108 protein-coding genes, 3 tRNA genes and 2 pseudogenes (1 of these 113 cut by a window edge) are annotated in these 111,418 nt (G+C 66.4%); 47 read left to right on the forward strand and 66 right to left on the reverse strand.

From position 1 onward, the window contains the following. Both Q0316_RS03680 and rpsF read right to left on the reverse strand, forming a co-directional pair. Positions 1 to 70: pseudogene (locus tag Q0316_RS03680) on the reverse strand (30S ribosomal protein S18); the annotation flags it as partial. Further along, positions 70 to 474: a 30S ribosomal protein S6 gene (gene rpsF / locus Q0316_RS03685; RefSeq protein ID WP_298669872.1), complete on the reverse strand. Its 405-nt coding sequence runs from the start codon at positions 472 to 474 to the stop codon at positions 70 to 72. The gene rpsF and the pseudogene Q0316_RS03680, both read right to left, overlap by 1 nt. Positions 475 to 665: 191 nt before the next feature. On the opposite strand from rpsF, the gene Q0316_RS03690 reads away from it, so the two are divergent. The 6 genes and pseudogenes from Q0316_RS03690 (at position 666) to mltG (ending at position 6,765) form a co-directional block, all read left to right on the forward strand. Continuing rightward, complete coding sequence (locus Q0316_RS03690) at positions 666 to 2,096, forward strand: glycosyltransferase family 39 protein (protein ID WP_298669874.1); 1,431 nt, start codon at positions 666 to 668, stop codon at positions 2,094 to 2,096. 51 nt (positions 2,097 to 2,147) lie between these two features. Continuing rightward, the gene (gene fabD / locus Q0316_RS03695) at positions 2,148 to 3,083 is read left to right on the forward strand and encodes an ACP S-malonyltransferase (RefSeq protein WP_298669876.1); all 936 of its coding nucleotides are present in this window, start codon (positions 2,148 to 2,150) and stop codon (positions 3,081 to 3,083) included. A gap of 111 nt (positions 3,084 to 3,194) precedes the next feature. Continuing rightward, complete coding sequence (gene fabG, locus Q0316_RS03700; protein ID WP_298669879.1) at positions 3,195 to 3,935, forward strand: 3-oxoacyl-[acyl-carrier-protein] reductase; 741 nt, start codon at positions 3,195 to 3,197, stop codon at positions 3,933 to 3,935. A gap of 175 nt (positions 3,936 to 4,110) precedes the next feature. Then, a complete protein-coding gene (locus Q0316_RS03705; RefSeq protein WP_093663957.1) occupies positions 4,111 to 4,347 on the forward strand; it encodes an acyl carrier protein in 237 nt (78 codons plus the stop codon). A 141-nt stretch (positions 4,348 to 4,488) separates the two neighbouring features. Continuing rightward, positions 4,489 to 5,748, forward strand: coding sequence for a beta-ketoacyl-ACP synthase II (gene fabF, locus Q0316_RS03710; protein WP_298669884.1), 1,260 nt, complete (start codon positions 4,489 to 4,491; stop codon positions 5,746 to 5,748). Between the two features lie 44 nt (positions 5,749 to 5,792). Beyond that, positions 5,793 to 6,765: pseudogene (gene mltG, locus Q0316_RS03715) on the forward strand (endolytic transglycosylase MltG). 9 nt (positions 6,766 to 6,774) lie between these two features. Here the strand turns inward: mltG and Q0316_RS03720 are convergent. Next, positions 6,775 to 7,026 (reverse strand): Rho termination factor, encoded by a 252-nt coding sequence (locus Q0316_RS03720; protein WP_298669886.1) that lies wholly within the window; start codon positions 7,024 to 7,026, stop codon positions 6,775 to 6,777. 116 nt (positions 7,027 to 7,142) lie between these two features. Here Q0316_RS03720 and purF point away from each other — a divergent pair, with 116 nt between their 5' ends. From purF to Q0316_RS03740, 4 genes are all read left to right on the forward strand, one after another. Then, positions 7,143 to 8,600, forward strand: a complete 1,458-nt coding sequence (gene purF, locus Q0316_RS03725) for an amidophosphoribosyltransferase (RefSeq protein WP_298669888.1) — start codon at positions 7,143 to 7,145, stop codon at positions 8,598 to 8,600. A gap of 13 nt (positions 8,601 to 8,613) precedes the next feature. Beyond that, positions 8,614 to 9,333, forward strand: a complete 720-nt coding sequence (locus tag Q0316_RS03730) for an SDR family NAD(P)-dependent oxidoreductase (RefSeq protein ID WP_298669890.1) — start codon at positions 8,614 to 8,616, stop codon at positions 9,331 to 9,333. 68 nt (positions 9,334 to 9,401) lie between these two features. After that, positions 9,402 to 10,505 carry a glutamate 5-kinase gene (gene proB / locus Q0316_RS03735; protein ID WP_298669892.1) on the forward strand — a complete coding sequence of 368 codons (1,104 nt, stop codon included), beginning with the start codon at positions 9,402 to 9,404 and terminating at the stop codon, positions 10,503 to 10,505. Continuing rightward, positions 10,502 to 11,398, forward strand: a complete 897-nt coding sequence (locus tag Q0316_RS03740; protein ID WP_298669894.1) for an NAD(P)-dependent oxidoreductase — start codon at positions 10,502 to 10,504, stop codon at positions 11,396 to 11,398. The genes proB and Q0316_RS03740 overlap by 4 nt, the downstream gene beginning before the upstream one ends. Before the next feature lie 9 nt (positions 11,399 to 11,407). Here Q0316_RS03740 and eda read toward each other — a convergent pair whose 3' ends face one another. The 9 genes from eda to Q0316_RS03785 all read right to left on the reverse strand — a co-directional run bounded on the left by eda (position 11,408) and on the right by Q0316_RS03785 (position 19,025). Further along, on the reverse strand, positions 11,408 to 12,019 hold the full coding sequence (eda, locus tag Q0316_RS03745) for a bifunctional 4-hydroxy-2-oxoglutarate aldolase/2-dehydro-3-deoxy-phosphogluconate aldolase (protein WP_298669896.1): 612 nt from the start codon (positions 12,017 to 12,019) through the stop codon (positions 11,408 to 11,410). After that, positions 12,019 to 12,984, reverse strand: coding sequence for a glucokinase (gene glk, locus Q0316_RS03750; protein WP_298669898.1), 966 nt, complete (start codon positions 12,982 to 12,984; stop codon positions 12,019 to 12,021). The genes eda and glk overlap by 1 nt, the downstream gene beginning before the upstream one ends. Positions 12,985 to 12,987: 3 nt before the next feature. Next, complete coding sequence (gene edd / locus Q0316_RS03755; RefSeq protein ID WP_298669900.1) at positions 12,988 to 14,799, reverse strand: phosphogluconate dehydratase; 1,812 nt, start codon at positions 14,797 to 14,799, stop codon at positions 12,988 to 12,990. A gap of 90 nt (positions 14,800 to 14,889) precedes the next feature. Beyond that, positions 14,890 to 15,597, reverse strand: a complete 708-nt coding sequence (pgl, locus tag Q0316_RS03760; RefSeq protein ID WP_298669902.1) for a 6-phosphogluconolactonase — start codon at positions 15,595 to 15,597, stop codon at positions 14,890 to 14,892. A 185-nt stretch (positions 15,598 to 15,782) separates the two neighbouring features. Further along, the gene (gene zwf, locus Q0316_RS03765) at positions 15,783 to 17,249 is read right to left on the reverse strand and encodes a glucose-6-phosphate dehydrogenase (RefSeq protein WP_298669904.1); all 1,467 of its coding nucleotides are present in this window, start codon (positions 17,247 to 17,249) and stop codon (positions 15,783 to 15,785) included. Between the two features lie 13 nt (positions 17,250 to 17,262). Continuing rightward, on the reverse strand, positions 17,263 to 18,183 hold the full coding sequence (argC, locus tag Q0316_RS03770) for an N-acetyl-gamma-glutamyl-phosphate reductase (protein WP_298669906.1): 921 nt from the start codon (positions 18,181 to 18,183) through the stop codon (positions 17,263 to 17,265). Beyond that, positions 18,180 to 18,479 (reverse strand): SH3 domain-containing protein, encoded by a 300-nt coding sequence (locus Q0316_RS03775; protein ID WP_298669908.1) that lies wholly within the window; start codon positions 18,477 to 18,479, stop codon positions 18,180 to 18,182. Before Q0316_RS03775 ends, argC begins: the two co-directional genes overlap by 4 nt. After that, positions 18,442 to 18,813, reverse strand: a complete 372-nt coding sequence (locus Q0316_RS03780; protein WP_298669910.1) for a MarR family transcriptional regulator — start codon at positions 18,811 to 18,813, stop codon at positions 18,442 to 18,444. The genes Q0316_RS03775 and Q0316_RS03780 overlap by 38 nt, the downstream gene beginning before the upstream one ends. Before the next feature lie 83 nt (positions 18,814 to 18,896). Further along, positions 18,897 to 19,025 carry a hypothetical protein gene (locus tag Q0316_RS03785; protein WP_298669912.1) on the reverse strand — a complete coding sequence of 43 codons (129 nt, stop codon included), beginning with the start codon at positions 19,023 to 19,025 and terminating at the stop codon, positions 18,897 to 18,899. Between Q0316_RS03785 and secG the strand changes: the two genes are divergently transcribed. The 7 genes from secG to Q0316_RS03820 all read left to right on the forward strand — a co-directional run bounded on the left by secG (position 19,018) and on the right by Q0316_RS03820 (position 29,086). Next, a complete protein-coding gene (gene secG, locus Q0316_RS03790) occupies positions 19,018 to 19,374 on the forward strand; it encodes a preprotein translocase subunit SecG (RefSeq protein ID WP_298669914.1) in 357 nt (118 codons plus the stop codon). The two genes, Q0316_RS03785 and secG, sit on opposite strands and share 8 nt — an antisense overlap. Positions 19,375 to 19,460: 86 nt before the next feature. Then, positions 19,461 to 21,095 carry a CTP synthase gene (locus Q0316_RS03795; RefSeq protein WP_298669916.1) on the forward strand — a complete coding sequence of 545 codons (1,635 nt, stop codon included), beginning with the start codon at positions 19,461 to 19,463 and terminating at the stop codon, positions 21,093 to 21,095. A 28-nt stretch (positions 21,096 to 21,123) separates the two neighbouring features. Then, positions 21,124 to 21,801, forward strand: coding sequence for a response regulator transcription factor (locus Q0316_RS03800; RefSeq protein ID WP_298669918.1), 678 nt, complete (start codon positions 21,124 to 21,126; stop codon positions 21,799 to 21,801). Next, positions 21,791 to 23,155, forward strand: coding sequence for a HAMP domain-containing sensor histidine kinase (locus tag Q0316_RS03805; RefSeq protein ID WP_298669920.1), 1,365 nt, complete (start codon positions 21,791 to 21,793; stop codon positions 23,153 to 23,155). The genes Q0316_RS03800 and Q0316_RS03805 overlap by 11 nt, the downstream gene beginning before the upstream one ends. Before the next feature lie 121 nt (positions 23,156 to 23,276). Further along, positions 23,277 to 26,513: an efflux RND transporter permease subunit gene (locus Q0316_RS03810; protein ID WP_298669922.1), complete on the forward strand. Its 3,237-nt coding sequence runs from the start codon at positions 23,277 to 23,279 to the stop codon at positions 26,511 to 26,513. After that, a complete protein-coding gene (locus Q0316_RS03815) occupies positions 26,506 to 27,663 on the forward strand; it encodes an efflux RND transporter periplasmic adaptor subunit (RefSeq protein WP_298669924.1) in 1,158 nt (385 codons plus the stop codon). Before Q0316_RS03810 ends, Q0316_RS03815 begins: the two co-directional genes overlap by 8 nt. Further along, a complete protein-coding gene (locus tag Q0316_RS03820; RefSeq protein WP_298669926.1) occupies positions 27,656 to 29,086 on the forward strand; it encodes an efflux transporter outer membrane subunit in 1,431 nt (476 codons plus the stop codon). The genes Q0316_RS03815 and Q0316_RS03820 overlap by 8 nt, the downstream gene beginning before the upstream one ends. A 51-nt stretch (positions 29,087 to 29,137) precedes the next feature. On the opposite strand, the gene Q0316_RS03825 is transcribed toward Q0316_RS03820, so the two are convergent. Continuing rightward, entirely contained in the window at positions 29,138 to 30,022 is an 885-nt protein-coding gene (locus Q0316_RS03825) for an FAD:protein FMN transferase (RefSeq protein WP_298669928.1), read from the reverse strand. Here Q0316_RS03825 and Q0316_RS03830 point away from each other — a divergent pair. After that, the gene (locus Q0316_RS03830; protein WP_298670199.1) at positions 29,912 to 30,154 is read left to right on the forward strand and encodes a hypothetical protein; all 243 of its coding nucleotides are present in this window, start codon (positions 29,912 to 29,914) and stop codon (positions 30,152 to 30,154) included. The two genes, Q0316_RS03825 and Q0316_RS03830, sit on opposite strands and share 111 nt — an antisense overlap. On the opposite strand, the gene Q0316_RS03835 is transcribed toward Q0316_RS03830, so the two are convergent. From Q0316_RS03835 to moaA, 8 genes are all read right to left on the reverse strand, one after another. Then, positions 30,121 to 30,957, reverse strand: coding sequence for a DUF4198 domain-containing protein (locus Q0316_RS03835; protein WP_298669930.1), 837 nt, complete (start codon positions 30,955 to 30,957; stop codon positions 30,121 to 30,123). The genes Q0316_RS03830 and Q0316_RS03835 overlap by 34 nt on opposite strands. Before the next feature lie 32 nt (positions 30,958 to 30,989). Continuing rightward, on the reverse strand, positions 30,990 to 31,463 hold the full coding sequence (locus Q0316_RS03840) for a DUF2271 domain-containing protein (protein ID WP_298669932.1): 474 nt from the start codon (positions 31,461 to 31,463) through the stop codon (positions 30,990 to 30,992). 11 nt (positions 31,464 to 31,474) lie between these two features. Further along, positions 31,475 to 32,125, reverse strand: a complete 651-nt coding sequence (locus Q0316_RS03845; RefSeq protein WP_298669934.1) for a PepSY-associated TM helix domain-containing protein — start codon at positions 32,123 to 32,125, stop codon at positions 31,475 to 31,477. A gap of 316 nt (positions 32,126 to 32,441) precedes the next feature. Continuing rightward, a tRNA-Gln gene (locus Q0316_RS03850) sits at positions 32,442 to 32,516 on the reverse strand. Between the two features lie 128 nt (positions 32,517 to 32,644). After that, complete coding sequence (locus tag Q0316_RS03855) at positions 32,645 to 34,708, reverse strand: S9 family peptidase (protein ID WP_298669936.1); 2,064 nt, start codon at positions 34,706 to 34,708, stop codon at positions 32,645 to 32,647. A 127-nt stretch (positions 34,709 to 34,835) separates the two neighbouring features. After that, positions 34,836 to 34,910: transfer RNA gene (locus Q0316_RS03860), tRNA-Asn, on the reverse strand. A 67-nt stretch (positions 34,911 to 34,977) separates the two neighbouring features. Next, complete coding sequence (locus tag Q0316_RS03865; RefSeq protein WP_298669937.1) at positions 34,978 to 35,757, reverse strand: NAD kinase; 780 nt, start codon at positions 35,755 to 35,757, stop codon at positions 34,978 to 34,980. Continuing rightward, entirely contained in the window at positions 35,754 to 36,767 is a 1,014-nt protein-coding gene (moaA, locus tag Q0316_RS03870; protein ID WP_298669939.1) for a GTP 3',8-cyclase MoaA, read from the reverse strand. Before moaA ends, Q0316_RS03865 begins: the two co-directional genes overlap by 4 nt. A gap of 114 nt (positions 36,768 to 36,881) precedes the next feature. On the opposite strand from moaA, the gene Q0316_RS03875 reads away from it, so the two are divergent. Continuing rightward, complete coding sequence (locus tag Q0316_RS03875; RefSeq protein ID WP_298669941.1) at positions 36,882 to 38,528, forward strand: EAL domain-containing protein; 1,647 nt, start codon at positions 36,882 to 36,884, stop codon at positions 38,526 to 38,528. Here the strand turns inward: Q0316_RS03875 and mfd are convergent. Both mfd and Q0316_RS03885 read right to left on the reverse strand, forming a co-directional pair. Beyond that, positions 38,479 to 41,934: a transcription-repair coupling factor gene (gene mfd, locus Q0316_RS03880; protein ID WP_298669943.1), complete on the reverse strand. Its 3,456-nt coding sequence runs from the start codon at positions 41,932 to 41,934 to the stop codon at positions 38,479 to 38,481. The genes Q0316_RS03875 and mfd overlap by 50 nt on opposite strands. Before the next feature lie 63 nt (positions 41,935 to 41,997). Beyond that, positions 41,998 to 42,264, reverse strand: a complete 267-nt coding sequence (locus Q0316_RS03885) for a succinate dehydrogenase assembly factor 2 (RefSeq protein WP_298669945.1) — start codon at positions 42,262 to 42,264, stop codon at positions 41,998 to 42,000. A gap of 71 nt (positions 42,265 to 42,335) precedes the next feature. On the opposite strand from Q0316_RS03885, the gene recG reads away from it, so the two are divergent. Next, positions 42,336 to 44,387, forward strand: a complete 2,052-nt coding sequence (gene recG / locus Q0316_RS03890; protein WP_298669947.1) for an ATP-dependent DNA helicase RecG — start codon at positions 42,336 to 42,338, stop codon at positions 44,385 to 44,387. Between the two features lie 42 nt (positions 44,388 to 44,429). Here recG and Q0316_RS03895 read toward each other — a convergent pair whose 3' ends face one another. Further along, positions 44,430 to 45,752 (reverse strand): dicarboxylate/amino acid:cation symporter, encoded by a 1,323-nt coding sequence (locus tag Q0316_RS03895; protein ID WP_298669949.1) that lies wholly within the window; start codon positions 45,750 to 45,752, stop codon positions 44,430 to 44,432. 95 nt (positions 45,753 to 45,847) lie between these two features. On the opposite strand from Q0316_RS03895, the gene Q0316_RS03900 reads away from it, so the two are divergent. Both Q0316_RS03900 and rmuC read left to right on the forward strand, forming a co-directional pair. Next, positions 45,848 to 47,095, forward strand: coding sequence for a Xaa-Pro peptidase family protein (locus Q0316_RS03900; RefSeq protein WP_298669951.1), 1,248 nt, complete (start codon positions 45,848 to 45,850; stop codon positions 47,093 to 47,095). Positions 47,096 to 47,141: 46 nt separating this feature from the next. Further along, a complete protein-coding gene (rmuC, locus tag Q0316_RS03905; protein WP_298669954.1) occupies positions 47,142 to 48,518 on the forward strand; it encodes a DNA recombination protein RmuC in 1,377 nt (458 codons plus the stop codon). A gap of 146 nt (positions 48,519 to 48,664) precedes the next feature. Here the strand turns inward: rmuC and Q0316_RS03910 are convergent, their stop codons facing one another. Then, complete coding sequence (locus Q0316_RS03910; protein WP_298669956.1) at positions 48,665 to 49,327, reverse strand: hypothetical protein; 663 nt, start codon at positions 49,325 to 49,327, stop codon at positions 48,665 to 48,667. 91 nt (positions 49,328 to 49,418) lie between these two features. Beyond that, positions 49,419 to 50,306, reverse strand: a complete 888-nt coding sequence (locus Q0316_RS03915; RefSeq protein ID WP_298669958.1) for a hypothetical protein — start codon at positions 50,304 to 50,306, stop codon at positions 49,419 to 49,421. Between the two features lie 391 nt (positions 50,307 to 50,697). Between Q0316_RS03915 and Q0316_RS03920 the strand changes: the two genes are divergently transcribed. Next, positions 50,698 to 51,774 (forward strand): YadA C-terminal domain-containing protein, encoded by a 1,077-nt coding sequence (locus Q0316_RS03920; protein ID WP_298669960.1) that lies wholly within the window; start codon positions 50,698 to 50,700, stop codon positions 51,772 to 51,774. A gap of 45 nt (positions 51,775 to 51,819) precedes the next feature. On the opposite strand, the gene rpoD is transcribed toward Q0316_RS03920, so the two are convergent. The 3 genes from rpoD to Q0316_RS03935 form a co-directional block, all read right to left on the reverse strand. Next, positions 51,820 to 53,844, reverse strand: a complete 2,025-nt coding sequence (gene rpoD, locus Q0316_RS03925) for an RNA polymerase sigma factor RpoD (RefSeq protein WP_298669962.1) — start codon at positions 53,842 to 53,844, stop codon at positions 51,820 to 51,822. After that, positions 53,844 to 55,727, reverse strand: a complete 1,884-nt coding sequence (gene dnaG, locus Q0316_RS03930) for a DNA primase (RefSeq protein WP_298669964.1) — start codon at positions 55,725 to 55,727, stop codon at positions 53,844 to 53,846. The genes rpoD and dnaG overlap by 1 nt, the downstream gene beginning before the upstream one ends. 104 nt (positions 55,728 to 55,831) lie before the next feature. Continuing rightward, positions 55,832 to 56,284 carry a GatB/YqeY domain-containing protein gene (locus Q0316_RS03935; RefSeq protein ID WP_298669966.1) on the reverse strand — a complete coding sequence of 151 codons (453 nt, stop codon included), beginning with the start codon at positions 56,282 to 56,284 and terminating at the stop codon, positions 55,832 to 55,834. Between the two features lie 143 nt (positions 56,285 to 56,427). On the opposite strand from Q0316_RS03935, the gene carA reads away from it, so the two are divergent. The 3 genes from carA (at position 56,428) to greA (ending at position 61,562) form a co-directional block, all read left to right on the forward strand. Beyond that, the gene (gene carA, locus Q0316_RS03940) at positions 56,428 to 57,618 is read left to right on the forward strand and encodes a glutamine-hydrolyzing carbamoyl-phosphate synthase small subunit (protein WP_298669968.1); all 1,191 of its coding nucleotides are present in this window, start codon (positions 56,428 to 56,430) and stop codon (positions 57,616 to 57,618) included. A gap of 57 nt (positions 57,619 to 57,675) precedes the next feature. Further along, positions 57,676 to 61,008, forward strand: a complete 3,333-nt coding sequence (gene carB, locus Q0316_RS03945) for a carbamoyl-phosphate synthase large subunit (RefSeq protein WP_298669970.1) — start codon at positions 57,676 to 57,678, stop codon at positions 61,006 to 61,008. A 77-nt stretch (positions 61,009 to 61,085) separates the two neighbouring features. After that, positions 61,086 to 61,562, forward strand: coding sequence for a transcription elongation factor GreA (gene greA, locus Q0316_RS03950; protein ID WP_298669972.1), 477 nt, complete (start codon positions 61,086 to 61,088; stop codon positions 61,560 to 61,562). Between the two features lie 186 nt (positions 61,563 to 61,748). On the opposite strand, the gene Q0316_RS03955 is transcribed toward greA, so the two are convergent. Genes Q0316_RS03955 through Q0316_RS03975 form a run of 5 tightly spaced genes read right to left on the reverse strand, consistent with a single transcriptional unit; the run spans position 61,749 to position 63,691 of the window. Then, complete coding sequence (locus Q0316_RS03955) at positions 61,749 to 61,982, reverse strand: DUF4170 domain-containing protein (protein WP_298669974.1); 234 nt, start codon at positions 61,980 to 61,982, stop codon at positions 61,749 to 61,751. A gap of 40 nt (positions 61,983 to 62,022) precedes the next feature. Beyond that, positions 62,023 to 62,499: a hypothetical protein gene (locus Q0316_RS03960; protein WP_298669976.1), complete on the reverse strand. Its 477-nt coding sequence runs from the start codon at positions 62,497 to 62,499 to the stop codon at positions 62,023 to 62,025. Continuing rightward, positions 62,496 to 62,858 (reverse strand): DUF3618 domain-containing protein, encoded by a 363-nt coding sequence (locus Q0316_RS03965; protein ID WP_298669978.1) that lies wholly within the window; start codon positions 62,856 to 62,858, stop codon positions 62,496 to 62,498. Before Q0316_RS03965 ends, Q0316_RS03960 begins: the two co-directional genes overlap by 4 nt. Further along, positions 62,855 to 63,151, reverse strand: coding sequence for a phage holin family protein (locus tag Q0316_RS03970; protein ID WP_298669980.1), 297 nt, complete (start codon positions 63,149 to 63,151; stop codon positions 62,855 to 62,857). Before Q0316_RS03970 ends, Q0316_RS03965 begins: the two co-directional genes overlap by 4 nt. 51 nt (positions 63,152 to 63,202) lie before the next feature. Further along, positions 63,203 to 63,691, reverse strand: coding sequence for a hypothetical protein (locus Q0316_RS03975; RefSeq protein WP_298669982.1), 489 nt, complete (start codon positions 63,689 to 63,691; stop codon positions 63,203 to 63,205). Between the two features lie 134 nt (positions 63,692 to 63,825). Here Q0316_RS03975 and eno point away from each other — a divergent pair, with 134 nt between their 5' ends. Further along, positions 63,826 to 65,106: a phosphopyruvate hydratase gene (eno, locus tag Q0316_RS03980; RefSeq protein WP_298669984.1), complete on the forward strand. Its 1,281-nt coding sequence runs from the start codon at positions 63,826 to 63,828 to the stop codon at positions 65,104 to 65,106. Positions 65,107 to 65,149: 43 nt separating this feature from the next. Then, complete coding sequence (locus Q0316_RS03985; protein ID WP_298669986.1) at positions 65,150 to 65,464, forward strand: septum formation initiator family protein; 315 nt, start codon at positions 65,150 to 65,152, stop codon at positions 65,462 to 65,464. An 11-nt stretch (positions 65,465 to 65,475) separates the two neighbouring features. On the opposite strand, the gene Q0316_RS03990 is transcribed toward Q0316_RS03985, so the two are convergent. Beyond that, entirely contained in the window at positions 65,476 to 66,873 is a 1,398-nt protein-coding gene (locus tag Q0316_RS03990; protein WP_298669988.1) for an MFS transporter, read from the reverse strand. Between Q0316_RS03990 and Q0316_RS03995 the strand changes: the two genes are divergently transcribed. Together Q0316_RS03995 and Q0316_RS04000 are read left to right on the forward strand one after the other, a co-directional pair. After that, complete coding sequence (locus Q0316_RS03995) at positions 66,874 to 67,095, forward strand: hypothetical protein (protein WP_298669990.1); 222 nt, start codon at positions 66,874 to 66,876, stop codon at positions 67,093 to 67,095. 5 nt (positions 67,096 to 67,100) lie between these two features. Continuing rightward, positions 67,101 to 67,445, forward strand: coding sequence for a hypothetical protein (locus Q0316_RS04000; RefSeq protein WP_298669992.1), 345 nt, complete (start codon positions 67,101 to 67,103; stop codon positions 67,443 to 67,445). Between the two features lie 95 nt (positions 67,446 to 67,540). Here the strand turns inward: Q0316_RS04000 and Q0316_RS04005 are convergent, their stop codons facing one another. Together Q0316_RS04005 and Q0316_RS04010 are read right to left on the reverse strand one after the other, a co-directional pair. Continuing rightward, positions 67,541 to 68,074: a glycine zipper 2TM domain-containing protein gene (locus Q0316_RS04005; protein WP_298669994.1), complete on the reverse strand. Its 534-nt coding sequence runs from the start codon at positions 68,072 to 68,074 to the stop codon at positions 67,541 to 67,543. A gap of 89 nt (positions 68,075 to 68,163) precedes the next feature. Continuing rightward, complete coding sequence (locus tag Q0316_RS04010) at positions 68,164 to 70,479, reverse strand: ATP-dependent helicase (protein ID WP_298669996.1); 2,316 nt, start codon at positions 70,477 to 70,479, stop codon at positions 68,164 to 68,166. A gap of 125 nt (positions 70,480 to 70,604) precedes the next feature. Between Q0316_RS04010 and Q0316_RS04015 the strand changes: the two genes are divergently transcribed. The 3 genes from Q0316_RS04015 to Q0316_RS04025 all read left to right on the forward strand — a co-directional run bounded on the left by Q0316_RS04015 (position 70,605) and on the right by Q0316_RS04025 (position 72,029). Continuing rightward, positions 70,605 to 71,006, forward strand: coding sequence for a GFA family protein (locus Q0316_RS04015; RefSeq protein WP_298669998.1), 402 nt, complete (start codon positions 70,605 to 70,607; stop codon positions 71,004 to 71,006). Beyond that, on the forward strand, positions 71,006 to 71,392 hold the full coding sequence (locus tag Q0316_RS04020; protein ID WP_298670000.1) for a nuclear transport factor 2 family protein: 387 nt from the start codon (positions 71,006 to 71,008) through the stop codon (positions 71,390 to 71,392). The genes Q0316_RS04015 and Q0316_RS04020 overlap by 1 nt, the downstream gene beginning before the upstream one ends. Before the next feature lie 112 nt (positions 71,393 to 71,504). Next, on the forward strand, positions 71,505 to 72,029 hold the full coding sequence (locus Q0316_RS04025; RefSeq protein ID WP_298670002.1) for a hypothetical protein: 525 nt from the start codon (positions 71,505 to 71,507) through the stop codon (positions 72,027 to 72,029). 54 nt (positions 72,030 to 72,083) lie between these two features. Here Q0316_RS04025 and Q0316_RS04030 read toward each other — a convergent pair whose 3' ends face one another. The 4 genes from Q0316_RS04030 to purM are packed head-to-tail and all read right to left on the reverse strand — an operon-like array spanning position 72,084 to position 74,713. Next, positions 72,084 to 72,671, reverse strand: coding sequence for a hypothetical protein (locus Q0316_RS04030; protein WP_298670004.1), 588 nt, complete (start codon positions 72,669 to 72,671; stop codon positions 72,084 to 72,086). Further along, positions 72,668 to 73,051 (reverse strand): MmcQ/YjbR family DNA-binding protein, encoded by a 384-nt coding sequence (locus tag Q0316_RS04035; RefSeq protein ID WP_298670006.1) that lies wholly within the window; start codon positions 73,049 to 73,051, stop codon positions 72,668 to 72,670. Before Q0316_RS04035 ends, Q0316_RS04030 begins: the two co-directional genes overlap by 4 nt. Further along, positions 73,036 to 73,599, reverse strand: a complete 564-nt coding sequence (gene purN / locus Q0316_RS04040; protein WP_298670008.1) for a phosphoribosylglycinamide formyltransferase — start codon at positions 73,597 to 73,599, stop codon at positions 73,036 to 73,038. Before purN ends, Q0316_RS04035 begins: the two co-directional genes overlap by 16 nt. A gap of 10 nt (positions 73,600 to 73,609) precedes the next feature. Beyond that, a complete protein-coding gene (gene purM / locus Q0316_RS04045) occupies positions 73,610 to 74,713 on the reverse strand; it encodes a phosphoribosylformylglycinamidine cyclo-ligase (protein ID WP_298670010.1) in 1,104 nt (367 codons plus the stop codon). Between the two features lie 64 nt (positions 74,714 to 74,777). Between purM and Q0316_RS04050 the strand changes: the two genes are divergently transcribed. From Q0316_RS04050 to Q0316_RS04065, 4 genes are read left to right on the forward strand one after another with little or no spacing between them, the layout of a single operon-like run. Next, positions 74,778 to 76,010: a heavy-metal-associated domain-containing protein gene (locus tag Q0316_RS04050; RefSeq protein ID WP_298670012.1), complete on the forward strand. Its 1,233-nt coding sequence runs from the start codon at positions 74,778 to 74,780 to the stop codon at positions 76,008 to 76,010. Then, entirely contained in the window at positions 76,007 to 76,630 is a 624-nt protein-coding gene (locus Q0316_RS04055) for a DnaA/Hda family protein (RefSeq protein ID WP_298670014.1), read from the forward strand. Before Q0316_RS04050 ends, Q0316_RS04055 begins: the two co-directional genes overlap by 4 nt. Further along, positions 76,627 to 78,804: an RNA degradosome polyphosphate kinase gene (locus tag Q0316_RS04060; protein ID WP_298670016.1), complete on the forward strand. Its 2,178-nt coding sequence runs from the start codon at positions 76,627 to 76,629 to the stop codon at positions 78,802 to 78,804. Before Q0316_RS04055 ends, Q0316_RS04060 begins: the two co-directional genes overlap by 4 nt. 13 nt (positions 78,805 to 78,817) lie before the next feature. After that, positions 78,818 to 80,269, forward strand: coding sequence for a Ppx/GppA family phosphatase (locus tag Q0316_RS04065; RefSeq protein WP_298670018.1), 1,452 nt, complete (start codon positions 78,818 to 78,820; stop codon positions 80,267 to 80,269). Positions 80,270 to 80,275: 6 nt separating this feature from the next. On the opposite strand, the gene Q0316_RS04070 is transcribed toward Q0316_RS04065, so the two are convergent. Both Q0316_RS04070 and rnd read right to left on the reverse strand, forming a co-directional pair. After that, positions 80,276 to 80,563, reverse strand: a complete 288-nt coding sequence (locus Q0316_RS04070) for an I78 family peptidase inhibitor (protein WP_298670020.1) — start codon at positions 80,561 to 80,563, stop codon at positions 80,276 to 80,278. After that, entirely contained in the window at positions 80,560 to 81,738 is a 1,179-nt protein-coding gene (gene rnd, locus Q0316_RS04075; protein WP_298670023.1) for a ribonuclease D, read from the reverse strand. The genes Q0316_RS04070 and rnd overlap by 4 nt, the downstream gene beginning before the upstream one ends. A gap of 139 nt (positions 81,739 to 81,877) precedes the next feature. Here rnd and aspS point away from each other — a divergent pair, with 139 nt between their 5' ends. Next, a complete protein-coding gene (gene aspS / locus Q0316_RS04080) occupies positions 81,878 to 83,680 on the forward strand; it encodes an aspartate--tRNA ligase (protein ID WP_298670025.1) in 1,803 nt (600 codons plus the stop codon). Positions 83,681 to 83,763: 83 nt separating this feature from the next. Beyond that, positions 83,764 to 84,534, forward strand: coding sequence for a polyphosphate kinase (locus tag Q0316_RS04085; protein WP_298670027.1), 771 nt, complete (start codon positions 83,764 to 83,766; stop codon positions 84,532 to 84,534). 60 nt (positions 84,535 to 84,594) lie between these two features. Here the strand turns inward: Q0316_RS04085 and Q0316_RS04090 are convergent, their stop codons facing one another. Beyond that, positions 84,595 to 85,227, reverse strand: coding sequence for a carbonic anhydrase (locus tag Q0316_RS04090; RefSeq protein ID WP_298670029.1), 633 nt, complete (start codon positions 85,225 to 85,227; stop codon positions 84,595 to 84,597). Between the two features lie 54 nt (positions 85,228 to 85,281). Between Q0316_RS04090 and lipA the strand changes: the two genes are divergently transcribed. Continuing rightward, positions 85,282 to 86,199 carry a lipoyl synthase gene (lipA, locus tag Q0316_RS04095; RefSeq protein ID WP_298670031.1) on the forward strand — a complete coding sequence of 306 codons (918 nt, stop codon included), beginning with the start codon at positions 85,282 to 85,284 and terminating at the stop codon, positions 86,197 to 86,199. Then, positions 86,186 to 86,677, forward strand: coding sequence for a type II toxin-antitoxin system RatA family toxin (locus Q0316_RS04100; protein WP_298670033.1), 492 nt, complete (start codon positions 86,186 to 86,188; stop codon positions 86,675 to 86,677). Before lipA ends, Q0316_RS04100 begins: the two co-directional genes overlap by 14 nt. Here Q0316_RS04100 and Q0316_RS04105 read toward each other — a convergent pair. Genes Q0316_RS04105 through Q0316_RS04115 form a run of 3 tightly spaced genes read right to left on the reverse strand, consistent with a single transcriptional unit; the run spans position 86,605 to position 88,783 of the window. Continuing rightward, positions 86,605 to 87,141, reverse strand: a complete 537-nt coding sequence (locus tag Q0316_RS04105; RefSeq protein WP_298670035.1) for a CinA family protein — start codon at positions 87,139 to 87,141, stop codon at positions 86,605 to 86,607. The genes Q0316_RS04100 and Q0316_RS04105 overlap by 73 nt on opposite strands. After that, complete coding sequence (locus Q0316_RS04110) at positions 87,138 to 87,662, reverse strand: hypothetical protein (RefSeq protein WP_298670037.1); 525 nt, start codon at positions 87,660 to 87,662, stop codon at positions 87,138 to 87,140. The genes Q0316_RS04105 and Q0316_RS04110 overlap by 4 nt, the downstream gene beginning before the upstream one ends. Continuing rightward, positions 87,659 to 88,783: a bifunctional 2-C-methyl-D-erythritol 4-phosphate cytidylyltransferase/2-C-methyl-D-erythritol 2,4-cyclodiphosphate synthase gene (locus tag Q0316_RS04115; protein ID WP_298670039.1), complete on the reverse strand. Its 1,125-nt coding sequence runs from the start codon at positions 88,781 to 88,783 to the stop codon at positions 87,659 to 87,661. The genes Q0316_RS04110 and Q0316_RS04115 overlap by 4 nt, the downstream gene beginning before the upstream one ends. A 271-nt stretch (positions 88,784 to 89,054) precedes the next feature. On the opposite strand from Q0316_RS04115, the gene Q0316_RS04120 reads away from it, so the two are divergent. Beyond that, entirely contained in the window at positions 89,055 to 90,344 is a 1,290-nt protein-coding gene (locus Q0316_RS04120; RefSeq protein WP_298670041.1) for an MFS transporter, read from the forward strand. Here Q0316_RS04120 and rsmD read toward each other — a convergent pair. Further along, entirely contained in the window at positions 90,341 to 90,880 is a 540-nt protein-coding gene (gene rsmD, locus Q0316_RS04125; RefSeq protein ID WP_298670043.1) for a 16S rRNA (guanine(966)-N(2))-methyltransferase RsmD, read from the reverse strand. The genes Q0316_RS04120 and rsmD overlap by 4 nt on opposite strands. Continuing rightward, complete coding sequence (locus Q0316_RS04130; protein WP_298670045.1) at positions 90,877 to 91,866, reverse strand: pseudouridine synthase; 990 nt, start codon at positions 91,864 to 91,866, stop codon at positions 90,877 to 90,879. The genes rsmD and Q0316_RS04130 overlap by 4 nt, the downstream gene beginning before the upstream one ends. A gap of 109 nt (positions 91,867 to 91,975) precedes the next feature. On the opposite strand from Q0316_RS04130, the gene Q0316_RS04135 reads away from it, so the two are divergent. Beyond that, complete coding sequence (locus Q0316_RS04135; protein WP_298670187.1) at positions 91,976 to 92,449, forward strand: response regulator; 474 nt, start codon at positions 91,976 to 91,978, stop codon at positions 92,447 to 92,449. Here the strand turns inward: Q0316_RS04135 and Q0316_RS04140 are convergent. From Q0316_RS04140 to Q0316_RS04210, 15 genes are all read right to left on the reverse strand, one after another. Next, a complete protein-coding gene (locus Q0316_RS04140) occupies positions 92,408 to 92,842 on the reverse strand; it encodes a DUF6628 family protein (RefSeq protein ID WP_298670047.1) in 435 nt (144 codons plus the stop codon). The two genes, Q0316_RS04135 and Q0316_RS04140, sit on opposite strands and share 42 nt — an antisense overlap. Before the next feature lie 65 nt (positions 92,843 to 92,907). Then, positions 92,908 to 94,257 (reverse strand): folylpolyglutamate synthase/dihydrofolate synthase family protein, encoded by a 1,350-nt coding sequence (locus tag Q0316_RS04145; protein WP_298670049.1) that lies wholly within the window; start codon positions 94,255 to 94,257, stop codon positions 92,908 to 92,910. 23 nt (positions 94,258 to 94,280) lie between these two features. After that, the gene (gene accD / locus Q0316_RS04150; protein ID WP_298670051.1) at positions 94,281 to 95,138 is read right to left on the reverse strand and encodes an acetyl-CoA carboxylase, carboxyltransferase subunit beta; all 858 of its coding nucleotides are present in this window, start codon (positions 95,136 to 95,138) and stop codon (positions 94,281 to 94,283) included. Next, on the reverse strand, positions 95,135 to 95,947 hold the full coding sequence (trpA, locus tag Q0316_RS04155; protein WP_298670053.1) for a tryptophan synthase subunit alpha: 813 nt from the start codon (positions 95,945 to 95,947) through the stop codon (positions 95,135 to 95,137). Before trpA ends, accD begins: the two co-directional genes overlap by 4 nt. Next, positions 95,944 to 97,155, reverse strand: coding sequence for a tryptophan synthase subunit beta (trpB, locus tag Q0316_RS04160; protein WP_298670055.1), 1,212 nt, complete (start codon positions 97,153 to 97,155; stop codon positions 95,944 to 95,946). Before trpB ends, trpA begins: the two co-directional genes overlap by 4 nt. Beyond that, positions 97,152 to 97,787, reverse strand: coding sequence for a phosphoribosylanthranilate isomerase (locus Q0316_RS04165; protein ID WP_298670057.1), 636 nt, complete (start codon positions 97,785 to 97,787; stop codon positions 97,152 to 97,154). Before Q0316_RS04165 ends, trpB begins: the two co-directional genes overlap by 4 nt. A gap of 96 nt (positions 97,788 to 97,883) precedes the next feature. Next, entirely contained in the window at positions 97,884 to 98,558 is a 675-nt protein-coding gene (gene pyrF, locus Q0316_RS04170; protein ID WP_298670060.1) for an orotidine-5'-phosphate decarboxylase, read from the reverse strand. A 2-nt stretch (positions 98,559 to 98,560) separates the two neighbouring features. Continuing rightward, complete coding sequence (locus Q0316_RS04175) at positions 98,561 to 98,884, reverse strand: lipopolysaccharide assembly protein LapA domain-containing protein (protein WP_298670062.1); 324 nt, start codon at positions 98,882 to 98,884, stop codon at positions 98,561 to 98,563. Positions 98,885 to 98,937: 53 nt separating this feature from the next. Beyond that, positions 98,938 to 101,235, reverse strand: a complete 2,298-nt coding sequence (locus Q0316_RS04180; protein ID WP_298670064.1) for a patatin-like protein — start codon at positions 101,233 to 101,235, stop codon at positions 98,938 to 98,940. Continuing rightward, complete coding sequence (locus Q0316_RS04185) at positions 101,232 to 101,927, reverse strand: endonuclease/exonuclease/phosphatase family protein (protein ID WP_298670066.1); 696 nt, start codon at positions 101,925 to 101,927, stop codon at positions 101,232 to 101,234. Before Q0316_RS04185 ends, Q0316_RS04180 begins: the two co-directional genes overlap by 4 nt. Before the next feature lie 58 nt (positions 101,928 to 101,985). Further along, positions 101,986 to 102,061 (reverse strand) — tRNA-Thr (locus Q0316_RS04190). Positions 102,062 to 102,109: 48 nt separating this feature from the next. Continuing rightward, positions 102,110 to 102,964 carry a hypothetical protein gene (locus tag Q0316_RS04195; protein ID WP_298670189.1) on the reverse strand — a complete coding sequence of 285 codons (855 nt, stop codon included), beginning with the start codon at positions 102,962 to 102,964 and terminating at the stop codon, positions 102,110 to 102,112. Further along, positions 102,954 to 103,295 carry an MmcQ/YjbR family DNA-binding protein gene (locus Q0316_RS04200; RefSeq protein ID WP_298670068.1) on the reverse strand — a complete coding sequence of 114 codons (342 nt, stop codon included), beginning with the start codon at positions 103,293 to 103,295 and terminating at the stop codon, positions 102,954 to 102,956. Before Q0316_RS04200 ends, Q0316_RS04195 begins: the two co-directional genes overlap by 11 nt. Continuing rightward, a complete protein-coding gene (locus Q0316_RS04205) occupies positions 103,292 to 104,662 on the reverse strand; it encodes a serine hydrolase (RefSeq protein WP_298670070.1) in 1,371 nt (456 codons plus the stop codon). The genes Q0316_RS04200 and Q0316_RS04205 overlap by 4 nt, the downstream gene beginning before the upstream one ends. After that, complete coding sequence (locus Q0316_RS04210) at positions 104,646 to 105,968, reverse strand: replication-associated recombination protein A (RefSeq protein WP_298670073.1); 1,323 nt, start codon at positions 105,966 to 105,968, stop codon at positions 104,646 to 104,648. The genes Q0316_RS04205 and Q0316_RS04210 overlap by 17 nt, the downstream gene beginning before the upstream one ends. A gap of 100 nt (positions 105,969 to 106,068) precedes the next feature. On the opposite strand from Q0316_RS04210, the gene Q0316_RS04215 reads away from it, so the two are divergent. After that, positions 106,069 to 106,656, forward strand: coding sequence for a PadR family transcriptional regulator (locus Q0316_RS04215; protein WP_298670075.1), 588 nt, complete (start codon positions 106,069 to 106,071; stop codon positions 106,654 to 106,656). Next, complete coding sequence (locus Q0316_RS04220) at positions 106,653 to 106,943, forward strand: DUF2218 domain-containing protein (RefSeq protein ID WP_298670077.1); 291 nt, start codon at positions 106,653 to 106,655, stop codon at positions 106,941 to 106,943. The genes Q0316_RS04215 and Q0316_RS04220 overlap by 4 nt, the downstream gene beginning before the upstream one ends. On the opposite strand, the gene Q0316_RS04225 is transcribed toward Q0316_RS04220, so the two are convergent. Together Q0316_RS04225 and Q0316_RS04230 are read right to left on the reverse strand one after the other, a co-directional pair. Continuing rightward, positions 106,940 to 108,079, reverse strand: a complete 1,140-nt coding sequence (locus Q0316_RS04225) for a glycosyltransferase family 1 protein (RefSeq protein ID WP_298670079.1) — start codon at positions 108,077 to 108,079, stop codon at positions 106,940 to 106,942. The two genes, Q0316_RS04220 and Q0316_RS04225, sit on opposite strands and share 4 nt — an antisense overlap. A 74-nt stretch (positions 108,080 to 108,153) precedes the next feature. After that, the gene (locus Q0316_RS04230; protein ID WP_298670082.1) at positions 108,154 to 109,932 is read right to left on the reverse strand and encodes a cation:proton antiporter; all 1,779 of its coding nucleotides are present in this window, start codon (positions 109,930 to 109,932) and stop codon (positions 108,154 to 108,156) included. Positions 109,933 to 109,978: 46 nt separating this feature from the next. On the opposite strand from Q0316_RS04230, the gene Q0316_RS04235 reads away from it, so the two are divergent. Further along, positions 109,979 to 111,190: an FAD-dependent oxidoreductase gene (locus Q0316_RS04235; RefSeq protein WP_298670084.1), complete on the forward strand. Its 1,212-nt coding sequence runs from the start codon at positions 109,979 to 109,981 to the stop codon at positions 111,188 to 111,190. A gap of 64 nt (positions 111,191 to 111,254) precedes the next feature. Further along, positions 111,255 to 111,418, forward strand: partial view of a hypothetical protein gene (locus Q0316_RS04240; RefSeq protein ID WP_298670086.1) — the 5' portion only. The gene runs 319 nt beyond the window's last position; the window shows 164 of its 483 coding nt (coding positions 1–164); it begins with the start codon at positions 111,255 to 111,257; its stop codon lies off the right edge, out of view.

A 111,418-nucleotide genomic window follows, 5' to 3' on the forward strand; every position in this document is an offset into this window, starting at 1 on the left:
AGTCGATCCGGGGCGCATCCTTCGCGGAGAAGGGGCAGCTCTTGCGGCGGCGGAAAAACGGACGGGCCATTATGCGAGCTCCTCCTCACGGTCGCGACGCGGACGTTCGCCGCCACGCTCGCCACGCTCGGCGCGACGCTCACGATCGCGCTCCTGCTTGCGCATCATCACCGACGGGCCGGCCTCGTGGCCGTCGACCTTGATGGTCATGTAGCGGATGATGTCTTCGTTGATCTGGCTCTGGCGCTCCAGCTCGGCGACGGTATCGCCGGGGGCGTCGATTTCGAGCATCACGTAATGCGCCTTGCGGTTCTTCGCGATGCGATAGGCAAGGCTGCGCAGCCCCCAGGTCTCGGTCTTCACGACCTTGCCGTTATGGGCTTCGACGATTTTCGTGGCGGATTCCGCCAGCGCGTCCACCTGCGCCTGTGCCAAATCCTGGCGCGCAAGGAACACGTGCTCGTAAAGAGCCATGTGCTTTCCTTCGTTGGCCGATCGCTGACATGGCCCCATGCCATGCCCCTCCGGCTGTCGTCTCAAACAACTCGCGAGCGACGGATCGCTCCATCGCCGTGAGAGGCGTGTCCCTTAGCGGAAACGCGCGGAAACGCAAGCACGGCGCTGTTTAAACAGAATCTCCACCGCTTCGTTATTAGCCGTGCCGCATGACAGAATCGGATTCCCGGATTTCCTGGCGATGGCTGGCGCTGCTGATCGGCGCGGCGGCGCTGGCGCTGTGGGTCGGCTGGATCGGCTTTATCGCATCGGACGATTCGCTTTATTATGCCGGCGCGCAGGCGTGGCTGACGCATCCGCCCGCCGCCGGGGCGGATCACTGGTCGACGCGTTTTCCGCTGATCCTGACGTTTGCGGGCGTGATCGCGGTGATGGGCCGCGGCTATGCCGCCTTCGCGGTGACGGCGGTGCTGTTCTACGTGCTGCTGGTGGTGCTGGTGGGGTTTTTCGCGCGCGGTGTCGGCGGGCGGCGGGCAGGGTGGATCGCCGCGCTGCTGACGGCGACGCTGCCGGTGATCGTTGCCCGCGCCTCCACCGTCAGCGTCGATCTGATCGAGGCATCGGCGCTGATCGCCGGGGCGATGCTGCTCGCGGGCGCGCGGGACGATCACGCGGGGCTGTGGCGGGGCGGTGGCGCGGGGCTGTGTTTCGGGATCGCGATCCTGTGCCGCGAAACGAGCGTGCTGGCGCTGGCCGCTTTCGTGCCGATGTTCGCGATCGGGCGCCCGGTGCCGCGACGCGTGCTTTTCGCGGCGGGCGTGGGGCTGGCGCTGGCGCTGGGGGCGGAGACGCTGTTCCAATATGCGATGACGGGCGATCCGCTGCGCCGCTATTCCATCGCCTTCCACCACGACGAGCATATCGACCGTGCCGCCAATATGGAGGGCAATTTCCTGCTGTGGCCGCCGATTGATCCGCTGCTCGTGCTGCTCATCAATGACGATTTCGGGCTGTTGTTCTGGCTGGCCGGGCTGGCGCTTGCGCTTGGGGTGACGCGCGGGCTGGGGGAAACGCAGTGGCGGCGACTCACGATCCTCGCGGCGATGGCGGGCACAAGCTTCGTGCTGGTCGCGGTGCTTTACACCAAGCTGGTGCTCAATCCGCGTTACTTCACGCTTGCGGCGATCGTGGCGGTGGTGGTGCTGGCGCTGTGGCTCGATCGCCTTGCGGGGAGATGGCGTGCGCTGCTGCTCGCCGCGATCATCGGCGGCAACCTTGTGCTGATGAGCGTGGGCAATATGCATCCGCGATGGGAAATGGAGGCGCTGGTCGATGCCGCGCGCCGCCACCCGCGCGAAATCGTGGCGGGCGATCCGCATGACGTGCGCCGCGCGCGAATCCCGATGGCGTTCGCGCGCCTCGACAACCTGCGTTATGCGCCCGCCGCGCCCGGCGGCCTGATCGTGGCGCCGGCGGAGGCAATGCCGCCGGGCGTGATCGTCGCGCGCTATCCCTCGTCGCCGACGCGGCTTGGGGCTGCGCTCCGCGCGCTCGGGCTGGAAGCATTCGTTCCGCACGCGATCGCGCGGCGCATGTTCGCGCCCAGCCCGGAAATGGTGCTGATCCGCACGCACGGTTGACCCCGCGCCGCTCCCGCGCCTACCCCGCGCGCTTCGATCAAGGAGGGCATCATGCGCGCGTTCATCTTTCCAGGGCAGGGGAGCCAGTCTGTCGGCATGGGCAAGGCGCTGGCCGAGGCGAGCGTTCATGCGCGCGAGGTGTTCGAGGAAGTCGACGATGCGCTCGGCCAGAAGTTGTTTCAGTTGATGATCGACGGGCCGGCGGAGGATCTGACGCTCACCGAAAACGCCCAGCCCGCGATCATGGCAAACGCTATCGCCACGCTGCGGGTGCTGGAGCGCGAGGGCAATGTCGCGCTGGCCGCCAAGGCCGATTTCGTCGCGGGGCATTCGCTCGGCGAATATAGCGCGCTGTGCGCAGGCGGCACGTTCGATCTTGCCACCACGGCGCGGCTGCTCAAGCTGCGCGGGCAGGCGATGCAGGCCGCCGTGCCGGTGGGCGAGGGCGCGATGGCCGCTTTGCTCGGCGCCGATCTCGAAAAGGCGCAGGCGATCGCCGCCGCCGCCGCGGACGGGCAGGTCTGCACCGTCGCCAACGATAACGATCCGTCGCAGGTGGTCATCAGCGGCCACAAGGAGGCGATCGACCGCGCGATCGGGCTTGCAAAGGATCACGGCGCGAAGCGTGCGCTGCTGCTCCCCGTCTCCGCGCCGTTCCACTGCCCGCTGATGCAGCCCGCCGCCGATGCGATGGAAAAGGCGCTGGGCGAGGCGCGCCTCGCCGCGCCGCTCGTGCCGCTTTATTGCAACGTCGATGCGGCGCCCGTCGTCGAAGCGGATATCATCCGCACCGGGCTGGTGCGGCAGGTGACCGGCATGGTGCGCTGGCGCGAATCGGTGCTGGCGATGCAGGAAGCAGGCGTCGACACCTTCGTGGAATTCGGCGGCAAGGTGCTCGCCCCGATGGTGAAGCGCATCGCGCCCGATGCCAATGCCACCAGCATCGTGACGATGGACGACATCGAAGCACTGCTGAAGACGCTGTGATTTAAATCGCGGTTCCGGCCCGCTTCCCCACCCGGCCTCCCATCGGCATCATGATTGGGAGGCCGGGTGGGGGAGCGGGCCGGAGCCGCCTCCGACAATCAGGAGACCCATATGTTCGATCTCACAGGCATGACCGCGCTGGTCACCGGCGCTTCGGGCGGGATTGGTTCGGCCATCGCGCAGGCACTGGCGGCGCAGGGCGCGCGGCTGGCCGTTTCCGGCTCCAACGCGGAAAAGCTCACCGCTTTTCGCGATAGCCTGGGTGGCGATCACGTCGCGGTGCCGGCCAACCTTTCCGATCCGGCGGCGGTCGATGCGCTGGTTCCGGCGGCGGTCGAGGCGCTTGGCGGGCGACTGGATATCCTCGTCAACAATGCCGGCATCACGCGCGACAATCTCGCGATGCGGATGAAGGATGACGAGTGGCAGCAGGTCATCTCGGTCAACCTCGAAGCCGCCTTCCGACTGATTCGCGCGGCCGCGAAGCCGATGATGAAGCAGCGGTTCGGCCGCGTGATTTCGATTACCTCGGTCGTCGGGCAAACGGGAAATCCGGGGCAGGCTAATTATGCCGCGTCGAAGGCGGGCCTCGTCGGCATGTCCAAGGCGCTGGCGCAGGAACTCGCCAGTCGCAACATCACGGTGAACTGCGTGGCGCCGGGATTCATCCGATCGGCGATGACCGATGTGCTGCCGGAAGCGCAGAAAACCGCGCTTCTCGGAAAAATTCCCGCCGGTGATCTTGGAACAGGGGAAGACATTGGCGCAGCCGTCGTCTATCTGGCGTCAAAGGAAGCGGGTTATGTCACCGGCCAGACGCTGCATGTGAACGGCGGCATGGCTATGGTGTAGTTTCACGGCGCCGGCCCGCTCCCTCACCCGGCCTCCCAGGCATGATACTGATGGGAGGCCGGGTGGGGGAGCGGGCCGGCGCCGCGCAGAAATGAACACCCCGCTTGCCACGAACCGCTAGCCGTTCTAGCTGCGTTCAGGAACCAATAACCCCCAACGATATGAGGGCACGAGAATGAGCGAGACCGCCGACCGCGTGAAGAAGATCGTCGTCGAGCATCTCGGCGTCGAAGCCGACAAGGTGACCGAAGATGCCAGCTTCATTGACGATCTCGGCGCCGACAGTCTCGACATCGTCGAACTGGTGATGGCGTTCGAGGAAGAATTCGGTGTTGAGATCCCCGATGACGCCGCCGAGAAGATCACGACCGTGAAGGACGCGATCAGCTATATCGACGAACATAAGGGCTGATTTCTCAGACCCGACTGTCCTCACCGCCCTGAGCTTGTCGAAGGGCTGCCCTTCACCGGCAACGGGAAGCTGGCAGGACAGGGTTTCGACAGGCTCAGCCCCCAATGGGCTGGGCCTGTTGTCATTTTTCGGAGAGTTGCAATGCGTCGCGTCGTCGTCACAGGTCTTGGCCTCGTCACTCCGCTTGGCGCCGATGTCGAAACGGCATGGGCCAATATCATCGCCGCCCGTTCGGGCGCCGGCCCGATCACCCGTTTTGATGCGTCGGATCAGAAATGCCGCATCGCCTGCGAGGTGAAGCCGGCCGATCACGAATATGGCTTCGATCCGTCGAAGCGCGTCGATCACAAGATCCAGCGGCAGGTCGATCCGTTCATCGTGTTCGGTATCGACGCCGCCGGGCAGGCGCTGGAAGACGCCGGGCTGACCGAGATGAGCGAAGCGGAGCGGCTGCGCGCCGGCTGCTCGATCGGTGCGGGTATCGGCGGTCTGCCGGGCATCGCCAGCGAATCGATCGTGCTCCACGAAAAGGGGCCGGGCCGGGTTTCGCCGCATTTCGTCCACGGGCGGCTCATCAACCTGATCTCGGGGCAGGTCTCGATCAAATACGGGCTGATGGGGCCGAATCACGCGGTGGTCACCGCTTGCTCCACCGGCGCGCACTCGATCGGGGATGCCGCGCGGATGATCGCGATGGACGATGCCGATGTGATGCTGGCGGGCGGCGCGGAAGGCGCGATCTGCCCGCTCGGCATCGCCGGCTTCGCGCAGGCGCGCGCACTCTCCACCAATTTCAACGATGCGCCGGAAAAGGCCAGCCGCCCCTATGATCGGGACCGCGACGGTTTCGTGATGGGTGAGGGCGCCGGTGTCGTCGTGCTTGAGGAATATGAGCGGGCGAAGGCGCGCGGCGCGAAAATCTATGCCGAGGTGATCGGTTACGGCCTGTCGGGCGATGCCTATCACGTCACCGCGCCGCACCCGGAAGGATCGGGCGCGTTCCGCTCGATGGAAATGGCGATGCGCAAGAGCGGCCTTTCGCTCTCCGATATCGACTATATCAACGCGCACGGCACCTCGACCCCGCTTGGCGACGAACTGGAACTGGGCGCGGTGCGGCGGCTGTTCGGCGATGCGCTCGGCGGCCTGTCCATGTCCTCCACCAAATCGGCCATCGGGCACCTGCTGGGCGGCGCCGGCGCGGTCGAATCGATCTTCTGCATCCTCGCGCTGCGTGACCAGATCGTGCCGCCGACGCTGAACCTCGACAATCCGAGCGAGAATTGCGTTGGCGTGGACCTTGTCCCGCACGTCGCGAAGAAGCGGCAGGTGCGCGCGGTGCTGAACAATTCGTTCGGCTTCGGCGGCACCAATGCTTCGCTGGTGATGAAGGCAGTCTGAGATCGAGACCCCCCGCGCCGCCTCGGTGGCGCGGGCATAGGAATATCCATGCGCAAGCTCGGTTGCCTCGGAATGTTGCTCGGCCTGCTGGGCATCGCCGCGCTTGCGTGGCTTGCGCATGACTGGGCCGGCGCCGGCCCCGCCGCCAGCCCGGTGGCGGTGATCGTGCCGGAGGGCGCATCGCTCTCCCGCGCCGCCACCGAACTCCAGAGAGCCGGCGCGATCCGATCGGCGACGCGCTTTCGCGGCTATGCCCGCCTGTTCGGGAACGGTCAGCCGATCAAGGCCGGGGAATATGCCATTCCCGCGCACGCCAGCGCATCCGAGGTGCTGGCGCTGATGCAGGAAGGCAAGGTCCGCCAGCGGCTGATCGCGGTGCCGGAAGGCTACCCTTCGATCCTTGTTCATCAGGCGCTGATGGAAGCGGACGGGCTGATCGGCGACGTGCCCGTCCCCGCGGAAGGCTCGATCCTGCCTGACAGCTATGCCTATCAGGCAGGCGATACGCGCGCAGCCGTGGTGGCGCGGATGCAGAAGGCGATGCGGGATTATCTGGCCGCCGCGTGGAAGCGGCGTAAGCCGGGGATCGCGGTGACCACGCCGGAACAGGCGATCATCCTTGCCTCGATCGTCGAGAAGGAAACCGGCAAGCCGAGCGAGCGGCGGGAGGTGGCGGCGGTCTATTCCAATCGTCTGAAGCGGGGGATGCCGCTCCAGGCCGACCCCACGGTGATTTATCCGATCACCAGGGGCAAGCCGCTTGGCCGCCGCATCCTGCAATCCGAACTGCGCGCGAAGAACGGGTATAACACTTATGCCGAAGCCGGTTTGCCGGCTGGCCCGATCGCCAATCCGGGCCGCGCCTCGATCGACGCGGTGCTCGATCCGGCGCAGACCGCGGCGCTATATTTCGTGGCGGACGGCACGGGTGGGCACGTGTTCGCCAACACGCTCGACCAGCACAATGCCAATGTGAAGAAATGGTATGCCATCCGCCGGGCGCGGGGGGAGATGTAGGCGAAGGCGTTATCCGTGGCCGCGGATCGCCTTCACCAATTCCGCTTTCGACATGCTTGATCGACCGGCGATCCCGATCTTTCGCGCTTCGCGATAGAGATCGTCTTTCGACCGCGCTTCCAGCTTCTGCCCGCGTGGATGCAATGTTCCGGCGGCATGGGCGTTGGCGATGCGCGCGGCCTTCTCCGCCGAATCGCCCTGCTTGCGCAGCGCCTCGTAAAGCTTGTCGTCCTTGATCTGCGGACCGTGATCGCGCGCCATGCCGGCCTCCTTCGATTCGCGATGAAAACGGGCCATGGCGACAATTGCTCCGGAACCGACCGTGACAAATCGGAGACAGCCACTATATGCGGCCAAGCACGACGCGAGCCCCCGGAATGCTGACCACAAATCCCTTCGACGACGACCATCTGCACGAGGAGTGCGGCATCTTCGGGGTGTCCGGCGCTGACAGCGCCGCGGCCCTGGTGGCGCTGGGCCTTCACGCATTGCAACATCGCGGGCAGGAGGCGGCGGGAATCACCGCCTTCGATGGAGCGCAATTCCGCACCCATCGCGCGATGGGCCATGTCGCGGGCAATTTCGACAGCGACAGCGTGATTCGCGCGCTCGGCGGTTCGGTCGCCTGTGGGCATGTCCGCTATTCGACGACTGGCGAGACGGCGCTGCGCAATGTCCAGCCGCTCTATGCCGATCTCGCCACCGGCGGGTTCGCGATCGCGCATAACGGCAATATTTCCAATGCGATGCGGCTGCGACGCGAACTGGTGCGGCGTGGTTCGATCTTCCAGTCGACCAGCGACACCGAAACGATCATCCATCTGGTCGCGACTTCCAGCTACCGCTCGCTGCTCGATCGTTTCATTGATGCGCTGAAGCAGGTTGAAGGCGCCTATTCGCTGATCGTGATGACGCCCGAAGGGATGATCGCGTGCCGCGATCCGCTGGGCATCCGGCCGCTGGTGATGGGCAAGCTCGGCGATGCGATCATCTTCGCCTCGGAAACCGTGGCGCTGGATGTGGTTGGCGCGGAGTTCGTCCGCTCGGTGGAGCCGGGCGAACTGGTGATTGTGCAGGGCACCGAAATGCGCTCGATCCACCCGTTCGCGAAGGCGGCGGCGCGACCGTGCATTTTCGAATGGGTCTATTTCTCCCGCCCGGATTCGATCGTCGGCGATCATTCGGTCTATTCGGTGCGCAAGGCGATCGGCGCGCAACTCGCGATCGAATCGCCGGTGGAGGCTGATCTGGTGATCCCCGTGCCGGATTCGGGCGTGCCCGCCGCGATCGGCTATGCACAGGAATCGAACATCCCGTTCGAACTGGGCATCATCCGTTCGCATTATGTTGGCCGCACCTTCATCCAGCCGGGCGACAAGGTGCGTCACCTTGGCGTGAAGCTGAAGCACAATGCCAATCGCGCGTTGATCGCCGGCAAGCGGGTGGTGCTGATCGACGATTCGATCGTGCGCGGCACCACCAGCGTGAAGATCGTGCAGATGATGCGCGAAGCCGGTGCGACCGAGGTGCATATGCGCATCGCCAGCCCGCCGACCAAGCATAGCTGCTTCTACGGCGTCGATACGCCGGAGCGCGAAAAGCTGCTCGCCGCCAAGCTCGATCTCGCGAAGATGACCGAATATATCGGCGCGGATTCGCTTGGCTTCGTCTCGATCGACGGGCTGTACAAGGCGCTGGGCGAACGCGACCGCACCCAGGAGCGTCCGCAATATTGCGATGCCTGCTTCACCGGCGATTATCCCACCGTGCTGACCGATCATGACGAGCTGGCGGAGGTCGATCAATTCGCCCTGCTCGAAGAACGCGTCGCCTGAACCCGAGCCTGATATGACCAAGCAGAACAAGCCGCTCGCGGGGAAGCTCGCGCTCGTTACCGGCGCCTCGCGCGGCATTGGCGCGGCCACCGCCGTGGCACTTGCCGCGCAGGGCGCGCATGTGGTGATTACCGCGCGTTCCGCGAAGGAACTGGAGGCGATCGAGCAGCAGATTTTCGATGCGGGCGGATCGGCGACGATCGCGCCGCTCGACCTGACGGAGACTGATGCGATCGCCCGGCTGGCAGCGGCTGTGGGCGAACGCTGGAAGGCGCTTGACGTGCTGGTGCTCAACGCCGGGATGCTCGGCACGCTGGCGGCGGTGCCGGCGATCGACGCCAAGGAACTGGCGGCGGTGCTGACGCTCAACGTTTCCGCACAGGTGGCGTTGATTCAGGCGTTCGATCCGATGCTGAAGCAATCGGACGCGGGCAGGCTGATCGCGATCACCTCATCCGTCGGGCGCAAGCCGCGCGCCTATTGGGGCGCTTACGGCGCATCCAAAGCGGCGATGGATACGCTCATCACCGCTTATGGCGACGAAGTGGGCGAGATCAGCCGCATCCGCACCGCGATCGTCGATCCCGGCGCGACACGAACGGTGATGCGCGCGCGCGCTTATCCCGGCGAAGACCCCGCTTCGGTGAAAGAGCCGGGCGTGGTTGCCGCGCGCATCGTCGCGCTGGCGCTCGATGGCTTCGAGAACAATCATTTCGAGCGCGTCGAAGGCTGATCCGGGGCGGATCGCCGTGAACGCGCGCTGGGTGATTGGCGGCGCGCGCGGCACACGCTAACGCCAGCGTGATGCTATTTCCTCCTGATACCTTTCCGCGGATCATCGTGAAGATCGGATCGGCGCTGCTCGTCGATGCCGAAGGCGGGGTGCGCCGCGCCTGGCTGGAGGGGATCGCGGCGGATATCGCGGCGCGGGCGCGGGCCGGACAACAGGTCGCCGTTGTGTCGTCCGGCGCGATCGCGCTTGGTGCGCGGCGGCTTGGGCTTGCCAAGGGCGGGCGCGCGAGCCTGGAGGATGCGCAGGCGGCGGCGGCGACCGGCCAGATCGCGCTCGGCCACACCTGGGCCGAGGTGCTCGGCGGGGAGGGGCTGACCGCGGCCCAGATCCTCGTGACGCTCGACGATCTTGAGGATCGGCGGCGTTATCTCAACGCCTCAGCGACGCTCGGGCGGCTGCTCCAGCTTGGCGTGGTGCCCGTCATCAACGAGAATGACAGCGTGGCGACGGCGGAAATCCGCTTCGGGGACAATGATCGGCTCGCCGCGCGTGTGGCGCAGGCAGCGGGCGCGCAGGGCGTGGTGCTGCTTTCCGACATCGACGGGCTTTATGATCGCAACCCGGCGCAACCCGGCGCGCGGCATATCGCGCGGATCGAGCGGATCGACGCGAAGATCGCGGCAATGGCGGACACCGGCTCCGCATCCGGCATGGGCTCTGGCGGCATGGTGTCAAAGATCGAGGCGGCGCGGATCGCGGGCGGCGCGGGCGTCGCGCTCGCGATCACTTCGGGACGGATCGAGCGCCCTTTGTCGACCGATGCGCGGCATACGATCTTCGTGCCCGTGAAACGCGCGCGGGCGCGCAAGGCGTGGCTCGCCGGGCGACTGACGGCGAAGGGCGTCATCGCGGTGGATGCCGGCGCGGTGAAGGCGCTGGTGGAGGGGCGCAGCCTGCTCGCGGCAGGGGCGAGCGGCGTAACCGGGCGTTTCGCGCGCGGCGATGTCGTGACGATCGAGGGGCCGGACGGCGCGGTGGCGCGCGGCCTCGCCGAATATGACGCGGCGGAGGTGGCGCGGCTGCTCGGCCGGCGCAGCGAGGAGCATGAGGCGATCCTCGGCTATGCCCCGCGCGCGGCGCTGATCCATCGCAATCATATGGCGCTGCTGTGATCCTCGCGATCACCGGCGGCACCGGCTTCGTCGGCGGGCATGTGATTCGCCGCGCGCTTGAGGCGGGGCACGAGGTGCGCGCGCTCGCCCGGCGCGCGCAACCCGCGCGTGATGGCGTGACGTGGATCGCCGGCGCGCTCGATGATGCCGCCGCGCTCGCCGCGCTGACGGCGCAGACGGACGCGGTGATCCATATCGCGGGCGTGGTGAACGCGCCCGACCGCGCCGGCTTCGTCGCGGGAAATATCGCGGGGACGCGCGCGATCGTGGCGGCGACGGCGCCGGAAACGCGCTTCGTCCACGTCTCCTCGCTTTCGGCGCGCGAGCCGCGGCTTTCGATCTATGGCTGGTCGAAGCACGAGGCGGAAGCGGTGATCGCGGCGTCCGGCCTTGCATGGGATATGGTGCGACCGCCGGGCATCTACGGGCCGGGCGATATGGAGTTGCTGGACGTGTTTCGCGTCGCGCGATCGGGAATCTCGATCACCCCGCCGGCGGGGCGGGTTTCATGGATTCATGTCGACGATCTCGCGCGGCTGCTGGTGACGCTGGCGGAAACGCCCGCGTCGCGCGCGATCTACGAAGTGGATGACGGCCGCGAAGGCGGCTGGACGCATCGCGCGTTCGCGATCGCGATGGGCGCCGCGATGGGGCGCAAGGTTCGCCCGATCGCGCTTGCGCCCGCATTATTGCGGATCGGCGCGCGGATCGACCGGCTGATACGCGGCAGGAACGCGAAGCTCACCGCCGATCGCGTCGCCTATTTCTGCCATCCGGACTGGACGGTCGATCCCGCCAAGCGGCCTGCGGCCACAATCTGGACGCCCCGGATCGCGGGCGAGGCGGGGCTGAAGGAAACCGTTGAGAGCTATCGCGCGGCCGGGCTGGTATAGCGCAGGGCGTTACCTTAGCCCCGCCGCCGCGCGCGCCTTTGCCTCCACCTCGGCCATGGCCGCGCCAGCCGGGGTCACCCAGCTTCCGCCAACACACAACACGGGATCGAACGCCAGCCATTCCGGTGCGCTGGCTTCGCTGATCCCGCCGGTTGGGCAGAAACGGCATTGATGGAAGGGCGCGGCGAGCGCCTTCAGCGCCTTCAGCCCGCCGCTCGTTTCCGCCGGGAAGAATTTGAAATGGGTGAGGCCGAGATCGAGCCCGCGCATGATATCCCCGGCGGTCGCGATGCCGGGCAGGAAGGGCACGCCGCTGGCGACGATCGGCTGCGCCAGCCGCTCGGTGAGGCCGGGGGAGACGATGAATTCCGCGCCGGCATCCATGACTTGCTCGAACTGCGCGGTGGAGACGACGGTGCCCGCGCCGACGATCGCGCCGGGCACCTGCTTCATCTCGCGGATCGCATCGAGCGCGGCGGGGGTGCGCAATGTCACCTCCAGCACGCGTAGGCCACCCGCGACGAGCGCCTCGGCGAGGGGGCGTGCGGTCGCGGCATCATTGATGACGAGCACCGGGATAACCGCGCCGGTGCGCATGATCGCCTCGATAGTAGCGGACATCAGCTATGCTCCTGCGCGAAGGCAGCCGCGGCGCCGAACAGGCCGGGCTGGGGATGGGTGATGAGTTTGACCGGGATCGCCGCCATCAGCGACTGGAAACGCCCCTTGGCGATGAAACGGTGCGCGAAGCCGGAACGCAGCAGATGATCGTTGATTCGCAGGCCAAGGCCACCGGCGATCACCACGGCATTCGCGCCATGCGCCAGCGCGAGATCGCCAGCCACCGCGCCCAGCGCAAGGCAGAAGCGATCGAGCGCGGCGAGCGCGATCGGATCGCTGCCCTCCAGCGCCTCCTGCCAGATTTCCTTGTCGTTTCGGCTGGGGACGGCGCGCCCATCCAGCGCGGCGAGGGTTTCATAGATCGCGACGATGCCGGGGCCGGCGCAGATCCGTTCAGCCGACACGCGGGTGAAGATCGCGCGGAGGCGGTGGACGAGCGCATCCTCGATCGCATCGAGCGGAGCATAGTCGATATGCCCACCCTCGGTCGGGAGGACGTGATAGCGATCGGCGGCACGCAGCACCTGCGCCACGCCAAGCCCGGTGCCGGGGCCGCAAACGGTGGTGACGCCGGCTGGCGGCAGCGGCACATCGGGGCCGCAGAGATGCTCGAAATGCTCGGCAGGAAGTTGGGCCACCGCGTGACCGACCGCCCCGAAATCATTGATGATCGTATAGATTCCGGCACCGAGCCGCTCCGGGATCAGCGACGGGCGGATCACCCAGGGATTGTTGGTGAGGCGAATCACGTCGCCAGTGATCGGCGACGCGACCGAGATCGCGGCGGCGGCGGGCAGGGGGCGATCGAGTGTCGCGGCGAACGCCTGCCATGCCGTTTGCAACGATGCGTGCTCGGCGGTCTTGAGCGTCATCGGTTCGCCCAGATGGACAACCCTGCCGCCCGCCACCTCGGCGATGGCGAACCGGGCATGAGTGCCCCCGATATCGACTGCGACTGTTTCCATCGCCTAAAGCCCGGCGCCGGCGAGTATCGCACTCGCGCCTTTTTCGGCTTCGTCGGCGAGGCCACGGAACATGCCGAACAATTCGCGCCCGAACCCGTCCGCCGGCGGCGGTGCCGGTGCTTGCGTGCGTGCCGCCCATTCGGCGGGATCGACCAAAGCGTCGAGCGTGCCGGACACCGCATCGAGCCGGATCAGATCGCCATCGCGGATCAGCCCGATCGCGCCGCCGCCCAAAGCCTCTGGCGACAGGTGGATCGCGCACGGCACCTTGCCGCTTGCACCGGACATGCGACCATCGGTGACAAGAGCGACGCGGAAGCCCTTGTTCTGCAACACGCCAAGCGGGGGGGTGAGCTTGTGCAGCTCGGGCATCCCGTTGGCGCGCGGCCCCTGGTAGCGGACGACCACGACGACATCGCGCTCCAGCTCGCCGCGTTTGAAGGCTTCGAGCACCGCAAGCTGATCGTCGAACACCCGCGCCGGGGCCTCCACGATCCAGCGATCGCGCTCGACGGCGGAAACCTTGATGCAGGCGCGCCCGATATTGCCTTGCAGGATGCGCATCCCGCCATCCGGCGAAAATGGCGTAGCGGCGGGGCGCAGGATTGTCTCGTCGCCGCTCGCGCCGGGATCGCGCCAGACGAGCGCGTCGGCATCCAGCGCGGGCTTGCGCGCGGCTTCGGCGAGCGTGTCGCCGCCCGCCGTCACGATATCGCCGTGCAGGTGGCCGCTGGCGATGAGTTCGCGGATCACGAACGGCATCCCGCCCGCTTCCTCGAATGCGTTCACATCGGCGGCGCCATTGGGATAGACCCGCGCGATCAGTGGCACCGCGCCCGAAAGCCGGTCGAAATCCTCCCAGTCGATCACGATCCCCGCCGCGCGCGCGATGGCGGGGACGTGGAGCAGGTGATTGGTCGAGCCGCCGGTCGCGAGCAGCCCGACCGCCGCGTTCACGATCGCGCGCTCATCGACGCACGCGCCGAGCGGGCGATAATTCGCGCCACGCCAGCCGAGCGCCGCGACGCGGTGGACGGCGGCGCGGGTCAGTTCCTGCCGCAATTTCGTGTTGGGGTTGACGAAGGCCGCGCCGGGGATGTGCAGCCCCATCACCTCCATCATCATCTGATTGGTGTTCGCGGTGCCGAAGAAGGTGCAGGTGCCGGGCGAGTGATAGGCGGCGATCTCCGCCTCCAGCAGTTCCTCGCGCCCGCATTCGCCGGTGGCATAGCGTTCGCGCACCGCCGCTTTCGCCTTGTTCGGCAGGCCCGACGGCATCGGGCCGCCGGGGACAAGCAGCATCGGCAGATGGCCGAAGCGCAGCGCGCCCATCAACAGGCCCGGCACGATCTTGTCGCAGATGCCGAGCAGCAGCGCGCCCTCGAACGTGGCGTGGGAGAGCGCCACCGCCGTCGCCAGCGCGATCGTATCGCGGCTGAACAGCGACAATTCCATGCCGGGATAGCCCTGCGTCACGCCATCGCACATCGCCGGCACGCCGCCCGCGACCTGCGCCGTCGCGCCCACTTCGCGCGCCCACAGCTTCATCAACTCCGGGTAGCGATAATAGACCGCATGGGCGGACAGCATGTCGTTATAGGCGGTGACGATGCCGATGTTCATGCCGCCGCCGGCCTTCATCGCCTCGCGATCCTCCGGCGTGCCGGCATAGGCATGGGCGAGGTTGGCGCAGCCGAGCGACGGGCGCCCGGTCCATGCCTCGCGTTCGCGCTCCAGCAGCGAAAGATAACGCGCGCGGCTATCCCGGCTGCGCTGGATGATGCGATCGGTGACAGCGGTGACGGCCGGATTCATGGCATTTTCCTATCCTGTCCGGCACGAGCCTGTCCAAGAGCGCGGCACCCCGGACCGATCGAGCCGACGGAAAGCGATGGGCGAGGGGCCTTACGGCGCCCAGTGGATATCAACCGGCAATTCCGCATCGGCCAGCACACGCCCGATCGGATAGGGCGATCCGGCACCTTCCGCGATCGCATTCTCGATCACCTGCTTCTTCGCCGCGCCCGTCACCGCGATCATCAGCGCGCGCGCGGTGACGATGCCCTGACGCGAGATGGAGACACGTGCCACCGGCGCTTCCGGCGGCAGCGGCTCCGGCATCACGCCCAATGCGCGGCGCTCGCGCGGGCCGTTCAACGCCTCATCATAATCGGGGCCGGGGAAGATCGAGGCGGTGTGCCCGTCGCCGCCCACGCCGAGCAGGCAGAGATCGAGCGGCCAGTGCAGATCCTGCAACAGCGCATCGGCCGAGCGACCGGCGGCCTTGTAATCATCCATCGCCTTGGGAACGATCGGAATCACGCGCGCGCCCTTGGGAATGAAGGTCTTGCCCAGCATCGTCACGTTCGACAGCGGATCGCCCAACGGCACCACGCGTTCGTCGGTCGGCACGATCGTCACGCGTTTCCAGTCGAGCTTGGCGGCGGCGAGCTTTTCGTAGATCGGCACCGGCGTCTTGCCGCCGGCGAGCGCGATCACCGCCGCGCCGCGCGCGTCGATCGCGCTTTCGATGATGAAACCGATATCGCCCGCGACCGCCGCGGCGAACTCGGCTGCGTCATCATATTCCCACCATTCGATTTCGTCGCTCATGTCGCTTCCTTGTTCGGGAGATGTCGTATTTCAACCCTCCCGTCATTCCCGCAAAGGCGGGAATCCATTCGCCGTTGTGGCGCGGCTCTATCGCCAGACCTGCGTTAACGGATTCGCGCGTTCGCGGGAATGACGGAGGCTGTCGATTGCCATTCTCCATCCTGCCTATACGGCAGGATGGTCACTCAATCGTCCTGCCAGGTCACGCCGTCGCGCTCAGTGAGCGCGATCGCGGCGGATGGCCCCCAGGTGCCGGACGGATAGTGTTTGGGCTTCATATCGTTCGCGATCCAGCCGGCGCGGATCGCGTCGATCCACGTCCATTGCGCCTCCACCTCGTCGCGGCGGACGAACAGGGTCTGATCGCCCTCGATCAGATCGAGCAGCAGCCGTTCATAGGCGATGCGCCGCCGCTTGCCCGCGAACTCCGCGTCGAGGCTTAGGTTCAGCGGCACTTCGCGCAGGCGGATGCCGTCGCGGTCCAGCCCCGGCTCCTTCGCCATGACGAGCAACTGGATATATTCCTCCGGCTGCAGGCGGATGATGAGCATATTGGGCTGGAGCAGGCCGCCACGCCCGGCGAACATCGAATGCGGCACGGGCTTGAACTGGATCGCGATTTCGGATCGGCGCGCGGGCATCCGTTTGCCGGTGCGCAGATAGAAGGGCACACCCTGCCAGCGCCAGTTATCGACATGCGCCTTCACCGCCACGAACGTCTCGGTGTTCGAGTTGCGCCCCAGCTCTTCGTCGTAACCCTTTACGATTTCGCCGTTCACCGCGCCGCCGGTATATTGGCCGATGACGGTGTTGTGCGGCACCTCGCCCGGCTGCATCTGGCGCAGCGAGCGGAATACCTTGGCCTTTTCATCGCGGATCGCGCCGGTGTCGAAACGCGCGGGCGGCTCCATCGCGATCAGCGCGACCAGTTGCAGCATATGGTTCGCCACCATATCGCGCAGCGCGCCCGCGCCATCGTAATAGCTCGCGCGCGCTTCCAGCCCGACCGTTTCGGACACGGTGATCTGCACGTTGTCGATCCCGCGCGCATTCCACACCGGCTCGAAGAACGAATTGCCGAAACGCAGCGCGAGGATGTTCTGCACCGTCTCCTTGCCGAGATAGTGATCTATGCGGAAGATGCGGCTTTCAGGGAAAACCTGCGCCACCGTGTCGTTGATCTCACGGCTTGAGGCGAGATCATAGCCGAGCGGCTTTTCCAGCCCGATGCGCACCGTATCCCCGGCGAGGCCGACCGCTTCAAGCCCCTTCACCGCCGGCTCGAACAGCGATGGCGCGGTGGACAGGAAGATCGCCAGCCCGCCCGATACGTCGCCCACCTTGTCGGCAAGCGGCCTGAACGTCTTCGCGTCGGCGAGATCGGCGTGCTGATAGTATAGCCGATCGAGGAAACCACCAACAGCTTTCTCGTCCTTGCGGTCAGCCGGAAGGAATTTGTCGAGCGCCTCCTTGGCGAATTTGCGGAAGCCCTTGTCGTCCAGATCCGAACGCGCCGAGCCGGTGATCGTGAGATCGGCCGGCAACAGGCCATCGTCGTGTAAGCCATAGAGCGACGGCAGCAGCATACGTTGCGCCAGATCGCCGGTCGCTCCGAACAGCAGGAGCTTGGAAACGGGGGTGCGCTGCATCATCTCTCCGGACGGATCAGAGGGTCAGGCCGGCGAGCGGGTCCAGTCCGGCCATCAGGTTCAGGCTCTGCACCGCGGCGCCCGACGCGCCCTTGCCGAGATTGTCATAGGTGGCGATCAGGCGTGCATGGCCGCTGGCGGCGTTGCCGAAAACGTGGAGCGTCATGCGGTCGGTGCCGGCATCTTCCTCGATGCGGATCAGCGATTCGTTCGAAGGCGGCGCGACGCGGATCACGCCGCCATGCGCATAGGCCGCCGTGAGCGTGTCACGGATCGCGTCGAGCGACGGCGAGCCGGGGATCGCGGCGAGCGGCAGCGCCACCTCGCCAAGCATTCCGCGATGGACGGCGGCGACGGCGGGCAGGAACACCGGCGCGGCGGCAAGCCCGGCATGATCGCGCATTTCCGGCAGATGCTTGTGCGCGAGGCTGAGCCCGTAAGCGCGATAAGCGGTGGCGGCGGCCCCGCTTTCGAACTCGGCGATCATCGCCTTTCCACCCCCGGAGTAGCCCGAGGCACCGGAATAGATCAGCGGCCAGTCAGCGGGGATCAGCCCGGCGCGCACCAGTGGCGCGACGAGCGCGAGAAATCCGCTCGGCCAGCAGCCCGGATTGGAGACCAGCCGGGCATTCGCCACGTCGAAGCCGAGTTCGGGGAAGCCATAGGTCCACCCAGCCGCCACGCGATGCGCGCTTGATGCGTCGATAACGCGCGTGCGCGGGTTGTCGATCAGCGCCACCGCTTCGCGCGCGGCATCGTCGGGCAGGCAGAGAATCACGAAATCGGCGTCGTTCAATGCCTCGCGCCGCGCCGCGCGATCCTTGCGCCGCGCCTCATCGAGGATGACGAGCGAAAGACCGTCGCGCCCTTCGAGCCGCTCGCGAATCTCAAGCCCCGTGGTGCCGACCGCGCCATCAATGAAAACACTGGCGGTCATTCCGGTTGCCCCAGAATGCTCGCATCGAGATACCCTACGAGGCCGTGCCGCGTCGCGATTCCCCAGCCGTCGCCCCCGGTCACGTCGAGCAGCTCGAACGGCTCGCCCGCGGCCAGTGTCGCGAGTGTTTCGGAATCGACCGGGCGGCCCGCGCGCAACGTCGCCTCCGTCGAAACGGTTCGGGCGACGGCGGCGGCATAATGTGGCGCGAAAACATAGGCGGCGAGGCGGACATCGGCGATATCCGGTCGTACCGCGTTAGTCCGCGGATCGAGCGGGCGCGAGCGCCCGGTCAATGCGAACGTCCTGGGCGCGTCCCGCTGTTCGGACGGGTGATCGCCTTGCGTCGCCGATGAGTTGGCCGAACTCCTCAAGAAAATTTGCCCCTTCGGATGTCTGCGCGACAAAGATATTGCGCTTGTCGCTGTCGTCGCGCTGGCGGCGCAGATAGCCGAGCGCGCCCAGTCTATTCAAGGCGCGCGTGACAACCGGCTTGGAGACATTCAGATTTTGCGCCAGCCCGCGCACCGTATGGGGGCCGGGGTTGATATAAACCACCAGGAGCAGCGCCATCTGGCGATTGGTGAGATCCGGTTCGCCGGATCGCACATAGTCCACCAATGTGTTCATCCACGAACTCAATGCACGTTTGGAAAAACTCGGCACAGGGACAATCCGATACGCAGGGGGCTGGGCGGACATTTCCATGCCGCTTAAACGCCGGAGTGCGCCGCTGGTTTCAGGGGTGTATCGAATTGCCGACGGTTGATGTTGCCGGTGCGCTCGCCTATGTGCCCCGCGGTCAGCCCGAGGGCCGTTTTTTCCGGAATCCAGATGTTCACCTTTCTCCTTGTCGTTCACGCTATTATCGCCGCCGCGCTGGTGACGGTGATCCTGATGCAGCGATCGGAAGGAGGGGGGCTCACGACTGGCGGCAGCCCAGCCGGCCTGATGTCCGCCCGTGGTGCTGCGGATTTCCTGACCCGCGCGACCGCGGTGCTCGCCACGTTGTTCGTCGTGCTGTCGATCGTTCTGGCTGTGGTGGCGGCGACGCATCGTTCCTCCACGGTCGATACGTCTTTGCAACGCGCGCCGGTGACGCAACAGGCACCGCAAGGCCCGCCGGCGGCAACTGTGCCGCAGGAGCAGGCACCGCCGGCGCCGGACAATGGCGTGCCGCTCGCGCGCTGATTTTAGGGTTAGTGCGGATTTCTTCGCGCCTGCGCGGTTGCAGGCGCTTGTCGTTTTCATTGGTTCGAGGGTAAGCGTTTACTCCCATGGCGCGGTTCATCTTCATCACCGGCGGCGTGGTCTCCTCGCTCGGCAAGGGTCTCATGGCGGCATCGCTTGCCGCGTTGCTTCAGGCGCGCGGCTATCGCGTGCGCATCCGCAAGTTCGATCCCTATCTCAACGTCGATCCGGGGACGATGAGCCCCTATCAGCACGGCGAGGTCTATGTGACCGACGACGGGGCGGAAACCGACCTCGATCTTGGGCATTACGAGCGGTTTACCGGGGTTGCGGCGCGGCAGAGCGACAATATCACCTCGGGCCGGATCTACAGCCAGATCATCCAGCGCGAGCGGCGCGGCGACTATCTGGGCGCGACGGTGCAGGTGATCCCGCACGTCACCGATGCGATCAAGGATTTCGCGAGAGCGGAGACGGACGATCTCGATTTCGTGCTGTGCGAGATCGGCGGCACCGTGGGCGACATCGAGTCGCTGCCGTTCATCGAATCGATTCGCCAGCTCAAGAACGAGGTCGGTCGCGGCAATGCGATCTCGATCCATGTGACGCTCGTGCCCTATATCGCGGCGGCGGGCGAGCTGAAGACCAAGCCGACGCAGCATTCGGTGCGCGAACTGGCGGCGCTCGGCGTGCAGCCGGACGTGCTGGTCTGCCGCTGCGAACAGCCGTTGCCGGCGGGCGAGCGCGCCAAGATCGCGCTGTTCTGCAACGTGCCCGAATCCGCCGTCATCCCCGCGCTGGACGCCAAGAGCATCTATGCGGTGCCGCTGCAATATCATGCCGAGGGGCTCGATTCGGAGGTGCTGCGCGCTTTCGGCATCACGCCTTCCTCGCCGCCCGATCTGTCGCGCTGGTCCGAAATCGTCGATCGCCTGACCAATCCGGAAGGCGAAGTGACGATCGGTGTGGTCGGCAAATATGTCGGCCTTCAGGATGCGTATAAATCGCTCAACGAGGCGCTGGTCCATGGCGGGATCGCGAATCGGGTGAAGGTCAACATCCGCTGGATCGACGCAGAATTGTTCGAAGGCGACGACACCGAAATCGCCGCGCACCTTGAGCCATGCAACGCGATCCTCGTTCCCGGCGCGTTCGGGGAGCGTGGCGCGGAGGGCAAGATCGCCAGCGTCCGCTTCGCCCGCGAGCGTGAAATTCCCTATTTCGGCATCTGCTTCGGGATGCAGATGGCCTGTATCGAGGGCGTGCGCGATCTGGGCGGCATCCCGGATGCGTCCTCGACCGAATTCGGCCCGACGGATGAGCCGGTGGTCGGCCTCATCACCGAATGGATGGGCCGCGATGGCCTGGAAAAGCGCGAATCGACCGGCGATCTCGGCGGCACGATGCGACTTGGCGCCTATGAGGCGTCGCTGAGCGGCAACAGCCGCGTCGCCTCGATCTATGGCGCGACGACGATCAGCGAGCGGCATCGCCATCGCTATGAGGTGAACACCGCCTATCGCGACGCGATGGAGCAGGGCGGGCTCGTTTTCTCCGGCATGTCGCCGGATGGCACGCTGCCCGAAATCGTCGAGCGGCCCGATCATCCGTGGTTCGTCGGCGTCCAGTTCCACCCCGAGCTGAAATCCAAGCCGTTCGATCCGCACCCCCTGTTCGCGAGCTTCATCGAAGCCGCGCTGAAGCAGAGCCGGCTGGTCTAACCGGCGGCACGCGGGCTATCGTAAGGCGATGGCCCGCATTCTGGTGATCGAGGACGACGACAGCACCGCGCGCGAAATCGCGGCGGAACTGGTGGCGCACGGGCATGATGTTGTCACCGTCGATAACGGTGCGACCGGGCTGGAACGCGCGACCCGCGAAAGCTTCGATGCGATCACGCTCGATCGTATGCTTCCCGGCATGGAGGGGCTGGAGGTCGTGGGCATCCTGCGGAAACGCCGTGTCGCCGTACCGGTGCTGATGATTAGCGCGCTGAGCGATGTCGACGAGCGGATCGCGGGGCTGCGCGCGGGCGGCGACGATTATCTCGTCAAACCCTTTGCCCCCAATGAGATGGCGATGCGCGTGGAGGTGCTGATCCGCCGTCATCGCGAGCGCGCGGACGTGATGGTGCTGCGCGCGGGCGATATCGAGCTGAACCTTGCCCGCCGCACCGTGAACGTCGCGGGCGTGCCGGTGCGGTTGCTGCACATGGAATTCCGGCTGCTTGAATTTCTGATGCGCAACCGGGGAGAGACGGTGAGCCGCCGCATCATCTTCGAGCAGGTCTGGGGCTATTATTTCGATCCGGGCGCGAACCTCATCAACGTGCATATCGCGCGGCTGCGCAAGAAGCTCGATCGGCCCGGCGCGCCATCCGCGATCGCGACCGTGAAGGGCGAGGGCTATCGGCTCGATGCTGGCTGACCGGCTGCGCTTCGCGGATATCCGCCGCACCAGCGCCTTCCGCCTGACCGCGTTGCTGGGCGCGACCTTCGCGGTGGGGATCGTGCTGCTGCTCGGCACGATCTATCTGTTGACCGCGACGGAACTGACGAGCCGCAGCGATCGCATCCTCGCCGATATCGCGGCGCGGGTGCTGGCAACCCCGGCACCGGCCCTCCCTGATCGCGTCAGGCTGGAGAGCGCGCGCGACGAACCCGGCCTCAACTATTTCGGGCTGATCGGCAGCGACGGCGAGCGGATCGCTGGTCTGCTCACCGCCCCGCCATCGCTGAAATACGATCGCCCGGTTGACGTTGAGGATGCAGGCGAGGGGATCGGCGCCATACGGCTGCTCGCCAGGCGCACGCCGAACGGCGAGACGTTGCTTGTCGGCCGCGATATCAGCCAGATTCGCGACCTGCGGCTGCGGATGCTGGAAATTCTGGTGTGGAGCGGGCTTGCGATCGTGCTGGGGGTTGGCCTGACGGCGGTTGGCCTCAGCATCGGGCCGTTGCGGCGCGTGCGCGATCTTCAGGCGGCGAGCCGGGCGATCGCGGCTGGCGATCTGGGCGCGCGAATGCCGATCGCCGGGCGCCACGACGAACTCGATCTGTTCGCGGATACGGTGAATGCGATGGTCGAGGATGTCGCGCGGACGATCGCGCAGGTGAAAGGGGTGACGGACGCGATCGCCCATGATCTGCGCACGCCGCTGACCCGCGTGCGCGCAGGCCTGCATCGCATCGCGCTGGACGCGATCCTGCCGGCGGACCATCGCGAGCGGCTTGGCGCGGCGGTTGACGATCTCGACACCGTGCTGGAGCGATTCGCCGCGCTGCTGCGCATTTCGGAGCTGGAGGCGGGGCATCGCCACGCCGGCTTCGCGCCGGTCGATCTTGGCGCGATCGCGGCGCGGGTCGGCGAACTTTACGAGCCACTGGCGGAGGAAAGCGGCGTCGCGCTTGCGATCGACTGTATGCCGCTGCCGATCCACGGCGACGAGAAACTGTTGTTCGAGGCGATCAGCAACCTTGTGGACAACGCGATCAAATTCGGGCGCGCGGGCGGGCATGTTATCGTCTCCGCCACGCAGGGCGGCGCCGGGTATCTCGATGTGCGCGATGACGGGCCGGGCATCCCCGCCGATGAGCGCGAGGCGGTGCTGCGGCGTTTCCATCGCGGCAGCAACAGCGCGAGCGCACCCGGATCGGGATTGGGGCTGAGCGTGGTTTCCGCGATCCTCGGCCTGCATGGCCTGCGCCTCGATCTGTTCGACGCGCGACCGGGGCTGATCGCGCGTATCCGCCCGATGGATCCGCCGCCCCGCGCGAGGTGAAATTCATTTCACTCGCCAATTGGCGCGCGCGGCGGGATTAGGCCGCCGCGTCGATGGCGTCGCCGCATCCCCCCTCAGCCGGTGGCGCCATCGACAAATATTGCCGGCCACCGGGAAGCCTATGCTACAGCTCGTCAAGATCGCGCTCAGCAAACCTTATACGTTCGTTGTTCTCGCCATCCTGATCTTGCTGTTCGGCGGCGCGGCGGCGTTGCGCACGCCGACCGATATCTTCCCCGATATCAAAATCCCGGTGATCGCGGCGGTATGGACCTATCGCGGGCTGCCGCCGGAGGACATGGCGGGCCGGGTCGTATATTATTACGAACGCTCGCTTTCCTCGACCGTTAACGATATCGATCATATCGAAAGCCAGTCGCTCGCCGGGATTGGCGTGGTGAAGATATTCTTCCGCCCCGGCGTCGATATCCGCACCGCCACCGCGCAGGTGACGGCGGCGTCGCAGACCGTGCTCAAGCAGATGCCGCCGGGCATCACGCCGCCGCTGGTGCTGAACTATAACGCTTCGACCGTGCCGATCCTGCAACTCGCGCTGTCGGGCAAGGGGCTGTCCGAACAGAAGATCTTCGATCTCGGGCAGAATTTCATCCGGCCCTCGCTCGCCTCGGTGCAAGGCTCCGCGATCCCGTCGCCCTATGGCGGCAAGGAACGGCAGATTCAGATAGATATTGATCCGGCGGCGCTGGCGGCGCACCGCCTGTCGGCGACGGACGTGGCCGCGGCGCTGGCGGCCCAGAACCAGATCGTCCCCGCCGGCACCGCCAAGATCGGCCAGTACGAATATAATCTGAAGCTCAACAACAGCCCGTCGGTGATCGACGATCTCAATCGCCTGCCGATCAGGACGGTGGATGGCGCGACCGTGACGATCGGCGATGTCGCGCATGTTCGTGACGGATCGCCGCCGCAGCGCAACGTGGTGCGCGTCGATGGCGCGCGCGCGGTGCTGATGACGGTGCTGAAAAGCGGCTCCGCCTCGACCATCGCGATCGTCGATCAGGTGAAGGCGCTGCTGCCGAAGCTGCGTGAGACATTGCCGCCGTCGCTCCACATCAATCTGTTGGCGGATCAATCGCTGTTCGTGAAGGCGGCGGTATCGGGCGTGGTGCGCGAGGGGATGATCGCCGCCGCGCTGACCAGCCTGATGATCCTGCTGTTCCTCGGCTCGTGGCGCTCGACCGTGATTATCGCAACCTCGATCCCGCTTGCCATCCTCGCCGCGATCGCCGGGCTGGCGGCGGCGGGGCAGACGCTGAATATCATGACCCTGGGCGGCCTCGCGCTCGCCGTCGGCATCCTTGTCGATGATGCGACGGTGACGATCGAGAACATCAACTGGCATCTGGAGCAGGGCAAGCCGGTGCGCCAGTCGATCCTCGATGGCGCGCAGCAGATCGTGGGGCCGGCATTCGTTTCGCTGCTGTGCATCTGCATCGCCTTTCTGCCGATGTTCTTCCTGCCCGGCGTCGCGGGTTTCCTGTTCGCGCCGATGGCGATGGCGGTGGTGTTCGCGATGATCGCGTCGTTCATCCTTTCGCGCACGCTCGTGCCGACGATGGGCAATTACCTGCTGCGCGATCATGCCACGCCGCACACGGCACAAGTGATGGCGACGCATGACGCACAGGCGGGGCGCCCTGACACGCGCAATCCGCTGCGGCGTTTCCAGCATCGGTTCGAGGCGCGGTTCGAGCAGGCGCGGACCTGGTATCTGGCGGTGCTGGAACTCGCGCTGGCGCGCCGCAAGCCGTTCGTGATCGGCTTTCTTGGCGTCGTGCTGCTGTCGTTCGCGCTCGTGCCCATGCTCGGGCGGAATTTCTTCCCGGCGGTCGATTCAGGGCAGATCAACCTCCATGTCCGCGCGCCGGTCGGCACGCGGCTGGAGGAGACGGCGGCGCTTTTCGATCATATCGAGGATCGCATCCGCCAGGTCGTGCCGCCCGATCAGCTTGGCGCGATCGTCGACAATATCGGCCTGCCGGTCAGCGGCATCAACCGCGCTTACTCCAATACTGGCGGCGTCGGCCCGCAGGACGGCGATATCCTGATCTCGTTGAAGGAAGGGCATTCGCCGACCGCGCGTTATGTCCGCAAGTTGCGCCCGGTGCTGGCGAGCGCCTTTCCGGGATCGACCTTCTCCTTCCTGCCCGCCGATATCGTTACGCAAATTCTGAACTTCGGCGCGCCGGCCCCGATCGACGTGCAGATCGCTGGGCCGGATACGAAGGGCGGGGAGCGCTATGCCCGGCAACTTGCGGCGCGACTGAAACGCATCCCCGGCATCGCGGATGTGCGCGTGCAGCAGGCGGAAAATTACCCCGAACTCGGCTTCAACGTCGATCGCGCGCAGGCCGATCGCGTGGGGATCACCGAGAATGACGTGACCCGCAACCTGTCTGTCGATCTTGCCGGCAGCTTCCAGATCGCGCCGACCTTCTGGCTCAATCCCAGGAACGGCGTCTCCTATCCGATCGTCGTGCAGGCGCCGCAATATCGCACGGACAGCCTGTCGGAACTGGACAATCTGCCGATATCCGGCGCGAAGCCGGGCGCGTTCCAGATGCTCCGCGCACTCGGCACGCTGCATCGCGAGGCGGCGGCGGCGGTGGTGTCGCATTATGCGGTGCAGCCGGTGTTCGATATCTATGCGACGACGCAGGGCCGCGATCTCGGCGCGGTGGCGGGCGATATCCAGAAGGTGCTGAAGGAAACTCATGGCGCGGCCCCGAAGGGCGCGACGGTGGCGCTGCGCGGGCAGGTGGAGACGATGAACGCCGCCTTCACCGGGTTGCTGATCGGCCTAGCTGGGGCGATCGTGCTGATCTACCTGCTGATCGTCGTCAATTTCCAGAGCTGGCTTGATCCGTTCGTGATCGTGACCGCGCTGCCCGCCGCGCTTGCGGGCATCGTATGGATGCTGTTCGCAACGCACACGCCGCTATCCGTGCCGGCGCTGACCGGCGCGATCATGTGCATGGGCGTGGCGACCGCCAACAGCGTATTGGTGGTGAGTTTCGCCCGCGAGCGGCTGGCCGCGAGCGGCGATGCGTTTCGCGCCGCGATCGAGGCGGGGGCCACGCGCTTCCGCCCGGTGCTGATGACCGCGCTCGCGATGATTATCGGCATGGCCCCGATGGCGCTGGGGCTGGGCGAGGGGGGCGAGCAGAACGCCCCGCTTGGCCGCGCGGTGGTCGGCGGGCTGATCTGCGCCACCATCGCCACGCTGGTATTCGTGCCGGTCGTCTTCGCGATCGTCCATGGTCGCGGGCGGACGGCGGACGCGGGCGATACGATCCTTCAGCAACAAGATTCCATTGGAGATCCGATCCATGCCTGACGCCGCGAGCGCAGCCGCCCCGCGCGGGCTGAAGACGGCGGGCATCGTCGCTGCCCTGCTCTCCGCGGCGGTGGTGGGCGCGGGCGTGTTGACGCGCTCGCACGATGTCGATGCCGCGACCAGGGTTTCCGATGCGCAATCCATTCCCACCGTTCATCTGATCGCGGCAAAGGGCGGCGCGGCTTCCGATACGCTCGACCTGCCCGGCACGATGCAGGCGTGGAACGCGGCCAGGCTCTATGCGCGGGTCAGCGGCTATGTGCGTGGCTGGACACAGGATATCGGCGCGACGGTCGCCGCCGGCGCGCCACTTGGCACGATCGACACGCCGGAACTGGATCAGCAGATCGTCGAGGCACGCGCCGCGCTGGCGAGCGCGAAGGCCCATGCGGGCCTGGCGCGCAGCACGGCGGCGCGTTGGAACGATCTGCTCACCACCGCATCCGTCTCGAAGCAGGAGGCGGATGAGAAGAACGGCGATCTTGCGGTGAAGATCGCCGCGGTGCGCGAGGCACAGGCGGCGCTCGGGCGGCTGGAAGCGATGAAGTCGTTCGCGGTGGTGCGCGCGCCGTTCGCCGGCGTCGTCACCGCGCGCAATCTGGATATCGGGGATCTCGTCGGCCCCGGCAGCGGGGGCAGCCAGCAACCGATGTTCGCCATCGCCGATACACGCCGCATTCGCATCTATGTGAGCGTGCCGCAGGCCGATTCGGCGGCGGTCCATCCGGGCATGTCGGCCACGCTCGCGGTTCCGGCATTTCCCGGACGCCGCTTCCCCGCGCGCGTTACCGGCGCTTCGGGCGCGGTCGATGCGCAGACGGGCGCATTCCAGATCGAGTTGCAGGCCGATAATCCGGGCGATCTGCTGAAGCCCGGCGGCTTCGCGCAGGTGTCGCTCAATGTGCCGGGGCAGGGTGGCGGGGTCGAGGTGCCCTCCAGTGTGCTGCTGTTCCGCGCTGGTGGGAGCGAGGTGGCGACGCTCGACGCGAACCAGCGCGTCAGGCTGCGTCATGTCCAGATCGGGCTGGACAAGGGGCAGACGGTGCAAATCCTCGCCGGTCTCCATGCGGGTGAGCGGATCGTCGATAATCCGCCGGATTCGCTGGCGGAGGGCGAATTGGTGCGCGTCGGAGGCGGGGCGCATGGCTAGGCGTGGGGTCGGTTCGGTCGCATTCGCGGCGCTGGCGTGCGTGGTCGGCGGCTGCTCGATGGCGCCCGCCTATCACCCGCCAACGCTGCCTGCCCCGGCGCATTTCAAAGAGGATGCGACGTGGAAGGCCGCTGACCCTGCCATCGCGCTGCCGGCGCAATGGTGGACGCTGCTCGGCGATCCGCAGCTGGATAAATTGGAGGAGCGCGTTGCCACCGGCAACCCGACGCTGGCGATCGCGCTGGCGCGTTACGATCGGGCGCGGGCTGAACTGCGTGAAGCGAAATCGGGGCTGATGCCGCAAATCGGGCTAAGCACGAATCTGACAAGCAACCGCCAGTCGGAACATCGCCCGCTGCGCGGATCGAACCAGCCGGATTTCTATGGCGCGGATACGGTGGGCGGCGCGATCTCTTTCGATCCCGATCTGTGGGGCCGGGTGCGCGGTTCGGTGGCCGCGGGCAAGGCGGAGATGGAGGCGAGCGGCGATATGCTGGCCGCCGCGCGGCTCAGCCTTCAGGCGCAACTCGCGTTCGATTATGTGCGGCTGCGCGGGCAGGATCGCCAGCTTACGCTGCTCGCCCAGTCGGTCGACGGTTTCCGGCAGGCGGACGCGCTGGTCGAGCGCCGCTTCAGGGGCGGGATCGCCTCCGGGGTGGATACCGCGCGGGCTGGCTCGCTGCTGGAAGGCGCGCGCGCCGAGGTTGAGGAACTGCGATCGGCGCGCGCGCTGACCGAACATGCGATCGCCAGCCTGACCGGCACGCCGGCATCCGATTTCACGCTTGCCCCCGCCGACACCCGCTTCAGGATTGCCGCGATCCCGCCGGGCCTGCCTTCCACGTTGCTGGAACGCCGGCCCGATGTCGCCGCCGCCGAACGGGAGGTAGCCGCCGCCAATGCCGGGATCGGCGTGGCGAAGGCGGCGTTCTTCCCGTCGATCATGCTGGGCGGGGCTGGCGGCTTCCAGAGCACCGCGCTTGCCGGGCTGATTTCCGCGCCGAACCTGTTCTGGTCGATCGGGCCGGGCGCGATCCTCAATCTGTTCGAGGGCGGGCGGCGACATGCGAGGCTCGCCGAAGCAAACGCGAACTGGGCGGAGGCGACCGCGCGGTATCGCGCGCTGGTGCTCCAGGCGTTTCAGGATGTGGAGGACCAACTGGCCCTGCTCGACCGGCTCGGTGCCGCTCAGCGGAACGAGGACAAAGCGGCGGACGATGCCGAGCAGGCGCAGCGCATCGCGCTCAACCGTTATGTGAAGGGGGCGGCGACCTATCTCGATGTCGTCACCGCGCAGACCACCGCTCTCACGCTCCGCCAGCAGGCGATATCGCTGGAGACGCGTCGCGGGCAGGCGCAGGTGGGCCTGATGCGCGCGCTTGGCGGCGGATGGGGCGGCGCGGCGAAGAACATCGCCGGATGAAGCGGATGGCGTCGCGCGTCCGAGGCCGGTAATATTTGCGGTGTTGGTGCGTCAGTCGGCGATCATCTCGCGCATCTTTTCGCTCAGCCGTTCCTCGATACGCCCTTCGCCGCCGCAGACGAAGCGCGCGGCGATGCCGTGGCGATCCGCCAGCGCGATCCCCGCTTCGCCACCCATCACGGCCAGCGCGCTCGCCCAGGCATCCGCCTCGATCGCGGTGGCGGCGATGACGCTCGCGGCGATCACGTCATTCGCGGGCGGGCAGCCGGTACGCGGATCGAGATTGTGATCGCCGCGCACATAGCGCCCCGATGTCGCGACGCCGAGGCCATGGAGCGCGATGCGCAGCGGGGCGAGCGCGGCGCTGGGCGGGTTCTCCAGTTCGACCCACCACGGCTCCCCATCCGGGCGAATGCCGCGCCCGGCCAATTCACCGCCGATCTCGACAAGCGCATGGCGCAAACCGTGCGTTGCCAGCAGGTTCGCCACCGCATCGACCGCATAGCCCTTGGCGATGCCGGACAGATCGAGCGCGATGCCGCCGGGCTGGTGCAGACGCCGCGCCGCGCCGTCCCACGTCAGCCGCCGCCAGCCCGATTGCGCCCGTGCCGCCGCGATCGAGGCGGCGTCCGGCATTGGTTGCGCACCCGGTGGGCCGAAGCCCCACAAATCCACCAGCCTGCCGATGGCGGGATCGAATGCGCCGTCGGTTATCCCGGCAAGTGCCAAGGCGCGCGCCATCACGGTCGCGAAATCGGGTGGGAGCGCGATCCACGCGCCGGCGGAAGCGCGATTGAAGCGGCTGAGCAGCGAGCCTTCGTCCCAATGGCTCATTTCGGCGACAAGCCCAGCGAGCCGCGCCGTGATCGCGCGTTCGATCATTGCGATATCGTTGCCGCCAGGCAAAGCGGCGAGGACGCGCCAGCGCGTGCCCATCGTTTCGCCTTCCAGCGTTACGATGGGCGCGGCGCGATCATGCCCCGCGAGAACGGCAGGGTCGATCGCCGCGGGCAGCGCGATGCGCGTGGCGCTGGTCAGGGGGTCATCACCTCGACGGTGGTGGTGTAGCTCATGCGGCGCTCGGTGGCCTTTGGGTTGCTCGGCCTGGCATCGGTGGCGGTGGCGTTAAGCCAGTACATGCCGGCGGTTGGCCAGTTGACCGTCGCCACACCGTCGCTGCCGGTGGTCACCTCCACCGCGCCCTCGGCGTTGCGATAGCGTTTGCCGCCGGGGATCACCGTCAGCTTCAGGCCCGGTGCGGGCTTGCCGTCGATCAGGAAGCGGAACCGCGCCGGTTCGCCGGCGACCAGTTCGTCGGGATGGGTGATCGGCGCGAACTCAAGGCCCTTGCCGGTCGGCTTGAACACGATTGTCGTCGGTTCCCCCGCCGTCACGAAAATCTCGTTGCGGCTGAGGGTTTCGGTTAGCTTCACATCGGTTGCGTTCGCCGGGATGTCCGCGATCGTCAGCGGCGCGGGTGCGCCGGGCTGCGGCGGCCCGCGACGACCGATGCGCTGCTCCACGCCGTTCGCCTTGAAGGTGCCGGAGAAGCCGATCATTTCGCTGCCGATCTTCCACGTGCCCGGCTTGTCGAGCTTTACGTCGAACACTGAGCGATAGTGCCCGGTCGAGCCGTTCTGGATCTCGCCGGCGGCGCCATCGGGTTGCCACACCTTCATCTGTTCCAGACGGCCCGGCTGGTGATCGGCATAGAACAGATCGTTCGAAACGGCGCTGTCCACCGTCACCCAGCTATCGGTGCCGGAAAAAACCGTGCCCGAGGGCAGCAGCCACATGCGATGGGCGGAAAGCCCCGCCGGCACCGAGAGCAATGCGGCGGCGGCGAACAGACGGGTGGTCAGGCGTTTCATATCATCCTCCCAGAAAAATCATCGCTGAACGGTCAACGAACCTCGATCGCGCCAAGCTCGTGGCTGCCGCTTGCACGGCCCTTCGCGCCTGGCACCGTCAGCGGCACGGTCACGATTTCACGACCGCCCGTTTCGCGCGCGGCCTCCACGTTCAGCACGTAGGCGCCGGGCTTGAGATCGGTGGGCAGCGGAATCTGATACTGGCCGGGCGCGCGGGTCGCGCCGCTCACGCCATTCGCCGGCATGGTCAGGCTGCGCCCGCCCTTGCGCCACCAGGCGCGCAGATCGGACAGCCATTTCGTGCCCGGTTCATTGCCGCCCTTCTTCACATCATACCACACCGCGAGCGTGCGCGCCGGGCCGCCAGCGGCGGGCTCCAGCCACACCGCGACATAGGGGCGATGATATTCCGCGACGGTGAGGCGCGGCACCGTGACGGTGATCGTGCCCGCGCTGGCGGGCGCCGCGATCACGCCGCCAAGGGTAAGCATCAGGGTTGGACGCATCGAAAATCCTCTCAATGAATCAACAGAATGGCGATCAGCGCCGGGATCGCGAGCCCCGCCGCGACCAGAGGCCAGGTCGAGGGGCGATGCCGCGCGTGGAGTTGCAACAGCAACAGGCCGGTGAGCGTGAACAGGATGCAGGCGACCGCGAAAATGTCGATGAACCAGAACCACGCGCTGCCCGCATTGCGGCCCTTGTGGAGATCGTTGAGATAGGAGACCCACCCCCGGCTGGTTATTTCCGCGGTGATTTTTCCGGTCCCGCGATCAATGCTCACCCAAGCGTCGCCACCGGGACGTGGCATCGCGACATAGACCTCCCCGTCGGACCATTCGCCAGCTCGCCCCGCCGGATCGAGGCCGACCGCATTCTCCACCGCCGTCGCGACCGCAGCGGGCAGGGGCGCCGCATCGGCATGGGGGCGGGCGAGATGGGCACGCAACGGGGCGGGCAGTTCGCCGGAACGCTGGGCGACAACGGGCGAGGCGCTGATCGTCGCGGCATGGTTCAGCGTGATGCCGGTGATCGCGAACAGCAGCATCCCGATCAGGGACAGCGCCGCGCTCACCCAATGCCAAGTGTGGAGCTGCTTCAGCCACCAGTGTCGCCAGCGGCGGCGCTGCGCACGAAGCGCGGGGGAGGGGGATGTCGGACTGGTCACCGATCGCCCTCTAGCGTGGCGATGGGGCATTGGGCAACGGCTATTGCGATGCACTCGCGATAAGATTCCTGATTCGGGAATCTTCAGCATGTGCAATCGGCGGCAAATCCGGTCCGCGCAGCCAACGGCCGGGGCGGATGTCGTCCGACGACGAATATAAGCGGGTGTAGGCGGCGTGGTGACGGGTGGCCGGGCGGCGGATGATCTCGCCGACACGTCGCGGCATCGGCTCTGTGGTTCCGTGCATTCGATTGAATCAGCGAGCATTTGGCGAAAGCCGGGCCGGACGATCGAATCGCGTTTCGGGATTTCCGACTGGCTGGGGCGGCAGGATTCGAACCTGCGTATGACGGTACCAAAAACCGTTGCCTTACCGCTTGGCGACGCCCCAGCATCTGTTGCGGACGCGCCCCTTAGCGTGGGTTCGCGGGAACCGCAATTGCCGCTGACTGGATCATTGCGCGCGCCTGGCGCCGCGCACCGATATTCACATCGGCGCGCGGCGCGCTTCTTCCCGCGTTACTCGGCGCGTTTCTTTGCCGGGTTCGCGCGATACCGATCGAACCAGGCGATGATCGCGGAGGCCTTGGCGGCGCTCTGCGAGGGGCGCGCGGTGAAGCCGCCGTGGCTGGCACCAGGCACCTTCACCAGTGCGGTGGGCACGCCCTGGATCTGGAGCGCGGCATAATATTGCTCACTTTCGCTGACGGGCGTGCGATAATCTTCGCTGCCGACCACCACCAGCGTCGGCGTCTTCACATTGCCGACGAGGCTGAGCGGGGAACGCTTCCAATAGCTCATCGGATCTTCCCACGGCAGCTTGCTGAACCAATAGCGCGAGGTGAACAATGTGGCGTCCATGGTCAGCGCCTCGCTTGCCCAGTTGATAACCGGCTTCTGGGTCGCCGCTGCCTTGAAGCGATCGGTCTTGCCGACGATCCACGCCGTGAGCACGCCGCCGCCCGATCCGCCGGTGACGAACAGATTGTCCGGGTCCGCCGTCCCGTCGGCGATCGCCGCGTCGACCGAGGCGATGAGGTCGTCATAATCCTGGCTGGGATAATTCTTGTCGATCAGATTGGCGAATTCCGCGCCATAAGAGGTCGATCCACGCGGATTGGTCCACAGCACGGCATAGCCGGCGGCGGCGTAAAGCTGCACGTCGGTGGAGAAGCTGGGGCCATAGGCGCTGTTCGGGCCGCCGTGAATCTCCAGGATCAGCGGCAGCTTCTGGCCTGGCTGCCGCCCCGGCGGGGTGGCGAGCCAGGCGTCGATCGCGCGACCGTCGGGCGCGGTGACGGCGATCTTGCGCACCGGCGCCAGCGCCTTGGCTTCGAGCAGATTGGCGTTGAGGCTGGTGAGCCGCCGCGCCTTGCCGCCCGAAGAAACCCACACGTCCGCCGGGGCGTTCGCATCGCCGCCGGTATAAGCGACAATGCCGTTGCGGGAGACGGAGAAATTGCCGCCGGTATAGGGGCGGTCGATCCCGCCGCCCGCGACATTGTCGACGATGGTTGAGGCGCGACCGTCGAGCGCGATCCGCGCCACCTTGCGTTTCCCGTGATCGTCATAGCTGGCGTAGATGCTGTTGCCGTCCGCCGCCCACACGGCATCCTCGATCGAGCGATCGAGCGCCGGGGTGAGCGAGCGCGGGCTTTCCGCTGCGCGCCCGCCAACGTAAAGCTGCACATTCTCGTAGCTGCGGCGATGATCGTCGAACCCGAGCCACGCAATCTTCGAGCCATCGGGCGAGAAGCGCGGCGCGTCATCCGGCCCGTCGCGCGAGGTGAGGGTGCGCAATTCGCCGCTCGTGGTGTCGACGGAAATGACCTCGCTGTTCTTCACCTGACGCTCGGCATCTGGCGTGCGGATCGCGGAGAACAGGATGGTGCGACCGTCCGGGCTCCACGAAAGCGGGCCATTGTCGTCGAACCCGCCGAACGTGAGTTGACGCGCGCCGCCGCCATCGGCGGAGACGATGAAAAGATGATCGTGGCCGGGCTTGATATAGCCGCCGCCGTCCGCGCGATAGGTGATGCGATCAATCACCTCCAGCGGCTCCGCCCATTTCGCGCCCGCGGGCTTGGCTGGCGCCCTGCCGAGCGTCGTCGGCTCGCCCGCCACCGTCGCGATATAGGCGAGGCGGCGGCCATCGGCTGACCAGGCCAGCGAGTTCGGATCGTTCGGCAGCGCGGTCACGCGTGTCGCTGCGTCATTGCCAAGCCAGCGGACGAACAATTGTGGATTCGTCCCGTCGGACGCGACATAGGCGATTCGGGTGCCGTCCGGTGACCAGCGCGGGCTGGAGCCGCTGGCCGCGAAAGGCGTCTGCCGTCCGGTCGCAACGTCGATCAGCCACAGGGATGATTGCATCCGATCCGTCATCACGTCGCCGGATCGGCGGACGTAAATGATGTTGCGCCCGTCAGGGCTGATCTGCGGATCGGCGGCGATGGACAATTGGAACAGATCGCTGCCGGTGAAGGCGCGCGTCGGCGCGTCAGCGGATTTCGCATCTGGCTGCGTTTGCGCCAGCGCGGGCACGGCGACCGTCGCAAGAAGAACGGCTGCGAGAAGGCGCATAGTGATTCCCCCATTTGTGATGGCGGAAGGGATGCGTCGCGGTGCTGGCGGTGGCAAGTGCGATGTGATCGCGCGCGATGTTTGCCGCGCGGCATTGCTTATCAGCGATGCGATGAAACCCGCACGGTGGCTCCCTGAGTAGGATTCGAACCTACGGCCGCTCGATTAACAGTCGAGAGCTCTACCGCTGAGCTATCAGGGAATGCCGTGCGGGAGGCGCGTCTATACCCGCCCAATTTTTAGATGCAACCCCACATTCGTCACGATTTTCACGCGATGAACTGTTCCATCGTAATCCGGTCATCCAGCGCATGTTCGGGATCGAACAACAGGGTCAGTTCGCGCGCGCGATCCATTGCGATATCCACCTGCGCGACATCGCGAATTTCGCGTTGATCGGCCACCGCCGAGACGGGGCGCTTATCCGGATCGAGGATGCGCAGCGAGATGCGCGCACGCTCGGGCAGAATCGCGCCGCGCCAGCGCCGCGGGCGAAATGCGCTGATCGGGGTGAGCGCCAGCAGCGCGGAGCCGAGCGGCAGGATCGGGCCATGCGCCGAGAGATTATACGCGGTTGATCCGGCTGGCGTGGCGACAAGGATGCCGTCACACGCCAGTTCGTCCAGCACGATGCGGTCGTTCACCGTCACCTCTATCTTGGCGGTCTGCCGGGTTTCGCGCAGCAACGACACTTCGTTGATCGCGGGCAGCGTGTGGATGCGGCCATCAATGCCGGTGGCGGTCATCATCAGCGGGGTGACCTTGAAGGCGCGCGCGCGATCGAGCCGATCATCGAGGCCGTGGCGCCGCCATTCGTTCATCAGGAAGCCGACCGTGCCCAGATTCATGCCGAATACAGGGGGCGGGGGGCGGCGAGCCTCCAGCATCAGATGCAGTGTTTGGAGCATGAAGCCGTCGCCACCCAATGCGATGACCAGATCGGCTTCCTCGACCGGGCACCAGTCCCAAGCGTCGAACAGTTCGGCGCGGGCGGCCTGCGCGGTGGCGGTGGGCGAGGCGACCAGCGCCCGCCGGGGATAGCTCGTCATCCGCCGGTCACGCTCATGTGGCGCGAAACCGCCGGGGTCGCGCCGGGCGCTATATTGAAATCGTGGCGACGTGGCTTGGTGGCAATCGCCGCGTCGATCGCGGAGTCGAGCGCCACGACGCCGCCGCTGCGCAATGCGCCCTTCAGGTTCGCCTGATCGTCGTGCCCAAGGCAGGAATAGAGCCGTCCATCGGTCGTCAGGCGCACGCGGTTGCATCCATCGCAGAAATTGGCGGTGAGCGGAGAGATCAGCCCAAGCCGCGTATCGCTCCCCGCGACGCGCCAGTAACGCGCGGGGCCGCCCGTGCCCTGCATGTCGCGGACGAGCGCATGAACGGCCGAAAGCTGATCGAACACCTGGGTGAGCGGGAGAAAACGGTCAGTACGATCTTCGTCGATCGTGCCGAGCGGCATGGTTTCGATCAGCGTGAGATCCAGCCCTTCGCTCACGCACCAGTCGAGCATGGCCGGAATCTCGTGCTCGTTCAGGTTCTTCAGCGCGACCATGTTGATTTTCACCTTGAGCCCAGCGGCCCGCGCCGTCGCGATCCCGCCGAGCACCTGCGCCACATCGCCGTGACGGGTGATGAAACGGAAACGATCGGGATCGCGGCTGTCGAGGCTGACGTTGATGCGCCGGATGCCCGCGCCAAACAGTGCGGGGGCATGATCGGCCAGCCGCGTGCCATTGGTGGTCATCGTGAGTTCGTCCAGCCCGTGCCCGACATGCGCGCCGAGCCGGTGGACCAGTTCCATCACGTCGCGCCGCACCAGCGGCTCGCCGCCGGACAGGCGAATCTTGCGCACGCCACGCGCGATGAAGCGTTCGGCGATGATCGCGATTTCCTCCAGCGCGAGCACTTTGCTGCGCGGCATGAAGGTCATCCGTTCGGCCATGCAATAGCGGCAGCGCAGATCGCAGCGATCGGTGACGGAGACGCGCAGATAGCGGATCGCCCGCCCGAAGCCGTCGACAAGCGCGCCGGGCGCGAGAGGTTCGGTGGCCGCCATCGTTCCGGAGAGCTAGGCGCTCCCGCCCGGTGCGGCAAGCCCGTGGTAAATATTGTGCCGGATCGGGCATTGAAGTGATTGGCGAGCGCGGGCTGGGTCGCTAACAAATCCTTAATGATGGTTCAGCCGCGCTTTCCGAAGCCAACAACCACGATCGCGATCGCCCCGGATGCGGCGCGCGGCGCCCTGGAGCCGATGCTCGCGGCGGCTGGCTGGCTGAGCAGCGATGCCGCGCCACTGGTCAGGCTCGTCGATGCGCGCGCGGGGCTGGCAACCGTGGCCGCGCTGGCGCCGGTTGCGTTCGAGGAGCAGGCCGCGCTACTCGCGATCGTTGATTCGGATAGCGCATCCGCTGCGGCTTATGATGCCGGCGCGACGCATATCGTCGTCGGCGCGGAATCCGCCGCGCTGCTGCTTATGCTGCGCTTTGCTGCGCGCCATGCCCGTCGCGTGCGGCGACAGGCGTTCGCGCGGCGCGGCGGGGAAGCCGCCCCCGGCGAAATCGCGCGTTTCCTCGCGACGCGCGACGCGGAAGGGGGCGCGCCGACAATGTTCGCGATCAGGCTGACACGTTTCGATATCGTCAATGCGGCCTTCGGGCGCTCGATCGGCGATGCGCTGCTGGCGGCAGCTTTCGCGCGTATCGTCGATGCGCTCGGCACGGTCGCTCCCGATGACCGCCAGATCGCGCGCGGCGACGGCGCAGCGTTCGAGATCGCTCTGGCGACCGACGAGGCAGCCGCCGATGAGGCGCTGACCGCGATCGAGGCGGCGCTCGTGCGACCGTTCGATACCGGCGACGCGATGGTTAATCTCGGCGCGCGGATCGGGGTGGCGCGTGGCGGCGCGGTGGCGGAGCTACCCGCCCGCGCCCGTGACGCGCTGGATGCCGCGCGCGCCAGCGAGGGGGCCGCGGTGCGGCAGGCGACGCGCACTTATGCCGCGCCGCTCGTGCGCCTTGCCGCGGACCTGCATCGCGCGATCGCCCGAAACGAGATCGCGATCCTGTTCCAGCCGCAGGTTTCGCTCGCCTCGGGTGCGATCACGGGCGTGGAGGCGCTCGCGCGCTGGGATCATCCGGCGCTGGGGACGCTGGGGGCGGAAACGCTGTTCGCCGCGGCCGATCGGGCCGATCTGGGCGCGGCGCTATCGGAGCATATCCTGGTGCGCGCGCTCGCGATCGTTTCGCGCTGGCCGGCGGTGCTGGAAAATCTGCGGCTGGCCGTGAACGTCACCGCCGCTGATGTCGTGCGGCCCGATTTCGCGCAGCGTTTCGTCAGCCATGTCGCGGCGAGCGGTGTCGCCCGTGGACGGATGACGGCGGAAATCACCGAAACCGGGCTGATCGGCGATCTGGAGGCAGCCGCCGTCGCGCTCGGCGCATTGCGCGAGCAGGGGGTGCGGGTGGCGATCGACGATTTCGGCACCGGCTATTCGAGCCTCGCCTATCTGAAGGCGCTGCCACTCGATTATCTGAAGATCGACCGCAGCCTGACGCGTGACATCGCTGGCTCCGCGCGCGATCGCGTGATCGTGCGCGGGGTGATCGCGATGGCGCACGCGCTGGGCCTCGCGACGATCGCGGAAGGCGTGGAGACCGCGATCGAGCGAGACATGCTCGCGGGCGAGGGCTGCGATCTTTACCAGGGCTATCTTTGCGCCGGGCCGCTCGATTCCGGCGCGCTCGCCACGCTCGTCGCGGGCTGGACGCTCAGCCCGCGGCCTTCGCCAGCCCCTTCGACAATTGCAGCGCACCGTTAAGCCGCGCCTGCGGATCGGGCCACGAACGGCTCAGCGCGAATTTCGAATCCGGGCGCAGCTTGGCGATCGCGCCGAGCCGCTGGACATAAGCGAGCAGCCCATCGACGTTCGGCGGAGAATCGTCGTGGAAGGTGACGAGCGCGCCCTTCGGCCCGACATCCATCTTCGCGACGCAGGCCTTCTTCGCGTTCATCTTTATCTCGATCACGCGGATCAAATTCTCGGTCGCCTCCGGCAATTTTCCGAAACGGTCGATCATCTCGGCGGCGAATGATTCGAGCGCCTGCTTGTCGTCCAGCTCGTTGAGGCGGCGATAGAGCCCCATGCGCAAATCGAGATCGGGCACATAATCCTCCGGGATCAGGATCGGCGCGTCGACGGTTATCTGCGGCGAGAAATCGCGCGGGCGCTGGGCAAGGCCGCCGGCCTTGGCATCCATGATCGCCTCCTCCAGCATCGACTGATAGAGTTCGTAGCCGACTTCCTTGATATGCCCGGATTGTTCGTCGCCGAGCAGATTGCCCGCGCCGCGAATATCGAGATCGTGGCTGGCAAGCTGGAAGCCCGCCCCCAGCGTATCGAGATCGGACAGCACCTTCAGCCGCTTTTCCGCCGCGTCGGTCATCTGCCGTTCCGGCGGGGTGACGAGATAGGCATAGGCGCGCGTCTTTGATCGCCCGACCCGCCCGCGCAACTGATAGAGCTGGGCGAGGCCGAAGCGATCCGCCCGGTTGACGATCATCGTGTTGGCGGAAGGGATGTCGATCCCGCTCTCGATGATCGTGGTGGAGACGAGCACCTCGAACTTCTTGTCGTAGAAGGCGCTCATCCGCTCCTCCACCTCGCCCGCCGCCATCTGGCCGTGCGCGATGACATAGCGGATTTCGGGCACCTCGTTGCGCAGATATTCCTCGATATCGGGCAAATCCGCGATGCGCGGCGTGACGAGGAAGCTCTGCCCGCCGCGATAATGTTCGCGCAACAATGCCTCACGCAGCACTACCGGATCCCATGGCATCACATAGGTGCGCACCGCGAGGCGATCGACCGGCGGCGTCTGGATCACCGACAGTTCGCGCAGGCCCGACATCGCCATCTGGAGGGTGCGTGGGATCGGCGTGGCGGTGAGCGTCAGGACGTGGACATCGCTTTTCAGCGCCTTCAGCCGTTCCTTGTGGGTGACGCCGAAACGCTGTTCCTCATCGACGACGACAAGCCCGAGCCGCTTGAACTCAAGGCTCTTGGCGAGCAGCGCATGGGTGCCGACCACGATGTCGATATCGCCCGATGCCACGCGCTCCTTGGTCGCTTTCGCCTCATTGGCGCTGACCAGGCGCGAGAGGCGCCCGATATTGAGCGGGAAGCCTTCGAACCGCTGTACGAAATTCTGATAGTGCTGGCGTGCGAGCAGGGTGGTGGGGCACACCACCGCCACCTGCATCCCCGCCATCGCCGCGACGAACGCGGCGCGCAACGCAACCTCGGTCTTGCCGAAGCCGACATCGCCGACGATCAGCCGGTCCATCGGCTTGCCGGCGGAAAGATCGCCCAGCACATCCTCGATCGCGCGATCCTGATCGTCGGTTTCCTCATAGGGGAAGCGATCGACGAACGTGGGATAGCCGCTCGCATCCGGCTCCGCGACCTCGCCCGAGCGCAGGGCGCGTTCGGCGGCGATCGCAATCAACTCACCCGCGATCTCGCGGATGCGCTCCTTCATCCGCGCCTTGCGGCGTTGCCACGCCTCGCCGCCAAGCTTGTCGAGCGCGGCGCCTTCTTCGCTCGATCCGTAGCGCGAGAGGACTTCGAGATTCTCGACCGGCACGTAGAGCTTGTCGCCGCCGGCGTAGGTCAGCGCGACGCAATCGTGTGGCGCCTTGCCGACGGGGATCGAGGTGAGCCCCTCATAGCGACCGATGCCATGATCGACATGGACGACGAGATCGCCGGGCGAGAGCGTCGCCAGTTCGGCGAGAAAGGCGTCGGCGGACTTGCGCCGCTTGTGCCGGCGGACGAGCCGGTCGCCGAGCATGTCCTGCTCGGTCAGCACCGCGACGCGCGGCGCGGTGAAGCCGTGATCTAGTGGCAGGACGATCAGCGCGACTTGAGTTTCGCCGACGCCCAGCGCCTCCTGCCACGTTTCGACCTGCTTCGCGCCGTGAAGACCGTGATCGGTGAGCAGGGAGGAAAGCCGATCGCGCGCGCCGATCGAATAGCTCGCCAGCACCGGCTTGCGGCCATCTTTCCGCAGCTTGGAAAGATGCGCGACCACCGCTTCGTAGATGTTGACGCCCGATGCGCGCTCGGGCGCGAAATCGCGCGCGCCATCGACGCCGAAATCCACCACGCGGGTCGATTCCGGCTCGTGGAACGTCGTGGTGACATGCGCGATCGCGGTATCCAGCGCGATGCGCCATTCGCTATCGTCGAGATAGAGCGTCTTCGCCGGCAGCGCGCGATAGCTGCCGGGCTGCGCGGCCTCGGCACGTTTGCGGTTCTCGTAATAATCGGCGATCGCGTCCAGCCGCCCCTCGGCGGCGGCGGTGACGCCATTGTCACGAATCACCAGCGAATCCTCGCCGAGATGATCGAACAAGGTGGCGAGCTTTTCCTCGAACAGCGGGAGCCAATGCTCCATGCCCGCGAGCCGCCGCCCGTCGCTTACCGCCTGATAGAGCGGATCGCCGGTCGCGGTGGCTCCAAAGGTCTCGCGGTAGCGGCTGCGGAAACGCTTGACGCTATCCTCGTCGAGCAGTGCTTCGGATGCGGGGAGCAGGGTGAAGCCGTCTATCCGCCCGGTGGTGCGCTGGTCGTCGGGATCGAAGGTGCGGACGCTCTCGATCTCGTCGCCGAAGAAATCGAGCCGCAGCGCCTGTTCCTCGCCGCTGGGGAACAGATCGACGATCCCGCCGCGAATCGCATATTCGCCCGCGTCGTGGACGGTATCGGTGCGGACATAGCCGTTCGCCTGAAGCAGCGCAGCGAGGCGATCGAGACTGATCCGCTCGCCAGGCTTCAGATTGGCGACAAGCTGGCGGATGCGGAACGGGGTGAGCGTGCGCTGGGTGGCGGCGTTGGCGGTGGTGAGCACCAGTTGCGGCGCGCGCGGCTTTTGCTGCAGGCGATGCAGCGCGCCGATCCGCTCCGCCATGACGCGCAGGGTGGGGGAGGCGCGATCATAGGGCAGGCAATCCCATGCCGGAAATTCTACGATCTCCAGCTCCGGCGCGAAGAAATGCGCGGTCGCCGCGATCGCGCGCATCGCCGCTTCGTCGGGCGCGATGAACACCGCGCGCTTCGTCGCCGCGCGCGCGAGGTCGGCGAGCAACGAGGGCTGGAAGCCCGCGGGCACGCCGGCGAGTGTCAGCGGCTGAGTGGCGGAGAGGATCTGTTTCAGGTCGGGCATGGAAATCTCTCCCCTTCCGTGGAAGGCAGGGCTGAATGGGAACGGAAGGGTGCGGCGTTTCCGCTATTCGGGAACCTGCACGTAATTCAGCCCGCGCATCGCCTGCATCATCGGGCCATCCCATTGCGGCGGGCAGGGGATCGAGCCGATCGCCCAGCCCATGATGTCCACGTCCTGCTCCTCCAGCAAAGTTTCGAACCAGTCGAGTTCGGCAGCGCTCCAGCCGGCGTGGTGGGTGTCGAAAAAGCCGCCGATCATCATGTCGGCCTCGCGCGTGCCGCGATGCCACGAACGGAATTTCAGGCGCTTCAGGCGGATTGCGTGGTCCATCGGTCCTCAACGTCAATTGCCCGGCGGGCGCTGGCGGCGCGCGTCGGGTGCGGGTAATGCGTCATTTAGGCATGAGACCAGATATCCTCAATCCGCTGTTCGCAGAGATCACCGCGCTGAAGGGCGTGGGGGCGGCGTTGGCCAAGCCGCTCGACCGGCTGGGGATCGCGCGCGTGGTGGACCTGCTGTTCCATCTGCCGAACGGGTGGATCGACCGGCAGCCGCGCGAGACGCTCGACGCGAGCGATGCGGGGCGGACGATCGCGATCACCCTGGTGCCGCGCGATATCCGCAGCTCCGGCAGCGCGCGCGCGCCGACGCGGGTTCACGCCACCGATGCTGCGGGCAACGCGGTGAGCCTCGTTTATTTTGGTGGATCATCGGGCTGGGTGCGCAAGCTTTATCCGATCGGCGAGCCCGTGCGCATTTCCGGCAGGCTCGACAGTTATGGGCAGGAACTTCAGATCATCCATCCCGATATCGAGGGGGATGAGGGGTTTCGCGAGCGCGAGCCGATCTATCCGTTGTCGGAAGGGATCACCTCCCGTCGCCTTGCCGGGCTGATCGAGCAGGCGCTGGCCCGCGCGCCGGACCTGCCGGAATGGATCGAGCCGGGGCTGAAGGCGAAACGCGACTGGCCCGGCTGGCGCGAGGCGATCGCGCGCATCCACGCCGATCCCGCCGATCAGGTGGCGCGCGCCCGGCTCGCTTATGACGAGGTGTTCGCCAACCAGCTCGCGCTGACGCTGGTGCGCGCCGATACCCGCAAGCGGCGCGGTCGCGCGCTGGCCGGCGACGGACGGCTGCGAGACATGCTCAAGCTCCCTTATGCCCTCACCGGCGCGCAGACGCGAACGGTGCGGGAGATCGAGGGCGATCTGGCGCAGGAAGCGCCGATGCTGCGGCTGCTGCAAGGCGATGTCGGCTCGGGAAAGACGCTGGTTGCCGCCATGGCGCTGCTGATCGCGGTGGAGGCGGGCGCGCAAGCGGCGATGCTCGCGCCGACCGAAATCCTCGCGCGCCAGCATTATGAGACGTTGCGCCGCACGCTCGCCGGTTTGCCGGTGGAGATCGCGGTGCTCACGGGCCGCGACAAGGGGCGGGCACGCGAGGCGACGCTGATGGGGCTGGCCGATGGCTCGATCCATATCCTTGTCGGCACCCATGCGATCTTTCAGGAGGCGGTGGGTTATCGCGACCTGGGCCTTGTCGTAGTGGACGAGCAGCACCGCTTCGGCGTCGCCGAACGCATGGCGCTCGCGGCGAAGGGGCGCACCACGCCGCACCTGCTGGCGATGACCGCCACACCGATCCCGCGCACGCTCACCCTCGCGCAGCATGGCGAGATGGATCAGAGCCGGCTCGACGAGATGCCGCCGGGCCGCGAGCCGGTCGAGACGCGGGTAATCAGCGAGGAGCGGCTCGACGAAGTGGTCGAGGCGCTGGGCCGCCATCTGGCGGAGGGCAAGCAGGCCTATTGGGTCTGCCCGCTGGTTGAGGAGAGCGAAAAGAGCGATCTGGCGGCGGCGGAGGCGCGGGCGGCGGCGCTCGCGGGCCGCTTTGGCGATCGTGTCACGCTCGTCCATGGCCGGATGAAGGGCGCGGAAAAGGATGCGGTGATGAGCGCCTTCGCCGCCGGGCGACACGGCGTGCTGGTCGCGACGACAGTGATCGAGGTGGGGGTGGACGTGCCCAACGCCACGTTGATCGTGATCGAACATGCCGATCGCTTCGGGCTGGCGCAGCTTCACCAGCTACGCGGGCGCGTCGGGCGCGGCGGGGGGCATTCGACGTGCCTGTTGCTGCGCGGCAATGCCCTGTCCGAAACGTCGCGCGCGCGGCTTGCGCTGATGCGCGAGACCAACGACGGTTTTCGCATCGCGGAGGAGGATCTCCGGCTGCGCGGTGCGGGCGAATTGCTCGGCACGCGGCAATCGGGCGAGGCGATGTTCCGGCTTGCGACCGCCGAAGCCCTTGGCGAGCTTCTGCCCGCCGCCACCGACGACGCGCGATTGCTGATCGACCGTGATGGCGGGCTGGCGGCGGAGCGGGGGCAGGCCGCCCGCACCGCGCTCTATCTGTTCGAGCGCGATGCCGGGGTGGCGCTGCTGCGATCGGGGTGAGATCGCGTCGCCGGCCCCGATCGGGCGGGCGGCACGACCTTTTCAGAGTTCCCGGAAGCTCTCCACCTCGCGCGCGGGGCCGTGGCCGGATGGCGCGTGGAGCGGCTCGATCTCGATTGGTTGCGGCGGATCGAACCCGCCCTCCCATTTCGCCACCACCGCGCTGGCGACGGCATTGCCGATCACATTGGTCGCGGTGCGCCCCATGTCGAGGAAGTGATCGACCGCGAGGATCAGCAGCAGCCCGGCCTCCGGGATGTTGAACATCGGCATCGTCGCCGCGATCACGACAAGGCTCGCGCGGGGTACACCGGCGATCCCCTTCGACGTTACCATCAGCACCAGCAGCATCGTGATCTGCGTCTCGATCGGCAAATGGATGCCATAGGCCTGCGCGATGAACATCGCCGCGAACCCCATGTAGATCATCGATCCATCGAGGTTGAACGAATAGCCGAGCGGCAGCACGAAGCTCGCCACGCGCGGCGGCACGCCGAAACGGTCGAGCGCCTCCAGCATACGCGGATAGGCGGCTTCGGACGAGGCGGTGGAGAAGGCGACGAGCAACGGCTCGCGGATATAGCGGACCAGCTCGATCACGCGCCGCCCGATGAACAGGAAACCGATGCCGAGCAGGATCAGCCAGAGAACGATCAGCGAGGTATAGAAAGTGCCCATGAAATAGGCGAGCTGGCCGATCACCTTCGGCCCGCGCTCGGTGAGCGTGCCGGCCACCGCGGCGAACACCGCGAAGGGCGCGAAGCGCATGACATAATCGGTGATCTGCAACGACACATGCACCAGCGCGTCGATGGCGCGGACCAGCGGTGCGGCCTTTTCGCCCACCGCGGTGATGGCGACGCCGACGAATACGGAGAAAATCACGATCTGCAGGATCTCGTTCTTTGCCATCGCATCGACCATCGAGGTGGGGAAGATATGCGCGACGAAATCCTTGAGATTGAAGGCCGAAGTCTCAAGCCCGCTGCCTGCCGTCGCCGCCGGCAACGCGAGGTTCAGGCCCACACCCGGCTGGAAGACGTTCACCAGGATCAGCCCGAGCCCGAGCGAGAGCAGGCTGGCGGCGATGAACCATGCAAGGCTGCGCGCGCCGATCCGGCCGAGTGCTGCGGTATCCCCCATCTGGGCGATGCCGGATACGAGCGTGGAGAACACCAGCGGTGCGATTATCATCTTGATAAGTCGCAGGAAAACGGTGGTGACGATCGAGAAATAGCCCGCCAGGGATTCAAGCCGGGCTTGCGAGGCGGCAGTGCCATCGCTGATCGAGGCATTTAACGCGAGCCCGCAAATCAGGCCGAGCACCAGTGCGACGAATATAAAGGTGGTCAGCCTCTTGCCCATGAAAACTCCCGGTTGAAATCGGCGCGCAGGCAAAGGGGATTGCGACGGCGCGGTCAAGCACCCTATCGTCTCGCGTCATGGGGATCGACCACTTTATGCCATCGCGCCGGGGCCTTCTGGGGGCCGCGGCCTTGCTTCCGCTGGTTAATCTGGCGGCGATCGTCCGCGCGGCCGAGCCGGATCTCGCGGGGGTGACGGACATGACCGCCGGCCTGAAACCGATCGACGCGGCCGAGCGCGCCGCGCGGCTGGTGCGCGCGCAGGCATTGATGCGGCGGAACGGGATCGGCGCGGTGCTGATCGAGCCCGGATCGAGCATGATCTATTTCACCGGCGTGCTCTGGCGGCGCAGCGAGCGGCTGACCGCCGCGATCATCCCGGTGGAGGGTGAGCCATGTATCGTCACGCCGTTCTTCGAGGAGCCTTCCGTGCGTGAGACGCTCGCCGTACCGGCGGAGGTGCGCGTATGGCAGGAGGATCAGAATCCGCTTGCCGTGGTCGCGGGATTTTTGCGTGATCGCAAGCTTGCCGGGCGCCCGATCGGGATCGAGGAAACCGCGCGCTTCTTCGCTTTCGATGGCCTGGCGCGTGCCTTGGGGGAGGCGAAGCTCGTTTCCGCCAATCCGGTCGTGCGCGGTTGCCGCATGATAAAGACGCCGGCGGAGCTTGCGCTGATGCAGGCGGCGACGGATGTGACGATCGCCGCCTATCGCTGGGTCCATCCGCGCGTCGAAAAGGGGATGACGGGCAGCGAGATCGGCGCGTTGATGACCGCCGCGACCCGCCGGCTCGGCGGCGATGCGGAATTCTCGATGGCGCTGATCGGGGAAGCCTCAGCCTATCCCCATGGCAGCCGCGAGGTGCATCGTGTCGCGGACGGGCAGGTCGTGCTGATGGATTGCGGCTGCACGGTGCAGGGATATCAATCGGATGTCTCGCGCACCTGGGTGCATGGAACGGCGAACACGGCGCAGCGCAAATTGTGGGAGCAGGTGGCCGAAGGCCAGCGGATCGCCTTCGCCGCGGCGCGGATCGGCGCGCCGGCGGGATCGGTGGACGATGCGGTGCGCGCGCAATATGCCAAGTGGGGCTACGGCCCCGGTTACAAGCTGCCCGGCCTGTCGCATCGCACCGGGCACGGCATCGGGATGGACGGGCACGAGCCGGTCAATCTGGTCCATGGCGAGGTGACCCCGCTGGCCGCCGGCATGTGCTTTTCCGATGAGCCGGGCATATATATTCCGGGGCAATATGGGGTGCGGCTGGAGGATTGCTTCTACATGACAGCCGATGGGCCGCGCTGGTTCAGCACGCCGCCCGCCTCGATCGACGCTCCGGTGTGAGCGAAGGCCATTGCCAAATGGCTGATGTTCCGATTATGTTCTGAAGATGGTCGAAATCGTCGCTGTCGCGCTCGTCGCCATTGTTCTCGGGCTCGCGCTTGGCTGGTTCATCGCGCGGCGTGATGTCGCGGGCCTGCGGGCCGAACGCGATCAGCGGGGGGAAGAATTCAAGCGCGCGATCGTCGATCTCGCCACCGCCAGCGAGCGGGCCAAGGCCGCGGATGGCTTGCGCGCCGAGCTTGAGGCGATCCGCGCCGAACGCGATGCCGCCCGCACCGAACTCGCCCGCCGCGAAACCGAGGCGGAGGCGTTCGAGGCGCGGATCACCGAGTTCAAGGAAGCGAAGGATGATATGGCGGGCCGCTTCCGGGAGGTCGCCGGCAATCTTCTGGGCGAGGCGCAGAAAGCATTTCTCGAACGCGCCGATGAGCGTTTCCGTCAATCGGAGGAGAATGCGGGGCATGGGCTGAAGGCGCTGCTCCAGCCGGTCAATGAGCGGCTCCAGCGCTATGAAGAGGGAGTCGCGCGGGTTGAGGCGGAGCGGCGCGATGCGTTCGGTTCGCTCCATGGGCAGATCGAGGCGATGCGCGTCGGGCAGGAATCGGTTCGGGCGGAAGCGCAGAAATTGGTCAACGCGCTGCGCGCCGCGCCTAAGGCACGTGGCCGATGGGGCGAGCAGCAGTTGCGCAACGTGCTCGAAACCTGTGGGCTTGCCGAACATACCGATTTCGCCATGGAGGTCAGCGTCACCGGCGATGATGGCGAACGGCTGCGCCCCGATGCTGTGGTGCGCGTGCCGGGCGGCAAATCGCTGGTGATCGACGCCAAGGTGTCGCTCAATTCCTATCAGGACGCATTCGCCGCAGTTGACGAGAATGAGCGCCAACTGGGGCTGACCGCTCACGCCAATGCGATGCGCGCCCACGTCAACACGCTGGGCGCCAAGGCTTACTGGAGCCAGTTTCCCGACGCGCCCGATTATGTGATAATGTTCGTGCCGGGCGAACATTTCCTTTCCGCCGCGCTGGAACATGATTCCACTCTGTGGGACGCGGCGTTCGACAAGCGCGTTCTGCTCGCCACGCCGACCAATCTGATCGCGATCGCGCGCACCGTTTCCGCGGTATGGCGGCAGGAGCGGCTGGCGAGCGAGGCGCGGCAGATCGGTGCGCTCGGCAAGGAGCTATATGATCGGCTTGCCAAGGCCGTCGGCGATCTGCGCGTGGTGGGCAGCGGGCTCAACACCGCGGTGAAAAATTACAATACCTTCGTCAGCAGCTTCGAGACGCGGGCGCTGGTCAGCGCGCGCAAGCTGCGTGATCTCAATATCGAGCCCGGCGCGCGCGAGATCGAGGCGATCGCGCCGGTGGAATTGCTTGCGGGCCACGCGGAGGAGGAAGCGGGCAGGCTGGCGGCGGAATAATCCCTTCGCGGGCTCGGCGGTCGCGGTCGCGCGCTTCGGCGCAGGGCTGGGGCCGGGGCCGGGCGACGTCTTGAGCCGGGCGCCGTGATGCGTCGAGCGGTTTCAAGGCGGGTGGAATCACCTGCCGGCTCGGAAACCGCTCTGGATCAGTTCCCACGTCGCGCCGAGGCGCGGGCGTCGAGCAATTGCCACAGCCCGCGGTGTTGCGCGAGCAATTGCTGCGCCCCGAAAGTCACCGCGCGCCGCGTCGCGCTGCCGCCACCGAGATCGTTCAACATCGTGATCGTCTGGCGATCGCCGGGGAGCGGGCTTCGTTCGGGGAACACGCCGACGCGCTCGCCGGCGATGACGAGCACGCGGCGGATCGAGGTCCATTCGAGCAGGAACGACGCCGTCGCGCCAATCGCGCAACCGACACGATTCGATTCGGCCAGCATCGTAAGCGCGTGCCGCTGTGACACGATCGCGGCCTCCGATTGCGCCTGGCCGGGCGTGGAGGGTAGCGGGCCGACCGCCGCGGTCAGCGTCGCCAGGAAGGTGCGCTCCGCGTCGAACGCCAGCGCGGCGGTCGTCAGCCATTCGCGGATCGCGCCCGATGCGCCTGGTGCCGTGGTAGCCTGGTCGATGATGCTGGGCGCCATCCCGTGCAGGGCGCACAGGGCATGAACCGCATCGGCCAGATCGCGCAGCGGCGTCGCGGGATAGGCGAGGGCGATCGGCCAGCTCGCGCTCGCGGTCCCGTCCGCCTCGACCAATCCGGCGATGGATTCACCCAGGAGAGCGGGAGCGGAATTGGGAACTATCTGCACAATGATCCTTTGTTCAGCACGTCTCGCCGCTTTTTACCGCGCGAGAAGGTGATCGAGTCTCTCTTCTAGCATGTTCGCGTAAAGACGGAGTTTATGCGACGCTGCGGACGATCGTGGCCGCCAGCCCCTCGATTCTTCCCGCGAGCGTGACTGCCGCGATGCCGATCGTCACCGGCACGGGGGCGGCGCCATGTATCAGGCATTCCGCCGCGACGCTGCGCGCACCACCGTCGGTCGCGACGGCATCGAGCGCCTCATTCGCCGGCACGCGGCTGCCCACGGTAAGCAGGGAGGTGAAGCGGGCGGTTGCGAGCGCCTCCGCCGAGATGCCGGTGAGCGTCGCCAGATTCGCGCTAGGAGCGGCGATATAGCCGCGCAAATTCAAATGAATGCTGATCGCGCCGGCGGCGCCCCCGGCTTCGGACGCCGCGAGCAATTGCGCCTGTGTGGCCACGAGCGCCTGTTCGGTCGTGACATCGCTCGCGCGTAGCAGGCAGCCGGTCGGGAATGGCATGAGTTCGCAGCGCAGCCGTCGTGAAAGGTAGGCCTCCGGCACGATCTCGATCGACTCGGCGATCCCGCTGGCCGTCACCCGCGCGATCGCGTCCGCGAGCATTGCACCGCCGGAGAGGGCAAACTCCCCCGGATACGCGCCGGCCCGCATTGCCGCGCCAAACCGCGCACGCGCTGCATTGCTGGCGAGCGCGATGCGCCCCGCACGATCGAGGATCAGCGCGATCGCGCCGTCAGCGTCCAGCAATGTGGCGAGTGCGCCATCGTCGGTCGGCGCGGCTTCGCGGGAGGCGCATAACGCTTCCATCACGTCGATCGTGGTCAGCGCGTAACGCGGACGGCCACGGTGCAGGATATAGACCGGCGCGCGCGCGGCGCGTTCCTGCCACAATCCGAAGTGGCGGACGAGGTGCGATGCGGTGACGCATTGCCCATCGTCGGGGCGGAGGGGCTGAATGTCGCTCATCGTGCGAGTCTGATCCGGGGGCGGTGTTGACCGCAATGGAGCGGCGCCATTCCGGATCGGTCGATATCGGCAATTTGCGTCGATTGTCGCCGAAACGGAGATGATTTGTGCAAACTTCGCCGCCGGTGCGCATCTTCGGCGTGGCGGGTGACATTCGTGTTTCGCGCAAACATCATGGCGAACGCCGTCGACCATGTTGCAAGCGCCGGGTTGGTAGAAGGTGCGGGCCGTCGACGGATTTGTCCACCTCCGTCGGCGGAAGGGGAGCGATTGCGGGCATGGTCCCTCGCCCGGCGCTTTCCGTTGCCTGCATGACACCTTTGCGGAGGGAGTCGTGCTTCCCCGGCGGCGATCTCGTCCAGTTGCCGCCGGGGCTTTTCGGGAGATCAGGATGCGCCGCTCGCTTATTCTGCCGCTTGGAGCACTAGCCGCGATCGTGCCGGCTCCGGCTACGGCCCAGACGCTGACTGACGTGATCGGTTCGCTCGTGTCGCTGGATGCCCGCGTCACGCTCCAGGCCGGAGCGATCACCGTGATTGACGGGCGCGTCACCACGAACACGCAGGCGATCAGCCAGTTGGAGGTGGATCGCGCCTCGCTGCTGGACCGGCTGGCCGTGATAGATTCGGCAGCGGCGGCGGTCGCGACGAATCTGCAGGCGCAGCAACAGGCGGTGGGGGCACTGACGGGGCAGTTCGCGGCATCGGTCAACGCGGCGGATGCGCTGGCGCTCGACGTGCGCGCGCAAGGCTCGGCGATCGGTGCGCTGGACGGGCGACTCGGCACGACCGTCAACGCCGTCGCGCAACAGGGCGTTCGTATTGATCTGGTCAACCAGATAGCGCTGGCAGCGCAGGATTCGGTCGTCACCTTGCGCGGCGATCTCGATGCCGGGCGCGCGGGCATGACGCGACAGAGCGATCCGAACGGGGCGATCACGATCGGGGCGCAGAGTGGCGGCGCTGTGGTGTCCTTTACCGGCACCGCGGGGGATCGCCGCTTGAGCGGCGTGGCCGACGGGATTGCCGCCAACGACGCGGCAACCGTTGGTCAGCTCACCGCGTCGAGCAGCGCCACCTTGTCCGCCGCGAACGGCTATACCGATCGCAGCGCCGCCGCGACGCTGACGGCGGCGAATGATTATACCGATCGGGCGATGAGCCAGACTCTGGAGCGCGCCGCCATCACCAGCAGGCAGATGATCGCGGCGAACAATGTCGAACTGCGCCGTGACATGAGCGCGCTTGCGGCAGGATCGAACGCGCTGTCCGCCTTGCCGCAGGCGTTCATTCCCGGACGCGGGATGATGGGCGCCGCGATCGGCGGCAGCCGGGGGCAGACCGCGTTCGCGATGGGATTGTCAAAGGCGTTCACTGGTGAAAACGCGCCGGTGGTCAGGGCGGGCGCCGCCGTCGATACGCGGCATGGCGATTTCAGCTACAATGCCTCGGTCGGTTTTCACTTCTGATTGAAAAGGGAAGGGCGGCCCGCGAGCCGCCCTTTTTATCGTTGTTTACTGATCGAGGAAGGAGCGCATCTTGCGGCTGCGGCTCGGATGCTTGAGCTTGCGCAATGCCTTGGCCTCGATCTGGCGGATGCGCTCACGCGTCACGCTGAATTGCTGGCCGACCTCCTCCAGCGTGTGATCGGTGTTCATGCCGATGCCGAAGCGCATCCGGAGCACGCGCTCCTCACGCGGGGTGAGGCTGGCGAGGACACGGGTGACCGTTTCCTTGAGATTGGCCTGGATCGCGGCATCCACCGGGATGATCGCATTCTTGTCCTCGATGAAATCGCCGAGGTGCGAATCCTCCTCGTCGCCGATCGGCGTTTCGAGGGAGATCGGCTCCTTGGCGATCTTCATCACCTTGCGCACCTTCTCCAATGGCATGGAGAGGCGCTCGGCCATTTCCTCCGGCGTCGGCTCGCGGCCCTGTTCGTGGAGGAACTGGCGGCTGGTGCGGACCAGCTTGTTGATCGTCTCGATCATATGCACCGGGATGCGGATCGTGCGCGCCTGATCCGCGATGCTGCGCGTGATCGCCTGCCTGATCCACCAGGTGGCATAGGTACTGAATTTGTAGCCGCGACGATATTCGAATTTGTCCACCGCCTTCATTAGGCCGATGTTGCCTTCCTGAATAAGATCAAGGAATTGCAGGCCGCGATTGGTGTATTTCTTGGCGATCGAGATGACGAGGCGGAGATTGGCCTCCACCATTTCCTTCTTCGCGATCCGCGCCTCGCGCTCGCCCTTCTGCACCATGTTGACGATGCGGCGGAATTCGCCGAGCGCCATGCCGGTTTGCTGCGAGATTTCCGAAATCTCGGTGCGGATGCGATCGACGGCGGCGGCCTCGTTGGTGGCGAAGGCGGTCCACTTCTTGTCGAGGCCATTCACGGTCTGGAGGAACGTGTCGTCCAGTTCATGGCCCATGTAGCGATCGAGGAAATCCTTGCGGCTGACCTTGTGGCGTTCCGCAAGACGCAACATCTGCCCGCCAAGCGCGGTCAGGCGGCGGTTGAAGCTGTATAACTGATCGACGAGATATTCGATTTTCGCATTGTGGAACTGGACGCTTTCCACTTCCGCGGTGAGATCCTCGCGCAGCTTCTGATATTTGCGCTCGTCCGCCGCCGAAAGCTCGCCGCCCGCGCCCATCGCGTCGAGCCGCTGTTCCTGCATCTTGGAGAATTTCTTGTAGATCGCCGTGATGTTGGCGAATTTCTCCAGCGCCTGCGGCTTGAGCGTTTCCTCCATCTGCGCGAGCGAGAGGGTGTTATCCTCGTCGTCATCGTCGGACGGGCGCGGGGCGCGGCGCTCGGTCAGTTCGTCGTCCTCGTCGGCGCCGGTCTCCTCCTCCGGTTCCTCCTCCTCCTTGTAGGTGGGGCCGGTGCTCGATGCGCTGATCTCGCCGCTGTCGTCTTCCTCGGCGCCTTCAACCTGCTCGGGCGAGGGGCCTTTGGACAGCATCGCATCGAGATCGAGGATCTCGCGCAACTGCATCGCGCCTTCATTGAGCGCGGTTGACCAGTCGATGATCGCGTTGAAGGTGATCGGGCTTTCACACAAACCGAGGATCATCGTGTCGCGCCCGGCCTCGATCCGCTTGGCGATCGCGATTTCGCCCTCGCGCGAGAGAAGCTCCACCGCCCCCATCTCGCGCAGATACATGCGAACCGGATCGTCGGTGCGATCGACGGTTTCCTTCTTCTTCTCGATGACGGGCGCGTTTTCCTGATCGGAATCGACGGCATCGACCTCGTCTTCGGATTCCTGCTCCTCGCCGTCCTCGCCCTGTTCCTCATTCTCGACGATGTTCACGCCCATTTCGTTGAGCGCGGACATGATATCCTCGAGCTGATCGGAGGACATCTGATCCTGCGGCAGCGCCTCGTTGAGCTGGTCATAGGTGATGTAGCCGCGCTTTTTCGCGCGGGCGATCAGCTTCTTGACGTTCGCGTCGTTCAAGTCGATCAGCGGGGCATCGGCCACATCCGTCGTATCATCGCCACCGCTACCGTTTACCTTCGCCATCAATCGTCCTCGGCACCAAAAGCGCGGGCGTCTTCGTTCGACTGCACGAGATTTGCAAGCCGAAGCTCCAACGCCTGCTTTTCCTTCACTAACGCTACCTGTCGCTCAAACGCCTCGTCGGTAAAGCGCGCCTGCATCGCGGAAGTTGCATCCGCGAGCGCCGCATTCACCTCAGGGCCGGCCACCAGGATCGCGATCGCCTCGTCGAGGTCTTCGCGCGCCCGGTTCTCGTCCCCTGTTCGCTGCGTAAAGCTGTATGGCATCTTGTCGGCCCGAAGCAGATCGGAAGCGATCGTCTCGAAACCCGATTTCCCCAATATGGTCACGAGGCGCCGGCTATCAAGCGCCCGATCCTCCAGCGCGACATCGACAACCGCTTCGAACAATCGGCCAAGCGCGCCATCGACGAGGCGCAGGCCGCCCAGCACCTCCACGTGCCGCGCGATCTCGGCGGGATGCCGGATCAGCCCGGCGAGCACCGCCTTGGCGAGCACGCGATCAATCCCGCCGATGGCGCGCATCACCTTCACGTCTTCAGTGATCGGCGCGGGCGGGGGTGTCCAGCGCTGGCCGGGGCGGCGATCGCCGCGCGCGCCGGGCGCGCGCGGCGCGAAGCTCGGGCGCGGGCGGGCGAACGCCTCATCGAAGCGATGGCGAAACTCGTTTTGATATTCGCTGCGCACCGATGGATCGGCGATCGACTGCGCCAGTTCGCCCAGCCGCCGTTTCAGCCCGGCGCGCTGCTCTGGCGTGGTGAGCGGCTCGGCGGCGAATTCGTGTTTCCACAGGCGCTCGACCAGCGGCTCGGCCTCGCGCGCCAGCGCCTCGAACGCGGATGCGCCCCTGGCCTTGACCAGATCGTCCGGGTCCATCCCCTCGGGGAGCGTGACGAAGGCAAGGCTGCGGCCCGGCGCGAGCAGCGGCAGCGCGCGATGCGCCGCGCGGATCGCCGCCTTTTGCCCCGCGCCATCGCCATCGAAGCATAAAGTCGGCACGTCGACCATCCGCCACAGCCGCTCAAGCTGATGCTCGGTCAGCGCGGTGCCGAGCGGGGCCACCGCCTCCGCGATGCCGGCCTGCGCCAGCGCGATCACGTCCATATAGCCTTCGACGACGAACACGCGGTTCGCCTTGCGCGCGGCGGGCGCGGCGCGATCGAGGTTGTAGAGCGTGCGCCCCTTGTCGAACAGCGGCGTGTCGGGGGAGTTGAGGTATTTCGGTTCGCCATCCCCGATCACGCGACCGCCGAATGCGATCACCCGCCCGCGCGCGTCACGGATCGGGATCATCAGCCGGCCTCGGAAGCGGTCGTAAGGCTCCTTGTTCTCGACGCTGATGAGCAGCCCGGCCTCGATCAGCGCAGGATCGCCATATTCCTTGAGCGCGGTACGCAGCTTGCCGCGCGCATCGGGCGCGAAGCCGATGCCGAACAGCCGCGCGGTTTCCTCGGACAAGCCGCGCCGCTCGATGAGGGCGCGCGCATCGCCGCCGGAAATGCCGGATAGCTGCGCGACGAACCACGCCTGCGCCTCGGCCATCGCGTCATGCAGGCCCTTTTGCCGCTCGGCCTGCCGCGCGGCGCGGGGATCGAGCGCGGGAAGCTCCAGCCCAGCGACAGCGGCGAGTTCCTTCACGGCATCCATGAAGGGCAGGCCGCGCTGGTCGGTCATCCAGCGAATCGCGTCGCCATGCGCCGAGCAGCCGAAGCAGTGATAGAATCCCTTCTCGTCGTTGACGTAGAAGCTTGGCGTCTTTTCGTTGTGGAACGGGCAGCAGCCCTTGTGCTCGCGCCCCGCTTTGGTGAGCTTCACCGTCTTGCCGACAAGGGCAGACAATGAGGTGCGCGAACGCAGCTCATCAAGAAAGGCGGGCGAGAGACTCACACCGCATTATAACTTATGCGCCGGAAGCGTCCCGCTCCGCAATTAATAAATGCGGCTGTTCCGCCGTCATCCCTGCGCAGGCGGGAATGACGGCGGAGGGTAGATCAGCTCAACGCGGCCTTCACCAGCCCGCTTGCCTTGGACATATCGAGCACGCTGGCGTGGCGCGCCTTAAGCTCCGCCATCACGCGGCCCATGTCCTTCATGCCCGATGCGCTCAACTCAGCCTTGATCGTCTCGATCGCGGCGCGGGTATCTTCCTCGCTCAGTTGCTGGGGGAGGAAACGCTCGATCACCGCGACTTCGCGTTCCTCGGCATCGGCCAGTTCGTCGCGACCGCCCTTGCGATACATGTCGATCGACTCGCGGCGCTGCTTGACCATCTTTTGCAGCACCTCGACGACCAGCGCGTCATCGTCGGCGATCGCGGGGCCGGTGCGCGCCTCGATATCGCGATTCTTGATCGCGGCCTGCATCAGGCTGACCGCCGCGCGGGTTTCCTTGTCGCCGGCTTTCATCGCGGCGATCTGGGCTTGCTTTATGTCGTCTCGAATCATGCGATCCTTGTTAGATCGGCTTGGGGCGCAGCGAAAGGCGCGGCGCGGCAGACCACGCACCCGGTTGACGAAAAGGGGGCAAAGGCTTAGCGGGCGGGGCTTAGCGACATCGCTGATCCAAACCAACGGAGTGCCCGCCGATCATGGCCGACGCCAAGCCCTTTGACGTGCCCGAAGGCGCCACCGGCGTCATAGTTCTCGCTACCGGCGAAGTCGCCTGGGGACGCGGTTTCGGTGCCGAGGGCGAAGTGGTGGGGGAGATATGTTTCCACACCGCGATGACCGGCTATCAGGAGATCATGACCGATCCCAGCTTCGCCGGGCAGATCATCACCTTCACCTTCCCGCATATCGGCAACGTCGGCGCCAACGCGGACGACGTGGAGGCGGATGAGCCGCACGCGCTTGGCATGATCGTGCGCGAGGACGTGACCGCGCCGTCCAATTTCCGCAGCGTCGAGCGGCTGGACGCGTGGATGAAGCGCCACGCCCGCGTCGGCGTGTCCGGCATCGACACCCGCGCGCTGACCCGCCGCATCCGCACCGGCGGCGCGCCCAACGGCGTGATCGCGCATTCCGCCGCGGGCAAGTTCGACATCCCGCTGCTGCTGGAAATGGCGCGCGCCTGGCCGGGGCTGGAGGGGATGGACCTTGCCAAGGCGGTGACGACCGAGACTCACTTCGGCTGGGGCGACAACCGCGAGGGCGGGGTGTGGCGGCTGGGCTTCGGCTATCAGGACAAGGTTCGCGAAGGTCACGCGAGCGACGAAAAGCGCCCGCATGTCGTTGCCGTGGATTACGGCAGCAAGCACAATATCTTCCGCAATCTTGTCAAGGCTGGCGCCAAGGTGTCGGTGGTGCCCGCCACCGCGAGCTATGACGAGATCATGGTGCTCGGCCCGGACGGCATCTTCCTGTCGAACGGTCCCGGCGATCCGGCGGCGACCGGCGAATATGCCGTGCCGGTGATCCGCAAGCTGCTGGAGACGGGCAAGCCGCTGTTCGGCATCTGCCTCGGCCACCAGCTTCTCGGCATCGCGGTGGGCGGCAAGACGACCAAGATGTTCCAGGGCCATCGCGGCGCCAACCATCCGGTGAAGCGCCTCAGCGACGGCGCGGTCGAGATCACCAGCATGAACCACGGCTTCGCGGTGGATCGCGACACGCTCCCCGCCAACGCGCGCGAGACGCATGTGTCTTTGTTCGACGGCAGCAATTGCGGGATCGAACTGACCGACCGCCCGGCGTTCAGCGTGCAATATCACCCGGAGGCATCGCCGGGGCCGCAGGATAGTTTCTATCTGTTCGAGCGGTTTGTGGGGATGTTGCGGTGAAGCGAAACGCTTCCGCTCGCCACGAACGCCTGACCTTCCGCCGGATTGACTGACACCATGCCAAAACGCACCGACATCTCCTCCATCCTCGTCATTGGCGCGGGGCCGATCGTTATCGGTCAGGCGTGCGAGTTCGATTATTCGGGCACGCAGGCGATCAAGGCCCTGAAAGAGGAGGGTTATCGCATCGTCCTGGTCAATTCGAACCCGGCGACGATCATGACCGATCCCGAACTGGCCGACGCCACTTATGTGGAGCCGATCACGCCGGAGGTGGTCGCCAGGATCATCGCGAAGGAGCGCCCCGACGCGGTGCTGCCGACGATGGGCGGGCAGACCGCGCTCAACACCGCGCTCGCGTTGTTCCGTGATGGCACGCTGGAGAAATTCGGCGTCACGATGATCGGCGCCGATGCCGACGCGATCGACAAGGCGGAGGATCGCCTCAAGTTCCGCGACGCGATGGACAAGATCGGGCTCGAATCCGCCCGCAGCCATATTGCGCATAGCGAGGCGGAGGCATTGGCGGGGCTGGAGAAGGTCGGGCTGCCGGCGATCATCCGCCCGTCGTTCACGCTTGGCGGCACTGGCGGCGGCGTCGCCTATAACCGCGAGGAATTCATCGAGATCGTCCGCAAGGGGCTGGACGCCTCGCCGACCACCGAGGTGCTGATCGAGGAGTCGCTGCTCGGCTGGAAGGAATATGAGATGGAGGTGGTCCGCGATCGCGCGGACAATTGCATCATCATCTGCTCGATCGAGAATGTCGATCCGATGGGCGTCCATACCGGCGATTCGATCACCGTCGCGCCGGCGCTGACGCTGACCGACAAGGAATATCAGATCATGCGCAACGCGAGCATCGCGGTGCTGCGTGAAATCGGCGTGGAAACAGGCGGTTCCAACGTACAGTTCGCGGTCAATCCGAAGGATGGCCGGCTGATCGTGATCGAGATGAACCCGCGCGTCAGCCGTTCGTCGGCGCTGGCCTCCAAGGCGACCGGCTTCCCGATCGCCAAGGTCGCGGCGAAGCTGGCGGTTGGCTATACGCTCGACGAGATCGAGAACGATATCACCGGCGCCACGCCCGCGAGCTTCGAGCCGACGATCGACTATGTCGTCACCAAGATCCCGCGCTTCGCGTTCGAGAAGTTCAAGGGCGCGGAGGCGGTGCTCTCCACCGCGATGAAGTCGGTCGGCGAGGTGATGGCGATCGGTCGCAATATCCACGAATCCATGCAGAAGGCGTTGCGCGGGCTGGAAACGGGGCTTTCCGGCTTCAACCAGGTCGATCGCCTCGTCGGCGCGCCGCGAGCGGAGATCGAGGCGGCGCTGGCGGTGGCGACGCCGGACCGGCTGCTTGTGGCGGCGCAGGCCTTGCGCGAGGGATTCACCGTCGCGGAAGTCCATGCGATCGCCAAATACGATCCATGGTTCCTGGAGCGGATCGCGGAGATCATCGCCGCCGAGCGCGAAGTGATGGAGCATGGCCTGCCGATCGAGGCGGCGGGGATGCGCCGGCTGAAGGCGATGGGTTTCTCCGACAAGCGGCTGGCGTGGCTGGCGTTGCAGTCCGCCAATCTGCGCGGGATGGAGCGCGGCATCGCGCGCGGCTCGGGCCTGATCCACGAGGCGGTGGTGGCGATGACCGGCGGCGTGACCGAGGATGAGGTGCGTGCGCTGCGCCACCGGCTCGGCGTGCGCCCGGTGTTCAAGCGGATCGACACCTGCGCGGCGGAGTTCGACGCGCGGACGCCGTATATGTATTCGACCTATGAGGCGCCCAGCTTCGGCGAGCCGGAGAATGAGGCGCAGCCATCGGAGCGGCGCAAGATCGTCATCCTCGGCGGCGGGCCGAACCGGATCGGGCAGGGGATCGAATTCGATTATTGCTGCTGCCACGCGTGCTTCGCGCTGGCGGACGCCGGGTTCGAGACGATCATGGTCAATTGCAACCCGGAAACGGTGTCGACCGATTATGACACGTCCGACCGGCTGTACTTCGAGCCGCTGACCGCCGAAGACGTGCTCGAAATTCTACATGTCGAAATGTCGACAGGTGAATTGGTCGGCGTGATCGTCCAGTTCGGCGGGCAGACCCCGCTCAATCTGGCGCGCGCGCTGGAGAAGGCGGGCGTGCCGATCCTGGGCACCTCGCCCGATGCGATCGACCTGGCGGAGGATCGCGAGCGGTTCGCGGCGCTGGTCAGCCGGCTCAAGCTGCTCCAGCCCGCCAACGGCATCGCGCGCAGCCGCGAGGAGGCGCTGATCGTCGCCGATCGCGTCGGCTATCCGGTGCTGATGCGCCCGAGCTACGTGCTCGGCGGGCGCGCGATGGAGATCGTCGATGGCCCGGCACAGCTTGAGGATTATATCCAGACCGCCGTGCAAGTGTCTGGCGATGCGCCGGTTTTGATCGACCAGTATCTGCGCGACGCGATTGAGGTGGATGTGGATGCGATCTGCGACGGCGATGATGTCGTGGTTGCGGGCGTGCTCCAGCATATCGAGGAAGCGGGGGTCCATTCGGGCGACAGCGCCTGTTCGATCCCGCCTTATTCGCTGAGCGCGGACGTAATCGCCGAGACCGAGCGCCAGACCGAAGCGCTGGCGCGCGGGCTCAACGTGCGCGGGCTGATGAACATCCAGTTCGCGGTGAAGGATGGCAAGGTCTATCTGATCGAGGTAAACCCGCGCGCCAGCCGCACCGTGCCGTTCGTCGCCAAGGCGATCGGCGCCCCGATCGCCAAGATCGCCAGCCGCGTGATGGCGGGGGAGAAACTGCGCGACCTGCCGAAGATTGACCGCGACATTGATTATTTCGCGGTGAAGGAAGCGGTGTTCCCGTTCAATCGCTTCCCCGGCGTTGATCCGGTCTTGTCGCCGGAAATGAAATCAACCGGCGAAGTGATGGGAATCGCCAGCGATTTCACCACGGCGTTCGCCAAATCGCAGCTCGGATCGAGCACGGTGTTGCCGACATCGGGCGCGGCGTTCGTCAGCGTGAAGGATGGCGACAAGGCGCATATCGTGCCGGCGGTGCGGGAACTGGTCGATGTGGGCTTCACCATCGTGGCGACGGGCGGGACGGCCGATCACCTCGAAGCAGCCGGCCTGCCGGTGGAGCGGGTGAACAAGGTCGCGCAGGGGCGCCCGCATATCGTGGACCGGATCAAGGATGGCGGGATCGCGCTGATCTTCAACACCACGGAAGGCTGGCAGAGCCTGAAGGATTCTCAGCCGATCCGCGCGTCCGCGCTGGCGCAGAAGATTCCGTATTTCACCACCGCGCCCGCCTGCATCGAAGTGGCGAAGGCAATTGCCAGTTCGGCGATGCGCAATCTTGAAGTCAGGCCGTTGCAGTCTTATTATTCGCAGTCGCACAATTGATCCCCGACATTGCAGGACGGTGCGAAGCGGTTGGTAAAAGGCCGCTGACGAAGGGGTTTTGACGAAGGGATTGCGTGATGGCGACGGTAGAGAAGATGCCGATGCTCCAGGAGGGCTATGAGAAGCTCAGTGCTGATCTGAAGCGCCTGAAAGCGGAGCGTCCGCTGATCGTTGATGCGATCGAGGAAGCGCGGGCGCACGGCGATCTTTCGGAAAACGCCGAATATCACGCGGCGAAAGAGCGGCAGGGGCAGGTCGAGGCGCTGATCGGCGACATCGAAGACAAGCTCGCGCGCGCGCAGATCATCGACCCGAAGGAGCTTTCGGGCGACAAGGTGGTGTTCGGCGCGACGGTGACGCTGCTCGACGACGCGGACAAGCCCGTTCGCTATCAGATCGTCGGGCAGACCGAGGCGGACGCGAAAACGGGGCGGATCAGCTACAATTCCCCGCTTGGCCGCGCGCTGATCGGGCGCAGCGTTGACGACGAGGTCGAAGTGTCTGTGCCGGCGGGCGACCGCTATTATGTTGTGGCGAGCATCGAATTCATCTGAACGTGCCGCCGCTGGCGCGGCCCCATTCGCCGTGACATGAAAAAACACCGCCTTTGCTTGTGAGCGAAGGCGGTGTTTTGGTTTGGGTCGGTATGCTCGCCCGCGTCTTGCGGTGCACGCGGGCAGCGCCGCGCGCCGCCTTCTCCGTGACGGAGGCAGAGAAGTTGCGGAAGGGTTAGGGCGCGATCAGCCAGCGGTGCCGGGCTTGAGCAGATCCGGCTCGAGCAGGCGGTGGAGGTGAACCACCACATATTTCATTTCGGCATCGTCGACCGTGCGCTGCGCGGATGCGCGCCATGCCTTTTCGGCGCTGGCATAATCCGGAAAGACGCCGACGATGTCGATCGACGACAGATCTTCGAACTCAAGGGTACGCGGATCGGCGACACGGCCGCCGAAGACGAGGTGAAGCTTGCTCATGGCTGCGCCCTAGACCCGAGGGGATGCGGAAGGGAAGGGGTCAATGCGACCCCGCCTCCTCTTTGCCCGCTTTGGCGGCGGCATTGCCGGCGGATGCGGCGGCCTTGACCAGCCCGTCGAGCAGCGACTTCGCCTGGCTGCGCGCGGCTTCCTTGTTGATCCCGAGCGAATCGAGTTCGCTCTTGCCCGCGCTCTTGGCGGCGGCGATCGCCGAGGCCGCGGTGGCGCCGACCCGCTTGCCGATCGGCGCGAGCAATTCCTTCTCGCGTTTGCCGCGCGGGATGACCGCCGCGACCAGCGCGCCGAGCGCCAGCCCGCCGACGATCACGCCGATGGGATTGGCCTCAACCGTTTCGGCGGTGCGCTGTGCGGCGCTGCGGGCGCGATCGCGCGACGTTTCCACGGCGCCGCTGGCGCGGGTACGGGCGTTTTCCAGCGCCGATGAGGCTTTTCCGCGCGCGGAATCGAGCCCATCGCGCAACTTGCCGTGAGCGGTTTCGGTGGGGGCGTCGGTCATCTCTCTGTCCTTTCCGCGCGAGGCGGGTGTTTGGCTGGTTCAACGCGCGCCGCGGGTGCCGGTTTCTCGCGGTCGCGACGGGATTTTCGGGCCGTGTCGATCAGCATGGCGATGTGGCGACGGCCAAGGAAGGCGGCAAGGAGCGCGATGCCGCCAGCGATCTTTCCGGGATGGCGCTTCGCCGCCACCACGCCGGCGTCGAGCGCGCGCGCGCCGGTATCGTTGATGCGCCCGATCGCCTCCTGCGCGACATTGCGCGGGGCAAGCCGCGTCTGGAGCGCGCCAAGCGTCGCGGTCATCCGTGCGCGCGCATCGGCGGCGCGGGCCTCGGCGCGATCGAGGGCGGTCGGCTCGCTCATGGCCGGGACATCCGCCGGGCGAGCCTGCTTTTTCCGAGGAGCGCAAGCATCGCCGCGATCAGCAACGCCGCGCCGCAAACGATCGCGGTGGCTAGCCCGGTGCCGGTATAGGGGGCGATCGTGCCGATCAGCCCGACGAGCAGCGCGATCAGCGCGGCGAGCGCGAGCACCGCAGCCGCCGCGAACAGGATCGCGGCATCGCGAAAGCGCGCGATGCTGGTGGTGACGCGCGCTTTCATCAGGCCGATTTCGGCGCTGGCCACTTCCCGCGCATCGCCGGCAAGCTGGCCCACGAGGTCAGCGATCCCGGCGTCGACAGTCGGGCGATCCCCCTCCGCCACGCGTCAGGCCCGATCGCGCTGGTCCAGCCCGGCGGTTAGCAGGCGGGCGACAACGAAGCCGACCGCCGCCGCCGCGCCGATCGCGACGCCGGGGCTTTTGCGCACCAGTTCGCGTGCGCTGTCGATCAGTTCGTCCACGCTCCTGTCGTTGAGTTGCGACGAAATGTCCTGCACCTTTCCCGCGGCGCTTCGGGCATAGTCGCCATATTGCTCGCCCAGCTTTTCGTCGACTTGCCCGGCGGCATCCGACAGCAGTTGCGAAAACTGGCCAAGCGCGCTGGATGCGCGCGCCTTGCCATCCTCCGCCATCCCACGCGCCTTATCGCCGGCCTGTTCGCGGAATTTGGCGGTATTGTCCGTCAGTGCCTGTTTCGCGCCGGAAAAGCGGCTGCCATCGCCGTTCTTGAGCGAATCGACCGCTTGCGCCGCGGCCTCGCCGGACGCGGGCGCCGCGTCTTGGTCGGTCATGGGCTTGAGCGGGGTATCGGCCATCTTTGAAATCCTTCCTTGGTCACCATGACAACCCCGTCCCATGCGCGGAGGTTCCATCGTGAATTGCGGCCCGGCGGCGGCACGGTTAGAGGCAGCGCGAACCGCAATTCTCTCCATCGTAGAAGGATCGTTTCGTGACAGCAATCATCGACGTTCATGGCCGCGCCATCCTCGACAGCCGAGGCAACCCAACCGTCGAGGTGGACGTGCTGCTGGAGGATGGCAGCTTCGGGCGCGCAGCGGTCCCCTCCGGCGCCTCGACCGGCGCGCATGAGGCGGTGGAGAAGCGCGACGGCGACAAGGCGCGCTGGCTCGGCAAGGGCGTCGATCAGGCGGTGGATAACGTCAATGGCGAGATCGCCGAGGCCATCGTCGGCTTCGATGCCGAAGACCAGATGGAACTCGATCATGCGCTGATCGAACTGGACGGTACCGAGAACAAGGGCCGGCTCGGCGCCAACGCGATCCTCGGCGTCAGCCTTGCCGTGGCGAAGGCGGCGGCGGACGCGCGGGGCCTGCCGCTATATCGCTATGTCGGCGGCCCGGCGGCGCACGTCCTTCCGGTGCCGATGATGAATATCATCAATGGCGGCGAACATGCTGACAATCCGATTGATTTTCAGGAATTCATGGTGATGCCGGTCGGCGCGGAGAACATCGTCGACGCGGTGCGCTGCGGCGCGGAGATCTTCCATACGCTCAAGAAAGGCCTGCATGAAAAGGGCCTGGCGACGGCGGTGGGCGACGAAGGCGGCTTCGCGCCCAACCTTGCCAGCACCACCGATGCGCTGGATTTCATCATGACCTCGATCGAGCGCGCGGGCTACAAGCCGGGCGAGGACGTGATGCTGGCGCTGGATTGCGCCGCGACCGAATTCTTCAAGGACGGCAAGTATGTTATCGCTGGCGAGGGCAAGACGCTCGATCCGCACGCGATGGCGGATTATCTCGCCGATCTCGTCGCGCGCTATCCGATCCTGTCGATCGAGGACGGTATGGCCGAGGACGATTTCGAAGGGTGGAAGGCGCTCACCGACGCGGTTGGCGGCAAGGTGCAACTCGTTGGCGACGATCTGTTCGTGACCAATCCGAAGCGGCTGAAGGACGGCATCTCGCGCGGGCTTGCCAATTCATTGCTGGTAAAGGTCAACCAGATCGGCACGCTGACCGAAACGCTGGAGGCGATCCGCATCGCCGAGCGGGCGGGCTATACCGCGGTGATGAGCCATCGTTCGGGCGAAACGGAGGATGCGACGATCGCCGATCTCGCTGTCGCCACGAACTGCGGCCAGATCAAGACCGGCAGCCTCGCGCGCTCGGACCGGCTGGCGAAATACAATCAGTTGATCCGGATCGAGGAAGAACTCGGCCATGTCGCGCGCTACGCTGGCCGTGATGTGCTTCGGAACCGCTGAAACAACTTGAATAACGGCCGGTTCCGCGCGACAAAGCTCGTTAATGCGTCGCCGGCCGTCAACCTTTCTCGTCACACTGAAGCGCGCGGCCCTTCCGGCCGCCGCGCTCACGGTCATGGCGTTCTTCGGCATCTATGCCGTGGCGGGGCCGAATGGCGTGCTCGCGCTCGGCGATTACAAGCGGCAACTGGTAAAGCGCGAGCGCGATTATGCGCAACTCGATCAGCGCCGGCAGATGCTGCGCAATCGTGTCGCGTTGCTCGATCCGCGCCACGCCAATCCCGATATGGTTGATGAACTGGTGCGTCGCGAACTGAACGTCGCACATCCTGACGAAGTGATCGTCCCGCTCCACTAAGCGGTGTCGGCTCAATAACGGGTCTGGCGCAACGTCGGGATTTCGTCCCGTGTTTCGGCGAGCGATGGATTGCGGATCGAAGGGCGCAGCCGCGCGACGCTGCACAGCCCGGCAACCAGCGCGAGACCGGCGGAGATCAGCGGCGGCACGTTGCCCGAACCGACGCCATAAGCGAGCAGTGCTGCAACCAGCGTCGCCCCCGTCGTCTGGCCGGTCAGGCGCACGGTGGAGACGAGCCCGCCAGCGGCGGCGGCGCGCTCGCGCGGGGCGGAGCCGATAATCAGCCGCGCATTGGGTGGCAGATAAAGCCCGAACCCCGAACCGCACAGCGCCATGCGCCACGCGATGTCGAAATAGCTCGGATGCACCGGCATGAACGCGATCAGCGTCAACGCCGTGATCGAAATCGCCATGCCGATCCCGCCGAGGATTCCGGCAGGAATACGATCGGACAGATAGCCCGCCAGCGGCGAGACGATCATATTGGTCATCGGCCAGGGCGCGATCGCCGCCCCGATCGCGGCTGCCGAAAAGCCCAGCGCCTGAAGGCGGAACGGGGTGGAGACCAGCAGCGTCATCGAGGCGGTGAAGGCGAGGAACCCGCCGAGCGCGCTCAACCCCAGCACCGGGCGCGCCAGCAGGTCGATCGGCAGGATCGGCTTTGCCGCGCTACGCTCGCGCCGGATGAAATATACGCCCACCGCGACGCCGGTGAGCGCGATCGCGGCGGACACCACCGGGCTGTCGCCATGGACGCCGCTTTCCAGCCCGCCGATAATCAGCCCGAACATCGCCGCGCACATCACCGCGCCGGGAACGTCGAACGTCGCATGGCTTGGCCTGGGATCGGGAATCGCGCGGCCCAGCGCGAGGCTGAGCAACGCAAAGGGAATCGCGCTGGCAAACACCCACGGCCATGGCGCGAATGCCAGCACCAGGCCGCCGATGGTGGGCGCGGCGGCGGCTGAACTCGTCACCACCACCGAATTGATCGCCAGCCCGCGCCCAAGCTGATTGGCGGGATAGATTTGCCGGATCAGCGCGGAGGCTACGCTCAGCACCGCCGCCGCGCCCGTCGCCTGCACCGCGCGCACGATCAGCAGGAAGGGCAGGCTTTTGGCGAAGAAACACAAGAGCGTCGCGACCGTGAAGATCAGTTGCCCGGCCTGATAGGTGCGTTTCAGCCCGATCCGCTCACCCAGCCCGGAAAAGGGCAGCATCAGCATCACCAGCATCACCTGATAGACGGTGACGACCGATACGACCGAGCTTTGCGCTACCCCCAGATCGCGCGCGATCGTCGGCAGCGCGACATTGGCGACACCGCCGTCGATCACGACCAGCGCCGAGCCGAACGACATGGCGGCGATCGCGAGATAACGCCGCGGATAGGGAAGGCCGTCGTGCATGTGAACACCGATAGCGCCGATCGCGATCATCGCAATCGCTCGGCGCGCCGCTTTTTTTTGGGAGAGGCGTATCGCCGATGCACCGTCTTGGCCCGGCTTACCGCATCGGGCAGCCGGTTGCGGGCGCTGCAAATGGTCTATTTGAGCCAGCGGCTTATTGGGCGAGCAACAAAATTAGCTGGCAAAGGTTATTGCTGCATCGCAGCAGGGCAATTAATATGACCGGCATGAAGCTCAATTCCGAGGAGGATCGCGTGGCATCCGCCCCCCCGGCGGGTATGCCGGTCGTGTTCGAGGCTATCGTCAAGCGCCAGGCGCTGGCGGCGACCTACAATCGCGGTGCGATCACTATCGCGCCGCATGTCGTTTATACCAAGCATGGCGAATTATATGTCGATGCGATCACGCTCGATCGCGACGGCAAGCCGCCGCGCGAGGAGAAGATCGGCGCGTTCAAGATCGCCGGGCTTGGCGGCTTGCGGATGACCCCGCGCCGCTTCGAGGCATCCGCGTTGTTCGATCCGTCCGAGGCGCGTTACGCCGGCGTGACGTTGCTCGCGATCGAGCGGTGAGCGTTTCGCCGCTGCCCTGAAGACGCGGCGATATCCTTGCTGAAACGGGGCGCGGCCCCGGATGCCGCCAATGCCGCATCCGGGGCCTTGTGCGTTTACTGGCAGCGGAGCGACGAGTTCTTCTGGTCGATCGACTTGCCCGCGAGCGCGCCCGCCGCGCCGCCCAGCAGCGTGCCGACGATGCGGCTGCGCCCGCCGTCAATCACATTGCCCAGGATGCCGCCCAGCGCGCCGCCGACCACCAGCCCGGTGGTGCCGTCGCTGCGCTTGCAATAATAGCGACCGTCGTTGCCGGAATAGACGCGCTCGTCCGCGCCCATCGCGCGTTCGCGATATTGCGCGCCCCCGCGATAGTAACGCGTGGGATCATAGCCGTTCTCGTCGCGCCACCCGTCATTGGGATTATAACCGTTGTCGACGCGCGGCGGCGGGGGTGGATAACCGCCCGGATTGCGCCGCGAAATCTGGATGTAGCGATCATATTCCTGACGAAACAGGTCAAGCTCGCGCCCGAAACGATCCTGCGCCGCGCGAAACCGTGCTTCATCGGCGGAGGATTGCGCCAGCGCGGGCATCGCGGCGGTGACGCTGGCGGCGACAAGCGCCGCGCCTAAAATCCGGGTAAGCATTCTCGAAGACCTCCCTTGCCCAGGATCGGGCGAAAGCAAATTATTGCGCGCCGAACGTATCTTTCCTGAACGGCGCGGAAAAAGGAAAATCACGCGCTGGTGGTGACGAAACTGTCCATCACGCGCTTGCGCCCGGCGTGTTCGAATTCGATCTCCAGCTTGTTGCCTTCGATCTCGACGATCTCGCCGGGGCCGAATTTCTGATGAAACACCCTCATCCCGACAGACAGATCGCTGCGCCCCTTGTTGCCGAGGCTCACCGATGGCGAACGACTTTCCACCACGCGGGTCGGCTCGCGCGTGAAGGTGCGGCTTTTCCATTCGCCGCCGGGCTTCGTTCCCAGATTGCCCGCCGCGCGCTGCCAGCCGGGGCCGCGCCCGGTGCCGCGCGAAACCTCGGCGAAGGGATCGCCCCGTTCGGACCAGTTGGCGCGCCACAGGCTCGCGCCGCCCGACATGGTGGTTTCCTGCTCGATATGATCGCCGGGCAGTTCCTCCACGAAGCGCGACGGGATCGAGGAGGTCCACTGGCCGTAGATACGGCGATTGGCGGCATGAAGGATCGTTGCACGGCGGCGCGCGCGCGTGATCGCGACATAGGCGAGCCGGCGCTCCTCCTCCAAGCTGCGCACGCCGCCCTCGTCCAGCGCGCGCTGCGAGGGGAAGATGCCTTCCTCCCACCCGGCGAGGAACACCGTGTCGAATTCCAGCCCCTTGGCGGCGTGGATCGTCATGATCGTCACCTTCGCCTCCGCGCGCGCGCCCTCATTATCCATGACGAGGCTGACATGTTCGAGGAATGCGCCAAGGCTTTCATATTCCTCCATGGCGCGGGTGAGTTCGTTGAGGTTTTCCAGCCGCCCCGCCGCCTCGGTCGATTTCTCGGCCTGCCACATCGCGGTATAGCCGCTCTCGTCGAGAATCTGCCGCGCGAGATCGGGGTGGGAGAGATCGCACGCCATCTCGCGCCAGCGCGCGATATCGCCCACGAAGCTGCCCAGCGCGCGGCGTGCCTGCGGGGTCAGTTCGTCGGTGTCGAGGATGCGCGCGGCAGCGGCGCTCAGTGGTATCCCGTCGGCGCGGGCCAGTTGATGGAGCCGCGCGAGCGCCTTGTCGCCCAGCCCGCGCTTGGGCGTGTTGACGATCCGCTCGAACGCGAGATCGTCCGCCGGCTGGTTGACGACGCGCAGATAGGCGAGCGCGTCGCGGATTTCGGCGCGCTCGTAAAAGCGGAAACCGCCGACGATGCGATAGGGCAGGCCGATCGCGATGAAGCGATCCTCGAACTCGCGTGTCTGATGCTGCGCGCGGACGAGGATCGCCATGTCGTCCAGGCTCTTGCCGCCGCGCTGCGCCACCTCGATCTCGTCGCTGACGCGGCGCGCCTCCTCCGGCCCGTCCCACACGCCGATAACGCGGACCTTCTCGCCCGCGTCGATATCGGTCCACAAGGTCTTGCCGAGCCGCCCGCTGTTATTGGCGATCACGCCCCCGGCGGCGCCCAGGATATGCGGGGTGGAGCGATAATTCTGCTCCAGCCGGATCACCTTCGCGCCGGGAAAATCGCGTTCGAACCGCAGGATATTCTCCACCTGCGCGCCGCGCCACGAATAGATCGACTGATCGTCATCGCCAACGCAGCAGATATTGCGCCGCTCCTGCGCCAGCAGCCGCAGCCAGAGATACTGGACGCTGTTGGTATCCTGATATTCGTCTACCATGATGTAGCGGAAGCGCTGCTGATAATGCGCCAGCACGTCGCGATTGGTCCTGAGGATGGTCAGCGCGTGGAGCAGCAGATCGCCGAAATCGCAGGCGTTCACCGCCCTCAGCCGATCCTGATATTGCTGATAAAGCTCGCCGCCGCGGCCGTTGCCGTAACGCTCGCTCTCCCCGGCGTCGATGTCGCGCGGGGTGAGGCCCTTGTTCTTCCATTCGTCGATCAGCCCGGCGGCTTGCTTCGCGGGGAAACGCTTCTCGTCAATCCCGGCGGCGGCGATGAGCTGTTTCAGCAGCCGCAACTGATCGTCGGTGTCGAGGATCGTGAAGTTTGATTGCAGCCCGATCAGCTCGGCATGGCGGCGCAGCATCTTCGCCCCGATCGCATGGAACGTGCCGAGCCACGGCATCCCCTCCACCGCATCGCCCACCAGCCGCCCGACGCGTTCCTTCATTTCCCGCGCCGCCTTGTTGGTGAAGGTGACGGCGAGGATTTCGGAAGGATAGGCCCGGCGCGTCCACAACAGATGCGCGAGCCGCGCGGTCAGCGCCGCCGTCTTGCCCGTGCCCGCGCCGGCGAGGACGAGGACGGGGCCGTCGGTGGTCAACACCGCATCACGCTGCGGCGCGTTAAGCCCGGTGAGATAGGGCGGTTCGTCTGGGGGCGATACTGGTACGGTCACCATCGAACAGGTAGGGAACGAAGCCTCGCGGAGCAAGCGCGCTTTGGGCGAGGGCGCGCGATCAAAGGGGCTTGCGGCGCGACGCGGTTCGTGAGAACAAAATAAAAACACTGGCAGGAGAGAATCGCATGTCGATCACGGGCAAATGCCATTGCGGCGCGGTGACCTGGCGCGCCGAGGGCGAGCCGAAGCATCATGCCTTGTGCCATTGCGACGATTGCCGCCGCTGGTCCGGCGCGCCGATGGTCGGCTGGATCGCGTTTGACGATGATGCGGTGGTGATCGCGGGCGAGACGCGGGCCTATCACTCGTCGGAGAATGCGACGCGTGAGTTTTGCGCGGCGTGCGGCACCGGGCTGTTCTACCGTAACCCGGTTGCGCTGCCGGGGATCGTCGATATCCAGTCCGGCACGATGGACGATCCCGAGGCGTTTCCGCCGGGGGCGCAGATCATGGTCCGGCATCGGCTGGGCTGGATGAAAGGCATGGGCGACCTGCCCGAATTCGCCACCTATCCGGGGATGGAGTGATGGCGGCGCCCGATCCGATCGCGGGCTGGCATGATTATATGCGCGCGCCATCGGCGGAGCGGCTGGCCGCGTTGCTCCATGAGGATTGCGTGTTTCAAAGCCCGGCGGTCCACACGCCGCAAAAGGGCAAGGCGCTGACGATGAAATATCTCCTCGCCGCCGCCGAGGTGCTGGGCGGCAAGGAATTTCGCTATGTCGGCGAATGGCGCGGCGAGCGGTCCGCAGTGCTGGAATTCGAATGCGCCGTGGACGGCAAATACGTCAACGGCGTCGATATCATCGCGTGGGATGCGGATGGCCGGTTCACCGGGTTCAAGGTGATGATCCGCCCGATCAAGGCATTCGAGGCGGTGGTGCCAAGGATGGCGGCGGCGCTGGCGGGGTGATGGCGGTTTGGTTGGAAGGGGGAGGGGGTGGTATTGGGTGGATTTGCGACCGTCAGCTTCACGGGTGCGAAAGCCGATAGCTGCTGCTTGCCAGCCACGGTATGCACTTGCCATGAGCAATCAACCGCCGAAGATTGTCACGTGCTATTGCGCATCTCTGCCGGCGCTCGCTGTCGTGCCAATGGGTGGGGACGGATTGGATGAGCGCATATTCGCCTCCCTCGACCGAGTTCAGGAGCACGGGGGCAATCAGTGGTGGCTTTATGTGTCTGCCTGCAACAAGTGCGGGCAGAACTGGCTGATCGCGCAGGATGAGCGCATCTACGATAACTTCTACCTCCGCCGGCTTGAACCGGCGACGGTGAGCGAAATCCAGGAACATGGGAAGTGGCCCGACGAGTTCCTCACTTATGAGCGGGTTCTGCTGTTCGGTAGGACAATGGGCGATCAATGGACATTTCTCGATCCGTTTTCACCAGCGTTGGTATGGACAGCGGAGGATTTGCGGCGCGAACGACCGAACATATCCGTTGAAGAAATTAGCTATTTGCTCGCTATTCCGGTGCCAGATGCGAGGCGCCTACTCCGCAAGCCTACCGTGATTGACCGGTTTCGAGCTTGGGCGTTGCATCGCTGAACGCGCACAACTGCGACGCAAGCCGACGTTTCCGCGCGCCAAACAGCCGACCGCCTATTTCCCCGGTCGCTTGCGCTGCCATGCCGCCTCCAGCGCTGCGGGCGATCCGCTGCGCGATGTAAGCGTGAGGCCGGTGAGCACCAGCTTGCGGCCGCGCAGGAAGCGGCCTTCGGTGCGCCACAGCACGTCGTAGAGCGCGGTCTCGGTGCGGCTTGTGTCGCCGTCCCACCAGCTTGCGGCGATCAGCACGGGGAGGCGCCCGGTGCGGGCCTCGCTGCCGTCGGTGGCCTTGAGCAGGGCGTCCGCGAACCAGTCGCTCGCGATCCGCGGGCCGGGGAGCGCATCCTGCGGCGAAACGCCCAGCGCCTTGGGGAAGGAGACGGTCGCCGCGCTGAAATTGCGGTCGCCGTCAGCCAGCGTCAGCGTGCGGCCACCGTCCGCGACCTTGCCAATCAGCGTGACGATGCCATGCGCGCGATCGGTGCTGGCCGTCTGCGCGGCGCGTGCCGCATCGTCGGCGCGGCGACCGGACCAGTTGAGATAGAGCGTGCCCGCGCCGATCAGCATCCCCGCCACCGCGACCAGCTCGGCAAGCGTGATCCAGCGACGGCGCGTCGCGGCCTGATCGGCGGTTTCGCTCATCTTCCCCCCATTTCCAGCAAGCGGCGTGGCGCGATCAGTTCCCAGCTTCGCGCGATGCGATCCCCGATGCGATCCCAATCGGTATCCGCGCGATCCAGCCGCATCGCCACCCAGCCATAGGGGCCGAGATAGGCGGGGCGGAAATAGCAATCGGGGTCCATCTCGATCAGCATCGCCTGTTCCTCGCGATCGGAGGTCTTGACGATCACCACGGTTTCACCGTCGCCGTGATGATTATGCCAGAAATAGGCGAAGAATTTGCCCTTTTCGATATGGAATCCGGGCGCGCCGTGGCTTGCCCGTTCCGCCGACGCGGGTAGCGCCAGCGCGATTTCGCGTACACGAGCCAGCAAAGGCTCGATATTCACCTCGTCAGCCATTCCGTCAGGACGCGCGGATAGAGCCGATGTTCCTCCGCCAGCACGCGCGCGGCGAGCGCCTCCGCATCGTCGCCGGGAAGGATCGGCACGCGCGCCTGCCCAAGCACTGCGCCGCCATCGAGTTCCTCGGTGACGATATGGACCGAACAGCCCGCCTCGGCATCCCCCGCCGCGATCGCGCGGCCATGGGTATCCAGCCCCTTGTATTTGGGCAGGAGCGAAGGATGGATGTTGACGATCCGCCCGCGCCACCCCGCCACGAACTGATCCGAGAGCAGCCGCATATAGCCGGCAAGCGCGATATATTCGGCCCCCGCCGCTTTCAGCGCGCCATCCAGCGCCGCTTCATAGGCCGCCTTGCCGATGCCCTTGGGGGCGAGCGCGAACGTGGGGACGCCGTGTTCGCGCGCCCAGCCAAGCCCGGCGGCATCCGGCCGATCCGAGGCGACGATGACAACCTGATAGGCATCCCCCGCCGCCTTCACCAGCGACTGCATGTTCGATCCGCGCCCGGAGACAAGGATCGCGACTTTCGCGGGGGTGCTCATGCCCGGCAGCTCATGCGTGATGCGTCGCCGTCCAGGCGGCGCGCGCGCTCCATGTTTCGGCGCTCCCGCGCACGGTGCATCCGCGTTCCCCGGCTTCGACGGCGCCGATGCGCAAGACGGTTTCGCCCGCTGCCTCCAACTCGGTTGTGATCGCATCCGCCGCATCGGCGGCGACGATCGCCACCATGCCGATGCCGCAGTTGAAGGTGCGCGCCATTTCCTCCGGCTCGATCGCGCCCTGCGCCTGGAGGAACGCCATCAGCATCGGCTGCGGCCAGGCATCGGCGTCGACCGCCGCATGGCAGCCGGCGGGGAGAACGCGCGGGATATTTTCCAGCAAGCCGCCGCCGGTGATATGCGCGAGCCCCTTGATCCGTTGCGCGCGGAGCAAGGGGAGCAGGCTTTTCACATAGATACGGGTGGGCGCCATCAACGTGTCGATCAGCAAGCGATCCTGATCGAACAGCGCCGGGCGATCGAGTCGCCAGCCCTTGTCCGCCGCCAGCCGCCGCACGAGCGAGAAGCCGTTCGAATGAACCCCGGACGAAGCGAGGCCGAGCATCACGTCGCCCGGCGCGATCGCTGTGCCGGTCAATACCGCCGCGCGCTCCACCGCCCCGACGCAGAAGCCGGCGAGATCATAATCCCCCTCGACATACATGCCCGGCATTTCCGCCGTTTCGCCGCCGATCAGCGCGCATCCGGCGATCCGGCACCCTTCCGCGATCGAGGCGACGACACGTTCGGCCACGGCATTGTTCAGCCGGCCGGTCGCGTAATAATCGAGGAAGAACAACGGCTCCGCGCCCTGCACGATCAGATCGTTGGCGCACATCGCGACAAGATCAATGCCCACGCCCTCATGCCGATCATGCTCGATCGCTAGCTTCAGCTTGGTGCCGACGCCATCATTGGCCGCGACGAGCAACGGATCCTGGAACCCGGCGGCGCGCAGATCGAAAAATCCGCCAAAGCCGCCCAGATCCGCATCCGCCCCCGGTCGGCGCGTCGCGCGGGCGAGGGGCGCGATGGCGCGAACCAGCGCGTTTCCGCCGGCGATGGAAACGCCCGCGTCGGCGTAGGTATAGGGCGCACTGCCACGATCTTGGGTCATGTCGAGCGCGACTAAACATATCTCGCTTGGATTTCCACGCCTGCTTCGCCAAAAGGCGAGCAAGATGCGTCTTCGTCCGTTTTTCATCGCCTCAGCCATCGGTGTGCTGCTTCTCGGTGCCGGCATCGGCATCGCGCAGATCGAAGGGGGCGATCGCGGCGTCGCGCCGATCGACAGTTCATCCGATTTCGAAGTGAGCGGGGTGCACGTCGATGTCTCCGCCAAGGATGCGGACAGTGCGCGCTACGGCGGCTGGCGGCTGGCGCAGCGCAAGGCATGGGTGCAGCTTTCGCAGCGGCTTGGCGCCGGTGGCGGGCTGGTTTCGGATAGCGCGCTCGATTCGGTCGTCTCCGGCATCGTCATCGGGAACGAACAGATCGGGCCGAACCGTTATATCGCGCGGCTGGGCGTGTTGTTCGATCGGGCGCGGGCCAGCGCGATGCTGGGCGTCAGCAATTATGTCAGCCGGTCAGCACCGATGGTGGTGATTCCGGTGATCTGGTCAGGCGGCGTGGCGACCGTTTTCGAACAGCGCACGCCCTGGCAGGAGGCGTGGGCGCGTTATCGCACGGGCGGGAGCACGGTGGATTATATCCGCCCGGTCGGCACGGGGCCGGATGCGTTGCTGCTCAATTACGGCCAGACGCAGCGCCCCGGACGCGGCTGGTGGCGCTCGGTGCTCAATCAATATGGCGGCAGCAATGTGCTGATCCCCACCGTCCGGCTTTACCGTCAATGGCCCGGCGGCCCGATCGTCGGCGTGTTTCAGGCGCGCGGCGGGCCGGATAATCGCCTGTTCGGCCAGTTCGCGTTGCGCGTCAGCGGGCCGGGCGGGCTGGCGCAATTGCTGGATGCGGGCGTGAAGCGGCTCGACGATCTGTATCAGGCCGCGTCGCGCAACGGCTTGCTGCGCAGCGATCCGGGCCTGTCCTATGTTCCGCCGGCGGCGGCGGCGACAGATGTGGTGACGCCTGACGATTCGCTGCCGGTGGAGGGCGTGACGGTCGCGACCACGGCGATCTCGGTGCAATTCGATTCGCCGGGCGCAGGGGCGGTGAACAGCACCGAAGCCGCGATGCGCGCGGTTCCGGGCGTCGCCTCCGCTGCCACCTCAAGCCTCGCGCTGGGGGGCGTTTCGGTGATGAACGTGTCTTATGGCGGCACGCCCGACGCGTTCCGCGCGGCACTGCAAGCGCGCGGCTGGCAGGTATTCGGATCAGGCACCACGATCCGCATCCGCCGCGCGCCGCAATTGCTCCCGCCCGATGTCGCGGCGGACAACGTGACCGCCGGATGAGCCAGATCGCGTTGCCGCTGGAGTGGCCCGCCGATCCGCGCGACGAGGAGTTTCTGGTGACGCCCTCGAACGCGCGCGCCGCGCATACGCTGGAACATTGGGGGGCGTGGCCGGTGATGACCGCGCTGCTGACCGGCCCGCGCAAATCGGGGCGCAGCCTGCTCGCGCGAATCTTCGCTTCGAAAAGCGGTGGGGCGATCATCGACGATGCGGAAATGCGATCGGAGACGGAGCTGTTCCACGCGTGGAACCGGGCGCAGGCGGATCGCCGGCCGCTGCTGATCGTGGCGGATGCCGCGCCGCCGGAGTGGCGCATCAAGCTGCCCGATCTCAATTCCCGCCTTGGCGCCTCGCCGATCGCGGCGATCGGCGCGCCCGATGACGAATTGATGCGGGCGCTGCTGGAACGACAATTCCTGCGGCGCGGGCTGGATGCGCGCGCCGATCTGATCGACTGGCTCGTCGCGCGGATCGAGCGTAGTCATATTGCGGTCATGCGAACGGTCGATGCGCTGGATCAGGAGGTGCTGGAGCGCCGCAAGCGGCTGTCGATCCCGCTCGCGCGCACCACGCTTGCCGCCGCCGCGTTGATCCCGCCCCCGTCGATGGAAATCGAATGACCCGCCCAGCCCATATCGCCGCCAGTATCAAGGATGACGATGATCCGTTCGAGCCGAGCGCGTCGGGCCGCTATTTCAATCGCGAGATTTCGTGGCTCGCGTTCAACCGGCGCGTGCTGGAGGAGGCGTGCAATCCGGCGCATCCGCTGCTGGAGCGGCTGCGCTTCCTGTCGATATCGGGATCGAACCTCGACGAATTCTTCATGGTCCGCGTCGCAGGGCTCAAGGGGCAGCAACTGCTTGAGGTGGAGGCGCGCTCCGCCGACGGGCTGACGCCAACGCAACAGCTCACGGCGATCACGGATGCGGCGGACAAGCTGCTGATGGATCAGGAGAATGTGTGGCGCGATATCCGCCATGCGCTCGCCGATACGGGAATTCAGGTGCTCGGTTCGAGCAGGGTGGACGCGGCACTTTCGGCTGATGAGATCGGCTGGCTCGAAACCCATTTCCGCGAGCAACTGCTGCCCGTGCTCACCCCACAGGCGCTCGATCCCGCACATCCGTTTCCGTTCATGCCCAACAAGGGGCTGGCGGTGATGTTCGATCTCATGCGCCTTTCGGATGACGAGCCGATCCGCGAACTGGTGATGTTGCCCGCGTCGATGCGCCGCTTCGTCCGGCTGCCGGGAGAGAAGGCACGCTATGTCGCGATCGAATCGATCGTGAAGCGTTTTTCCCCGGTGTTGTTTCCGGGTTATCGCGTGCTGGGCGCGGCGGAATTCCGCGTGCTGCGCGACAGCGATATCGAGATCGAGGAGGAGGCGGAGGATCTCGTCCGTTATTTCGCCAACGCGATAAAGCGGCGGCGGCGCGGGCGCGTGATCCGGCTCGAACTGGAAACCGGGATGCCCGCCGCGCTCGAAACGGTGCTACGCGGCGAATTGGGCGGCGGCGGCGCGCTGGTTACCGAAAGCGGCTCGTTCCTCGGCATCGGCGATCTCGATCAATTATATGAGGAGGATCGCCCCGATCTGAAATTCCCGCCGTTCACCCCGCGCTTTCCCGAGCGTATCCGGGAATATGGCGGAGACTGTTTCGCGGCGATCCGCTCCAAGGATATCATCGTCCACCACCCGTATGAGACGTTCGACGTGGTGCTGGCTTTCCTCAAACAGGCCGCAGCCGATCCGGACGTGGTGGCGATCAAGCAGACGCTTTATCGCGCGGGCAAGCAATCGGCGGTCATCAACGCGCTGATCGCGGCGGCGGAGGCGGGCAAATCGGTCACCGCGGTGGTCGAGCTGAAGGCGCGGTTCGATGAGGAGCAGAATCTCATGTGGGCCAACGCGCTGGAGCGCGCGGGCGTACAGGTGGTCTATGGCTTCATCGACTGGAAGACCCACGCCAAGATTTCGGTGGTGGTGCGGCGCGAGGGCGGGCAATTCCGCACCTACTGCCATTTCGGCACCGGCAATTATCATCCGATCACCGCGCGTATCTATACCGATCTCAGTTTCTTCACTGCCGATCCGCGCATCGGGCGCGATGCGGCGCAGGTGTTCAACTACATCACCGGCTATGTCGAGCCGCATGACATGGAACTGCTGGTCATCTCGCCGCGCGGCCTGCGTGACCGGCTGATCGAACTGATCGACCGCGAGATCGCTCATGCCCGCGCCGGGCGACCCGCGGCGATCTGGGCGAAGATGAACAGCGTCGTCGATCCCGCGATCATCGAAAAGCTCTATGAAGCGAGCGGCGCCGGCGTGGAGATTGATCTGGTCGTCCGCGGGATTTGCTGCCTGAGGCCCAAGGTGCCCGGCATGTCCGACAATATCCGCGTGAAATCGGTGGTCGGCCGGTTTCTGGAACACAGCCGGATCGCCTGTTTCGGGAATGGCGCGGCATTGCCGAACGATGGCGCGCATGTGCTGATTTCCTCGGCGGACTGGATGCCGCGCAACTTCGATCGACGCGTTGAATATATGCTCCCGCTCACCAACGAGACGGTGCACGATCAGGTGCTCGATCAGGTGATGGTGGCTAATCTGATTGATGACGAGCAAAGCTGGGAACTGGAATCGGATGGCAGCTATGTGCGGCCTGAACCGGGTGACAAGCCTTTCAACCTGCATCGTTATTTCATGACAAATCCGTCGCTGTCGGGGCGGGGCGCCGCGCTTGCGGAAGGCGGCGAAGTGCCGACCTTGTCGCTGCGCCGGCAACGCTGAAAGGGGCGCCGCGATGGCTGCGCCGCGCACGGCGATCATCGACATCGGGTCCAATTCGATCCGTCTGGTCGTCTATCAGGGGCCGGCCCGGCTGCCGGCGATCCTGTTCAACGAAAAGGTGCTTGCCGGGCTGGGGCGAAGCCTTGTCCAGACCGGGGCGATCGACGCTGAGGCGATGGCGGCGGCGGAAACCGCGCTCCATCGCTTCGCGGCGCTGGCGCGCGAGATGCGTTGCGACACCGTGCGCACCGTCGCCACCGCCGCCGCGCGTGATGCCGCGAACGGCGCCGAATTGCTGGCGATCGCCGAGCGTGCGGGGCTGGCGGTTGAATTGCTTTCCGGTACGCTCGAAGCGCGCGCGGCCGGCCTTGGCGTGCTTTCCGCGATCCCGCAGGCTGATGGCATCGTCGGCGATCTCGGCGGCGGCAGCCTGGAACTGGTGCGGGTGAAGGGCGGCGAGATCAGGCAGCACGCTTCCTTCCCGTTGGGCGTGCTCAGGATCGCGACGCTGCGAGACAAGGGCGGTCTCGATCGCAAGGTGGGGCGGCTGCTCCGCGAGGCGGGCTGGGGTGGCGCGGGAAAAGGGCTGCCCCTTTATCTCGTCGGCGGATCCTGGCGCGCGCTGGCGCGGCTGGACATGGACCGCACCCATTATCCGCTACCGATCATCCATGAATATGCCATGTCGGCGGAGACGATCGCGCGACTGGGACGAACGATCTCGCATCTTCCCAAGGGGCGGCTGAAAGCGGTGCCCGGCCTTTCTTCCGGGCGTGCGCCGACGCTGGGCGATGCCGCGGCGGTGCTCGCATCTTTGCTCAAGCACCTGAAAAGCTGGGGAACGATCGTTTCGGCCTATGGTCTGCGCGAAGGGCTGCTCTACAGCGCGCTGGACGAACGGACGCGCGCGCAGGACCCGCTCGTAGTCGCCACCCGCGATGAAGGGCGGCGTGCGGGGCGTTTCCCGGAACATGGCGATCTGCTGCACGATTGGGTCGCCCCGCTTTTCGCGAACGAGGTGCCCGCCGATGTCCGGCTGCGCCACGCGGCATGTCAGCTTGCCGATGTCGGCTGGCGCGCCAATCCGGAGTTTCGCGCCGAGCGCGGCATGGAGGTTGCGCTCCACGGCAATTGGGTGGGCGTTGATGCGCGCGGTCGCGCAATGATGGCGCAGGCACTGTGGACCGGGCTTGGCGGCAGCATCGCCAGCCCGTCGCCATTGCCCGCGCTGGCGAGCGACGAGGATTTGCGCCGTGCGCTGGGCTGGGGGCTGGCGATGCGGCTGGGGCAGCGTCTTTCCGGCGGGTTGGCCGGCCCATTGCAGCGTTCGCGCCTGTCGATCGACGCGGGCGCGGTGACGCTTGCGCTCGATCCGGCGGATCGCGGCCTTTATGGCGAAGCCGTGGTGAAACGGCACAATGCGCTGGCGGCGGCGCTTGGCCGCGCGCCAATCGTCACCGGCTGAGCCGGCTCAGCCGCAGTTGACGCTCGCGATCCTGTTACGTTCGTCGAGCATGATGTTGAGCCGATCGCCCCGATAATCCATCGTCGCGGGCTGACCGGGGCGGAGCGCACGCACATTGCGCGCTCCGGCGGCGCGCTGAACCTGCCGCGAAAGGCGGGGGGTGAAAGCCCTGCCGATGAAGCGTTGCGCCGGCCCCGCCCGGCATTCGCGCGCAGGCCCCGGCATGGCGGGGCGGTCATCGACACAGCCGACGAGCGCGATCAGCGGCAGCGCGGCGAACATGGCCTTGTTCATGCGGCATTTCCCTCGGTTCGTGTCATCTTGAGCTTTCCGCCCTGAACCGCGAAGCCCAGCCGCCCCTCAACCAGATCAAGCGCGTCATGCCCGAACTGGTCATAGCGCCAACCGGCGAGAATCGCGAGGCCGTCACGTTGCCCGGCGGCAAGCGCCTCCAGTTCCTCACCGCGCGCGAGCAGCCGGGGGGCAACGTCGATATCGCGGGCACGGATTTTGAGCAGCAGCTTCAACAGATCGGCGACCAGCGAGCCTTCCTTGCCCAGCCCCGGCTTGCGATCGTCGCGCGGCGGCATTTCACTTGCGGACATCGGCTCGGCTTCCGCGATCGCCATCATCAGCCGCTTGCCGATATCGTTCGACGCCCAGGTGGAGGACAGGCCGCGGACTTTGGCGAGATCGGCCTGCTTCTTCGGCGGATGCCCGGCGAGATCGGCGAGCGTTTCATCCTTCACGATGCGGCCGCGCGGCAGATCCTTGCCGCGCGCCTCAAGCTCGCGCCAGCGCGCGATCGCCTTGAGCCGCCCGAGCACCTCCGGCTTGCGCCCGGAAATGCGGACGCGTTTCCACGCGAGATCGGGATCATTGGCATAATTCGCCGGATCGGCGAGCCGTTCCATTTCCTGATCGAGCCACGCGCCCCGCCCGGTCTTGCGCAGCCGTTCGAGCATTTTGGGAAAGATATTCGACAGATGCGTCACATCGCCGATCGCATAATCGACCTGCCGCTGATCGAGCGGACGGCGTGACCAGTCAGTAAAGCGTGCCCCCTTGTCGATCTGGATGCCGAGCCAGCTATCGACCAGATTCGAATAACCGATCTGCTCCCCCTGGCCGAGCGCCATCGCGGCGACCTGCGTGTCGAACAGTGGATAAGGCGTTTTGCCGGTGAGATTGTAGATGATCTCGATATCCTGCCCGCCGGCGTGAAACACCTTCAGCACTTCATCATTTTCGACCAGCAGTTCGAGCAGCGGCGCCATATCGAGCCCCGGCGTCTTGGGGTCGATCGCGGCGGCTTCCTCGGTATCGGCGATCTGGATCAGGCACAGCTCGGGCCAATAGGTGCTTTCTCGCATGAATTCGGTGTCGACGCAGATGAAGGGGGCATCGGCGAGGCGCGCGCAAAGGTTCGCGAGCGTCGCACTGTCGGTTATCAGCGGATGAACATGCATAAGTCGCGCCCCATAGCCCTGTGCGAGCGCCTTGACAAAGCGGGGATGTAAGGGGAGGGCGCGGACTTCCGCGCGACCGGCAGAAGGGAAGGGCAACAAAGCCCGCCCACGCTAAGGTCAGGAACCGAGACAAGAGAATATGCACGCCTATCGCACGCACACCTGCGCTCAGCTTACCGCCGCCAACGTCGGGGAAACCGTTCGTCTTTCCGGCTGGGTCCACCGCAAGCGCGATCACGGCGGCGTGCTGTTCGTCGACCTGCGCGACCATTACGGCATCACCCAGATCGTGGCGGACAGCGATTCGCCCGCGCTCGGCCTGCTCGAGTCGCTGCGCGTCGAATCCGTCGTCACGATCGACGGCGCGGTGAAGAAGCGTTCGGACGCGACGATCAACCCCAATCTCGCGACCGGCGAGATCGAGGTGTTCGCCACCGCCGCGACCGTGCAGAGCCATGCGCAGGAACTGCCGATGCCGGTGGCGGGCGAGGCGGAATATCCGGAGGAAATCCGGCTGCGCTATCGCTTCCTCGATCTGCGCCGCGAAACGCTGCACGCCAATATCATGCTGCGCTCCTCGGTGATCGCATCAATCCGCAAGCGGATGATCGACCAGGGCTTCACCGAATTCCAGACGCCGATCCTCACCGCCTCCAGCCCCGAAGGCGCGCGCGACTATCTCGTCCCCAGCCGCGTCCATCCGGGCAAATTCTACGCGCTGCCGCAGGCGCCGCAGATGTTCAAGCAACTGATGATGGTCGCTGGCTTCGATCGCTATTTCCAGATCGCGCCGTGTTTCCGCGATGAGGATGCGCGCGCCGATCGTTCGCCGGGTGAATTCTACCAGCTCGATTTCGAGATGAGCTACGTCACGCAGGAAGACGTGTTCGCCGCGATCGAGCCGGTGCTGCACGGCGTGTTCGAGGAATTCGCGAACTGGCAGGGCAAGGGCCGCACCGTCAGCCCGCTCCCGTTCAAGCGCATCCCATATCGCGAATCGATGCTGAAATACGGCAACGACAAGCCCGATCTGCGCAACCCGATTTTGATTTCGGATGTGTCGGATCATTTCGTCGGCTCGGGCTTCGGTCGGTTCGCCTCGATCGTCGAGGCGGGGGACGTGGTGCGCGCGATTCCCGCGCCCAAGACCGCGGAAAAGAGCCGCAAGTTCTTCGACGACATGAATGGCTGGGCGCAATCCGAAGGGTTCGCCGGGCTTGGCTATGCCACCCGCAAGCAGGGCGAATGGGGCGGCCCGATCGCCAAGAACCATGGCGAGGACAAGATGTCCGCGCTGGCGGACGCGCTTGGCCTCGGCCCGGATGACGGCATTTTCTTCGCCGCCGGCAAGGAAGCGCAGGCGGCCAAGCTCGCTGGCCTCGCCCGCACCCGCGTCGCCGAGCAACTCGATCTCATCGACCAGAGCCGCTTCGAATTCTGCTGGATCGTCGATTTCCCGATGTTCGAATATGACGAGGACGCGAAGAAGGTCGATTTCAGCCACAACCCGTTCAGTATGCCGCAGGGCGAACTGGCGGCGCTGGAAACGATGAACCCGCTCGATATCCTTGCTTACCAGTATGATATCGTCTGCAACGGCGTAGAGCTTTCCTCGGGCGCCATCCGCAACCATCGCCCGGAAATCATGTACAAGGCGTTCGAGATCGCGGGCTACAGCCAGCAGGACGTCGATACGAACTTCGCGGGCATGATTAACGCGTTCAAATTCGGCGCGCCGCCGCATGGTGGCTCCGCGCCGGGCATCGACCGCATCGTGATGCTGCTCGCCGATCAGCCGAATATCCGCGAGGTGATCGTCTTCCCGATGACGCAAAAGGCCGAAGACCTGATGATGGGGGCGCCGAGCTTCGTTTCGGCAAAGCAGCTTCGTGAACTGAACCTGCGCTCCACCGCGGACATACCGACGCCAGCGGCGGGCTGAGCGCACCGGCGTTTTCGGCAACAATCGCGCGCGCTTTACGACAGGATATTGAGCGCGCGCGATTTCCCCGTCATTCTGGCGCGATGATCGATCTCGCGGATTATGAGCGGGGAAAGCCCCATAAGGGGGATTATCGCCGCGACCTGGGCCGCTTGCAGAAGCGGCTGGACCGGATTCTCGTCGCGCATATCGTGCACCGGCGAGCGGCGGTGGTGATGCTGGAAGGATGGGACGCCGCCGGGAAGGGCGGGATCATCCAGCGGCTCGTTTCCACATGGGATCCGCGCCATTTCAAGGTCTATCCGATCGCGGCGCCAACGGCGGAGGAAAAGGCGCGCCCGTTCCTGTGGCGCTTCCGCACCCGATTGCCCACGCCGGGAAACATCACGGTGTTCGATCGCAGTTGGTATGGCCGCGTGCTGGTGGAGCGGGTGGAGGGCTTTGCGACTCGGGCCGAGTGGAAGCGCAGCTATGGCCAGATCAACGAATTCGAGACGCGGCTGATCGAATCGGGCACCACGCTGGTGAAGCTGTTCGTCCATGTCGGGCAGAAGGAGCAGGACAGGCGTTTGCAGGAACGGGTCGATGATCCGTGGAAACGCTGGAAGACCGGGCTTGAGGATTATCGCAACCGCGCGAAACGCGTCGCCTATCTGGAAGCGATGCACGAGATGTTCGAGCGCACCGATACGGGCGTCGCCCCGTGGCATGTGATCGACGGCAACGACAAGAAATCGGCGCGGATCGCGGCGCTTGGTGTGGTGGCGGATACGCTGGGGGGCAATGTGCCGATGGACCCGCCGCCGCTCGATCCCGAAGTGGCGCGTATCGCGCATGAGGCGCTGGCCGGTTGACCCGCCTTTGCCCGTCCGCACGGATTTGAGCGCGGACGGGCAAGAGCGGGGCGGGACCGGTCAGGCGGCGGGGGCGAACTCTCCGTTCTCGCCCATCACCCACAGCACGCCGCCGCGGATCGAGAACCACGCGCCGCGCAGCGTGAGCCGCCCCTCGGCCTCCGCCGTGCGCACGCACGGGAAGGTGCGCAGATTGGTGAGGCTGACGCGCACCGTTTCCAGTTCGAGCTGGTGCGCGGCCTCCTCGCCCTCGCCATATTTGGCGACGACGCGATCGCGCGCTTCATCCAGCATGTCGATCCAGCGCGCGATGAAGCCGCCTTCGCCGGGCCGGGCATGATCGAAGCATCGCGTGAGCGAGGCATGGACGCCGCCGCACATGCCATGGCCCATCACCACGATTTCGCTGACCTTCAATTGCGTCACCGCGAATTCGAGCGCGGCGGAAACGCCGTGCCGCGCCTCGTCGATTTCCAGCGGGGGCACGAGATTGGAGACGTTGCGAACGACGAAAATCTCGCCCGGTGACACATCGAACACCGTGGCCGGATCGGTGCGGCTGTCGGAACAGGCGATCACCATCACCTTGGGGCTTTGCCCCTCCGACAGTTCGGCCCATCGTTCGTGCTGCTCGACCCAACCATGTTCACGAAAACGCCGGTATCCGGCGACGAGATCTGTAAAGTCGGCCATGGCGCGGCTCTTAGCGCGTTGTTTCGCGCGATGTCAGTCGCTATTTGCGCTCGCATGAACGAAATCTCCACCGTCGCCGCGCCGCGCCAGCGCAAGCCTGACTGGATTCGCGTGAAGGCGCCGACCTCTACCGGCTTCGCCGAGACGAAGGGCCTCATGCGCCGCCTGAACCTCGCCACCGTGTGCGAGGAAGCGGCCTGCCCGAACATCGGCGAATGCTGGACGAAGAAGCACGCCACGGTGATGATCCTGGGCGATACCTGCACGCGGGCCTGCGCCTTCTGCAACGTGAAGACGGGGATGCCGCGCGCGGTCGACCAGCAGGAGCCGGAGCATGTCGCGGTGGCCGCTGCGGAACTGGGGCTTGAGCATATCGTCATCACCTCGGTCGATCGCGATGATCTGCCCGATGGCGGCGCCTCGCATTTCGTGAAGGTGATCCAGGCGCTGCGCCGCAACACACCGAACACGACGATCGAGATCCTGACGCCCGATTTCCGCAACAAGGCGCAGGCCGCGGTCGAATCGATCGTCGAGGCGCGGCCGGACGTTTACAACCACAATCTCGAAACCGTCCCGCGCCTCTATCCGACGATCCGGCCCGGCGCGCGTTATTATGCCTCGCTGCGCCTGCTGGAGAGCGTGAAGCGGCACGATCCGTCGATCTTCACCAAATCCGGCGTGATGCTCGGGCTAGGCGAGGAGCGGCTTGAGGTGCATCAGGTGATGGACGACATGCGCTCCGCCGACATAGATTTCCTGACGATGGGGCAATATCTCCAGCCCACGCCGCGCCACGCCAAGGTGGCGGATTTCGTTACCCCCAAGGCGTTCGATGCCTATGCCGCGATCGCGCGGGCCAAGGGCTTCCTGCTGGTCGCGAGTTCGCCGCTGACCCGATCGAGCTATCACGCCGGCGACGATTTCGCGAAGATGAAGGCGGCGCGCGAGGCGCAGCTTGCCAAAGCATAAGGAAACCCGCCGGCTGCCCTATTCGGCGGAGCAGATGTTCGATCTGGTCGCCGATGTGCAGCATTACGCCGATTTTCTGCCGTGGGTGATCGCGATGCGCGTGCGCAGCGATACGCCGGAGGAAACGGTTGCGGACATGATCGTCGGCTTCAAGGGGCTGCGCGAAACCTTCACCTCGCGCGTGGTGAAGGAACGGCCCCAGGCGGTGCACGTCGATTATGTCGACGGGCCGCTCAAATTCCTCCACAATCATTGGGGTTTCCGCCCCGATGGCGATGGCTGCCTCGTCGATTTCTCGGTCGACTTCGCGTTCAAGAACCGCGTGTTCGAGATGATGGCCGGGCAGGTGTTCGCCGCCGCGCTGCGCCGGATGATCGGCGCGTTCGAGGAGCGCGCGAAGGTGCTCTACGGTGCGAGCGGCGCTTCAGGTTCGGGCGTGGACGGCATCAGCAGATCGAGCGCGCACAGCGCCGCCTGAAGCCGGACGCCGCCGCGCCCGATATCGCCGAACTGATGCTTGTCGGCCACCACGTCCGACGGATCGCCGCCACGCTCCGCACGGGCGAAAACAACGGTGCCGACCGGCTTCTTATCCGATCCGCCGCCCGGCCCCGCGACGCCGGTGATCGCCACCGCGACATCGGCGCGAGTCGCCTCCAGCGCGCCCTGCGCCATGCTCCACGCCACCGCTATCGACACCGCGCCGAAGGTTTCGATCACGTCATTGCTGACGTTGAGCAGCGAAAGCTTGGCATCGTTGGAATAGGTGACGAGGCTCGCCTCCAGCACGTCGGACGAGCCGGGGATTTCGGTGAGCGCGGCGGCGACGAGGCCGCCGGTGCAGCTTTCCGCCACAGCGACCCTGCGGCCGATGGCACGATTCGCATCGACCACGCGGGTGGCGGCGGCGACAAGCTCGGGGGGAAGTACGCTATCGGTCATTGGGATACCGCCGCACATACCGGAAGGTCGGGAACGACGGCAACCTGCTTCCCGCGTGCCTTGCGTGCTTTCAGATATTGCAGCGTCGCAACGATGATCCCGGCGGTGTTGCGCGCGGGCAGCGGCTCCAGCAGCGTGACCAGGCGGTCGATCGTCGGGCAATCGGCGGGCTGGACGCGCCCGACGATCTGTGGCGCGAAGATCGAGGTGAGCAGCGGTCGCGCATAATCCGACTGGAGCAGCAGATCGACCGCGGGATCGCTGAGCTTGACGATGGCGGCGCGCGCGGCGGGCCAGGCCGAATCGGCGGCGGCGTCGTAGCGCGCGAGGAACGCGCTGCTCGGGCGCCGCACGAGGCTCGACGGCGGCAGGGCGGTGCAGATCCGCCCGGTCTCGCGGATAATGTCCGGCATCGCGACGAGCGCGATCGCCTCCGCGTCGCTGGCGGTGAGACATGGCGTTTGCGCCCTCGCAGCCGTGGGCATGGCGACGAGCGCGAGTAGCGCGGCCAGACGCTTCACAGCACCGCTCCGGGCAATGTCGCGGTGACGATCGCCTGCGCCGCTATGCCTTCTCCGCGCCCGGTGAAGCCGAGTCGTTCGGTGGTCGTCGCTTTTACGCTGACACGATCGGGCGACAGGCCGAGAAGTTCCGCGATACGCGCGCGGATCGCTTCGCGATGCGGCCCGATTTTGGGCGCTTCGCAGATCAGCGTGAGATCGACGAAGGTGACGCGCCCGCCACGCGCATCGAGCAGCGATAGCGCGTGGCGCAGGAACTGCCCCGATTCCGCGCCGCGCCATTGCGGGTCGCTCGGCGGAAAGTGCATCCCGATATCCCCGGCGGCGATCGTGCCGAGCATTGCATCGGTGATGGCGTGCAGCGCCACATCCGCATCGCTATGCCCCGACAGGCCCTGATGATGCGGGATCAGCACGCCGCCCAGCCACAATTGCTCGCCATCGACGAGGCGGTGAACGTCGAAGCCGAGCGCCGAACGTGTCTCCACGCCCAGCCGCGCTTCGGCGGTGGCGATGTCGCCCGGCCAGGTGATCTTTTCCAGCATCGGATCGCCCTGCACCAGCGCCACCGATCCGCCAAGCGCGCGGACCATCTGCGCATCGTCGGTCGCCTCGCCGCCCGCCCAGACGCGATGCGCCGCGACGAGCGAATCGAAGCGGAACGCCTGTGGCGTCTGAACGCGGTGGAGCGCCTCGCGCGGCACGGTCACGCCGTCTTCGCGCACCAATGTGTCGATCACAGGAAGCACGGGCACCGCGCCTTCATGCGCATCGAGCGCCGCGATCAGCCGGTCGATCACCGCGGCGGGCAGGAAAGGACGCGCGGCATCATGCACCAGCACACGATTCGCGCCGGAAAGCGCCGCCAGACCGGCGGCGACCGACTCGCGACGGGTAGGGCCGCCCAGAACGTAACGCGCGCCGGGCAGGGCATGTTCGAACAACGCCTCCTGCCCTTCGCCGATCACCACCAGCACCTCGTCGATCATCGGATGACGGCGAAGTGCCGCATGGCTCCACGCGAGCATCGCGCGACCGGCGATGACGGCATATTGCTTTGGCAGGGCGGCGCCGGCGCGCTCCCCCCTGCCTGCGGCGACGATCAACGCGGCGGTGCTCATGGCGCGCGCCCTTAGGCCGCCTGCGCGCGGCGGGCAATGGATTGACGATGGCGGAGAAAATCCGGGGCGGCCAGACAGGGGGGGAAGGCCGCCCCGTAGTTCAGGGAACGGCCGGGACAAAAGGGAGAACCCGGCCAGGTCGACGTCGAGGGGACGTCGTCGACGGCTTGCTGGCTATAGCCACGATGTTGCGGAAATGTGTCGGGCGCGGGCAATCGTGTTTCCGTCGCGAAATGTTGACGCTTTGGCGATCAGCGGGGATGGAAGGCGGATGAAATCAGCCGCATCGACCCGCCGCATCCTGATCGCCAGCCTCGTTGGCACCACGGTGGAATTCTACGATTTCTATATCTACGCGACGGCGGCGGCGCTGGTGTTCGGCCCGCTGTTCTTCCCGGCGGAAAGCGCCTCGGTGCAGTTGCTTTCTTCCTATGCGAGCCTTGCCGTGGCGTTCGTCGCGCGCCCGGTGGGGGCATGGGTCTTCGGCCATTACGGCGATCGGATCGGGCGGAAATCGACGCTGGTCGCCTCGCTGATGCTGATGGGCGGCTCCACGCTCGCGATCGCATTCCTGCCGGCCTATGCGACGATCGGCTGGTGGGCGCCGCTGCTGCTATGTGTGTTGCGCTTCGGCCAGGGCTTCGGGCTTGGCGGCGAATGGGGCGGGGCGGCGCTGCTCGCGGTGGAGAATGCGCCGCCGGGATGGCGCGGGCGATACGGCATGGTGCCGCAGCTTGGCGCGCCGCTGGGCTTTATCGCGGCGAACGGGCTGTTCCTCGTGCTCGGCCTGACGATGACACCGGCCGATTTCATGGCATGGGGCTGGCGCGTGCCGTTCCTGCTCTCGATCGTGCTGGTCGGGCTTGGCCTGTGGGTGCGGCTGCGCATCGCCGAGACGCCGGCTTTTTCGCGGATGCTTGAGGAGGGGCCGCCGCCCGCGGTGCCGATGGGCGAATTGTTGCGCGATCACTGGCGCATGGCGCTGGGCGGCACGTTTGGCGCGATCGCCTGTTTCGCGGTCTATTATATCGCGACCGCCTTCGCGCTTGGTTACGCCACGACGACGCTGGGGATCGACCGGCAGACGTTTCTGGCGCTTCAGCTCGGCGCAATCCTGTTCATGGCGCTGGGCATCGTTCTGTCGGGTATCTGGGCGGATCGGACAACGCCCGCGAACGTGCTGACATGGGGCTGCGTGGGCGCGATCCTCGCCGGTTTCCTGCTGGTGCCGGGCCTTGGTTCGGGCGCGCTTGGGGCGATCTTCGCCGCGCTCGCCTTCGCCTTGCTGGTGATGGGGTTCGTCTATGGGCCGCTCGGCGCGTGGCTGCCGGGGCTGTTCCCGGCGCGGGTGCGCTATACGGGCGTCAGCCTTGCGTTCAACATGGCCGGGATCATCGGCGGCGGGCTTACCCCGGTCGCGGCGCAATGGCTGTCGCAGCGTGGCGGCGGGCTCGCTTCGGTCGGCATGTATCTCGCCGTCGCCTCGCTGATGAGCCTTGTCGCGCTGATCGCGCTGCGCCCGCGACGCGGGGTGGCGCCGATGGTGGTCGAAGGCCCTTAAGCCGGGCGGAGCAGCGTCAGCCGCGCGCGGCCATGCACGCGATCCGCGTCGATCGTGAAGCCGGTGACGTCCACCGGCTCGTTATACGCCGTCTCGATGCTGATCCACGTACCCGCGCCGACCCAGCCGAGCCGCGCCAGCCGATCGAGCGCCACATTCCCCGCGCCGGTGCCATAGGGCGGGTCCATCAGGATCAGATCGAGCGGGGCGGTGGCCGGGCCGAGCCCGATCGCGGAGGCCGCGCGGACATCGGCGTTGGTGGCGCCCAGTTTGGCGATATTCGCCCGCAGCGCATCGAGCGCGGGCTTATCCTGCTCCACGAACAGGCACCGTGCCGCCCCGCGCGACAGCGCCTCCAGCCCGAGCGCCCCCGATCCGGCGAACAGATCGGCGACCGCCAGCCCCTCGAAACTGCCGATCCGGCTGGTGAGCATCGAGAACAGCGCCTCGCGCGTGCGATCGGCAGTGGGGCGGGTGGCGTCTCCCTTGGGCGCGACGAGCGGGCGCCCGCGCCATTGGCCGGCGATGATCCTCATTTGCGTGGCCTTTTCGGGCCGGTGGGCGGCTTGGGTCTGGCCCAGCCCGCCTTGCGCTGCGGCGGGCGCGCGGGCCGCCCGGCTGGGGCGACCGCGGTTTCCTCGGGCGCCTTCGCAGCGACGGGCGCTGTAGCCGGTCGGGGCGCGCGGGGAGCGCCGGCAACCGGCGCGCGGTGTAGCCGGCTCCGCGCCGCCGCTGACACGGACGAGACCGCGATCGCGCCAAGCTGTGCGCCCTTATGGTCCAGCGAATGGCGGAATGCGGCAAGATCACTCGCGCGCACCTCGCCGATGCTACCGACCGGCATCTCCCCGAGGACGAACGGGCCGTAGCGGATGCGGATCAGCCGGCTGACCTCCAGCCCGAGATGTTCGAGCACGCGGCGCACTTCGCGATTCTTGCCTTCGGTGAGGATCAGTTCGATCCACACGTTTGCGCCGGTGCGCCGTTCGATATTGGCGTCGATCGAGCCGTAGCGGATACCCTCGATCTCCACGCCCTCGATCAGCGATTCGAGTTGTGGCTGGGAAACCTGGCCGTAGGCGCGGGCGCGATAGGCGCGTTGCACCCCGGTCGCGGGAAGCTCAAGCTGCCGTTTCAGCTCGCCGTCATTGGTCATCAGCAGCAGCCCTTCGGTGCTGAAATCGAGCCGCCCGACCGGCATCAGTCGCGGCAGCCCCGGCGGCATCCGATCATAGATCGTCGGGCGGCCACGCGGATCGCGCTCCGTGGTGAGCACGCCCGCCGGCTTGTGGAAGATGAACAGCCGCGCAGGCGGCGGTGCGGCTTCCACCGGCTGACCGTCGACTGTCACCCCGTCGAGCGATGCGAGCAGGGTCGCGGGGGTTTCGATGACCACGCCATCCTTCGCGATGCGCCGTTCCTCGATCATCCGCTCGATCTCGCGGCGGGATGCGACGCCGGCGCGGGCGAGGAGCTTGGCGATGCGATGGGTGGCGCGCTGATCGGGCGAATGGCTTGGCATGACGCGGCTGATACATCGCTTGCGCCGCGCGCGCGAAAAAATTTGCGTCGAAAGTGTGAACCTCGCGTTAAGGAGCCACGGCGTAGCGTTTGTGGTCATGAGGCTGTCGATGGTGTTCGGGCGAAAAGATCGACGGATCACGCGCCTCTTGCTGGTGGAAGACGAGCCGCTGGTGGCGTTCGAGGTCGAGCATCTGCTGATCCACGAAAATTATCAGATCGTCGCCACGGTCGATCGGGTGGCGCAGGCGGTGGCGATCATCCGCGAGACGCAGGATATTGATCTGGTGCTCGTCGATGTCGAACTCGCCGACGGCAGCGGGGTGGAAGTCGCCCGAGTCGCGACCGAGCATGGCATCCCGGTGTTGTTCGTCACGGGCAATTTCCCGAGCCATGCGGAGCCATTGGCGAGCGGGCACCTCGCCAAGCCCTTTGCGCAGCGCGATCTTCTCGGCGCGATCAGCGCGATTGATGCCGCGCTGGCGGGCAGAGCACCGCGCCGGTTGCCGAACGGATTCCGCCTGTTCGCGCAGACGGGGGCATCAGGCGAGGATCGGTCGCCCCTCGTCCGCGAAGGCCGCTGAAACCGCGGCGACGCTTGCCAGCACGCCATCGGCACGGCGTATTCCAAGCAGATCGCCCAGCAGCAGGGCCGCGGCGTCCGGCGCGGATTCGACGCGCGCGACGATCGTTAACAAGCCTGCCTCGGCAATCGTGATCCGCCCGCAACAGCATGGCGCGATCGCGATCGGCATCGCGGCATTGCCGGCAAGATCCGCCATCAACGTGCGCACCAGCATCAATGGCCGGCGGAATCCTTCACGAAACAGCGTGAAGATCGCGTGCGCCGCGCGCGCGTCGGCCAGCCCATGCGCGCCCATCCGCCGCATCGCGAACAGCAGCACGCGCGCATTGGGGCAGGCTGGCAGCGGATAGGGGAGTGCGGCGGCGGTGGTGGCGGGGGCGGGCAAGGTCATGCGGACTTCCTCTCGCCCGCGATCTTCCAATTTCAGCTATTGCAAGTCAATCGCAATTAAATCGGTCAGGCGGGTAGCTCGTCGTTCGCCGCGAGCACCTCCCCGGCGATGTATAGCGAGCCGGCCACAAGCACGGATTCGCCGAACCCGGATTGGGCGAGCAGATCGAAAGCGCCGCCGACATCACGCGCGGTGTCTGTCGCCGTCGCCCCATATTCCCGCGCCAGCGCCGCGAGCGATTCGGGGACGTGGCAGGCGTGATTGGGGACGGGCACCGCGATGACACGGCAATCGGCGCGATCGCCGATCAGATGGCGCAGCACGCCATGCGCGTCCTTGTTCGCGAGCATACCGATCACGATCGTGGTGGGCGCGCCTTCGCCCCATGAACCGGCGATCGCGGCGGCGGCGGATTCGTTGTGCGCGCCATCGAGCCATATGCCGAAGCGGCGTTGCTCCGGGCGCAGGCGGCGGACAAGCGGGCCGTCGCCCAGCCGCTGCATCCGGGCGGGCCAGCGCGCGGCGCGGATGCCGCTGGCGATCGCTGCCGTGTCGATGTGAACGGCTTGCTGATGACGCAGCATCGCGACGGCCAGCCCGGCGTTCTCGATCTGATATGGCCCGGCAAGTGCCGGGGCGGGGAGAATGAATTCGCCGCCCTCGTCACGATAGCGCAGCGTGTCGCCGGTCGCGGCAATATCCCAGTGCGTGCCGCGCGCGAGGACGGGGGCACCGCGTTCGGCAGCGACGGCGACGACGCTGGCCGCCACCGACGGCGGATAATGTTGCGTGACGAGCGGGACGCCGCGCCTGGCGATGCCGGCCTTTTCGAAACCGATGCGATCGAGTGGCGCGTCGGGCGTGCCGGCCTCGGCTGCGAGCAGGAACGCCTCATGGTCGATCCCGAGTGCGGCGATGCCGCACACCGCGGGCGCGGGAATCACATTGGTGGCGTCCAGCCGGCCACCAAGCCCGACCTCGATCACACAGGCGTCGGCGGGCGTGCGCGCGAAGGCGAGGAAGGCGGCAGCCGTCGTCACCTCGAAGAAGCTCGCGCGGATATCGCCGGCGATATCGAGCACCTCCGCCAGCAATGGCGCCAGCGTCGCATCGTCGATCAGCCTGCCCGCCAGCCGGATACGCTCATTGAATCGGATGAGGTGCGGGCTGGAATAAGCGTGGACGGTGAGGCCCGCTGCCTCCAGCGCCGCGCGCAGGAAGGCGCAGGTCGATCCCTTGCCGTTGGTGCCCGCGACATGAAAAACCGGCGGCAGGCGCAGATGCGGATTGCCGAGGCGCTCCAGCAATTGCGTGATCCGCCCCAGCCCCAGCACGTCCGCGCCGGGGGAGAGCGACCACAAGCGATCGAGTTGCGCCTGCACCGCCGGATCGGCCGAGATCGCGTGGTCAGCCATGATGGCGCTCCCGCGTGATCGGGTCAGGCCGCCGCGCGCTGGTGGCAGAGGTAGGAAATCACCGTCGCCAGTTGCTGGCGCAGATCCTTGCGGTGGACGATCATGTCGAGCATCCCGTGCTCGAACAGATATTCCGACGTCTGGAAATCATCGGGCAATTTCTCGCGGATCGTATTCTCGATCACGCGCCGCCCGGTGAAGGCGAGCAATGCCTTGGGTTCAGCGATATGCACGTCGCCCAGCATTGCGTATGCGGCCATCACCCCGCCCGATGTCGGATCGGTCAGCACGACGATATAGGGCAGGCCCGCGTCGTGAAGCATCTGGATCGCGACGGTGGAGCGCGGCATCTGCATCAGGCTCAATATGCCTTCCTGCATCCGCGCGCCGCCCGATGCGGTGAAGACGATATACGGCGCCTTGTCCGCGATCGCGGCTTCGACGCCCTGGATGAACGCCTCGCCCACGGCCTGACCCATCGAGCCGCCCATGAAGGCGAAATCCTGCACGCCGATCACCGCGCGATGGCCGTCGATCGTGCCGCGCGCGTTGATGAACGCATCGCTCTCGCCGGTGCTGGCGCGGGCGGATTTCAGGCGTTCGACATAGCGTTTCGAATCGCGGAACCGGAGCGGGTCTTCCGGCGTGCGCGGCGCGGGCAGCTCGACGCAGCTTCCCGCGTCCAGCAACTGCGCGAAGCGATCCTTCGGCCCGATCCGTTCATGATAATCGCACTTCGGGCAGACGCTGAGATTTTCCTCCAACTCGCGCGTGAAGATCATCTGCCCGCAGCCCTTGCACTTGTGCCACAGGTTGTCGGGGGTGTCCTTCTTCGTGATGACGGAGGATAGTGCGTTGCGGACGCTCGAAAGCCAGCTCATTTCTGTTCCTTGCGGGCGGCGCGGATCGCGTCGCTCAACGTGCGTATATAGGCGGTTACGGCGGCGGGCGCATCCGCGCCGTGCCGCCCGATCAGTTCGACCGTCGCGGAGCCGACCACCACGCCATCGGCGATGCGACCGATCGCGGCGGCCTGCTCCGGCGTGCGGATGCCGAAGCCGACCGATACCGGCAGGTCCGTCGCCGCCTTCAGCCGGGCCACCGCTTCCTCGATCGAGGATTGCGCGGCCTGTTGCAGCCCGGTGATCCCGGCGACCGAAACGTAATAGAGGAAGCCGCCCGCGCCCGCCAGCACCGCGGGCAGCCGCGCGGCATCGGTCGTCGGCGTGGCGAGCCGGACGAGATCGACACCCGCCGCACGCAGCGCGGGGCCGATCGCGTCATCCTCCTCCGACGGGACATCGACGCAGATCACGCCGTCTATCCCCGCATCGCGCGTGGCGGCGGCGAACCATTCCGCCCCGCGCCGCAGCATCGGATTGGCATAGCCCATCAGCACCAGCGGCACGCCGGGGTGACGCGCGCGAAAATCGCGTGCGATGTTCAGGATATCGGCGGTCTTCGTGCCGGCGGCCAGGCTGCGCAGGTTCGCCGCCTGGATCGCGGGGCCATCGGCCATCGGATCGGTGAAGGGCATCCCCAGTTCGATCACATCGGCCCCGCCGGCGACCAATGCGTCGAGGATCGCGCCCATCGCGCCCGGCGTGGGATCGCCCGCGGTGACGAAGCAGACCAATGCCGCGCGATTGGCGGCGGCGGCGGCGGCGAAGGTTTCGGCAAGCCGGCTCACAGCTTCACCCCCAGCGCATCGGCGACGGTGAAGATATCCTTGTCCCCCCGGCCGGAGACGTTGACGAGGATCATCGCATCCTTGCCGTAATCCCTCGCCACCTTGGGCAAGGCGGCGAGCGCATGGGCGCTTTCGAGCGCCGGGATGATCCCTTCCGCGCGGCAGCAGAGCTGGAATGCGTCCAGCGCCTCGGTGTCGGTGATCGGCAGATAGCGGACGCGGCCAATCTCGTGCAGCCAGCTATGCTCCGGGCCGATGCCCGGATAATCGAGCCCGGCGCTGATCGAATGCGCCTCGGCGATCTGGCCGTCCTCATCCTGAAGCAGATAGGTCTTGTTGCCGTGGAGGATGCCGGGCGAGCCGCCGGTGAGGCTCGCGGCGTGCTGGCCGGAGGCTATGCCGTGGCCCGCCGCCTCCACGCCGATCATCGCCACATCGGCATCGTCGAGGAACGGGTGGAACAGCCCGATCGCATTCGATCCGCCGCCCACCGCCGCGATCAGCAGATCGGGCAGCCGCCCGGTGCGCGCCAGCATCTGCGCGCGCGCTTCCTTGCCGATCACGCTCTGGAAATCGCGCACCAACTCGGGATAGGGATGCGGGCCGGCGGCGGTGCCGATGATGTAGAAGGTGTCGTGGACGTTCGCGACCCAATCGCGCATCGCCTCGTTCATCGCGTCCTTCAGCGTCATCGCGCCGGAGGTGACGGGCACCACCTCCGCGCCGAGCAGCTTCATGCGGAACACATTGGGCTGCTGCCGTTCCACATCCTTCGCGCCCATGTAGATCACGCAAGGCAGGCCGAAGCGCGCGCAGACGGTGGCGGTGGCGACGCCGTGCTGGCCCGCCCCGGTCTCGGCGATGATCCGCGTTTTGCCCATGCGGATCGCGAGCAGGATCTGCCCGATGCAATTGTTGATCTTGTGCGCGCCGGTGTGATTCAGCTCCTCGCGCTTGAGCCAGATTTGCGCGCCGCCGAATTCCTCGGTCAGCCGGGGCGCGAAATAGAGCGGGCTGGGGCGGCCGACATAATGTTCGAGCAGATCGTCGAATTCGGCCTGAAACGCGGGGTCCGCCTTCGCGGCGCGATATTCGCGCTCCAGATCAAGGATCAGCGGCATCAGCGTTTCGGCGACATAGCGACCGCCGAACTGGCCGAAATGCCCACGTTCATCGGGCTGGGCGCGGAAGGAATTTGGGGTGGTCATTGCGCGACGGCCTTAAGGAATGCCGTGATCTTGTCCACATCCTTCACGCCGGGCGCGGTCTCCACGCCGGAGCAGACATCGACGATTCTGGCGCCGGTGCGAGCGATCGCCTCCGCCACATTGCCGGCATCCAGCCCGCCGGAGAGCGCCCAGGGCAAAGGATGGCGGAAACCGTCGAGCAGCGACCAGTCGAAACGCAATCCCATCCCCGCCGGGAGCGCGGCGTCGTCAGGCGTCTTGGCGTCATAGAGGATGAATTGCGCCGCACCGGCATAGTCGCGCGCACGATCGAGATCGGCGCGGGTCTTGACCGCGATCACCGCCCAGCTTTCGAGGCCGGTGCGGCGCGCAAGGTCCGCGATGCGCGCGGGCGCGGTCTTGTGGAGTTGCAGCGTATCGAGCCGCCCTGCGGCGATCGCCATGTCGATCAGCGCGTCATCGGGATCGACGAACACGCCGACGCGGCGGACGTGATCGGGCATCCGCGCCGACAGCGCCCGCGCGCGATCAGGATCGAGATGACGCGGGGAGGGGGGGAAGAAGTTGAAGCCGATATGGCTCGCGCCGCCGATGATCGCGGCGTCGAGCGTCTCGGGCGTGGTCAGGCCGCAGATCTTGGCGGTAGTGGGCATGATGTGTCCGTGAGCAGATGGAATCTGTCCGTTCGCGGCGAGTGCGTCGAAAGGGGTGCTCAGGGCTTCGACAGCCTCGACCCGAACGGGCGGATGCTAAAGCGTCGCGCCGATCGCCCGCGCGGCGGCGTCGGGATCGTCGGCCTGGGTGATCGGGCGGCCCACCACCAGGATCGACGCGCCATTGTCCAGCGCCTCGCGCGGGGTGACGACGCGCTTCTGATCCCCGACCACACCGTCCGCCGGGCGAACGCCGGGAACGACGAAAAAGCCCTTCGGCCACATCTCATGCGCGGCTTTCACCTCCGCGCCCGAACAGACGATGCCGTCCACGCCGGCGCGCATCGCCAGTTCGGTCAGGCGGAGCACCTGATCGTGCGGCGCGCCGGTGACGCCGATGGTGTGGAGATCGCGCTGATCGAGGCTGGTGAGCATCGTCACCGCGACCACTTTCGTGCCGGCGGGGGCGGCGGCCTTGGCATCCTCCAGCATCGCCCGGCCACCGGCGGCGTGAACCGTGAGGATCGCGGGCTCCAGCCCGCGCAGCGCCTGCACCGCCTTCGCCACCGTGTTCGGGATATCGTGCAGCTTGAGATCGAGGAAGATAGGCAGCCCGAGATCGGCCATCTCGCGCACGCCGCTGCGCCCGTTGGCGGCGAAAAATTCCAGCCCGAGCTTGATCCCGCCGACATGACGGCGGACGCGCTCCGCCATCTCCTTCGCGCGGGCGATATCCGGTGTGTCGAGGGCGACGTAGATGCGGTTGCTCACGTTCAGGCGTCTCCGGGCGGGGCGATGGTGGCGGGGGCGGTTGCGGCACTCTCGGCCAATGGCGTGCCGATCGGGGCGGCGCGCAGGTCAGCGAGCGCGCGTTCGGCATTGTTCAGCCGCAGCCGCAGCCGCCAGCGCATCGCGCGCTGATAGATCAGCGTCGGCACGAAGCCGATCGCGAACGTGACGAGCAGCAGGAACGGCAGGTTCACCTCAGCCACCAGATTGCCGAACAACTGGATCGTCACCCACTTCCAGTTGCCGAAGGTGAAAACCGCCGCGATGAAGGCGATCAGGCACCAGAAAAGGATTTTCAAGAACTGCATCGGTGATCTCCCGCAACGACGGGACTAGACGCGCTTGCGCGGTTTTTCCAGCCTCAGCCGATTTCGCGGCGCAGCGATTCGATCAGCGCGGTGGCGGTGTGCAGGCGCGGGGCCTCCTCATCGAGAATCGCGATGAAGGCGGCGCGCTTGATCGCCGCCACTTGCCCAGGCCGCAAACGCGCATCGCCGGCAAGCGCGGAAACCGCGATGTCGATCATCCGCTCGGCGCCGTGCAGCCGGCCCCAGAGATAATCGTTCTCGCGATAGGAGCGGCTGAAAAATGCGCCGAAGCTATTGAATTGAATGCCTTTCAATGTCGCTTCCGCGCCGCCGCCACGGATTGATCGCGCATCATCCGGCGCGATACGATCGACCTGGATCGGATCATATTCGTCCATCCCCTCGCCCTGCAGCAGGGGCAGGGTGGCAACGTCGAAATAGGGAAAGCCGAGGTAGCGCAGCAGCAGATCATGGCGCAGATCGCGCGGCAATGCGCCCAGCGCCTCGGCCAGCCGCAGATCCGTTTCCGCATCGAGGCGCGGCAGGTCCATCGAATCGGCCAGCCGATCGAGCAACGCGCCCGCATCCACGCGCATCGCGCGAACCTCGCCACGAAGCGCATGGTACGAACGCGGGTTCTGGCAATCGAGATAGGCCGAAAGCGATTCGTAGATCGCGTCGCGGACCGGGCGGATCGTTTCACTGGCGATGCCGCCTTCGAGTTCGCTCAGGCGCCGCGACATCAATCGCAGGCGACGAATGCGAAAACCAAGATCGAACGTGCGCAGGAAGTCAATCGTCGCCGCGCTGCCCGCGACATCGGGTGACGCCGCGTCATAGCCGCGATCGGCCAGCGCGGCCTCGATCAGGCGATGGATGCGTTGCCAGTGCTGCGCCCCCGGCTCGCCACCGATGCCATGCAGCAACGCGGAGATCGTCTCGACCACGCCGGTCAGCTTCAGATGGGCGTAGCTGGCGTAGCTGTATCCGGCATGTTCCACCGCGGCCACCTGCGCGCGCCGCCGCCATGCGACGATGCGGGCTGCCGTGGGGCGATCCAGAAAGAAGGTGCGGCCGAACAACGCCTCCACCTTCGCTTCCACCTCTGGGCGGACGGCATTCATGATCGCGCTCATCCGCTCGATCCGTGCGGATCGCTTGGCGATTGCCTCAAGATTGTCGCGGATCGGCTGCTGACGCGGCAATTCGCTGATCGCGCCGAGGATCGTCTGGAAAAAGCCTGGCACGCCGTCATTCTGGCCGGACAGGCGGAATTTCGTGCCGGGCGACGGGTCTATATAAACGAAGCGCCGATCGACCTGACGCCGCGCCGGGCGCCGGCGCAACGCGTCCAGCGCCGGGCGGAACGGCGCGTTTGCCAGCACCGATCCGTCGATCAACACGGCCTTCTCCGCCGCATTCGCCGCCGACTGGCGGGGCAGGACACGGTGAAGGAAGGCGCCGCGCGTCGGCCAATCAGCGGCGCGCTCGTTCAGAACACCGTCGATTTCGCCCACAGTGAATGGCGGGAAGGCGCCCGGAAAGCTCGATGTCGCGCGCGCGGCGAAGGCCAGTTCGGGGGCAGGCGCAAGGGTATCGCGTTCCTCGCCATAATCGCTGAAGGGGAAAACGAGCCGGTGCTCGGTTTCCACCACCTCGGGTGGCGAATGGAGTTGCAGCCGTTCCGGATGGCCGGTGAAATCGGTGACCGTGACGAACAGATCGAGTGGCTGGCCGGGCGGCAACAGGCGCGGCCCGCGCGGCGCGGCGGCCATCGCGTCGAACGCGTCGAGCAGCATTCCGGTGAAGCCCGGCCCGCTGAACGGCGGCTCGAACCAGCGCGAGCGGACGAAATGCGAGAGCTTGGCGCGCACCTCCTCGCGGGTGTTCTCGTCGATCGCCTCCAGCTTGTCGGCGCTGCGCCCCGCCGCCATCCACGCGAGCGGCAGCGCCCAGGCCTTGGAAAAGCGCGAGGCGGGCGCGGCGGCGGCGTCGAGCAGCGCCTCCACATCGCCGCGCTCCAACCACATGTCGGTCAGCGGATCGAGTGACTGGCCGGACGAGATCGCCTGAGCGAGAAAGATGGCGTTGATCCCACCCGCGCTGGCGCCCGCGAGGATATCGGGCAGGATGCGTAGTTGAAGCGCGCCCTGCTCCGCAATCTCGCCGAGCAGGGCGGCATAGATGCCGGCGGTGCCCTCCAGCTTCTCTCCATCGCGGTTCGCCCGGCTGGCGCGGGCGAGGTGCCACACCTCCTTGGTGATGCCGTGCATATACACCGCCAGGCTGATCCCGCCGTAGCAGACCAGCGCCAGCCGCAATTCCTTCTCGCGAATACGGGCGGGGTTCATGCGGCGGCGATATCCGCCCAGATCGGCAGGTGGTCGCTCGCCTTGCGCGCCGCGTGGGAGCCGTGCACGCCGCAATCCACCACCTTCAGCCCCTTCGACACCATGATCCGGTCGAGCCGCCCGACGGGGCGCCGCGCGTGGAAGCTCGGGCCGGTATCGGCGATCGAGAAATCTCGATCGAAATCGCGCAGGCAACCCGCGGCGCGGGTCCATTCGTTGAGATCGCCCATCATCACCGTGGGGTGCTGGCGCAGGCTTGCCGCGATATGGGTGAGGATCGCATGGGCCTGTCTTCGCCGCCACAGGCCGGAGAGGTCAAGGTGCATCCCGACGATGCGGATCGGCTGGCCGTTGACCCGCAGATCGGCCATCACCGCGCCGCGCGGCTCCAGCGAGGGCAGATGGATCACCTCGCAATCGAGGATGTCGGCCGATTTCGGCACCAGCAGCGCATTGCCGTGCCAGCCCATGGAGGCGGCGCGGGCGCCGAAATCCACCGGCTTCCACGCGCTATGCTCGTCGATCAGATGCGCCGGGATAACCGCCGAGCGCGCACCGAACCGGCGATCAGCCTCCTGTAGCGCGATCACATCGGCGTCGATCTCTCGCAGCACTTCGAGCGTACGATCGGGATTGCGGCGCCGGTCTGTGCCGATGCCCTTGCGCATATTGTAGCTGGCGACGCGGATCATCTGGGTTACCCAACGTCCATGATGCGCGTCCGGTTGCCGATCGCGCAACCGAAAACAATGGTGCCGGTTGCAGGGATCGAACCCGCGGCCCCCTGATTACAAATCAGGTGCTCTACCATCTGAGCTAAACCGGCCCGTGGGGCATTGCCCCGATCATTATCACGACTGCTCGCGTCCATGCGTCAGCTAACGCCGAAGGTCCAGCCCTCGGTTTGCGCAATTTTGGGCGTCATGCGGGTCGGTTGCCACAGATCGGCGCGCGCGGCGGCGCGGCGGAGCCATGCGGCGGCGAGGATCGCATCGGTCGAATGATCGTCATAGCGGGAGAGGGGGGCGTGCAATTTCGATCCGGTCGCCACCAGCGCCTCATCCAGCGCGGCGGCGGTTCTGAGCTTGCTCACCCCCTTGCGCAAGCCTGCGCCGCGCGCGGCGATCGCGGTATAGATCTCCACGACGGCCGCGCCATGCGGTGGCACCGGATCGAAGGGCCAGATCGCGATGCGTGGCGCCAGATGGTGGAGCAGACGCATTCCGGCGAAGCTCGCCTTTGCCACCTGCGCCGCGCCGATCGCATCATAAACGGTGGAGGGCTTGGTAGATTGGCCGTCCAGCGATTCGCAGATACGCGAATGGAGGAAATCCCGCTTCGCGCCATCCGCCGCGCCAAGATAGAAATGGCGCCCGCGCCGCGCCTCGATGAAGCGCGCCGCGCCGAGATCCTCGTCGTCACTATGCTGATCGACATAGCGCCACAGCGCACGGGCGTCGCGCGTGTCGGTCTCGCCCGGCAGGTGCGCCCCGCGCGTGACGAACGGGGCGGAGAAGCTGAAATCGAAGCCGATCAACAGCGGTTCGCTCGCCCGCGCGAGGAGCCAGCGCAGCACCTCCGTCCGCGACCAGATGCCGCCGGGTGGCGCGATCAGCGTGGGGGCATCGTCGCCCGCCACGCATTCCGCCACCGCGATCCCGCGATGCCGCTTTCCCTTCGCCCCCGACCAGTCGATCGCGACGAAACGGCGGAACCGTTCAGGGGCGATCGCCGAACGCGGCACGCTGCGCCTTCTTCGCCCGATCCCACCACGCGCGGCGGATGACGTTGCGGACGCGCTCCTCATCCGCCGCGCCATATCGCACCAGAAGACCCGGCCAGCCTTCATAATGCCGGGTTTGCCAGAATGCCTCGGGATCGGTTTCGAGCAGCATCGCCTTTTCCTCGTGCGACGCCATGACGTGGAAACTATCCGCCTCCTGGCCGGGGGAGACGAACGCCTTGCCGTTAACCTTGGGGCAGGGGGTGCCATAGAAGGATGCCATCTCCACATCGGGGAGAGAGCAGGCAAAGGCCACCACGTCCGCCCAGTCCTTCATGGTGTGGCGGCGATCACGTCGGCGGAAAAGCGCGCGATATCGAAGCGCGCCGCGCCGGGATCCTCGCCGCGACGGACGATCACCAGCCCATGCTGCGGGATCACCATCACCGATTGGCCGCGATTGCCCTGCGCGGCATAGCTGCCGGCGGGCAACCCCTGTTTCGGTCCGAACAGCCACATCGTCGCGCCATAGCCGGGGCCATCCACGGGCTGCGGGCCGGCGGGGGTCGTCAGATAGCGCATCCAGCCGGCGGGAAGCAGGCGGCGGCCTTGCCATACGCCGTCCTGAAGCCAGAACTGGCCGAGCCGCGCGAGATCGCGCGCGGTTGTCCACACCTGGCTCGAAAGGATGTAATTGCCCTGCCAGTCGGTGCCGATGGTGGTGTGGCCCATCCCGAGCGGGCGGAGCAATTTCCCCTCCGGCAGATCGGCGTAGCGCGCCTCGCCCAGCGTCGCGCGCAGGCTTCGCGCGGCGAGCATGATGTCGTTATTCGCGTAGCGGAAGCGCGTGCCGGGGGCGGCCTCCAGCGGCCAGCCGGTCGCCTGTTCGGTAACGCTGGTGCCGCCGAAATAGATCGCATCGGTGCGGTTGCCCGCGCTGTCGCTGTGCAGGCCGCTCGCCATCCGCATCAGATTATCGAGCGTGATCGTCGCGCGCGGATCGCCGGGGCGGCGCCATTCGGGGATCGTCGCGGGCTTGTGCGGATCGATCGCCGCGCCCGTCGATGCGAGGCCGACCAGGGTTCCCGCGATGCTCTTGGCGACGGACCAGGTGCGGTTGGGCACCATCGGCCCGAAGCCCGGCGCATATTGCTCGGCGACGATGCGCCCGCCCTTCAGGATCACTACCCCGGTCGTCACGCTGTCCGCGCCGAAGCTCGCGCGATCGAAGGCGCGGGCGACCAGCCCGGCAAGCGCGGCGGAGGGGTGCGGCGCGATATTGGCGTCACCCATCGGCCAGGGGCGCGGATCGGCGGGCAGCGGCGTCGGCGTTGCCGCGGCGGCGTTGGCGCGGGCGACGGGCGTGCCGATCGGGGAGAGATAGCAGCCGTAAACCGGCCGCCACATCGCGCGGCGCGGCGCGAGCTTCGCATCGAAGGGCACCGTCACCACGCGCGTCTGGCGGTCGATCGTGGCGGGCAAAGCGGCAACGATCGCTTCAAATTCGGGATAGATGCCGCGCAGTTCGACCGAGGCGATCTGCGCTTCGCTGCGCCCGGCGTCGAACACGCCCTCGCACAGCGTGAGCGCCTTGTAACCGGCGGCGATCGCCTGATTATATGGCTGAGGCGACGTGGGGTGGATCTGCTGCGCGGAAACCGGGGTGGCGAGCGCGACCAGCGCGAGACTAAGGGTTCTTTTCACGCCGTCGTTCGTCCCACCAGGCAAGCCGTTCGGCAACCCTTTTTTCATAGCCGCGCCCGCTGGGCTGATAGAAATGCTGCGGCGCCATTTCCGCCGGCCAGTAATTCGCGCCGGAAAAGGCATCCGCCGCGTCATGATCGTATTCATAGCCCTTGCCGTAGCCGGCATCTTTCATCAGCTTGGTCGGCGCGTTCAGGATATTGGCCGGCGGCATCAGCGATCCGGTTTCGCGCGCGGCCTGCCACGCAGCTTTCATCGCGGCATAAGCGGCATTCGATTTGGGCGCGGTGGCGAGATAGAGGCACGCCTGCACGATCGCGAGTTCGCCCTCCGGCGAGCCGAGCAGTTCATAGGCCTGCCTGGCGGCGATGCACTGCGTCAGCGCCTGCGGATCGGCCATGCCGATATCCTCCACCGCCATGCGCGTGAGCCGGCGCAGCGCATAGAGCGGCTCCTCACCCGCCGTCAGCATCCGCGCGAGATAGTAAAGGGCGGCCTGCGGATCCGATCCGCGCACCGATTTATGCAGCGCGGAGATGATGTTGTAATGCCCCTCGCGATCCTTGTCGTACACCGCGACGCGGCGTTGGAGGAATGAAGACAGGCCAGCCGGATCGAGCGGCGCCTCGATCGCGACGGAAAACAGCGTTTCGGCCTGATTGAGCAGGAAGCGCCCGTCGCCGTCGGCGCTCGCCACCAGCGCATCGCGTGCTTCGGGCGTGAGGGGCAGGGCGCGCGCCATCTCCGCTTCCGCACGGCCCAGCAATTTATCCAGCGCGGCGCGATCGAGCCGCTGGAGGATCAGCACCTGCGCGCGGCTGAGCAACGCGGCGTTCAGTTCGAACGATGGATTCTCGGTCGTCGCGCCAACCAGCGTGACGGTGCCGTTCTCGACATAGGGAAGGAAGCCATCCTGCTGCGCACGATTGAAACGGTGGATCTCGTCCACGAACAGCAAGGTGCGCTTGCCGGCGCGTGCGTGGTCGCGCGCTTCGGCAAAGGCTTTCTTGAGATCGGCGACGCCCGAGAACACCGCCGAGATCGGCGCGAACCGCAACCCCACCGCATCCGCCAGCAGCCGTGCGATCGTCGTCTTGCCGGTGCCGGGTGGCCCCCACAGGATCATCGAGGACAGCCGCCCCGCGGAGACCATCCGCCCGATCGCCCCTTGCGGCCCGGTAAGATGTTCCTGCCCGACCACCTCGTCGAGCCGGTGCGGGCGCAGGCGATCGGCCAGCGGCGCATCGGGGGCGAGCGGATCGTCTTGGGGAGTGGCGGGTTCAAATCCCGCGAACAGGTCGGCCATCGTGCCAGGATAGAGCGCGCGAGAAATTTTTACAGCCGGGGGTTGTGGTGTTCGTTTTAAGATATATCTTAGTGCCATCGTGATATGGAAGGAACATGCGATGTTTCATGGTATGCATGGCGGGAGAGGCCGCCACTGCGGATCGCGCGGCGATTGGTCGCGCGGGCCGTTCAGCGTTCACTGGGACTTCGGCGGCGATGCGCGCGGCGGTGGGCGCGGGCGTGGCCGGCGGATGTTCGACGGCGGCGAGCTTCGCCTCGTTCTCTTGAAGCTGATCGCGGATGAGCCGCGCCACGGCTACGAACTGATCCGCTCGATCGAGGAATTGACCGGCGGCGATTACGCGCCGAGCCCCGGCGTGGTTTATCCGACGCTTACCTTGCTCGATGAAATGGGCTTCATCGAGGAGCAGGCTACCGACGAAAAGCGCAAACGCTATGCCGCGACCGACGCCGGGCGTGCGCATATCGAGGAGAATAAGGAGCAGGTGGACGCGCTGATCGAGCGGCTCGCCCATGTCGGCGAACGCCGCCAGCGCACCGATGGCGCGCCGATCCGCCGCGCGATGGGCAATTTGCGCGTCGCGCTGGAGCACAGGCTGACGAAAGGCGATTTTTCGCAGGATACGCTGCACGATGTAGCCGCGCTGATCGACGAGGTGGCGCAGAAGATCGAGCGGCTGCGGTGAGCGTCTCCATCGCCCGCGTGCCGACCGCGTCGGCCAGCCGCTATCTCCAGCAACTTGCCAAGCACTGGAGCCACAAGATGGTCGTCACCTTCTCCGCGGAGGAGGGAAGGATCGAATTTCCCAACGGCAGCCGGCTGGACATGCGCGCGAACAGCGAAACGCTCGACGTGGCGCTGACGGTGCCGGACGGCGAGGATGCCGAGCGGATGCGCGGCGTCGTCGCGAGCCACCTCGATCGCTTCGCCTTCCGCGAAGCGCCGCTGACGTTCGATTGGAAGGGCGTTTAGGGCCGCAAGCCGAGATAGGCGTTCAGCACCGCCCGGTTGGCGGTATCCCAGCGATAGCCGGCTGCCTTGTGGTGGCCGGCTTCGCCCATGGATTGGCGCAGCGCCGGGTCTGCCACGATTCGCCCGATCGCGTCGGCATAAGCGTTTACGTCGCGCGGCGGCACGAGGAATCCGTTCACGCCATCCTCGACGAGATCGACCGCGCCGGTCGCGCGCGCCGCCACCACCGGCACCGCGCTCGCCATCGCCTCCGTGGTGACGTTGCCGAACGTCTCGGTCACGCTCGGGTTGAAGAATACGTCCATCGAGGCGACCGCGCGGCCAAGCGCGTCACCGGACTGGAAGCCGGTGAACACCGCATCGGGCACTTTTTCCGCGAACCAGTCGCGCGCCGGGCCTTCGCCCACCACCAGCACCTTGTGCGCCACGCCGCGTCGCTTCAGCTCGGTCGAAACCTCGGCGAAGATGTCCAGCCCCTTTTCCTTCACCAGCCGCCCGAGAAAGCCGACGGCCATCTCGTCATCACCGATCCCCAGCGACCGGCGCCACGCCAGATCGCGCCGATCGGGGCGGAAGCGATCGTGGTTGATCCCGCGCGACCAGATGCCCATCGGCGCCGTCACGCCCCAATCGGCGAGCAGCGCCGTCATGCTGTTGCTCGGCACCAGCACCCGATCGAAGCGGTTGTAGAAACGCGTCATCAGATGCTTGACCAGCGGCTCCAGGAAACCGAGCCCGTAATAGCTGCAATACGTCTCGAACCGGGTGTGGAACGAGGCGACGGCGGGGATGTTGTTGGCCCTTGCCCAGCGCACCGCCGCATGGCCGAGAAATTCCGGCGCGGAGACGTGAACCACATTTGGCGCGAACGCCTCCAGATCGGCGCGCGGCCTAGCGGGAAGCCCGCGCGCGAGCTTGTATTCGCCGCGCCCCGCGATCATCGGAATGGAGGGCACGTCGACCAGATCGCCGACCGCCGGAAACGCGGGCGCGGATACGGTGGGTGAATAGACGCGCACCTTCACCCCCTGTTCGAGCAGATAGCCGACGAGCAGGTTGAGCGACTGGTTGGCGCCGTCGCGCACGTAATTGTAATTGCCGCTGAACAGGGCGACGCGGAGATCAGACGGCTGCATGACGCGGGCGTTAACCGCCGATCATGGCGAAAACTAGGTTCTGACGGACGAAAAACCGCGTCCCGGCGGCGTTTTCATTCGTCCGTTGCCAGTTCGCTCTTGCGGCGGATGCGGCGGATGCGCGGTTCGCGGGTGAGCGCCGCCTCGCGCCGGATCGTCTCGCGCATCTCGTCACGCTTTTCATGGATCGACGCGATCACCGGCCCCATCGCGACGCCGAGATCGACCAGCACGGCTTCCGACAATTGCAGCGAGCTTTCCAGTGTTTCCGGCACGGCATCGGTGGCGCCGGCGCGATACAATTCGGCGGCGTGGCGCATGTCGCGGGCGCGGGCGATGATCGGCAGATCGGGGAAAAGCGCCCTGATGCGCCGCACCAGCCGCACCGTCAGGACCGGATCGTCCATCGTCAGGATCAGCGCGCGCGCCGCCGGCAGGTTGAGGCGATCGACCAGGCCCCCGCGCGAAACATCGCCGAATACCACCGGATGCCCGGCGTGCCGGGCCGCCTTTACCGTGTCGATATCGGCCTCGACCGCGACATAGGGTTGATCGTGCCGGGTCAGCATATCCGATACCAGCCGCCCGACGCGACCGAACCCGATCACCACCGTCCGCCCTTCCTCGCCCACCTCGGGCACGGCCCGATGATCGGAGGTGTCGAGCCGCCGCGAGATCGCCGTCCCCACCTGTGCGAGCAGGGGCGTGATCGTCAGCCCGATCGCGGTGACGGTTTGCCAGAAGGCGGCGGTGGAAGGCTGGATCAGCTTCGCTTGCGCCGCTGCCGCCAGCACGATCAGCGTGGTTTCGGAAGGACTGCCCATCAGCAGCCCGGTTTCGGCGGCCACGCCATGCCGCGCGTTGGCGACACGCAACAGCAGATAGGTGACGAGCGCCTTGATCGCGACCACGCCCACCACCGCGAGCGCGAGGGAAGACCAGTTCTCCACCACCGAATGCAGATTTACACCCATCCCGACGGTGATGAGGAACACGCCGAGCGCCAGCCCGCGGAACGGCGCGGTCATCACCTCCACCTCGGTGTGATATTCGGTCTCGGCGATCAGCAATCCGGCCAGCAGCGCGCCGACGATGGGAGACAGGCCCGCCGCGGTGGTGGCGACGCTGGCGACGATCACCACCAGCAAGGATGCCGCGAGGAACAACTCCGGGCTCTTGGTGCGCGCAGCTTGTGCGAACAGCCGGGGCAGCACGAGCCGCCCGCCGATATAGATCGCCACAACCGTCAATCCGCCGCTCAACGCCACCCCGGCCAGGCCCTGCCAGCCTTCCGCCGAAGCGGTTGGCGCCATGGCGCCGAGCGCGAAGATGATCGGCACCAGCGCGATATCCTCGAACAGCAGCATGGCGAATGCACCGCGACCCACCGCCCCCGTCGTGCCGACGAGCGGCAGCACCAACGCGGTGGACGACAGCGCCAGCGCGAACCCCAGGCCGATCGCCCCGGCCCAGCTTTGCCCCAGAAGATGCAGCCCGGCCCCGATCAGCAGCCCCGAGGCGATCAATTCTGCCGCGCCCGTGCCGAACACCAACCGCCGCATCGACCACAAACGCCGGAACGACAGCTCCAGCCCGATCGAGAACAGCAGCAGCGTGATGCCGAATTCGGCGAGCGGCTCGATCGCGTGGGGATCGGTGATCGTGAAATAATAGAGCCATGGCGCCTCGTCGACGAGCGCGCCTAGCCCCGCCGGGCCGACCAGCATCCCGACCAGAATGAAGCCGATCACCGGGCTGATCTTGAAACGGGCGAACGCGGGGATCACCATGCCTGCCGCGCCCAGAATTACGAGCGTGTCGCTGAATCCGTGATTTTCAAGTCCGATTGCCATCGCATTACCTTAATCAGACGAAACCACCGCTGTCAGGACCGTAGCAATGGAAAAACACGATATTGTCGTGGTCGGCGGCGGCCCGGCGGGGATGATGGCGGGATTGCTGTTCGCGCGCGCCGGGCTGCGCGTCACGGTGCTTGAGAAACACGGCGATTTCCTGCGCGATTTTCGCGGCGATACCGTCCATCCCTCCACGCTCGATCTGTTCGACGAACTCGGGTTGCTCGATGCGCTGCTGGCCGAGCCGCATGATAAGGTGACGGAAATCGGCGCGGTTATCGGCGGGCGGAGCTATCGCATCGCCGATTTCACGCATCTGCCGGGGCGGGGGCGTTTCGTGGCGATGATGCCGCAATGGCATTTCCTCGATTTCGTAGCGCGTGTGGCGCGGCGCCTGGCCGGTTTCGATCTGCGAATGGAGAGAGAAGCGGTCGCGCTGATCGAGGAGGGGGGCAGGGTCGCCGGGGTCCGCACAAGCATGGGGGAGGAGCTACGCGCGCGGCTCGTGATCCTCGCCGACGGGCGAACCTCGGCGCTGCGTGACGCGGCCGGCCTGCCGCGCCTCGATCTCGGGGTGCCGATCGACGTTTTCTGGTTTCGCGTGCCGAAGGCGCGCGGCGCGGCGAACGAGACCGCGGGCTATATCGCGCAGGGGCAGATCGTGGTCGGGATCGACCGTGGCGACTATTTCCAATGCGCCCGCGTGATCCGCAAGGGCAGCGCCGCCGAGGTGCAGGCGCGTGGGCTTGCCACCTTCCGCGAGGAGGTCGCCCGCGCCGCGCCGGTGCTGGCGCCGGGCATCGGCGCGGTGGGCGGCTGGGACGAAGTGAAACTGCTTTCCGTCTCGCTCGACCGGCTGACGCGCTGGCACCGCCCCGGTCTGCTGGCGATCGGCGACGCGGCGCACGCCATGTCGCCGGTTGGCGGCGTGGGCATCAATCTTGCCATTCAGGATGCGGTGGCGGCGGCCAACATCCTTGCCGCGCGGATGATGCGCGGCGGCGATCCTGATCCGTTGCTCGCGAAAGTGCAGGCGCGGCGCATGTTCCCGGTGCGCGTGGTGCAGGCGATCCAGCGCGCGGCGCACCGCAATGTGCTGGAAAAGGCGCTGGCCGGCGAAATCGCGCGCGCGCCGCTCGCGCTGCGGGTGCTGAACAAGGCGGCGCTGCTTCGCCGCATCCCGGCGCGCGTGCTGGGGCTGGGGGTGCGGCGTGAGCATATCCGATCGCCGGCAGCCATTAAGTCTGTTCCTTGACGTAATCGGAACGCGCTGCTTCGCACGGTGCGCGCGGATATTCGCGGGGAGAGAGAGGGGTTCGATGATCGCATTGTTGCTTGCTCAGGCTGGCGTGCCGCTGGCGCCGCCCGCGCCGCCGATGATAATCACCACCGCTCCGCGTTTGCCCGGCGAGCAGGCAAACACGCGCCCGCGTTTCCGCGTTGTCGTTTCCGTTCGCGCGCCGGAAGGGCTGTTGTGGAGCGG

The organism is uncultured Sphingomonas sp., assembly GCF_937871615.1.
Classification (GTDB): domain Bacteria; phylum Pseudomonadota; class Alphaproteobacteria; order Sphingomonadales; family Sphingomonadaceae; genus Sphingomonas.

What these genes read in the sequence shown, in the direction of transcription:
- Q0316_RS04230 (WP_298670082.1), bottom strand. Translation starts at nt 109,932, where the DNA reads ATGGCAATCGGACTTGAAAATCACGGATTCAGCGACACGCTCGTAATT.
- Q0316_RS04115 (WP_298670039.1), bottom strand. Translation starts at nt 88,783, where the DNA reads ATGAGCACCGCCGCGTTGATCGTCGCCGCAGGCAGGGGGGAGCGCGCC.
- mfd (WP_298669943.1), bottom strand. Translation starts at nt 41,934, where the DNA reads ATGCCCGACCTGAAACAGATCCTCTCCGCCACTCAGCCGCTGACACTC.
- Q0316_RS04235 (WP_298670084.1), top strand. Translation starts at nt 109,979, where the DNA reads ATGGAAAAACACGATATTGTCGTGGTCGGCGGCGGCCCGGCGGGGATG.
- Q0316_RS04145 (WP_298670049.1), bottom strand. Translation starts at nt 94,257, where the DNA reads ATGGCTGACCACGCGATCTCGGCCGATCCGGCGGTGCAGGCGCAACTC.
- argC (WP_298669906.1), bottom strand. Translation starts at nt 18,183, where the DNA reads ATGACCGCCAGTGTTTTCATTGATGGCGCGGTCGGCACCACGGGGCTT.
- Q0316_RS04035 (WP_298670006.1), bottom strand. Translation starts at nt 73,051, where the DNA reads ATGGCTGACGAGGTGAATATCGAGCCTTTGCTGGCTCGTGTACGCGAA.
- carB (WP_298669970.1), top strand. Translation starts at nt 57,676, where the DNA reads ATGCCAAAACGCACCGACATCTCCTCCATCCTCGTCATTGGCGCGGGG.
- Q0316_RS03830 (WP_298670199.1), top strand. Translation starts at nt 29,912, where the DNA reads ATGGCTCATTTCGGCGACAAGCCCAGCGAGCCGCGCCGTGATCGCGCG.
- Q0316_RS04200 (WP_298670068.1), bottom strand. Translation starts at nt 103,295, where the DNA reads ATGAAGGACTGGGCGGACGTGGTGGCCTTTGCCTGCTCTCTCCCCGAT.
- rpsF (WP_298669872.1), bottom strand. Translation starts at nt 474, where the DNA reads ATGGCTCTTTACGAGCACGTGTTCCTTGCGCGCCAGGATTTGGCACAG.
- accD (WP_298670051.1), bottom strand. Translation starts at nt 95,138, where the DNA reads ATGAGCTGGCTTTCGAGCGTCCGCAACGCACTATCCTCCGTCATCACG.
- pgl (WP_298669902.1), bottom strand. Translation starts at nt 15,597, where the DNA reads ATGAGCGACGAAATCGAATGGTGGGAATATGATGACGCAGCCGAGTTC.
- Q0316_RS04140 (WP_298670047.1), bottom strand. Translation starts at nt 92,842, where the DNA reads ATGACCTTGCCCGCCCCCGCCACCACCGCCGCCGCACTCCCCTATCCG.
- Q0316_RS04210 (WP_298670073.1), bottom strand. Translation starts at nt 105,968, where the DNA reads ATGGCCGACCTGTTCGCGGGATTTGAACCCGCCACTCCCCAAGACGAT.
- Q0316_RS03835 (WP_298669930.1), bottom strand. Translation starts at nt 30,957, where the DNA reads ATGAAACGCCTGACCACCCGTCTGTTCGCCGCCGCCGCATTGCTCTCG.
- Q0316_RS04005 (WP_298669994.1), bottom strand. Translation starts at nt 68,074, where the DNA reads ATGCTTACCCGGATTTTAGGCGCGGCGCTTGTCGCCGCCAGCGTCACC.
- eda (WP_298669896.1), bottom strand. Translation starts at nt 12,019, where the DNA reads ATGTCCGCTACTATCGAGGCGATCATGCGCACCGGCGCGGTTATCCCG.
- Q0316_RS04020 (WP_298670000.1), top strand. Translation starts at nt 71,006, where the DNA reads ATGGCGGCGCCCGATCCGATCGCGGGCTGGCATGATTATATGCGCGCG.
- Q0316_RS04165 (WP_298670057.1), bottom strand. Translation starts at nt 97,787, where the DNA reads ATGCCCACTACCGCCAAGATCTGCGGCCTGACCACGCCCGAGACGCTC.
- Q0316_RS04090 (WP_298670029.1), bottom strand. Translation starts at nt 85,227, where the DNA reads ATGGCCGACTTTACAGATCTCGTCGCCGGATACCGGCGTTTTCGTGAA.
- Q0316_RS04085 (WP_298670027.1), top strand. Translation starts at nt 83,764, where the DNA reads ATGATCGATCTCGCGGATTATGAGCGGGGAAAGCCCCATAAGGGGGAT.
- Q0316_RS03955 (WP_298669974.1), bottom strand. Translation starts at nt 61,982, where the DNA reads ATGAGCAAGCTTCACCTCGTCTTCGGCGGCCGTGTCGCCGATCCGCGT.
- glk (WP_298669898.1), bottom strand. Translation starts at nt 12,984, where the DNA reads ATGGAAACAGTCGCAGTCGATATCGGGGGCACTCATGCCCGGTTCGCC.
- lipA (WP_298670031.1), top strand. Translation starts at nt 85,282, where the DNA reads ATGAACGAAATCTCCACCGTCGCCGCGCCGCGCCAGCGCAAGCCTGAC.
- Q0316_RS03900 (WP_298669951.1), top strand. Translation starts at nt 45,848, where the DNA reads ATGCCATCGCGCCGGGGCCTTCTGGGGGCCGCGGCCTTGCTTCCGCTG.
- Q0316_RS03960 (WP_298669976.1), bottom strand. Translation starts at nt 62,499, where the DNA reads ATGACCGACGCCCCCACCGAAACCGCTCACGGCAAGTTGCGCGATGGG.
- greA (WP_298669972.1), top strand. Translation starts at nt 61,086, where the DNA reads ATGGCGACGGTAGAGAAGATGCCGATGCTCCAGGAGGGCTATGAGAAG.
- rsmD (WP_298670043.1), bottom strand. Translation starts at nt 90,880, where the DNA reads ATGAGGATCATCGCCGGCCAATGGCGCGGGCGCCCGCTCGTCGCGCCC.
- Q0316_RS03965 (WP_298669978.1), bottom strand. Translation starts at nt 62,858, where the DNA reads ATGAGCGAGCCGACCGCCCTCGATCGCGCCGAGGCCCGCGCCGCCGAT.
- Q0316_RS03875 (WP_298669941.1), top strand. Translation starts at nt 36,882, where the DNA reads ATGATGGTTCAGCCGCGCTTTCCGAAGCCAACAACCACGATCGCGATC.
- Q0316_RS04105 (WP_298670035.1), bottom strand. Translation starts at nt 87,141, where the DNA reads ATGACCGATAGCGTACTTCCCCCCGAGCTTGTCGCCGCCGCCACCCGC.
- Q0316_RS03855 (WP_298669936.1), bottom strand. Translation starts at nt 34,708, where the DNA reads ATGCGCCTTCTCGCAGCCGTTCTTCTTGCGACGGTCGCCGTGCCCGCG.
- Q0316_RS04225 (WP_298670079.1), bottom strand. Translation starts at nt 108,079, where the DNA reads ATGCAGCCGTCTGATCTCCGCGTCGCCCTGTTCAGCGGCAATTACAAT.
- Q0316_RS04185 (WP_298670066.1), bottom strand. Translation starts at nt 101,927, where the DNA reads ATGATCCGCGTCGCCAGCTACAATATGCGCAAGGGCATCGGCACAGAC.
- Q0316_RS03705 (WP_093663957.1), top strand. Translation starts at nt 4,111, where the DNA reads ATGAGCGAGACCGCCGACCGCGTGAAGAAGATCGTCGTCGAGCATCTC.
- Q0316_RS04130 (WP_298670045.1), bottom strand. Translation starts at nt 91,866, where the DNA reads ATGCCAAGCCATTCGCCCGATCAGCGCGCCACCCATCGCATCGCCAAG.
- Q0316_RS03800 (WP_298669918.1), top strand. Translation starts at nt 21,124, where the DNA reads ATGGCCCGCATTCTGGTGATCGAGGACGACGACAGCACCGCGCGCGAA.
- Q0316_RS04000 (WP_298669992.1), top strand. Translation starts at nt 67,101, where the DNA reads ATGAAGCTCAATTCCGAGGAGGATCGCGTGGCATCCGCCCCCCCGGCG.
- fabF (WP_298669884.1), top strand. Translation starts at nt 4,489, where the DNA reads ATGCGTCGCGTCGTCGTCACAGGTCTTGGCCTCGTCACTCCGCTTGGC.
- edd (WP_298669900.1), bottom strand. Translation starts at nt 14,799, where the DNA reads ATGAATCCGGCCGTCACCGCTGTCACCGATCGCATCATCCAGCGCAGC.
- Q0316_RS03730 (WP_298669890.1), top strand. Translation starts at nt 8,614, where the DNA reads ATGACCAAGCAGAACAAGCCGCTCGCGGGGAAGCTCGCGCTCGTTACC.
- Q0316_RS03690 (WP_298669874.1), top strand. Translation starts at nt 666, where the DNA reads ATGACAGAATCGGATTCCCGGATTTCCTGGCGATGGCTGGCGCTGCTG.
- Q0316_RS04030 (WP_298670004.1), bottom strand. Translation starts at nt 72,671, where the DNA reads ATGAGCGAAACCGCCGATCAGGCCGCGACGCGCCGTCGCTGGATCACG.
- Q0316_RS04055 (WP_298670014.1), top strand. Translation starts at nt 76,007, where the DNA reads ATGAGCCAGATCGCGTTGCCGCTGGAGTGGCCCGCCGATCCGCGCGAC.
- rnd (WP_298670023.1), bottom strand. Translation starts at nt 81,738, where the DNA reads ATGCATGTTCATCCGCTGATAACCGACAGTGCGACGCTCGCGAACCTT.
- fabG (WP_298669879.1), top strand. Translation starts at nt 3,195, where the DNA reads ATGTTCGATCTCACAGGCATGACCGCGCTGGTCACCGGCGCTTCGGGC.
- purN (WP_298670008.1), bottom strand. Translation starts at nt 73,599, where the DNA reads ATGAGCACCCCCGCGAAAGTCGCGATCCTTGTCTCCGGGCGCGGATCG.
- trpB (WP_298670055.1), bottom strand. Translation starts at nt 97,155, where the DNA reads ATGACCACCCCAAATTCCTTCCGCGCCCAGCCCGATGAACGTGGGCAT.
- zwf (WP_298669904.1), bottom strand. Translation starts at nt 17,249, where the DNA reads ATGATGCAGCGCACCCCCGTTTCCAAGCTCCTGCTGTTCGGAGCGACC.
- moaA (WP_298669939.1), bottom strand. Translation starts at nt 36,767, where the DNA reads ATGGCGGCCACCGAACCTCTCGCGCCCGGCGCGCTTGTCGACGGCTTC.
- Q0316_RS03935 (WP_298669966.1), bottom strand. Translation starts at nt 56,284, where the DNA reads ATGATTCGAGACGACATAAAGCAAGCCCAGATCGCCGCGATGAAAGCC.
- Q0316_RS04175 (WP_298670062.1), bottom strand. Translation starts at nt 98,884, where the DNA reads ATGCAGTTCTTGAAAATCCTTTTCTGGTGCCTGATCGCCTTCATCGCG.
- Q0316_RS04015 (WP_298669998.1), top strand. Translation starts at nt 70,605, where the DNA reads ATGTCGATCACGGGCAAATGCCATTGCGGCGCGGTGACCTGGCGCGCC.
- Q0316_RS04065 (WP_298670018.1), top strand. Translation starts at nt 78,818, where the DNA reads ATGGCTGCGCCGCGCACGGCGATCATCGACATCGGGTCCAATTCGATC.
- recG (WP_298669947.1), top strand. Translation starts at nt 42,336, where the DNA reads ATGAGACCAGATATCCTCAATCCGCTGTTCGCAGAGATCACCGCGCTG.
- rpoD (WP_298669962.1), bottom strand. Translation starts at nt 53,844, where the DNA reads ATGGCGAAGGTAAACGGTAGCGGTGGCGATGATACGACGGATGTGGCC.
- Q0316_RS04120 (WP_298670041.1), top strand. Translation starts at nt 89,055, where the DNA reads ATGAAATCAGCCGCATCGACCCGCCGCATCCTGATCGCCAGCCTCGTT.
- aspS (WP_298670025.1), top strand. Translation starts at nt 81,878, where the DNA reads ATGCACGCCTATCGCACGCACACCTGCGCTCAGCTTACCGCCGCCAAC.
- Q0316_RS04180 (WP_298670064.1), bottom strand. Translation starts at nt 101,235, where the DNA reads ATGAACCCCGCCCGTATTCGCGAGAAGGAATTGCGGCTGGCGCTGGTC.
- Q0316_RS03720 (WP_298669886.1), bottom strand. Translation starts at nt 7,026, where the DNA reads ATGGCGCGCGATCACGGTCCGCAGATCAAGGACGACAAGCTTTACGAG.
- Q0316_RS03810 (WP_298669922.1), top strand. Translation starts at nt 23,277, where the DNA reads ATGCTACAGCTCGTCAAGATCGCGCTCAGCAAACCTTATACGTTCGTT.
- Q0316_RS04060 (WP_298670016.1), top strand. Translation starts at nt 76,627, where the DNA reads ATGACCCGCCCAGCCCATATCGCCGCCAGTATCAAGGATGACGATGAT.
- Q0316_RS03915 (WP_298669958.1), bottom strand. Translation starts at nt 50,306, where the DNA reads ATGAGCGACATTCAGCCCCTCCGCCCCGACGATGGGCAATGCGTCACC.
- Q0316_RS03990 (WP_298669988.1), bottom strand. Translation starts at nt 66,873, where the DNA reads ATGCACGACGGCCTTCCCTATCCGCGGCGTTATCTCGCGATCGCCGCC.
- Q0316_RS03920 (WP_298669960.1), top strand. Translation starts at nt 50,698, where the DNA reads ATGCGCCGCTCGCTTATTCTGCCGCTTGGAGCACTAGCCGCGATCGTG.
- Q0316_RS03815 (WP_298669924.1), top strand. Translation starts at nt 26,506, where the DNA reads ATGCCTGACGCCGCGAGCGCAGCCGCCCCGCGCGGGCTGAAGACGGCG.
- Q0316_RS03820 (WP_298669926.1), top strand. Translation starts at nt 27,656, where the DNA reads ATGGCTAGGCGTGGGGTCGGTTCGGTCGCATTCGCGGCGCTGGCGTGC.
- Q0316_RS03825 (WP_298669928.1), bottom strand. Translation starts at nt 30,022, where the DNA reads ATGGGCACGCGCTGGCGCGTCCTCGCCGCTTTGCCTGGCGGCAACGAT.
- Q0316_RS04070 (WP_298670020.1), bottom strand. Translation starts at nt 80,563, where the DNA reads ATGAACAAGGCCATGTTCGCCGCGCTGCCGCTGATCGCGCTCGTCGGC.
- Q0316_RS03865 (WP_298669937.1), bottom strand. Translation starts at nt 35,757, where the DNA reads ATGACGAGCTATCCCCGGCGGGCGCTGGTCGCCTCGCCCACCGCCACC.
- Q0316_RS03895 (WP_298669949.1), bottom strand. Translation starts at nt 45,752, where the DNA reads ATGGGCAAGAGGCTGACCACCTTTATATTCGTCGCACTGGTGCTCGGC.
- Q0316_RS03780 (WP_298669910.1), bottom strand. Translation starts at nt 18,813, where the DNA reads ATGAACACATTGGTGGACTATGTGCGATCCGGCGAACCGGATCTCACC.
- Q0316_RS04135 (WP_298670187.1), top strand. Translation starts at nt 91,976, where the DNA reads ATGGTGTTCGGGCGAAAAGATCGACGGATCACGCGCCTCTTGCTGGTG.
- Q0316_RS03975 (WP_298669982.1), bottom strand. Translation starts at nt 63,691, where the DNA reads ATGGCCGATACCCCGCTCAAGCCCATGACCGACCAAGACGCGGCGCCC.
- Q0316_RS04025 (WP_298670002.1), top strand. Translation starts at nt 71,505, where the DNA reads ATGAGCAATCAACCGCCGAAGATTGTCACGTGCTATTGCGCATCTCTG.
- Q0316_RS03840 (WP_298669932.1), bottom strand. Translation starts at nt 31,463, where the DNA reads ATGCGTCCAACCCTGATGCTTACCCTTGGCGGCGTGATCGCGGCGCCC.
- fabD (WP_298669876.1), top strand. Translation starts at nt 2,148, where the DNA reads ATGCGCGCGTTCATCTTTCCAGGGCAGGGGAGCCAGTCTGTCGGCATG.
- purF (WP_298669888.1), top strand. Translation starts at nt 7,143, where the DNA reads ATGCTGACCACAAATCCCTTCGACGACGACCATCTGCACGAGGAGTGC.
- secG (WP_298669914.1), top strand. Translation starts at nt 19,018, where the DNA reads ATGTTCACCTTTCTCCTTGTCGTTCACGCTATTATCGCCGCCGCGCTG.
- purM (WP_298670010.1), bottom strand. Translation starts at nt 74,713, where the DNA reads ATGACCCAAGATCGTGGCAGTGCGCCCTATACCTACGCCGACGCGGGC.
- Q0316_RS04010 (WP_298669996.1), bottom strand. Translation starts at nt 70,479, where the DNA reads ATGGTGACCGTACCAGTATCGCCCCCAGACGAACCGCCCTATCTCACC.
- carA (WP_298669968.1), top strand. Translation starts at nt 56,428, where the DNA reads ATGGCCGACGCCAAGCCCTTTGACGTGCCCGAAGGCGCCACCGGCGTC.
- Q0316_RS03795 (WP_298669916.1), top strand. Translation starts at nt 19,461, where the DNA reads ATGGCGCGGTTCATCTTCATCACCGGCGGCGTGGTCTCCTCGCTCGGC.
- Q0316_RS03985 (WP_298669986.1), top strand. Translation starts at nt 65,150, where the DNA reads ATGCGTCGCCGGCCGTCAACCTTTCTCGTCACACTGAAGCGCGCGGCC.
- Q0316_RS03805 (WP_298669920.1), top strand. Translation starts at nt 21,791, where the DNA reads ATGCTGGCTGACCGGCTGCGCTTCGCGGATATCCGCCGCACCAGCGCC.
- Q0316_RS04050 (WP_298670012.1), top strand. Translation starts at nt 74,778, where the DNA reads ATGCGTCTTCGTCCGTTTTTCATCGCCTCAGCCATCGGTGTGCTGCTT.
- Q0316_RS03885 (WP_298669945.1), bottom strand. Translation starts at nt 42,264, where the DNA reads ATGGACCACGCAATCCGCCTGAAGCGCCTGAAATTCCGTTCGTGGCAT.
- Q0316_RS04215 (WP_298670075.1), top strand. Translation starts at nt 106,069, where the DNA reads ATGTTTCATGGTATGCATGGCGGGAGAGGCCGCCACTGCGGATCGCGC.
- rmuC (WP_298669954.1), top strand. Translation starts at nt 47,142, where the DNA reads ATGGTCGAAATCGTCGCTGTCGCGCTCGTCGCCATTGTTCTCGGGCTC.